This is a genomic window from Pseudomonas sp. GW822-FHT06D10 (genome assembly GCF_058799535.1).
The window spans coordinates 513,871-626,646 of record NZ_JBXALN010000002.1 but is presented as its reverse complement, the minus strand read 5'-3'; the positions used below and the strand labels follow the sequence as shown (position 1 = coordinate 626,646).

The following is a 112,776-nucleotide window of genomic DNA, read 5'->3' as shown; positions in this document are numbered from 1 at the left end:
CATGTTTTTCTCTGTCGAGGTCATTGAATTTGCCGCACTTGAGCATCACTTAGCTGTTCAGGCAAGCCATCGAATGCAGACAGGACGACCTAATGCCGGAGTTTGCTGTCCTTAAGCACAGATACATCCCAATTGGAGCGTTCCATGATCGACCTGTATTACTGGACCACCCCCAACGGCCACAAGATCTCCCTGTTCCTGGAAGAAGCCGGCCTGCCCTACACCCTGTACCCGGTGAACATCGGCCTGGGTGAGCAATTCAAGCCCGAATTCCTGAAGATCGCGCCCAACAACCGCATTCCGGCGATCGTTGACCACCAACCCGTCGATAGCGGCCAGCCACTGTCGCTGTTCGAGTCCGGGGCGATCCTGTTGTACCTCGCGGAAAAGACCGGCCAGTTCCTGCCCCAGGACCTGCGCGGGCGCCAGGAAGCCCTGCAATGGCTGTTCTGGCAGATGGGCGGGCTGGGACCGATGGCTGGGCAGAATCATCACTTCAGCCAGTTCGCCCCGGAAAAGATCCCCTACGCCATCAAACGTTATGTGGATGAAACCGCGCGCCTGTACGGCGTGCTCGATCGACGCCTGGCGGACCGCAAGTTCGTCGCCGGCAGCGACTACAGCATTGCCGACATGGCGATCTATCCCTGGATCGCTTCCTACAAGAAGCAGAGCCAGAAACTCGAGGACTTCCCGCATCTGCACCGCTGGTTCAACAGCATCCAGGCCCGGCCGGCTACCGAGCGGGCCTATGCCTTGGTAGAGCAGGTCAATCCCGCCTCCTGAGCCTTGTGCCTGCAGGAGCTGGCTTGCCAGTCACGGTGCCCGCAAGGGCCAGCCAAGGCCAGAAGGCCTCTTCGCCGGCAAGCCGGCTCCTACGGGTTTTGCCAGGCGCTGACGCGCCAGCGATCGCTATTTGCAGCGTCGTCGAGAAATACCTCCTGCCCCCGCTTGCGCGGCACTCGCCTGCTCACTAACGTAGCGCCTTTATCGACGCTACCCCCCGCAGGAGCTTTGCCATGGCCTCGCCAGCCTTCTCACATTTTCTTCCCCGGTTCGGCGTTGCCGCGGCAGTGGCCAGTGCTCTGAGCCTGGCCGGTTGCCAGTCCTGGAACACTCAAGACACCCTGCCCCCCACCTCTGGCGTGCAACCGCTCAAGGGCCTGGCACAGAACGTTTCCGTGCGGCGCAACGCGGTCGGCGTACCGCTGATCGAAAGCAGCAGCTTCCATGACGCCCTGTTCACCCTGGGCTATGTGCACGCCAGCGACCGCATTGGCCAGATGGTGACCCTGCGCCTGCTGGCACAGGGCCGCCTGGCCGAAATGTCCGGTGCCGACGCACTGGAAGTGGACCGCCTGATGCGCGCGATCAACCTGAAGAAAAGCGCCGATGAGCTGTACAAGGCTTCGTCGCCACGGATCAAGCGCTTCTTCGAGGTCTATGCCCGGGGCGTCAACGCCTACCTGTTCCGCTATCGCGACAAGCTGCCGCCGGACCTGGCAGCCCAGGGCTACACCCCCGAATACTGGAAAGCCGAGGATTCGGCGCTGATCTTCTGCCTGCTGAACTTCGGCCAGTCCGCCAACCTGCAAGAAGAGATCAACGCCCTGGTGCTGGCGCAGAAAGTCGGCAGCGACAAACTGCCGTGGCTGACTCCGAGCTATCCCGATGAACCCCTGCCCTTGGCCGAAGCGGACAAACTCAAGGGCCTGAATCTCACTGTGCCGGGCCTGAACGAAGTCAGCCGCGCCATCAACCGTCTGGCCCAGCTCAACAGCCTGGGCACCCGCGGCGGCAGCAACCTGGCCATCGCCCCACAGCGCAGCCGCACCGGCCGCAGCCTGCTGGCCGCCGACAGCCACCTGCAAGCCTGGTACTACGCCCAGATCCGCGCGCCGAAATACCAGGCCGCTGGCGCGTCCATCGCTGGCCTGCCGGCGATTCTCCAGGGCTTCAACGGCAAGGTGGCCTGGAGCATGAGCTCGGTGGAGGGAGACAACCAGGACCTGTTCCTGGAAAAGCTCAAGCGCCAGGGCAACGCCCTGTACTACCAGAACAACGGCAAATGGCAGCCGGTGACCGTGCGCAACGAAACCTATTTCGTCAAAGGCCAGCGGCCGATTCGCGAAGCCGTGTACGAGACCCGCCATGGCCCGCTGCTCAACAGCGCCCTGGGGGCAGCGCTCGGTAACGGTTTCGGCCTGGCCCTGCAGACGCCGGAGCTCAAGGACGACAAGACCCTGGATGCCTTCTTCGACCTGTCCCGGGCGCAGAACGTCGAGAAGGCCTCGGATGCCAGTCGGGAAATCCGCGCCATCGCCCTGAACATGGTGTTTGCCGACGCCAGCAACATCGGCTGGCAGGTCACCGGGCGCTTCCCCAACCGCCGCGAAGGCGAAGGCTTGCTGCCCTCACCGGGTTGGGATGGCCGTTACGACTGGGACGGCTACGCCGACCCGATGCTCCACCCCTACGACCAGGACCCGCCCCAGGGCTGGATCGCCACCGCCAACCAGCGAGTGATCTCGCGGGGCTACGGCATGCAGCTTTCCAATTCCTGGCACGCCCCGGAACGGGCCGAGCGCATGGCCGGTCTGGCCTCCAGCGGCAAGCAGGACAACCGCAGCCTGATCGCCCTGCAGTACGACCAAAGCACCCTGTTCGCCGCCAAACTGAAAAAGATGTTCGAAGCTCCGGGCATGGCCCAGCCGCTGAAGCAGGCCATCGAGGCCTTGCCCGATACCGAACGCGCCAAGGCCAGGGAAGCCTATAGCCGCTTGCTGGCGTTCGACGGCAAGGTCAGCGCCGGCTCGGCCGACGCGGCGTTGTACGAATTGTTCCTGCAGGAGAGCGCCAAGCAGATCTTCCTCGACAAGCTCGGCCCCGAGTCCAGTGACGCCTGGCAAGCCTTCGTCGCCAACGGCAACCTTTCCTACTCGGCCCAGGCCGACCACCTGCTGGGCCAGGAAGACAGCCCGTTCTGGGACGATTCGCGCACCGCGCAAAAGGAAGACAAGCCAGCCATCCTCGCCCGCAGCCTGGCAGCCGCCATCAGCTCCGGCGAGCAACTGCTGGGCGCCGACCGCAAGGCCTGGCAATGGGGCAAGCTGCACAGCTACCAGTGGACCAACGCCAATGGCCGGCAGATCCGTGGCCCGCTTCAGGCCGGAGGCGACCACAACACCATCAACAGCGCCGCGTACCGTTGGGGGCAGGATTTTGCCATCACCGATACACCGGCCCTGCGCCTGATCGTGGATTTCGGCCTCAGCGAACCCTTGATGGGCCTCAACAGCAGCGGCCAGTCCGGCAACCCGGTGAGCCCCAACTATGCCAACGGCATCGACGGCTGGCTCAAGGCCCAGTACCTGAGCCTGCCGATGCAACCGCAGAACTTCGAGCGCAGCTACGGCAAGACCCGCCTGACCCTGGTTCCAGGCAAGTAACCTTCCCCCACCCGCTTGCACGTCCTGTGCAAGCGGGCCTGCTCCAAAACGAACAGCTCACCGGCGCCCTCAACCGCGCTTGGCACTGGCAGCCCTGTCAGTTCGCCCATCGTAGATTGCCCACCCCTTCGCACCTTATTGGCGCCTGCCAAAAATCACGCCCCATCTCGGCGCACGGGTTCCCTCGTGTCGCTGCTTTCCAGCGCTTTTAAAACACCTGTTCGGGACTCTGGTTCGGAAATTGCTACTTTCATTAAGTCTTATGCGGTCCAGTAACAGTACTCCTGCGCCACAAGCGCTCATATTGGTTCTTAGGGATTGAATAATGAAAAAAGCATTGCTGACCCTTTCTGCATTGGCTCTCTGCATGGCCGCCGGCTCCGCGCTGGCCAAGGAATACAAGGAACTGCGCTTCGGCGTCGACCCTTCCTACGCCCCCTTCGAATCCAAGGCCGCCGACGGCAGCCTGGTGGGTTTCGACATTGACCTGGGCAATGCCATCTGTGCCGAGCTGAAGGTCAAGTGCAAGTGGGTCGAAAGTGACTTCGACGGCATGATTCCAGGCCTCAAGGCCAATAAATTCGACGGTGTGATCTCGTCCATGACCGTCACCCCGGCTCGCGAGAAAGTCATCGACTTCTCCAACGAACTGTTTTCCGGCCCCACCGCATTCGTGTTCAAGAAAGGCTCGGGCCTGAGCGAAGACACCGCCTCGCTCAAGGGCAAGACCGTCGGCTACGAGCAGGGCACCATTCAGGAAGCCTACGCCAAGGCCGTGCTGGACAAGGCCGGGGTCAAGACTCAGGCCTATCAGAACCAGGACCAGGTCTATGCCGACCTGACTTCCGGGCGTCTCGATGCCTCGATCCAGGACATGCTGCAGGCCGAACTGGGCTTCCTCAAGTCACCGCAAGGCGCTGACTATGAGATCAGCAAGCCGGTGGACGACCCACTGCTGCCGGCCAAGACCGCGGTGGGTATCTCGAAAGGTAACAAAGAGCTGAAAGCGCTTCTGGATAAAGGTATCAAAGCGTTACACGATGATGGCACCTACGCCACCATCCAGAAAAAACACTTCGGTGACCTGAACCTCTACAGCGGTAAATAACCTGTCGGCGCCCATCCTCGATGGGCGCCTTTTTTATCGCTACGGGTCACAGATCAATGCTCGAAGAACTTCTAAAAAACCTGGGGCTTTCCGCACTCAGCCTTAAGGGTTTCGGCCCTCTGCTGCTGGAAGGTACCTGGATGACCATCAAGTTGTCGGTGTTGTCGCTGCTGGTCAGCGTTTTGCTGGGCCTGATCGGCGCCAGCGCCAAATTGTCCAGCGTTGCCCTGCTGCGGGTTCCGGCCCAGCTCTACACCACCCTGATCCGCGGCGTGCCGGACCTGGTCCTGATGCTGCTGATTTTCTACAGCCTGCAAACCTGGTTGACCTCCTTTACCGATTTCATGGAGTGGGACTACATCGAGATCAACCCCTTCAGCGCCGGGGTGATCACCCTGGGTTTCATCTATGGCGCCTACTTCACCGAAACCTTTCGCGGGGCGATCCTTGCCGTGCCCCGGGGCCAGGTGGAAGCGGCCACCGCCTATGGCCTGAAACGCGGCCAGCGCTTTCGCTTCGTGGTCTTTCCGCAAATGATGCGCTTTGCCCTGCCAGGCATCGGCAACAACTGGATGGTGATGCTCAAGGCCACGGCCCTGGTGTCGATCATTGGCCTGGCCGACCTGGTCAAGGCTGCCCAGGACGCCGGCAAGAGCACCTACCAACTCTTCTACTTTCTGGTTCTGGCGGCGCTGATCTACCTGTTGATCACCAGTGCCTCCAACTTTGTCCTGCGCAGGCTTGAACGGCGTTACGCCGCCGGCGCCCGGGAGGCCGTGCGATGATCGAACTCCTGCAGGAATACTGGCGTCCCTTCCTTTATAGCGATGGCTACCACGTGACCGGCCTGGCCATGACCATGTGGCTGCTCAGTGCCTCGATCTGCATCGGCTTTTTGGTGTCGATCCCGCTGTCCATCGCCCGGGTCTCGCCCAAGCGCTACATCCGCTGGCCGGTGCAGTTCTACACCTACCTGTTTCGTGGCACACCGCTCTATATCCAGTTGCTGATCTGCTACACCGGGATCTACAGCATCGCCGCGATTCGCGCACAGCCAGTCCTGGATGCGTTCTTTCGCGATGCAATGAACTGCACCATCCTTGCCTTCGCCCTGAACACCTGCGCCTACACCACGGAGATCTTCGCCGGGGCGATCCGCAGCATGGCCCACGGCGAAGTCGAAGCGGCCAAGGCCTATGGCCTGAGCGGCTGGAAGCTGTACGCCTACGTGATCATGCCCTCGGCCCTGCGCCGCTCGTTGCCCTACTACAGCAACGAAGTGATCCTGATGCTGCACTCCACCACCGTGGCCTTCACTGCGACCATTCCCGACATACTGAAAATCGCCCGGGACGCCAACTCAGCGACCTTCCTGACATTTCAGTCGTTCGGCATCGCCGCCATCATCTACCTGTGCGTGACCTTCGCCCTGGTGGGCCTGTTCCGCCTCGCCGAACGCCGCTGGCTGGCTTTCCTCGGGCCGACCCACTAGGACTTGCTGCAGGAAAACCGTCAATGCGCCACGAGATCCACGACCTGCTCGCCCCGCTGCCGGGCACCGCGCGCCAGGTCCACAGCTTTCACTTCGGCCCGCCCCAGGCCGCCGGCAAGGTCTATATCCAGTCCTCCCTGCACGCCGACGAGTTGCCCGGCATGCTGGTGGCCTGGCACCTCAAGCAACACCTGGCCGAGCTGGAAGCCGCCGATCGCCTGCGCCAGGAAATCGTCCTGGTGCCGGTGGCCAATCCGGTGGGCCTGGAACAGGTGCTGATGGATGTGCCCCTGGGCCGCTACCAGCTGGAAAGCGGGCAGAACTTCAACCGCGGCTTCGCCGACCTGGGCGAACAAGTCGGCGATGCCATCGAAGGGCTGCTCAATGCCGACCCTGAACACAACCTTGAACTGATCCGCCGTCACCTGATCGATGCCCTGGCGCGCCAGCGGCCGCAAACCCAACTGCAGTCCCTGCAGTTGACCCTGCAACGGCTGGCCTGCGATGCCGACATGGTGCTGGACCTGCATTGCGACTTCGAGGCTGTGGCGCATCTCTACACCACCCCCGAAGCCTGGCCCCGGGTGGAGCCGCTGGCTCGCTACCTGGGCGCCGAAGCCTGCCTGCTGGCCACCGACTCCGCGGCCTGGTCGTTCGACGAATGCTTCAGCCTGCTGTGGTGGCAACTGCAACAGCGCTTCGGCGAGCGTTTCGCCATCCCGACAGGCAGCTTTGCGGTGACCGTCGAGCTGCGCGGCCAGGGCGACGTCAACCACGGCCTGGCCAGCCTCGACTGCCAGGCCCTGATCGACTACCTGACCCGGCTTGGGGCCATCGCCGGTGAAGCGCCGCCACTGCCCGAACTGCCCTTCCCGGCCACGCCCCTGGCCGGCGTCGAACCGGTGGCGACCCCGGTAGGCGGGCTGCTGGTGTTCAACGCCCTGCCGGGGGAATACCTGGAGGCCGGGCAACTGGTGGCCGAAATCATCGACCCGATCCACGACCGGGTCACCCCCATCCATTGCAACAACGCCGGGCTCATGTACGCCCGCTCGCTGCGACGCATGGCCACCGCAGGCATGGTGATCGCCCATGTCGCCGGTCGCGAGGCCTATCGCAGCGGTTACCTACTTTCGCCTTGAGGATGCACGCCCCCATGTACAAATTGACCGTTGAAGGCCTGCATAAATGCTATGGCGACAATGAAGTGCTCAAAGGTGTTTCCCTCAAGGCCAGGACCGGCGACGTGATCAGCCTGATCGGCGCCAGCGGCTCGGGCAAGAGCACCTTCCTGCGCTGCATCAACTTTCTCGAAACCCCGGATGACGGCGCCATGAGCCTGGATGGCCAGCAGATCCGCATGGTCAGCGACCGCCACGGCATGCACGTGGCCGACCCGGCCGAACTGCAGCGGATTCGCACCCGCCTGGCGATGGTGTTCCAGCACTTCAACCTGTGGAGCCACATGACCGTGCTGGAAAACATCACCATGGCCCCGCGCCGAGTGCTGGGGGTCAGCACCAGGGAGGCCGAGGAACGCGCCCGGCGTTACCTGGACAAGGTCGGCCTGCCGGCACGGGTGGCCAGCCAGTACCCGGCGTTTCTCTCCGGCGGCCAGCAGCAAAGGGTGGCCATCGCCCGGGCCCTGGCCATGGAGCCGGAGGTCATGCTGTTCGACGAACCCACCTCGGCCCTGGACCCGGAGCTGGTGGGCGAGGTGCTCAAGGTGATCCAGGGCCTGGCCGAAGAGGGCCGGACCATGATCATGGTCACCCACGAGATGAGTTTTGCGCGCAAGGTGTCCAGCCAGGTGCTGTTCCTGCACAAGGGCCTGGTGGAAGAAGAAGGTGCTCCGGAGGACGTGCTGGGCAACCCGAAAAGCGAGCGCTTGCAGCAGTTTCTCAGCGGCAACCTGAAGTAACAGCGGTACCGCGCCCGTTCAGGCTCTGGGCCGGTCGGGCGCGGTACGGGCTTCAGGCGACAGGCGCGGGAGGCGGCTCGTCGGGCAGGGTCGGTTCGCCCGGCTCGGTGGGTTCAAGGGGTTGCGGGGAATCGGGATCCGGCTGGCCGGGAATGCCACCGGCCATGCTGACGGGAGGATGCGCCAGCAGGGTCCAGGCCAGTACGCCAACCTGATTGGGTTCCAGCCTGGCCAAGGTGGCACTGATTCGCGGATCTATCTTCATGAGGGCACTCCTGAGCTGTGCCGGGTACGCCTTGCGCGTACCGGCAGTACCTCCAATAGAGTGCCTGCCGGCTCAGGAATTCCCGCTATTCGTCAGACAGACGAACTCAGGTGCGTGGCAGGGTCACGCCACGCTGGCCCTGGTATTTGCCGCCACGGTCCTTGTAGGACACTTCGCACTCTTCGTCCGACTCCAGGAACAGCATCTGCGCCACGCCTTCGTTGGCGTAGATCTTCGCCGGCAAGGTGGTGGTGTTGGAGAATTCCAGGGTCACGTGGCCTTCCCACTCGGGTTCCAGCGGGGTCACGTTGACGATGATGCCGCAACGGGCATAGGTGCTCTTGCCCAGGCAAATGGTCAGCACGTTGCGCGGAATGCGGAAGTACTCGACGGTGCGTGCCAGGGCAAAGGAGTTAGGCGGAATGATGCAGACGTCGCTCTTGATGTCGACGAAGCTCTTTTCATCGAAGTTCTTCGGATCGACGGTGGCCGAATTGATGTTGGTGAACACCTTGAATTCATCGGCGCAACGCACGTCGTAGCCGTAGCTCGACACCCCGAAGGAGATCAGCCGATCCTGGCCTTCGCCACGCATCTGGCGCTCTACGAAGGGCTCGATCATGCCGTGCTCTTGCGCCATGCGGCGAATCCACTTGTCCGATTTGATGCTCATGGCGGGTGTCCTGAAATAGCGAGGTGAAAAAAAACGGTCTGGCATCTTACCGGGGCGCGAGGTCGGGTTCAAAGTCTGGGACGTTTTTCTCGCCTCACGCCACGATTTTCAAGGGCTGGGCGACGAGCGCCCCGCCGTCAGTCACGAAAACCGAGAAACCTTCGCACTGACCATTGGCACGTTCAGGAAAAAGGGTTAAGGTGGCGCCACTGTGCTGCTTGTGTCACTGAGAATCTCTACACGATGTTGAATTTCGATCCAACCATCTCCAAGAATTTTTCCTGCTCTTTGCACTCAGTCTCGGCCAGGGCTTTTCCTGAGTCGCAGTTAACTTTGTCCAAGGAGATACACCATGTCTAATCGCCAAACCGGTACCGTTAAGTGGTTCAACGATGAAAAAGGCTTCGGCTTCATCACTCCACAATCCGGTGACGACCTGTTCGTACACTTCAAAGCTATCCAATCCGACGGCTTCAAAAGCCTGAAAGAAGGCCAACAGGTTTCTTTCATCGCTACCCGCGGTCAGAAAGGCATGCAAGCTGAAGAAGTTCAAGTTATCTAACTTGTACTGATCCAGTAAAAAAGCCCCGCCCTCAACAGCGGGGCTTTTTTGTGCCCGTCACTTTTGTCGGCGCCCTCGTTGAAAAGGCGCCCATGCGTCCCGGGTTACCAGGTCACGCCAAAGCCCACGGTGTAGCGGGTCTTGTCCAGATCGCTGTCTTCGGTACCGCGGATCAGGTCTTTTTCCGCCTTGAGGTTCAATGAAGCCCAGTCGGTGACCTTGTAGCGCAGCCCCATCTCGGCATCCAGTGCATAGTCGGCCACCCCCGAAAGCGGCCGCCCCACCTCGCCATTGGTGAAGAACTCCACCCGCTTGCCGATCAGGTAACGGTTGTAGTCCCACTTCATCGCCAGGGAATAGAAGTTGTCCTTGCCACCATCGGCGTACTCGTAATCGGTACGGTTGAGCAGCGAGCCCAGGGAGAACGCACCCAGCTCATCATCCCAGAACTGGTAGCCGGGGCCGGTACCCACCACCCGCTGCCGCGCCAGGTCCTCGACCTTGTCCCGCTTGTAGGTCAGGCGCCCCTCCCAGAACCACTTTTCCGTGATGAAACGGTCCAGAGCGTACTCGGCGCTCCAGTTGTCCGTGGTCACCACATGATCCTGGAACTCACGGTTGTATTCGCCCTGGGCATTGTGGCGCCAGGCCCCGTGACGCGCCGAGGTCTTGAAGTCGATGTCGTAGTCATCGGTATTCTTTTCGGCGCGCTTGTAGTCCATGGCCACGTCGACGTTGCCTTTCCAGACCATGTCCTCCACCAGCGGCTTGGGCTTCATGATCTGCTGGATGCTCGCCAGCTCCACCGTCTTGGGCGCCTCGCCGTTGGCCAGGATCACCTTGCCTTCGTCCGCCGCCTGCAGCGACTTGGCCTTCTCTCCGGTGTAGGCATCCTGCTTGACCAGCAGCTCCTGGTCGCTCTCCAGAGTCTTGACCTGCTTCCAGTCAATATTGATGGCGCCGCCATAGTCGGTCTGGATCAACAGCTTGCCGCCGTCGAACACCTTGATCTTGCCACTCAGGCGATCACCGTTCTTCAACCATACGGTATCGGCCAATACAGGCATGGAGGCGCTGAGCACCGCGAAACACAGCAAAGTTCTAGGCAACATAAGCAATAGAGGACTCGATCTTGCGAAAAAAAACGGCATTATTCCTGCTGAACAAGCCTTAGTCAGGACTGACCCGGGTATTGAGAGTGAGTTCAATACTCATCCGGCTTTGATCACCACAGCCGACCGGCGTCCCTCCTCTATTATCTGGAAGCGCGAATGTGACCGAACACAGCGAAGAGCCGCAAAGCCCTGCACAGATCCGACGTACGGCGCTATACCTGACCCTGGCCCAGGTCCCCGAAGGCAGGGTGGTGAGCTACGGCCAACTGGCGGAGATGGCAGGCCTGGGACGGGCGGCACGCTGGGTCGGGCGTACCCTCAGCCAGTTACCCGCCGACACCAGCCTGCCCTGGCACCGAGTGCTCGGCGCCGGTGGTCGCCTGAGCTTGCCGGCCGGCAGTCCCTCGGGCGACGAGCAGCGGGCCAGACTGCGTGGCGAAGGTGTCTCTATCCTGAACAATCGCGTGGATATTCAGCGCCATGGCTGGCGCCCGGTGGAGCACAGCGGTTAGAGTGCGCGCTTTGTTTCCGTAATCTGAGGCAGACTTCAGCCCATGCCCCGTAAAACCTGGCGCGCCGCACTTGCCGCCTATGCCAGCCCCTCGACGCTCGTGCTGTTGCTGCTTGGTTTCGCCGCCGGCATGCCTTACATGCTGGTGTTCTCGACTCTTTCGGTGTGGTTGCGCGAGGCCGGTGTGGCCCGTGAAACCATCGGTTACGCCAGCCTGATCGGCCTGGCCTATGCCTTCAAGTGGGTATGGTCGCCCCTGCTCGACCAATGGCGCCTGCCCCTCCTGGGCAAGCTCGGTCGACGTCGTTCCTGGCTGGTGCTGGCGCAGACCCTGGTGATTCTCGGCCTGATCGGCATGGGTTTCTGCGACCCGCAAAAGCACCTTTCCTGGCTGATTGCCATTGCGGTGATCGTGGCATTCGCCTCGGCCACCCAGGACATCGCCATCGACGCCTACCGCCTGGAAATCGCCGACGACAGCCGCCAGGCCGCCCTGGCCGCCAGTTACATGTCCGGCTATCGGGTTGCCGTGCTGCTGGCCACCGCCGGCGCACTGTTTTTCGCCGAAGGCTTCGGCTCCACCGGTTTCAGCTACAAGCACTCGGCCTGGACCGGCACCTACGTGCTGTTCGGGGTGCTGATGATCCCCGCGCTGATCACCACATTGCTGATGCGTGAACCCGCGGTGCCGCTGCGCACCCAACTGTCCGCCGGGCGCTACAGCTTCGCTCACCAGTTGATCTCGGTATTCGTGCTGATCGTGCTACTGGTTTCCGTCCCCGCCACCTTCACCCAGCTGTACAACACCGACTTCGCCAGCGTGATCTTCGACGGCGTCAGCCTGCTGGACCTGCTGCTGGAAGACCGCGCCTTCCTGCGGGCCATCCTCTACATCACCCTCAGCACCCTGTGCCTCTCGGCCATGGGCCGCCGGGGCCTGGCGCCGGTGCTGACGCCGGTCAACGACTTCATCCTGCGCTATCGCTGGCAAGCCTTTCTGCTATTAGGGCTGATTGCCACCTATCGCATGTCGGACACGGTCATGGGCGTCATGGCCAACGTGTTCTACATCGACCAGGGTTTCACCAAAGACCAGATCGCCGGGGTCAGCAAGATCTTCGGGCTGATCATGACCCTGCTCGGCGCCGGCATGGGCGGCCTGCTGATCGTGCGGTTCGGCATCCTGCCGATCCTGTTCATCGGCGGCGCCGCATCGGCCGGGACCAACCTGCTGTTCCTCATGCTTGCCGACATGGGCCCGAACCTGAAGATGCTGATCGTCACCATTTCCCTGGACAACTTCAGTTCAGGCATGGCCACTTCAGCCTTCGTCGCCTACCTGTCGAGCCTGACCAACCTCAAGTTCTCCGCCACCCAGTACGCCCTGCTCAGTTCCATCATGCTGCTGCTGCCGCGCCTGATCGGCGGCTATTCCGGGGTCATGGTGGAAAAGTTCGGCTATCACGACTTCTTTCTCATCACCGCGATCCTCGGGGTGCCGACACTGATCCTGATCGCCATTCACTGGTTCCAGGAGAGCCGCCGCGCCGGGCCGAAACCCGAGCCCGAAAGCTCCGCCAACAGCACCGCAGTCGGCGAAGAATCCTAGAAAATCCCGGGGGTTGCACACTTTTCGCAGTAGCCCCCGCCCCCTCCGAGCGCAATCCTGTACGCCAGCGGAACTCGCCCGTACAATGCTCCGTCACTTCCAGTCTTCAGCAACCGACAACGGCCTACCATGCGCACCAGTCAATATTTGCTCGCCACACAGAAAGAAACGCCTTCCGACGCGGTCGTGATCAGCCATCAGCTGATGCTGCGCGCCGGCATGATCCGTAAACTGGCTTCCGGCCTGTACACCTGGCTGCCGATGGGCTTGCGGGTGATGCGTAAGGTTGAAGCCATCGTTCGCGAAGAAATGAACGCCGCGGGCGCGCTTGAAGTGTTGATGCCGAGCACTCAGCCGGCTGAGCTGTGGCAGGAATCCGGTCGCTGGGAAGAATACGGCCCGGAGCTGCTGCGCTTCAAAGACCGTCACGGTCGCGATTTCTGCGCCGGCCCGACCCACGAAGAAGTGATCACCGATCTGGCTCGCAACGAGCTGAGCAGCTACAAGCAGCTGCCGCTGAACCTGTACCAGATCCAGACCAAATTCCGCGATGAAATCCGCCCACGCTTCGGTCTGATGCGCGGCCGCGAGTTCATCATGAAGGACGCCTACTCCTTCCACGCCGACCAGGCGTCCTTGCAGGTCACCTACGACCGCATGCACCAGGCTTATTGCAATGTCTTCACCCGCCTGGGCCTGAAGTTCCGCCCGGTTGAAGCGGACAACGGCTCCATCGGCGGCGCCGGCTCCCACGAATTCCACGTGCTGGCCGAATCCGGTGAAGACGATATCGTCTTCAGCAACGGCTCCGACTACGCGGCGAACATCGAGAAAGCCGAGGCAGTGCCTCGCGAAACCTCGCGTCCAGCGCCAGCCGAAGAACTGCGCCTGGTCGATACGCCAGACACCAAGACCATTGCCGCGCTGGTGGAAAAATTCAATCTGCCGATTGAAAAGACCATCAAGACCCTGATCGTCCACGCCGAAGAGCCAGGCAAGCTGATTGCCCTGATCATCCGTGGCGACCACGAACTCAACGAAATCAAGGCCGCCAACCAGCCTGGCGTTGCCAGCCCGCTGGTCATGGCGTCCGATGCCGAACTGCGTGACGCCATTGGCGCCGGCGCCGGTTCCCTCGGCCCGCTGAACCTGCCGCTGCCGATCATCATCGACCGCTCGGTCGAGCTGATGAGCGACTTCGGTATCGGTGCGAACATCGACGACAAGCACTACTTCGGCGTCAACTGGGAACGCGATCTTCCGGTTCCGACCGTGGCCGACCTGCGTAACGTGGTGGCCGGCGACCCGAGCCCGGACGGCAAGGGCACCCTGGAAATCAAGCGCGGCATCGAAGTCGGGCACATCTTCCAGCTGGGCAACAAGTACAGCAAGGCGATGAAGTGCGAAGTGCTGGGCGAGAACGGCAAGCCGGTGACCCTGGAAATGGGTTGCTACGGCATTGGCGTATCCCGTGTGGTGGCTGCTGCCATCGAGCAGAACAACGATGCCAACGGCATCATCTGGAGCGACACCCTGGCGCCGTTCCAGATTGCCCTGGTGCCACTGCGCTACGAAACCGAGCAGGTTCGCGAAGCCACCGACAAGCTCTACTCGGAACTCACCGCTGCCGGCTTCGAAGTGCTGCTGGACGATCGTGACAAGAAGACCAGCCCGGGCATCAAGTTCGCGGACATGGAGCTGATCGGCATTCCTCACCGGATCGTGGTCAGCGACCGCGGCCTCGCCGAAGGCAACCTGGAATACAAGAGCCGTATCGAAGCCGAGGCGCAAGCACTGCCCGTGGCCGACGTACTGTCCTTCCTTCAAGCCCGTATCCGTCGCTGAAACCAGATAGAGAAGTCATGTTCAAGCGAAACACCTTAAGCCTCGGGGGCGCCGCTTTATGTGGCGCCCTGCTGGTCAGCGGCTGTGCCAACCAGATGTCGCAACGCAGCGAACACGAGGAACGTGTCGAGCGCAAACTGCTCGATCACAGCCTGCAGATCGATGTCGGTGAGCCTAAGGTGCTTGAGCTGCCGCAACGCCGAGTGCGCATTCACGAACAGAAGACCTTCGAAGTCACCGAGTTCGAGGTCACTCGCCGCTACGATCGCTACACGCCCTACCAACCCTGGCGCGAGATCTACGAGATCCCGCTGGGCGCGGTGGCACTGGTGGCGGGCGTCGGAGCCAATGTGGTCAATGTGTTCGCCCTGGGCAACCTGCCGGACAGCGTGACCAAGGACTGGATCAGCTACGGCGTGTCCGGACTCAACCCGTTCATGAACATGCCGTCCCATGGCCGTGCTCAGCAGAACCTGGCAGCCATCGATGAAGTCCAGCGCGACAAGCGCCTGGAGTATTCGAGCCTGCCATGGAGCGAGCGTCCGGTGCAGGTCAAGGCCGGCAAGCAGACCTACGAGCTGAGCACCGACCGCAATGGCGTGCTGCGCTTGAACCTGCTGGACAATCCGTTTTCCGAGCAGGACCTGAATCACATCGGCAAGCTGCAGATCAGTGTCGAAGACGCTCAGGACGAAGTGCATTCGGACTCCTCCCTGAGCATCAGCAGCGGCCTGCGCAGCAAATTGCAGGAAGCCCATGCACTGATCTACGACGACCTGGAAGATGATGAGGTGAGCCAGTGGGTGCACCGGGTCAAGCGCCTGTCGGAGCTGGGCCTGGAGGAAGAAGCCAGCGAACTGGAGCAAAGCCTGATCGAGCTGACCCGCAACGATCCGGAGCTGCAGAACGAGTTCCTCAAGTCCCTGACCAAGAATGCCGGCCGCCTGGTGGCCGACCCCGGCAGCAACTGACCCCCTGTAGGAGCCGGCTTGCCGGCGAAAGCGATGCCTCGGATGGATCGCAACCGGCCAGCCCCTACCCCCCCCCTTGGAACAGCTCCAGCTGTTCATGACCGCCGCGCATATCCTGCAAACGCACGCCAATTCCCAGCAGGCGCACCGGCTTGCCGCCGCGCTTGAAGGCCTGGGTCAGCAATTGCCGATAACTCTCCAGGTCACGCCCCGCCCCCGCCTGTTCCAGCGTGGTCTGGGTAAAATCATGAAACTTCACTTTGACGAAAGGCTTGCCCGGCCGGTAGCTGCTGTCGATGCGCGCCATGCGCCCCGCCAGGATCTCCATCAGTTCCGGCAACTTCTGCAGGCAACTGTCCAGATCCGGCAAGTCCACGTCGTAGGTATTCTCCACGCTGATCGACTGCCGCCGGCTATCGTTCTGCACTGGCCGCTCATCGATGCCCCGGGCCAGGCTCCACAGGCGCTCGCCAAAACTGCCGAACTCGCGCACCAGCGCCAGCTTGCTCCAGTCCCGTAATTGCAGGCAGTCGACAATGCCCAGGCGCCCCAGCTTGTCCGCCGTGACCTTACCCACTCCGTGCAGCTTGCTCACTGGCAGCTCGGAGACGAAATCCTCCACCTGGTCAGGGGTGATCACAAACAGGCCGTTGGGCTTTTTCCAGTCACTGGCGATCTTCGCCAGGAATTTGTTCGGCGCCACCCCGGCCGACACGGTGATGTGCAACTGATTGGAAACCCGACGGCGAATGTCCTGGGCGATACGCGTGGCGCTGCCGGCAAAGCTCGGGCTTTCGGAAACATCCAGGTAGGCCTCGTCCAGCGACAGGGGTTCGATCAGGTCGGTGTAGTCGCGAAAGATCGTATGGATCTCTTTGGAAGCTTCCCGATAGGCCTCCATGCGCGGCTTGACGATCACCAGGTCCGGGCACAGGGTCAGGGCGTGCCGGGAGGACATGGCCGAGCGCACCCCATAGGCCCGCGCCTCATAATTGCAGGTAGCAATCACCCCCCGTCGATCTGCAGACCCGCCCACCGCCAGCGGCTTGCTGGCCAGGTGCGGGGCATCGCGCATTTCGATGGCGGCGTAGAAGCAATCGCAGTCAATGTGGATGATTTTGCGCTGCATCATATAAAGGCAGAGATCATGGAAGGCACAGGTCGCAATGAAAGCAGAAGGCAAGTATCTACCGACACCTGTATATAGCACCAGTACCTTGCATCTTCGCGCTGACCTTCATCAGGCCCGGCTGAATTTATTTGCTCAATGACAACAACGCCGTCAATAGAGCTGCAAGCCCCGTTCTAGCTAGGCCCGAGCCCTCCGAAAAGCCCCTTCAAGGAAGCTAAGCGATTGAACCGGAAGCAATTTTCAAAATTTAATGATTGACAGGATCTGCCGGCTCTGTAGAATTCGGCCACACAGACGCGGGATGGAGCAGTCTGGTAGCTCGTCGGGCTCATAACCCCCGAAGGTCGTCGGTTCAAATCCGGCTCCCGCAACCAAACATCAAAAAAGGCTACTCGAAAGAGTGGCCTTTTTTGTGCGCGTGTGTTTCTCCCTACCCTCACGCCCTGTAAAACTCCTTGCAGGTCCATGACTTAAGTTGGCCAGCCAGGTTTTCGACGTTAATTTGACCTCTGGGACCATTAAAGGTTGACACTCGGTCGTTCGCCTGTAGAATGCCGCCACACAGACGCGGGATGGAGCAGTCTGGTAGCTCGTCGGGCTCATAACCCGAAGGTCGTCGGTTCAAATCCGGCTCCCGCAACCAAACATCAAAAAAGGCTACTCGAAAGAGTGGCCTTTTTTGTATCTGTCGAAAAAGTCCTTTGGCAACAATGATCTGGCAATGTGTTGCGAACCTTTAGCAGCGCGTCGACTCTTCACCATGCAAGCTATGCTCTGTCTCGGGGCAACCACCTTGCGTTGATCGCGCAGGCTCGCCGGGCCACGGTGAGACGCGTTAATATTTGAAATTATTTTTTCTACAGGGATTGGTAACTTGGCTGGATACCTCCATCCTGTCGCGCACAATCCACGAGGTGATTGATGCGCGCCAACATGTCTGATTCACAAGACGCCGATACCGCTACCACCACTCAACCCATTACAGTCACTCGCTTGCGCTGGCTGGACCTGTTGAGCAAATACCGCCAGCCGCTGGGCCTGGCCGTGACCCTGCTGCTGTTCGCCATTGCCCTGATCGCCTGTCGCCACCTGCTCAGCGAGCTGGACTTCTACGCACTGCACGACTCGATCCTCGACGTGCCCAAACCGGCCCTGCTCGGCGCCCTGGGCGCGACCATCGTCGGCTTCATCATCCTGCTGGGCTACGAGTGGTCCGCCAGCCGCTATGCTGGGGTCAACCTGCCCGGCCGCACCCTGGCCCTGGGCGGTTTCACGGCCTTCGCCATCGGCAACGCCATAGGCCTGTCGCTGCTCTCCGGCGGTTCAGTGCGCTACCGGCTGTACGCCCGCCATGGGCTGGGGGCCGCCGATGTGGCCCACATGACCCTGTTCGCCAGCCTGTCCCTGGGCTGCGCCCTGCCTCCGCTGGCAGCCCTGGCCACACTGAGCAACCTGCCGGCAGCCTCCGCGGCCCTGCGCCTGCCGGAAAGCCTGCTGGCGGGCATCGCCCTGGCCATTCTGCTGCTGGGAGCGGTGCTGGCCATCGGCATCTATCGCCGGCGCCTTCCGGAACAGCCTCTGCGCGACAACCTGCTGGTGCGGGTTGGCCGCCGTACCCTGCGCCTGCCCGGGCGTCGCTTGACCTTCCTGCAACTGATCATCACCGCCCTGGATGTCGCCGCAGCCGCCACCGTGCTTTATCTGCTGCTGCCCGAAGCGCCGCCGTTCGGCGCCTTCCTGCTGGTGTACCTGCTGGCCCTGGCGGCCGGGGTACTCAGCCACGTGCCCGGTGGCGTCGGGGTGTTCGAAGCCATCCTGCTGGCGGCCTTCGCCGACAAGCTCGGTGCCGCGCCCCTGGCTGCGGCACTGCTGTTGTACCGATTGATCTACGTGGTGCTGCCGATGCTGGTGGCCTGCGTCCTGCTGCTGATCAACGAAGCCCAGCGCCTGTTCCAGACCCGGCAATCGCTGCGGGTGGCATCCGGCCTGGCCGCTCCGATCCTCGCGGTGCTGGTGTTCCTCTCCGGTGTGGTACTGCTGTTTTCCGGCGCCACCCCGGAAATCGATACCCGTCTGCAACACATCGGCTTCCTGATTCCCCATCGCCTGGTGGATGCCTCGCACTTCGGAGCCAGCCTGATCGGCGTACTCTGCCTGCTGCTGGCCCAGGGCCTGCGCCGGCGCCTGTCGGCGGCCTGGATGCTGACCACCATTCTCTTGCTGGTGGGTGCCCTGCTCTCCCTGCTCAAGGGTTTTGACTGGGAAGAAGCCTGCCTGATGACCCTCACCGCCAGCCTGCTGGCCGTGTTCCGCCGCTCGTTCTATCGCCCCAGCCGCCTCACCGAACTGCCGTTCTCGCCGCTGTACCTGGTGGCCAGCGTCTGCGTGCTGGGGGCTTCCATCTGGCTGCTGCTGTTCGCCTATCAGGACGTGCCCTACAGCCATCAGCTGTGGTGGCAGTTCACTCTCGACGCCGACGCCCCCCGTGGACTGCGCTCGCTGCTGGGCGCCGCGGTGCTGCTGCTGGTGGTGTCCCTGACCTGGCTGCTGCGCACCGCGCGCCCGGTGATCCACCTGCCCACCAGCGAGGAGCTGGACAAAGCTGCGAAGATCCTCATGGCCTCTTCCCAACCCGATGGCGGACTGGCCCTGACCGGCGACAAGGCGCTGCTGTTCCACCCCAACGACGACGCCTTCCTCATGTACGCCCGCCGCGGCCGCAGCCTGGTGGCGCTGTACGACCCCATCGGCCCGACCCAGCAACGCGCGGAAATGATCTGGCAGTTCCGCGACCTGTGCGACGTGCACCACGCGCGCCCGGTGTTCTACCAGGTACGGGCGGAGAACCTGCCCTACTACATGGACATCGGCCTGACCGCGATCAAGCTCGGCGAAGAAGCCCGGGTCGACTTGCAGCGCTTTGATCTCGAAGCCAAGGGCAAGGAGATGAAGGACCTGCGCTACACCTGGAACCGTGGCACCCGCGACGGCCTGTCGCTGGAGATCCACGAGCCGGGCCAAGCACCGATGGACGAGCTGAAAGTGATCTCCGACGCCTGGCTGACCGGCAAGAATGTCCGGGAGAAAGGCTTCTCCCTGGGCCGCTTCAGCGACGACTACCTCAAGCACTTCCGCATCGCCATCATTCGTTTTGAAGGGCGCCCGGTGGCCTTCGCCAACCTGCTCGAGACCTACAGCCACGACCTGGCCAGCCTCGACCTGATGCGCGCGCACCCGGACGCGCCGAAGCTGACCATGGAGTTCATGATGGTCGGCCTGATCCAGCATTATAAAAATCATGGATATGCCCGCTTCAGCCTGGGGATGGTGCCGTTGTCTGGCCTGCAACCACGGCGTGGCGCACCGCTGACCCAGCGCCTGGGCTCGATGGTGTTCCGCCGTGGCGAACAGCTGTACAACTTCCAGGGCCTGCGCCGTTTCAAAGACAAGTTCCAGCCTGACTGGGAACCCCGTTACATGGCCGTGCCGGCAGGGCTGGACCCGCTGGTCGCATTGGCCGACACTGCCGCCCTGATCGCGGGCGGCTTGACTGGATTGGTGAAACGCTAATGATTCAACGCTCTTGGCGGTACCTGCTGGCGACCCTGGTGGTGCTGGCTCTGATTGCAGGTGGCGGCTACTGGTGGTGGAACCGCCCCGCCCCTGAACCGACACTGGAACAACTGACTCAGGCCGACGGCTCGACCCTGACCCGGGTGACCCCAGGTACCCAGGCCAAGGCCCGGGTAGTGGTGGCAGTGCTGCCTGACGCGACCCTGACCGACAAGCAACTGCTGGCCCTGAGCCGCAGCGGCGCGGCGCAGATCGTCCAGGTGGTCCTGCCCAAGGACGACTGCAAGCTGCAGGAACAAGCCCTGCAGAACGCCCTGCCGCAACTCGCCGGCCCGGCCACCCTGGTCAGCGGCATCGGCCCGGGCGCAGCCCTGGCCTGGCGCTGGATCGCAACTCAGAACGACGACAAGGCCCAGGCCGTGTCGGTGGGCTTCACCATCAACCCGGCCCCCGGCTGCACCGATCCATTGCCCAAGACCCTGGCCCACGGCCATTGGCTGGTGGCCTGGAACGACAACCCGGATGACGAAAGCGCCGGCTTCGTGCGTGATACCCCCAACGCCACCACCAGCATCAGCGACTACGACATCCACCTGCCCCAGGTGCTGAACAACGAGTTGCGCAAGCTGCTGGTGGGTTCGGAAAACGGCGGCCTGAGCATCCCCGTGGTGGAAGTGCCGGCCGGCCAGGCCAAGGACACCGTGACCCTGTTCCTCTCCGGCGACGGCGGCTGGCGCGACCTGGACCGCGACGTGGCCGGCGAGATGGCCAAGATCGGCTACCCGGTGGTGGGCATCGACACCCTGCGCTACTACTGGCAGCACAAGACCCCGGAACAGAGCGCCATCGACCTCACCGAGCTGATGCAGCACTACCGGCAGAAATGGGGCACCAAGCGCTTCGTGCTGACCGGCTACTCCTTCGGCGCCGACGTGCTGCCTGCCATCTACAACCGCCTGCCGGAAGCCGAGCAGCAGCGTGTCGACGCCATTATCCTGCTGGCCTTCGCCCGCACCGGCAGCTTCGAGATCGAAGTCGAAGGCTGGCTGGGCAACGCCGGCAAGGAAGCCGCCACCGGCCCGGAAATGGCCAAGCTGCCAGCGGCCAAGGTGGTGTGCATCTACGGTGAGGAAGAAGTCGACGAAAGCGGTTGCACCGACAAGACCGCCGTCGGTGAAGCCATGAAGCTGCCAGGGGGCCATCACTTCGATGAGAACTACCCGGCACTGGCCAAGCGCCTGGTGGATGCCATCGAGAAGCGCCAGGCCAAGGATCAGGCCACCGCTCAAGAGTGAGCCGAGCCTCGCCCGGCAAAGCCCCCGCAGCCTCAGGTTGCGGGGGCTTTTTTACATCGACGGTCTAAACGCCCTCGCTGATTGGGGACGGGTTAGGTTTGCGGGAAGCCTCCGACCTGCCGCCCCTGGCCAAGGCCTTTGCCAAGGACGCCGCCTACAGCAAGGACAGCGATCGTCACGCCTGGGCCGCGCACTACCTGAGCGCCATGGGCAAGGCGGTGGTGGACGATGGGATGCAGGCGCTAGCCGCGTAACGACCAAGGGCGATCTCGGGGCCGGTGGGCTCCGGGAGAAACCGTCCTGTCATTAGCATCGATGTCGATGGCCGGTCCGTCATCGCGAGCAAGCTCGCTCCTACAGGGCCGTGAAACGAAAAAGCCCCCGCTACCGCAAGGCAACGGGGGCTTTTGTCTGGTCAGGATTACATCTCGACCTGGGTACCCAGTTCGATCACCCGGTTCACCGGCAGCTTGAAGAAGCGCAGGTTGCCGTTGGCGTTCTTCAACATGAAGGCGAACAGCGCTTCGCGCCAGCGGGCCATGCCCACCAGCTTGGAAGCGATCACGGTTTCACGGCTGAGAAAGTAGGTGGTGCGCATGGGACTGAAGTCCAGCTCATCCAGGTGGCACAGTTTCAGGGCCTCCGGCACGTCTGGCTCGTCAGTGAAACCGAAGTGCAGGATCACCCGGAAGAAACCTTCGCCATAGGAGTCCACCTCGAAGCGCCGCTGTGCCGGCACCCGCGGAATATCCTCGTAGACCACCGTCAACAGCACCACTTGTTCGTGCAGCACCTGGTTATGCAGCAGGTTGTGCAGCAAGGCGTGGGGCACGGCGTCTGGACGGGCGGTGAGGAACACGGCGGTGCCCTGCACCCGATGTGGCGGCTGTACGCGGATGCTGCCGATAAAGATTGGCAGTGGCAGGCCGCCTTCGTCCAGGCGATCCACCAGCAATTCCTTGCCGCGCTTCCAGGTGGTCATGAGGATGAATAGCACGATCCCCGCCAGTACCGGGAAGGCGCCGCCCTGGAAGATCTTCGGCACGTTGGCGGCGAAGAACAGCCCGTCCACCAGCAGGAAACCCACCAGGAGCGGCACCACCAGCATCGGCGGCCACTTCCACAGCAGCAGGATCACCGCCGACACCAGGATGCTGGTAATCAGCATGGTCCCGGTCACCGCCACGCCGTAGGCCGAAGCCAGGGCACCGGAGGACTCGAAACCGAGCACCAGCAGAATCACACCCACCATCAGCGCCCAGTTCACCGCGCCGATGTAGATCTGCCCCTGCTCGGCACTGGAAGTGTGCTGAATGTGCATCCGCGGGATGTAACCCAGCTGGATCGCTTGGCGAGTCAGGGAGAAAGCCCCGGAAATCACCGCCTGGGACGCGATCACTGTGGCCAGGGTGGCCAACACCACCAGCGGAATCAGGGCCCAGCTCGGCGCCAGCAGGTAGAAGGGGTTGCGGGCGGCTTCAGGGTTTTCCAGCAGCAGCGCGCCCTGGCCGAAGTAGTTCAGCACCAGCGCCGGCAACACCAGGGCGAACCAGGCCCGGGCAATGGGCTTGCGCCCGAAGTGCCCCATGTCGGCGTACAAGGCTTCGGCACCGGTCAATGCCAGAACCACCGCACCGAGGATGGCGACCCCCATGCCCGGATGGACAATGAAGAAGCGCACGCCCCACATCGGGTTCAACGCCTGCAGCACTTCCGGGTGCTGGAGAATGCCATTGACCCCCAGCCCGCCCAGAACCAAGAACCAGGCCACCATCACCGGGCCAAACAGCTTGCCGATGCGATCAGTGCCGTGTTTCTGGATCAGGAACAAGGCCACCAGTACCACCAGCGCCATTGGCACCACCCAGTGTTCCAGGCCGCTGAATGCCAGCTCCAGGCCCTCTACCGCCGACAGCACGGAAATCGCCGGGGTGATCATGCTGTCGCCATAGAACAGCGCCGCCCCGATCAGGCCCAGAATCACTAGCATCGAACGCAAGCGCGGATAGGAACCGGAAGCCCGCCTGGCCAGCGCGGTCAGGGCCATGATGCCGCCCTCGCCCTGGTTGTCGGCCCGCAGGACGAACAGCACGTACTTGATCGAGACGACCCAGACCAACGACCAGAAAATCAGGGCCAGGATGCCAAACACCCCGTCGTGATTGACCTGAACCCCATAATGGCCGGCAAACACCTCCTTGAGGGTGTAGAGCGGACTGGTGCCGATATCGCCATACACCACCCCGACCGCCGCCACCAGCATCCCCAGAGGCTTGCCCCCGGAGTGCTCGCCACTCGCCGCCTGACTACTTGCCTGACCCATCAATGACTCCTACTACTCAAGACCGGGGCTTCTTATATAGAAAGCGCAAGGTTATACAAGCGCTATTCTCTTAAGTTGCGCAGTTTGCCATGTAATTTGCAGATTCTTATTACCACTAAGGCACCAACTAACACCGTATGAAAACAACCGGGCATAACGGGACGAAGCATAGTCCAGCGCTCGTCGTATTTCCCCCGCATAAAGCTGGTCAAGCGCTTCGACCATCGCTAGAATTGCGCACTTTTTGATCAGAGGCGCAGCCAGCGCCCAACCGTCGCACTTGCCCCCCAAGTGGCTCGACACCCAATACCGAGGTTAGACATGTCCACCCCCTCCGCGCCGGCCAACCCGAAAGTCGGCTTCGTATCCCTGGGTTGCCCAAAAGCTCTGGTCGACTCCGAGCGCATCCTCACTCAACTGCGCATGGAAGGCTATGACGTGGTCTCCACCTACCAGGACGCCGACGTCGTGGTGGTCAACACCTGCGGTTTCATCGACTCGGCCAAGGCCGAATCCCTGGAAGTGATCGGCGAAGCCATCAAGGAAAACGGCAAGGTCATCGTCACCGGCTGCATGGGCGTGGAAGAAGGCAATATCCGTGACGTGCACCCTAGCGTGCTGGCGGTCACCGGCCCGCAACAGTACGAGCAGGTGGTCAACGCCGTGCACGAAGTGGTGCCACCGAAACAGGACCACAACCCGCTGATCGACCTGGTGCCGCCGCAAGGCATCAAGCTGACCCCGCGGCACTACGCCTACCTGAAGATTTCCGAAGGCTGCAACCACAGCTGCAGCTTCTGCATCATCCCGTCGATGCGCGGCAAGCTGGTCAGCCGCCCGGTGGGCGATGTGCTCGACGAGGCGCAGCGCCTGGTCAAGTCCGGGGTCAAGGAACTGCTGGTGATCTCCCAGGACACCAGCGCCTATGGCGTCGACGTCAAGTACCGCACCGGCTTCTGGAACGGCGCGCCGGTGAAGACCCGCATGACCGAGCTCTGCGAAGCCCTGAGCACCCTGGGCGTATGGGTTCGCCTGCACTACGTCTACCCCTACCCGCACGTGGACGAGCTGATTCCGCTGATGGCCGCCGGCAAGATCCTGCCGTACCTGGACATCCCGTTCCAGCACGCCAGCCCGAAAGTGCTCAAGGCCATGAAGCGCCCGGCCTTCGAAGACAAGACCCTGGCGCGAATCAAGGCCTGGCGCGAGATCTGCCCCGAGCTGATCATCCGTTCGACCTTTATCGTCGGCTTCCCGGGCGAAACCGAAGAAGACTTCCAGTACCTGCTGAACTGGCTGACCGAAGCCCAACTGGACCGCGTCGGCTGCTTCCAGTACTCGCCGGTGGAAGGCGCTCCGGCCAACGACCTGGACCTGGAAGTGGTCCCGGACGAGGTCAAGCAGGACCGTTGGGAGCGCTTCATGGCGCACCAGCAGGAAATCAGCTCGGCACGCCTGCAACAGCGCATCGGCAAAGAGATCGAAGTGCTGATCGATGAAGTCGACGAGAATGGCGCCGTGGGCCGCTGCTTCTTCGATGCCCCGGAAATCGATGGCAATGTGTTCATCGACGGCGCGGGCGACCTGAAGCCGGGCGACAAGGTCTGGTGCCGGGTGACCGACGCCGACGAATACGACCTCTGGGCCGAAACCCTGTAAGGCGTAAAAAAACTGCCAAGCCCCGCTCTCGCCACGAGATGCGGGGCTTTTTTCGGTCTATCGTTTGCTCTGCCAGGCCTGCAATCACTGCGGCCTATCTCAGGGGCAGGCGGCATGCGCCAACACTCGGTCGTGCATACACCCAAACTCAGCGATTACCCGGAACTGACCCAGGTCTGGGAAGCTTCGGTGCGTGCCACCCACGACTTTCTCCCGGACAGCTATATAGAGTTGCTGCGCAAACTGGTGCTGACTCGCTACCTGGACGCAGTGATGCTGATCTGCACCCGCGATGCACGCCAACGCATCACCGGCTTTGCCGGGGTCGCGGCGGGCAAGGTGGAAATGCTCTTCATCGACCCGGCCCACCGGGGCCGAGGCCTGGGCCGCCAGCTGCTGCAGTACGCGGTGGAACACCTCAATGCCCAGCAGTTGGACGTCAACGAGCAGAACCCCCAAGCCCTGGGCTTCTACTTCAGGCAAGGCTTCGAAGTGGTCGGGCGCTCGGAGCAGGACGGCATGGGCCAGCCCTACCCGCTGCTGCACATGCGCCTGAAACAGGCACAACTGCAGGCCCGGCGCGGCTAAAAGCCACAGCCGGCAAATGGACCCGCGATTAACCGGCGCCAGGCAGGTACAATAGCTGCCCTCTTTTGTTACGGCCCCTGTCATGACTGACCCGATTCGTCTCTCCAAACGCCTCATCGAACTGGTCGGCTGCTCCCGCCGGGAGGCTGAGCTGTTCATCGAGGGCGGCTGGGTCACCGTAGACGGCGAAGTCATCGACGAACCGCAGTTCAAGGTCGGCGCGCAAACCGTCGCTCTGGCCCCCGAGGCCAAGGCCACTGCGCCGGAGCCTGTGACCATCCTGCTCAACGTGCCCGCTGGCCAGGACCTGGACAGCGCCATGCAGTCCATTGGCGCCGACAGCCTGTCCGAAGAACACCGCTACGGCAAACGTCCATTGCGCGGACATTTCCTGCGCCTGACCGCCAGCAATGACCTGCAGCCCAACGCCAGCGGCCTGCTGGTGTTCACCCAAGACTGGAAAGTGCTGCGCAAGCTGACTGCCGACGCGGCCAAGATCGAGCAGGAATACGTGGTCGAGGTCGAAGGCGAGATGATCGACCACGGGCTCAACCGCCTGAACCACGGCCTGACCTACAAAGGCCGCGAGCTGCCACCGGTAAAAGCCAGCTGGCAGAACGAGAACCGCCTGCGCTTCGCCATGAAGAACCCGCAGCCGGGCGTGATTGCGCTGTTTTGCCAGGCCGTCGGCCTCAAGGTCGTCGCCATCCGCCGCATACGAGTCGGCGGCGTGTCCATCGGCAAGGTGCCGCTGGGCCAGTGGCGCTACCTGTCGGCCAAAGAGAAGTTCTAAAGCCGCCCCCATTCAGACGCCGTGCCCTTGCGCGGCGCTCCACGCGCATTGATCAGGACTGTAACCATGATTCATAACGATGTACTGCGCAGCGTGCGCTACATGCTCGACATCAGCGACAAGAAGGTCGTCGAGATCATCAAGCTCACCGGCTTCAAGGTCAGCCTGGACGATGTCGTCAGCTACCTGAAGAAGGATGAGGAAGAAGGTTTTGTGCATTGCCCGGACGAAGTCATGGCGCACTTCCTCGATGGCCTGGTGATCTTCAAGCGCGGCAAGGACGAAAGCCGTCCCCCGCTGCCGATCGAACTGCCGGTCACCAACAACATCATTCTGAAGAAGCTGCGAGTGGCCTTCGAACTCAAGGAAGACGACATGCACGCCGTGCTCAAGGCGGCCGACTTCCCGGTGTCCAAGCCGGAGCTGAGCGCGCTGTTCCGCAAGTTCGGCCACACCAACTACCGCCCGTGCGGCGACCAGCTGCTGCGCAACTTTCTCAAGGGCCTGACCCTGCGCGTACGTGGCTGAACCCCTTGCGCGGCCGCAGTACATTCTCAGCGGCCCTGATGAGCCGCTATTGCCCCAGGCAATAGTGGCTCCCCGGCAAGCGCCTGAAGACTAGGGTAGGCACACACCTATCTGCTCAGGACTTCCCATGCATCCCTATTTCTCCCTGCAAGGCCGCACCGCCCTGGTGACCGGCGGCACCCGTGGTATCGGCAAGATGATTGCCAAGGCCTTTGTCGAAGCCGGTGCCCGGGTGTATATCTGCGCCCGTGATCCCGACGCCTGCCAGCAGGTCGCCGAGGAACTGGCCGCATTCGGAGAGTGCCGGGGGCTGGCCGCCAACCTGGCCAGTGAGGAAGGCGTGCAGCAGCTTGCCGCCACTTTGGGCCAGCAACTCGACTCCCTGGACATCCTGGTGAACAACGCCGGCACGACCTGGGGCGCGCCACTGGAAAACTACCCGGCCAAGGGTTGGGAAAAGGTCATGCAATTGAACGTGACCTCGGTGTTCAGCTGTATCCAGCAGTTGCTGCCGTTGCTGCGCCGTGCCGGCTCGGCGGCCCATCCGGCGCGCATCATCAATATCGGCTCGGTGGCAGGAATCAGCTCTTTCGGCGAACAGGCCTACGCCTATGGCCCGAGCAAGGCGGCGCTGCACCAGATGTCGCGGATCCTCGCCCGGGAGCTGGTGAGCCAGCACATCAACGTCAATGTCATCGCTCCGGGACGTTTTCCCAGCAAGATGACCCAGCACATCGGTAACGATGAACAGGCCCTGGCCGAAGACGTGGCGCTGATCCCGATGAAACGCTGGGGCCGGGAAGAGGAAATGGCCGCCCTGGCCATCAGCCTGGCGAGCACTGCGGGGGCCTACATGACGGGCAATATCATTCCTCTGGATGGCGGCTTCAGTCTCTGATCGGTGTCGTATGCTTCGCCGGCAAGCCGGCTCCTACAGATTGCGCGAGGTGTTGTAGGAACTGGCTTGCCAGCGAACGGGTTATCATGCCCTCCCCTTACAGCCTCGACCCCAGAACATGACCTACAGCGTTTCCCCCATCGGCTTCGTGCGCTCCTGCTTCAAGGAGAAGTTCGCCATCCCGCGCCAGCCGCAACTGGCGCCGGCCGCGCGGGGGGTGCTGGAGCTGGTGGCCCCCTTCGATCAGGGCGAGGCGGTGCAAGGGCTGGAGCAGGTCAGCCATGTCTGGTTGCTGTTCCTGTTTCACCAGGCCCTGGAAGACAAGCCGCGACTCAAGGTGCGCCCGCCGCGCCTTGGGGGCAACAAGTCCATGGGGGTCTTCGCCACCCGCGCCACCCATCGCCCCAATGGCATCGGCCAATCGGTGGTCAAGCTGGACAAGGTCGAGGCCAATCGCCTGTGGATCTCCGGCATCGACCTGCTGGACGGTACACCGATCCTCGATATCAAGCCCTACGTGCCCTACGCCGACATCATTGCCACCGCGAGCAATGAGATCGCCAGCGCCGCGCCGCAGATTATTCCGGTGCAGTGGCAGGACAATGCCCTGCAACAGGCTCAGATCCACGCTCAGCGTCTGCAGGAGCCCCTGGTGGAGCTGATCGAGCAGTGCCTGGCTCAGGATCCGCGTCCGGCCTACCAGGTGCCCACGACCGAGCGTGAGTACGGCGCCCAGTTCTGGGACTTGGATGTGCGCTGGCATTACCCAGAGCCCGGGGTGATCCGGGTGCTGGAAGTGGTCCCGGCGGGCTGAACCCCGGAAACGAAAAAGCCCGCGCTGCCTTTCCAGGCAACGCGGGCTTTTCTGTGTCCGGGAGAATCCGCCCAGTCAGCACCAATGCGCTGCCTGGACGGTCTTCGCGAGCACGCTCGCTCCTACTTTTCGACGAATGCACGCTCAATCAGGTAGTCACCCGGCTCGCGCATGCGCGGCGAAACGGTCAGGCCGAAACTGTTGAGCACTTCGCTGGTTTCATCCAGCATGCTCGGGCTGCCGCACAGCATGGCGCGGTCGTCCTGCGGGTTGATCGGCGGCAGGCCGATGTCGCGGAACAGCTTGCCGCTGCGCATCAGGTCGGTCAGGCGGCCTTCGTTCTCGAACGGCTCGCGGGTCACGGTGGGGTAGTAGATCAGTTTTTCACGCAAGGCTTCGCCGAAGAACTCGTTCTGCGGCAGGTGCTCGGTGATGAACTCGCGGTAGGCGACTTCGTTGACGTAGCGTACGCCGTGGCACAGGATCACTTTTTCGAAACGCTCGTAGGTTTCCGGATCCTGGATCACGCTCATGAACGGCGCCAGGCCGGTGCCGGTGCTGAGCAGGTACAGGTGTTTGCCGGGCTTCAAGTCATCCAGTACCAGGGTACCGGTTGGCTTCTTGCTGATGATGATCTCGTCGCCTTCCTTCAGATGCTGCAGTTGGGAAGTCAACGGACCGTCTGGAACCTTGATGCTGAAGAATTCGAGATGCTCTTCCCAGTTCGGGCTGGCAATGGAGTAGGCACGCATAAGCGGACGGCCATTAGGCTGTTGCAGGCCGATCATCACGAACTGACCGTTCTCGAAGCGCAGACCCGGATCGCGGGTGCACTTGAAGCTGAACAGAGTGTCATTCCAGTGATGAACACTGAGGACACGCTCGTGGTTCATGTTGCTCATGTACGGGGGCTCCTAGAAATTGCCTGCGCTGACCATGAGCGCAATTGCACAGCATTCTAATGGCGGCGACAATATCTGTTAACTGGATTATTAAGATAAGGGTTATCGGTTATATCGATATGCGATTTACTCTCCGTCAACTGCAAGTCTTCGTCGCCGTCGCCCAGCAAGAGAGCGTTTCTCGTGCTGCGGGGCTGCTGTCCCTCTCGCAATCGGCCGCCAGCACCTCGATCACCGAACTCGAGCGCCAATCCAGTTGCCAGCTGTTCGATCGCGCGGGCAAGCGCCTGAGCCTCAATGCCCTGGGCAAACAGCTGCTGCCACAGGCAGTGGCCCTGCTGGACCAGGCCAAGGAGATCGAAGACCTGCTCAACGGCAAGTCCGGGTTCGGCTCGCTTTCGGTGGGTGCGACCCTGACCATCGGCAACTACCTGGCCACCCTGTTGATCGGCAGTTTCATGCAGGTGCATCCGGAGAGCCAGGTGAAGCTCCATGTGCAGAACACTGCGCATATCGTGCAACAGGTGGCCCACTACGAAATTGATCTGGGTCTAATCGAGGGCGACTGCAGCCATCCGGATATCGAAGTCCAGACCTGGGTCGAAGATGAACTGGTGGTGTTCTGCGCGCCCCAGCATCCACTGGCCAAGCGCGGCCACGCCACCATGGAAGAACTGACCCATGAAGCCTGGATCCTTCGCGAACAGGGTTCCGGGACGCGCCTGACCTTTGACCAGGCCATGCGTCACCACCGCAGTGCCCTGAACATCCGCCTGGAGCTGGAGCACACCGAAGCCATCAAGCGTGCGGTGGAGTCGGGTTTGGGGATTGGCTGTATTTCCCGGCTGGCCCTGCGCGATGCGTTTCGCCGCGGCAGCCTGGTGCCGGTGGAAACCCCGGGCCTGGACCTGGCCCGGCAGTTCTACTTCATCTGGCACAAGCAGAAGTACCAGACCTCGGCCATGCGCGAATTCCTCGAACTGTGTCGCGCCTTTACCGCCGGGGTGCAACGCAGCGACGAAATCGTCCTGCCGAGCATTCCCTGATTCAGATCAGGATCACTGCCCAGACGATGGTGATCATGCTCAGAGCGACAAACTGCGCCGCGCTGCCCATGTCCTTGGCATTTTTCGACAAGGGATGACGATCCAGGGAGATACGGTCGATGGCCGCTTCCACCGCCGAATTGAGCAGCTCGACGATCAACGCCAGCAGGCACACGGCGATCAACAGCGCACGCTCGACCCGGCTGACATTGAGCAGGAAGCTCAGGGGAATCAGGATCACATTCAGCAGCACCAACTGACGGAATGCCGCCTCGCCAGTGAACGCCGCGCGCAAGCCATCGAACGAATAGCCGGCGGCGTTAAGGATACGTTTAAGACCGGTTTGACCTTTGAAAGGCGACATAAGCTGGGCAACTGAAGAAAAAGAAGTGGGGAAGCTAGTTCAACCAAAGTCAAAAAAGCGTGAACAAACAGCCGGTTAATGACTGGAAATTGACTCAAGTTGTTGCAAGAGCAGCGCTGCCTGGGTCCGGGTACGCACCCCGAGCTTGCGGAAGATCGCCGTCACGTGGGCCTTGATCGTGGCTTCCGACACGCTCAGCTCGTAGGCAATCTGCTTGTTCAGCAACCCTTCGCAGACCATGGTCAGAACCCGGAACTGCTGGGGCGTCAGGCTAGCCAGGCCTTCGCTGGCGGCCTTGGCTTCGGCTGAGACACTGACCTCTTCAAACGCCTGGGGCGGCCACCAGACATCACCGTCGAGCACACTGCGCACGGCCTGCTGGATGACTTCCAGGGAACTGGACTTGGGAATGAAACCGCTGGCGCCGAACTCTCTGGAGCGCACCATGACGGAGGCTTCTTCCTGCGCCGAAACCATCACCACCGGAATTTGCGGGTACTGCCCGCGCAACAGCACCAGACCGGAAAAACCGTAGGCACCGGGCATGTTCAGGTCCAGCAGGACCAGATCCCAGTCGGATTTTTCGGTGAGTCGCACTTCCAGTTCGGCAATGCTTGCCACTTCCACCAGACGCACATCAGGGCCCAGGCCCAAGGTGACAGCTTGATGCAGTGCACTGCGAAAAAGCGGGTGATCATCGGCAATCAGGATTTCGTATGTGGCCATTTTTCAAATGATCCTGTTTTTCATGGCAGGACTGATGCATTCAGCCCTCACCAAAACAACACGGAGGCACGCCAGAATACCGCACCCAAAGAGCACGAACGCCGCGAAAAGCCTGAGCAAAACAGTGGTTCAAACAGCGCCGGCGCCCTAATCGGCGCCAAGCATGCCCAGCCAAGCCAGGGTGGTCAAGCGTGAAGCTTTGCGGCATCTTAGCTGGCTAACTAATAAGAGAGCCATCATGCGCAGCCAAGCCTTGCGTGCCGATGTCCTGATACTGATTACCGCAGTGATCTGGGGCTCGGCGTTTGTCGCACAAACTTCCGGTATGGATCATATCGGCCCCTTCCTTTATTCCGGCCTGCGCTTCGCCCTCGGCTCACTCTGCCTCTTGCCGCTGGTGCTGCGTAAAACACCCACGGATCGTCAGCCCGAACCCTTGCTCAATCGTGGGCTGCTACTGGGCGGCGTACTCATGGGGCTGGCCCTGGCCCTGGGCATCAATCTGCAACAGGTGGGGCTGATGTTCACCACCGTCACCAATGCAGGTTTCATCACCGGGCTCTATGTCATTGTAGTGCCGCTTCTGGGGCTGCTGATTGGCCACAAGACTGGCTTGGGTACCTGGCTCGGCGCCGTGCTGGCGGTGGTGGGCATGTTCCTGCTGAGCGTCAGCGACAGCTTCCACGTTGCCTCGGGAGACTGGCTGCAGTTGATTGGCGCCTTCGTCTGGGGTGGGCACGTGATTCTGGTGGGAGTTTTCGCCGGCCGTCATGACCCGATTCGCCTGGCGTTCCTGCAATTTGCTACCTGCGCGGTGGTCAGCCTGATCCTGGCGTTGTGCCTGGAACCGCTTCACTGGGAAGCGATTGTCGGCGCCGGGCCGGCCATTCTCTATGGCGGGGTGGTGGCCGTCGGTATCGGCTACACCTTGCAGGTGATTGCCCAAAAGGACGCAATCGCCTCTCACGCGGCAATCATTCTGTCCCTGGAAGCGGTATTTGCCGCCATTGCCGGGGCCTGGTTGCTGGATGAGTCGCTGCAGGCCCGCGGCTACTTCGGCTGCGCGCTGATGCTCAGCGGCATGCTGGTAGCCCAGCTATGGCCACAAAAGCCTCATTCCAGCACGACTACACAAAGGGCTTGAGCCGGGCATGCACATCGTCATCCGGATCGATGGCCTTCTGGAACTTCGCTGACAGGTAATGGGTGCTGAACACATCGAGGTAGGCATCCAGTACCTGGCTGACCTGCTCATCGCCGGCCAGCTCCAGGCATAACGCCGCCACTTCAGCGGTACAGAAGTGATCATCACGCTTGGAGCGACGCAGCTTGTAGCGCGAGAGCTTCTCCGGGGACAGGCTGAGAACCGGCAAGTGCTCCAGGTAAGGGCTCTTGCGGAACATCTTGCGCGCCTCGCTCCAGGTAGCGTCCAGCAGAATGAACAGCGGCCGCTTGCCCTCCTCCTGCCTGACTTCGCTGACCACCCGTTCGGGCGCGACGAACTCGCCCGGAAACACGATATAAGGCTGCCACTGCGGGTCGGCCAGCAACGCCAGCAGTTGCGGATCGACCTCAGTACGCGACCAGCTGAACGCCGTTGTGTCGCCGATTACATCGGCAATCAGCCAACCGGTATTGCTCGGCTTGAGCGGTTCGACGTCGTGCATCACCAGGCACATGGCTGACCGGGCAACGACTTTCGGTCGCCAGGCACACAGGCAATGGCTGGGAATCACTCGGCAGCGGGGGCAGCGTTCAGCCCGTGAGCCGCGTGCGAAAAAGGGCTTGGCCACGCGCGCCATCCGCAGATCACGTAGACGGGAAACCGCATGACTCATCGCAGGACATGCCAGCAAGAAACAGAAATCAACACGACAAACACTCAAGAGGGTAAAAAGTCGGACAAGTTTATCAGAGCTATCTGTTCAAACCTGTACCGCCCTGCGGCCTCTCCCCCTATAATTCGTCGCCACTGAACGCACAGTCGAGTGGCTGGTCGAAGCATCAGTCACTGCACCAGGAGAGTTTCATGTTGCGCTTTACCATTCCTACCGTCGCCCTTCTGCTGGCCCTGCCCCTGGGTGCCCAAGCTGCGTCCCTGCAAGAATTCGAACTGGGCAAAATGCTGGAGAAGGTCGCTGCGGAAAGCAACGTCGGCACTCCTCGGGAAATCAACGAGAACATTCTCGACCAGGGCTATACCGTTGAAGGCAAGGAACTGATCAACCACCTCAGCGTGCAGTCTGGCCATGCCGAGCAGATGCGCGCCAATCCCAAGGCGGTCTACCTGCAACTTGGGGCAAGCGTCTGCCGCAACCCCAACTACCGCAAGCTGATGGCCAAAGGCGCCATCATGCGTTACGAGTTCACTGAAAACCGCACCAATCGCCCAGTGGCCTCGGCGCGCTTTCAGGAGTCGGATTGCCCGGCGCAAAGCACGCCCAAGAAAAAGTAATCACGAACGAGCGGCGCGCCGCTGCTGATCATCGGCGCGCAGCTCGGCGACCAGGGCCTGTAGGTATCGCGATGGCCGCTCCTGTGCTGCCAATCGGCGCCGGCACTCATCCTCCAGGCTTATTTGATGGTCAGCGGCGGCGGCTTGCAGCAACTGATACAACTGCGGATCAATCTCCAGCGTGACAATGGTCATCCTCTGCCTCCCTGCTCTGGGCCTGCATGGCCCAGAACCCGCCTGCCTCTCTCCGGCCCCTGCTCCTGCGCCAGACGCTGCACCTTAGTAAATCAGAGCCGTCATCCCTTGCCGCCCCTCCTGACCAGCGGTGCCAGCCTGGGGAAAACCGCGAACAAGCGGTTGCCAGCCAAGACTTTATGGGCACATGATCAAGCCATGTCCGAAACAGCTTGCGGACGGTTGAGGAGGCCGTCCTTGTGCGTCTTGCTGTGCAAATGTTCTCAAATAAAGGAAAGCAGGACCTCTGTGGATGACCCCAACACTGCCCAGCGATTGTCAGCTGTGATCGGGTCCGGAAATTCGCTCATTCGCTGGGCTGAGCAGGCAGCGACACAGGCAGTGTCGTGGCACATTCGAATATCTCGATCGTGCGCAAGGTTCTGTGCAGAAGGAGAAGCTGAATGCCTTACCAATCGAATGACCTGTTAAGTCGTCATTTTCAGAGCAACGGCGTCGACCTGACGAACCAGGTCGAAGCGCAACTCAACCAGATAGCCCCCAACAGCCCGAATCTTCCTCTTTACCGCGACATGGTGCTCACCGTCCTGCGTATGGCCGAGGATGACCTCAATCGCTGGAATGCCAAGATAACCCTGCAGGCCCTGCGCGAACTGGAGCACGCCTTCCGTGTCCTGGAACAGTTCAAGGGCCGACGCAAAGTGACGGTCTTCGGCTCGGCACGCACCCCCAGTGAACACCCGCTATACGCCATGGCCCGAGAGCTGGGCGCGGCCCTGGCCCGCTCGGATCTGATGGTCATTACCGGGGCCGGCGGGGGCATCATGGCCGCCGCCCACGATGGTGCAGGCCTGGAGCACAGCTTGGGGTTCAACATCACCCTGCCTTTCGAGCAGCATGCCAACCCCACCGTTGGCGGTACGGAGAACCTGCTGTCGTTCCACTTTTTCTTCACCCGCAAGCTGTTCTTCGTCAAGGAGGCCGACGCACTGGTGCTTTGCCCTGGCGGCTTTGGCACCCTTGATGAAGCTCTGGAAGTACTGACCCTGATTCAGACCGGCAAAAGCCCGCTGGTACCCGTGGTACTGCTAGACATGCCGGGTGGACAGTTCTGGCAAGGCGCGCTGGACTTCATCCACAACCAACTGGAAGCCAATCGCTACATTCTGCCCAGTGACATGAAGCTGGTGCGCCTGGTGCACAGCACTGAAGAAGCGGTGCAGGAAATCCAGCAGTTCTATGCCAACTTCCACTCCAGCCGCTGGCTCAAGCAACAGTTCGTCATCCGCATGAACTACAACCTCAATGAGCAGGCGCTGGAGCAGATGCAGACAGCATTCGCCGACCTGTGCCTGAGTGGCCAGTTTCAACAGCATGCCTACAGCGGGGAGGAACACGACGAAGTGCAGTTCAGCCACCTGGCGCGACTGTCATTCGCCTTCAATGCTCGCGACAACGGTCGCCTGCGCGAGCTAATCGACTTCATCAACCTGCCGGAAAACTGGGCCAGGCCTCAGCCTCAAACAACGCAACGGGCACGAGAAACCAGCAAAGCCAACTGACCCCAGCCATAGCCCGCTGCATTATGCAGCGGGTACGGCGTCAGTCGTCCATGCCCCGGCCACTCAACAAGCGGCTGATCATGTCCATGGAATACCCGCGATAACTCAGGAAACGCCCTTGCTTGGCACGCTCTCGAGCATCTGCAGGAAACTGCCCGGCAAACTTGCGTTGCCAGACGTCACGCAATTGTTCCTGCCAATCGATACCGCACTCGCGCAGCGCAAGATCAATATCGCTGCGCTGCAAGCCGCGCTGGCCCAGTTCCTCGCGAATACGCATGGGCCCGTAGCCGGACCGTGCACGATAGGAAACAAAGCTTTCGAGATAACGGGATTCGGACAGCAGGCCTTCTTCCGTCAAACGGTCAAGGGCTGCTTCGATCATTTCAGGAGGGGCGCCGCGCTGACGCAGTTTACGCGTCAGCTCGACCCGACCGTGCTCGCGTCTTGCGAGCAGGTCCATTGCGGTTCGCCGCACCGCGACGAGGGTATCGAGTACGGCGGTCATTGGATCAATCAGATATCAGCGTCGGCCATATCGTCTTCGGTCTCTTTGACCGGGTTGGCTTTGACGTCTGGCGATGCAGTCAGCAGTTTTTCACGGATCTGCTTCTCCAGCGCGTTGCCGATTTCCGGGTTGTCCTGCAGGAACTTGGCCGAGTTGGCCTTGCCCTGACCGATCTTGTTGCCCTGGTAGCTGTACCAGGCACCGGATTTCTCCAGGAAGCCGTGAAGCACGCCCAGATCGATGATTTCACCGTTGAGGTAGATGCCCTTGCCGTAAAGAATCTGGAACTCGGCCTGACGGAACGGTGGAGCCACCTTGTTCTTGACGATCTTGACCCGGGTTTCGCTGCCCACCACTTCGTCGCCTTCCTTCACCGCGCCGGTGCGGCGGATGTCCAGACGGACCGAAGCGTAGAACTTCAGCGCGTTACCACCGGTGGTGGTTTCCGGGCTACCGAACATCACGCCGATCTTCATGCGGATCTGGTTGATGAAGATCACCAGGCAGTTGGCGTTCTTGATGTTACCGGTGATTTTGCGCAGCGCCTGGGACATCAGGCGGGCTTGCAGGCCCACGTGCATGTCGCCCATTTCACCTTCGATTTCAGCCTTGGGCACCAGGGCCGCCACGGAGTCGACGATGATCACGTCAACGGCGTTGGAACGCACCAGCATGTCGGTGATTTCCAGGGCCTGTTCGCCGGTGTCCGGCTGGGAAACCAGCAGGTCGTCAACATTCACACCCAGCTTCCCGGCGTATTCCGGATCCAGTGCGTGCTCGGCATCGACGAACGCACAAGTGGCACCGGCTTTCTGCGCCTGGGCAATAACCGACAGAGTCAGGGTAGTTTTACCGGAAGACTCAGGGCCGTAGATTTCAACGATACGGCCTTTTGGCAGACCGCCAATGCCCAGAGCAATGTCCAGACCCAGAGAGCCGGTGGAAATGGCCGGGATCGCCTGACGGTCGTGATCGCCCATACGCATTACGGCACCCTTGCCGAATTGACGTTCGATCTGACCCAGGGCCGCAGCCAAGGCTTTCTTCTTGTTGTCGTCCATTAAAGTCCTCACGTAATCAATAAGGCCTGACGGCCAACACCTGTATAAGTAGCCAGTATTATTCCACAGCGTTCGAGGATCGCCTACCCCTGATTTGCGATTTCTGCCGCAGCATGTTGCAGCAACCCCTCTAGCGCGGCCTTCACCGTTTGTCGGCGGACCTCATCGCGATTTCCCGGAAAGTGCCGGCACTCGGTGGTCAGGGTCTCTCCCGCCCCCCAGGCCAGCCACACAGTGCCCACAGGCTTCTGCGCAGAACCGCCATCCGGCCCGGCGATACCGCTGACCGCCACGGCAAAATGGGCATGACTCCTGGCCTGTGCCCCACGGACCATGGCCTCGACCACTTCACGACTGACAGCGCCGACCGAATTGAACAAATCGGCCGGCACATTCAATTGCAGGGTCTTCTGGCGATTGGAATAGGTGACATAACCGGCCTCGAACCAGGCCGAACTGCCAGGAATCCTCGTGATCGCCTCGGCGATGCCTCCCCCGGTGCAGGACTCCGCGGTGGTGACGTGGGCATTCAGAACCTGCAAACGCCTGCCGAGTTCAGCGGCAAGCTGGGTGATTTCTTTCACAATCCTCTCCTGATGGGGCTGGCGTGTGCTTACCGTACACCAGGCTAAGTGGCTTGCAAGTGACAGGCTGTCAGATCGGAATCAGAGTTGAGTACTCGTGGACCGGTTTATCTCCCTTGCGCAGCTTCGACAATCACGCGCGGCCTCCAGAACCACTGAAACAGGCACGTCACTTGGTGATCAGCATGTCGATGGTGCTGGTATCACAAGAGTAATTGGCCTTCTTGTCCAGGACAAAATAGATGGACGACAACTTGCTGACAGGCACCTTGCTTACCGAAAAAACAGCTCCCGTACCTCTGGCCAAGCTACCCGACTGAAGAACCGAGTCATCCAAATTCAGGGACCAGGCAACCCCATCGCCACAGCTGTCGTGAATGCTGTTGACACGCCCGAGAACATTTACCTCACCAACGACCGGGCTGCTCCAGCGGATAACCGTCTGGCTATTTTTCCCGGGGTGAAACGCCACATTGCCCGGAGCGATAACAAAACTGCCGTTTCCAGTGAATATATAAGTCTTGAAGTGGACCGATACGTGAGCCCCTGATACCGGGTCCTGCCAACAGGTCACAGGTTGAGCAGTGCAGTCGTCCGCCTTGAAGAAAGGTAGCAACGTATAGTTTTCAGGCTTGTTCACCCCTGATGTGTTCTGCATGAATGTCCAGGGCGAGTTCGCCACGACACTTTCCTTGGCCAGCATTACATCCCTTGCCAGGTTCCACGACATGGCCGTCTCTGCACTCACATTGAAGGAAATCCCGATCAGTGCAAACAAGCTCATCAGCAAGATGTTTTTAGTATTCTGCATAACTTCTCCAGTAGTTCTCATTCCGAGCGTGCATGCTCATTTTTCAAACAAAGCCGCGCGCATTCGGCAGTCCTGAAACGGCCAAATAATGCGAACTTCATATAAATCCCCAAGTACCCGAGGCCATAAGCCAATGTCCTGCATCGCTGACGCGATAGCACTTTTACTGGCTATCACTGGCCGTCACCTTGTCACTCCTCCCTTCCACCTGGATGCGACCCAATCCGGTCGGCTCCAGTGGAGCCGGAGAGTGAATCGGCAACCTGCTCTCAGGGCTGCAGCAACGTCCCCGTAGAGCTACGCAGCACAGCCTGGGATTCGCGCACCCACCGCTGCAACGCCTTCAATTGCTCGGCATTGGCGTGGCATTCGCTGTAGTTGTCGACGACGCTGGCGGCGACGGTAGAGAGTGCAAGGCCCGAGGCGGCGCCATCAGTGACGCTGGGGCCTCCGGCCACGGGCAGGTTGGCGGCGCCGGCGTCGTGCACCCGGACAAAACCATCAGGCACAACGCAGGCCCTATCAGCCGCTTTCGAGACATAGACAGGAACCTCCTTGGTGATGGTGGCGCCCGCCTGATAGACCTTGACGATACGGTCGACGTACTCGACCACCACCTTTTCCCTGACCGTGCCCAGGGCCCGGCCTTGTTCGAAGGATTGCTGCAGCCGAGCCTCGTCGAGGCGCTGGTGTTTAGTGCGTTCACTGCCGGCGCCGCCGACAAAACCGAGGGCATAAAGCAACGCAGCCGCCAGGGCTACGGCCAGCCAACCGCTGATGTTCATCAAGCCACTCCTGCTATCCGTAAAAGAAATGGGCCTGCCGATCCGCGACCATCAGCCCCCAATCAGGCAGGGAATTCAGACCACGGGCAGGCAAAGCACCGCCCGCGCCCTGGCCCAGAGTTGCAGGCGATCCTGCAAGCCGTTCAAACCACCGTTGATGCGGCGGGTAATGCTATTGAACTCATCGCGATCAGCCAGGGCATTGAGTCCGCCGCGCTCCCAGAACCAGGCCGCCGACTCGGCGGCCCATTGCGGCTGCTCCAGCAGTTCCGGCAACTCCAGCAGGCGCTCATCACCGAACAGCCCGAGGCTGCACTGGCGATAGTTGCTGCGCCCGGTGATCTGGATCAGCCCACGCCCGCGATAACGCTGGCCGTCGCCGTCAGCCTCCGGTGTATTGCCCAGGCGTGCCGCGAGCGTGCCGGTGTCGTACTTGCTCAGGTATTGATCACTGCCCAGCTCGCGCACATATAGCAGTTGCCCGGATTCGTGGCCGATCTGGGCAAGAAAGGCCGCCTGGCGCTTCGGCGTATCGATCTGCCGGTGAGCCATGGCGGTATTGAGTGGAGAAACAAAAACGCCCGCTTGGCGGCGGGCGTTAGGCATGATTTGTTGCAGTTGTTGTTCGGTGATTGGCATGGTCGGTGTTTGTAAATGGGATAAGAAAACGCCCCGACGGTGCGGGGCGTTTATGAGATATGTTCAGCCATCCAGGTTGGCGCTACTGGCCGGAAATTGGCATCTGGAAAATCCGCCGACTGAGGCCAGTCTCGTAGGGCCTGCATATGCACGAGCAACTGTATGAACTGATCAGCAGAAAGCGTGGTAACCATCGCGATCTCAGTTTGATCACGGTGACGGTCACGCAGCCACACGCCCCGCGCCAGCTCTTGGTCACGATAGGAGCGTTCGGTAGCAGCCAGCTCTTCTTTTGTCAGAGGTGACGGAACTGGATCAGGGGGAATACCGATACAGTACCACTCATCGTTTCCCACGTTGTCAGGCCCCGAAACCGCTCGCCATCCCTGGCCATCATTACGAACTGCATAACTCATAAACTGTCCTCCCATCCCAAACAAGTAAGACGATCTCCGGCGTACTGAGCGGCGCGATAGATGTTCGGGCCTTCCAGTTGTAGCTGGTACTGCGCAAGGTGTTGAGATGCTGCATAAAACACCAATGGCTGATTTGTGAGGCTCGTGTACCCACCATAACCATCATTGGGAGCAACCATTTGCGTGCTGTTGGTCCCCGTCATCGCCATATGAATGGTAACGGCTGTAGGGGGCACAAATGGCGCTACTGGAATCGCGACATAGGTCGGAATGCTGATGTGCCCCTGCACTCCAGCCGAAATGACGACATTGCCAGGGACATTGCTGCCGGGCGTTACTCTGTAACTGCAACGATTCCCGCGCTGTATGAAGTTCAGCGGATATTTGTTCGCCGTCGCATCAGTTTTAATCCAACCGACTCGTGCCTTGTGCGTATAGCCGGCCGGCAACTTTGGGGCTGTTGCACTCAGCGAGAGCAAGCCAGCCGGAGCGTTACCGTTCCAAATCACCCAAACGCTATACCAGGTTGATGGGGCCAACTCGCCGACATCTATCCCGTTTTCTCCCACAGTCAGGCCACTAAAGCTCAAGTTGATCCCACTCAGTGAACGCAATAGCCCACCCGCACCAACGATCAACTGGTCAGCCGAAACATTCACCTGCGCGCCCCCCCCCGAGGCTGAAAGCGACAGACTCCTATACCCACCTACAATCGATATTGGTTTTTGCTCTTGGACTTCCAAAGCCAGAGAGGCAATGTCGATGTTTCCCTGATTGACGGGTGCGTTCCAGGCCTTGATACACCACATAACCACCAAGTTGCGAGGTCGGTTTTCCCCCCCTGTCCGCGGTGTGCCATTTGCAGCATCAGGCAGGGCTCCTCCAACCATAAATGGGTTAGCCGAGTCCGTTACACCTGAGGAGCCGAGGTTAGTACCACTGCCGGCATGAGAGCATGCAACTGAGGTCGATGTAATTCCTGCTGATGCGGTTACACCCATTCTGAAACGATATTCGTGTATGTGCCCTTGCATCTGATCGATTTGGTAACTGCCCAGAACGCGTCCAGAATCAACGCCCCGCCCATGATCCCAACCCCGCAGAAACTCCCCTCGTGACTCAGGCAAGCGGAATTTACCCGTTCCTTCCCCACCCGTATTGAACGTAGTCCCCAGATAAGCCGCCAGATCCGGATAGGTCGCAGCACTCTGCACACTGCCATCCACCTCCAGGAACCCAGCCGGCACCGTCCCCTTGGGAAACGGCACCATGGCCCCCACCGGCAAGGCCGACATGTTTTTCAACAGTGCCTCGATCTCCGCCTTGGTGTAGGTCACCGACTTGGTGTAAGCATCGGTAATCCCGTACTCGGCCAAGGTGGTGCGGATTTTCTCCGGTGGAATTGAATCCCGAACGATCGCCTTGATCGCCGCCAGCAACTGATCATGCTCGGCCTCGGCCGGCTCCTTCCCACCCGCACGAATCACATTGAGCAATTCGTCGGTAACCGCGTTTCCCCATTCCGAGGAAATCAGTGAGCCGACTTGCCCAGTCACCGGGTTCTCGTCGACAAACTTCCCATTTACCAACCCAACACTTGGCACACTTTTCGGATAGTCCACGTTGTCCAATCCTCTCTATTCATAGTTGATGTACACCTGGGTATGCGCCGGTGTACTGCGATGGATCAGGCATTCCAGGGCGCTGCCCGGGTTCATGCCAAAACGTTCGCCCCAATAGCTCGCGCCGAAGCGCCGGCCCAGTTGCAGGCGGCCGCCGGTATTGAGGGTCCACATGAAATTCGCCCGCCAGGTGCCGAAATGGGCGTGACCAAAACGTGAGCGGCCCATGCGTGGGGTGCTCAGTTCGGTGACGCTGGCATTGGGGTAGCCCTGGCTGCGGGCGATTTCGACGAAGTAGGCGGCGCGCTGGCTGCCCACCGCCAACAGACGACGGCGCACGGCCAGGCGCCGGTCTTCGAACAGCGGGGTCAGGCCCAGGCAGGGGTCGGGCAGATCCATGACCTTTTCCCAATCCGTCACCAGTTCGCTGACGCTGGCCGGGTCCATTTCGTTTTGCAGGTCCACGGCCCGGGCGTCGATGCGCGCCAGCTCCTGGGAGATGCCCTGCAACACCCGTTCAAGCTCCGGCACCCGTTCCGGGTCCCACGCCGGGCCGCTGGGTAGCAGGCTGCGCAGCTGGCCCTGGTACTGGGCGGCGCTTCTTATTGCAGCCATTGGCAACCTCCAAATACCAGCAGTTGGTTGCTGCTTGCCGGCACATCGGCCAGCGGCGCCAGCAGGCGGTGATCCTGTTCACCGGTGGCGCTGCTGATGGCCTCGCGGATGTGGCTCAGGAGCAGGGTTTCTCCCAGGCCGGCCTCGCGGCTGTGCAGGTCGCGCAGTTGGTCCTCGACCGCGGCCCGCACCGCACTGGTGTCGGGGGTCAGGCGCACCTGGTAGATCACCGGCTGTATCACTGGCGCCAGCACATGCACTTCGGCGGTTACCGGGCGCAAGGGCTCGATATAGGCCAGAACCCGCGCCAGCTGCTCGGCATTGGGAATCGGCTGCAGGTCGTCGTCACGCATGACGAACAGGCCCACCGTGCCTGGCCCCAGGTAGTTGCGTCGGCACCAGGCACGGGTGATGCCCGGGCACTCCATGGCCCAGGTTTCGTAGTCGTCCGCCGAGCCGCCATGGGGAATGATCCGATAGGAACGGATCACCCGCGAGCGCAGGGATTCGAGGCTTTCCCGGGCCACGCCACCGCTCAGGCCCGGGGCCAGGACGGTGAACGAGTTGCTGATGCCCTGCACCGGCTGCACCGCGGTCAGCTCCAGGCCGGCATCGGCATTGCCCAGGGTACCGCCGTCGACGGCCTGGATCGTGGTGCTGTTGAGGCCTGCGCTGGTGGTGCGCGCGGCGGTCACTGTGTAGCTGCGACCGTCGCTGCTTTGCAACAGGGTGCCGAGATCCAGCACGGCACCAGCTGCCGCGTTGAAACTGACGCTGCCACTGGCCGCCTGGGCGGTCTTGCGCGGCTGGTTCAGGCGCAGCGCGGCGATGCGCTCCAGGGTCGACTCATCGGCCTTGTCCGGAAGGATCTGCTCGGCGATCCAATCCAGGTAGCCATACAGGCCAAAGGCGGCACCGCTCAGGGTGTGGGCCAGCACTTGGGCATCGGACTGGCGCAGCGAATCGCTGGCCAGGTCGCTTTGGGTGCGCTGAATCAGCACCGGCAGCGAAGGCGTTTCAAACGGCATAGGTCACCTGCCAACTGTGAATGGGGTTGATGTCCAGGCGCTCGCCGTCGGCCAGGATCAGCACCGTGCGCAGGTTCAGGCGCTGGGCATCGAGGCGCTCGGTCATGATCTCCACGGCGTTGCAGTGGCCATCGTCGATCAGCCACTGCAGGGCCTCGCGGGCATAGAACTCGGCATCGAGCTGGGTCTGCCGGCTCAGCTTGACCCGGCGCAACAGCCACAGCCGCGAGCCGATACGGTCGTCGGCCACGCTGGGAAAACTGTCGCCCCACCAGCCGTAGCGCTGATCGTCATCCAGGGCGTCGTCATCGGCGGCGCGGCGCCAGGTGAACAGGCTGATTTCCACAGCCCGGGTCAGGGCGTTCTTCAGGTCATAAGTGGCGAACATGCTTAACCTCCCACCGGCGCGCCGGTCTGCCCCGGGCCGGGTTGCACGCCGCTGTGGACGTGGTTGATCTGGCTGATGCCGGCGGCGACCTGATCGCCCTGGGAGACGATCTTGCCGCTCATGCTCAGGGTCGGGCTGTCGATGATGACGCCGCTGCTGGCGCGGATATTCAAGGTGGCGGTGTCGATGTCGATGACCCGCCCGCGCTTGAAGTGAATCTTGTCGCCCTCGTCGGTGTAGATCGCCACTTCGCCGGCGGCCAGGGCCTTGAGGCGATAGCGCCGGTCGGCCACCACCAGCACCACTCCATGGGAGCGATCGCCGCCGAGGAAGGTGGCGATGCCCTCGGCGCCGGCCAGGGGGTTGCTGGTAAAACCGTAAGGCTCGAAATGCTCCATGTCGTCGTTGACCTCGCCGGCGGTGAGGCGCATTTGCAGCGATTGCAATTTGTTGGCCGAATGGGCGAGCACCACGGTGCCCCGCGCCAACAGGCGTGTCAGTAGGCTCATGCTGGGTTCCTTGGGGGGAGAAGAGCCGGCTTGCCGGCGAACAGGGATTGCGCGGTTTCGTGCCGGGTGCCTTCGCCGGCCAGCCGGCTCCTGCGGTTGGGCGCAGGTTTCAGTTTTTTGCGGGTGTCGGGTTGGCATCGAAGGTCTGCGGCGGCGCCACCTGCAAGGTGGTGATGGAGCCCTGGTCGGACAGCGACCAGGTGACCTTGGAGATCAGCATGTCCTGGTCGAAACCCAACACCGGGTCGATGACCCGCACCAACGTGTTGTGTCGCCACAAATCACCATTGCTCTGGCGCCAGCCCTGCACCTGATAGGTGGTGGTCAGCGCCTTGCCGGTGCGGGTGCCGCACTCCCAGTCAGCCCGCTGCTGAGCCAGTTCCGCACTCAGTTGCGCCGCCTCGTTGATCACCGTCACCCGTTTGCGCGAAGCCCGGGCATCGCTGGCCTGGCCGGACACCTCGCAGACCGCGACACCGCTGCTCTGGTCGCTGCCCTTGTGCTGGCCGATCACCCGGTACTCGGAAAACACCGCGGAAAAATCCATCGCTGCATTGGCCGAAAGAATGTTCTTGCCCAGCTCCAGGGCATCGCTGGCGCGCCCGCCGCTGCCCGGTGCCGCCAGCAGCAGGTCGCCGTCGGCGTCATCGCTGGAGAACACCCGGTACAAGGTCAACAAGCGGTCGATGGAGGCAAACACCGTCTCCCCCGGCACAATGCTGTGGGTGTGCAACTTGCTGGTGGGTGCAATCTCGCTGCGCACCCCCACCCCGTAAGAGCCGGCCAGGGCGCGGACGATGCTCAGCACATCCTGCTGGCGCCACTGGCTCGGCCGGTTGATGGCCGCGCAATCCACCAGATCCTGGGTCAGGGAGCTGCCCTGGATGCTCAGGTTGATCTGCCTGCCGTCATAACTGACCGGCGCCTTGTAGACATGCCCGGTGAGCACCAGGTCGCAGCCGATGCGCACCTGGCAGCGGGCGCCCGGGCGGATCCGCACCTGCCTGTCCTGCCCCGGCCATTGCCAGGTGATGTTGAGGCTGAAGGTGCGAAACTGGCGCTCCAGGTCCGCCGTGATCTCCACGCTTTTCCAGCCGCTGTAGTCGAGCCCGTCCACCGTCAGGGTGACGATATTTGCCAATTCGTCCATGGGTCACTCCCGCGCAATCTGCAGATCGGCCGGCGGCAGGAAGCCCGGATGGGCCACCCGGTTGCGCTGTACCACTTCACCGACCCGCGTCGCATCGGCAAACCGCTCATAAGCCAGGACCAGCGCCGGCATGCTGCTTTTGGGGCTGAGACTGACCAGCCGTACCCCGGACGAAGCCACTGCATTGAGGTGGCCCTGCAGTTGCTGGCGCAGGGTGTTGAGCGCCTGGTAATGCATCGGGTCGGCCTTGAGCGCGGCTTGCCAGATCACTTCGTTGAGCTGGTCACGCAGGGCCAGTACATCGTCGGCCACCGGCACCTCCAGGCGCTGCACCGGCTGGCTGGCCTGCTGCGCCAGGGGCGGCGTGCTCTGGAGCTTGACCACCGGGGTGGCCACCGGCAAGGCCGACACCAACCGGGCGATCTGCACCAGCAACGCATCCTGGACCAGGTTCGCTACCGCCTCGGCCGCCGCGGTGGTGTCCTTGCCGGTGGTCAGCTTGGGCGCATCGATGCGCCTGGCCGCCTCCACCTGCTGGGAAATATCGGAGAGCATCTGCCGATAGCCGGTGCGGGCAAAATCCTTGAGCCCGCGTACATCCTCCAGCAACCCCTTGAACTCCGTGCTCAGCTCCTTGGGTATTTCCTTGACCGCCTTGACCAGGGTGTTGAGGTCGCCATAGAACTCGATCAGCGGCTTGAACTCGTGTTCGATGACCGCGTACACCTCGGTCAATCCCTTGCGCAGCGAATCCACGCCGATCCGCGCCTGCTTGATCAGGTTGGTGGCGAACTCGAACCGCAGCACCGCCGAGCCCAGCAAGGTATCGCTGGCCACCAGCACCTGCTGCTGGGTGTTGACCACCGCCGAAGGAAAGCGCAGCGGCTGGTCCGGGTAGAACTTCAGGCTGAAGGTCACCAGGCCGCCGTCCTGGCGGCTCTGGGTCATCTCGCACTCGCCGACCTTGACCTGCATCCGTCCAAGCCACGGATGCACCAGCTCGCCGCTGCCCTCCTCCAGGGCCTTGAGCAGCCTGTCGCGCTGCTCCAGGCAATCGGCGCCGACGATGAAGGCCGTCAGGTCATGGACTTTCGCCTGCTGGCCAAGGCCCTCGAAAAACGGCTGGTCGCGCTGCGGGTACTCATGCAACTGGCCTTTTTGCCCCACCGGGGTTTTCGCCTGGTCGACCCAGAAGGGCACGCCGCGAAAGGATGCGGGCAACAAACGATCACGCCAGTTATCCGCCATGGGAACCTCCTAGGGAAAGTGAGCGATAGCCCAGGGTCGAAGCCACGTTCAAGCCTGGTTGATTGGTCGTGGCCTGTTCGGCGCGCAGGCCGGGAGGTGCGTTCTCAAAGCGCAGCAGCAGCCCGCCTTCAAGCCGAGTGCGATTGTTGGCCGCAGCCTGTTGCAGCAGCGAACTGGAGCTTTGCGGCAAATTGCCCGGGGTCAGCAGCGGAGAAGGTGTATCGGTCAGCGAGTCCTCACCCCGGTTTGCCGAGTTGTTGTGCTCCACCACACTCTCGGTCAGCGAATTGATGCTCCCGGTGACACTGACAAGCAAATTGCCAAAGGTCGCTCGGAGCTTTTCGCGGATTGGCTCCAGGACCTTTTCCAGCCGCTCACGAAACGAAGAGAACCACTGGATCAAACCGTCGAGGTCCTTTCTCATCCCCTCACCGGGTGACCAACTGAACAGACTGGCAACGTTGTTCTTTGCCGTGATCGACAACGCCCAGATCAGATCCCAGATCGCTGCAAACAGGCCTACCACGGGTTGCCAGTTACTGCTTATCAAGCCAAGCGGGCTCCACTCGAAAACCTCTCGCAGGCTGCGAAAAATCACCTGGACAGCCTCTCTGATGGGCTCCAGGTTTCTGATCAGCAACCCAAACCCGCTCATGTTGAAGAGCAGATTCAACGCCTGGTACACCCGCCCGGTACCGGCGCTAAAGTCTTGCCAGAGGGCGCTCAGATAAGCGCTAACCGGCCCCCAGTTGGCAATCAATTGCCCAATGGGCGTCCAGGCGAACACCTCCTTGAAAAGACCGACCATGGACATGATCGTGGGTGAAATCTTCCCCCACAGCTGGATGAAAAACCGCGAAACCGGCTTCCAATTGGCCACCACCACACCGGCTACCGCAGCAATCGCCAGCATCGCCAAACCTATAGGCGAGGACAGTGCAGCAAAGACCGTGGCCGCCGAAGCTGCCACTGTAAAAGCGATTGCGGCGGCCGCGAGCCCTTCCACCAACCCGGGGTTATCAGCGACAAATTGACCGACCGATGTCAGTACGGGCTGAAGCCCCGTGACAATGCTGTTGATGGCCGGCAACAGTGCAACCCCCACATTGAGGGTGATTCTTTCCACTGCCTCATCAAAGTGCTTGAGGTTTAGCGCGGTATTGCCCAGCTCGTTCTCCGGACTTACCTCCCCCCTGACTGCGGCGGCCGTTACAGCCTGGATGTTCTGCGCCTTGATCGCCGACTGCATGCCCGCAACAAAGGGGGTCAATAGGCCCTGCCCAGAAAACAATCCTGAAAGATCGAGATTTCCTAGGCCACTTTCTTCCAGGCTTTTCCTGAACTTGCCCACCACTTGGCGAATGCCGGTGAGCTCCGGGTCGACGGCCTTGCTTGCGCTCTCGGCCACAGCAGGCTTGACCACCTCAGTTTCGGCTTTGACCTGCTGCACAGGTGCTGCCGGTTTGGCCTGTCTTGTCTGCTTGGGCCGCCGGCCCTTGGTCTTGTTTCTTTTTCGATACGCCATCACTGCACCTGCTGCATCGCATTGATCCGTTGCGCGTGCTCCAGGGATTCGCGGAGCACATCCAGTGGCCTGGCCATCATCTGTTCGGGGTCAACCTTCCAGAACCAGGCCAGGTCATAGGCGACAGCGATCAGGTCGGCGATGGCTGCGATGCCGCACTCATGAAAAAACTCGCCACCGCCCAGCTCAGGGCGTTGAGGTCCACCAGGTCGAGCTGGTTCACCGAGGACGGTGGAATGCCGGCGCAGACCGCGATGTATTTGGCCGCGACGTCCATGTCGAGGCTGACCTCTTCGCTCTTGTCGATCTTGTACGGCAGCGCCTTGATCGCTCGCACTTCCTGCACCGTCGGGCGGCGCAGGCTGAGTTCGGCCAGGGGCTCGCCGTGGGCCTCGATGGGCACCTGCAGCTTCACCGTGTTGCTCATTGCCAGGTCCCCTTCTGCCCTTCGAAGTTCAGCTCGATGCTGGCGTCGTCGCCCTTGGCAATAGGCTCGTCCACCAGGTAGGCACCGGCCAGTACGTAGACCTTGCCGTTGGCGAACTCGCAGGTGACGGTCATGTCGACGCCTTCGATCAGTTGCTTGAGCGGAAAGTCCGGGGTGTGCAGCGCGGTGACTTTGAACGACGGCGTGAGGTCGGTTTCCTTGTAGAAGCCCGGAACCACGGTTTCCCGCTTGACGGCCATCAGTGGTGCTTCGCAGCCGCCGCTGATGGTCAGTTGAGCGCCGTCCACTTTGACGTAGCAGGTGCCCGCTATCAGTTGACCCATGTTGTTTCTCCCAAAAAATAAGCCCGCTCAAGGCGGGCTGAAAAAGCGCAGCGATGCAGGTCCGGCTCAGGCCGCCGCGTCGTACTGCAGGCGGAATTGGTTGAGCAGCGCGAATACCCGCAGGCCGTTGATGTAGTCCGGCGGAAACAGCACGTTGACCCGGCTCGGGTCCTGCACATCGCGTTCGACGATCAGGTGCTCGGCGAACAGCTCGGCGTTCTCCACATGGCCCTCCAGCTCCAGCTTGGCGTACTGGGCAATCAGCTCACCGCGAATGGTGCTCGGGGTAACGATCGGCTGGCCGGCGCCGAAACGAGTGCCGTCGGCAGCCAGCTTGTGGCGCCCGTATTTGCTGGTGATCACGCTTTGCAGGCGGCGCACGATGAACGCCGACTGGTGCATGGTTTCGCTGTCCAGGTAGGAGTTGTCGGCCTGGCCGTAGGCGTTCTTCTGGTAGGTGGTGATCGCCCGCTGAATGCGCATGTAGCCGCCTTCGTAGTAGGCGGTGGCGATGCCGTAGCTCAGCAGCGACTGGCGCTCGGTGAGGGTGAAGCGCTCGCTGGCCGGTGCCGGGTCTACGCCCGGCAGGCTGCCGCTCTGGGTCGGACGGCTGGCATCGGCGGAGATGAACACCGAAGTCCGCGCCGCCAGGGCGGCGGCCTGGACCCACACCGGCTGGGGCACGCCGGTTTCCAGGGCCTGGATGGTGATGTGCTGGTCGTTGCGTGCCTGGCCGGCCGCCACCAGGGTGCCGACGGTGCCGCGCTTGGCGCTGTAGACATGGCCGAACAGCTGCTTGGCCCAGGACCAGCGGCCGGTGTTGTCGTCCATCACCGCTTGCCAGGCATTCAAGCTGGCGGTATCGGTCCAGGGCATGCAGATGAACTCGAACGGCTCGTCGCCCAGGGCGGCCAGCGCCGCGACCTGATCCGGCACACCGGTGCCGCCGGCCATCTTGCCCAGCACCAGGGTCAGGCCCGCCGGGGTTTCTTCGCCATTGCTCTTGCCCAGGCGATTGAGTTGCAGGCTGATGTCGTTGCCGCTGTCGCCGGTCCACTTGGCGTTCAGGGTCACAGTGCCCTCGGCCGCGGTGGCGGTCACCGGCAGATCTACTGCAGCGTTGACCTTCAAGGCCAGGGCGCTGGCCGCTTGTGCGGCACTGGCGCCGCTGACGATGGAGGCTTGCACCCGCACCCCACCGACGTACAGATTGAGCAGGCCGGCGGCGCCGGCGCTACCGCTGATCTTCAGCTCGGCCTTGGCCACGCTGCCCTCGGTGCTGTGCAGCGGCAGGCACCAGATCTCGCCCACCGGGTCGGTCTTGCGCCAGGTTTCGTACATCGAAGCGAGCATCGAGCCCTGGCCGCCGATGCTCCTGGCCAGGGCCACGCTGGACACCAGCACCAGTTTGCCGAGATCGTCGCCAGCCTGGTTGTCGTTGACCTGGGCGACGATCAGACGACGCATGGCCGAGGACGCGCTATTGGCCGCCGAATTGTCCATCTCGGCGTAGAACAGCGGCACACGGATGTCCGCCGGGATATTGCTGAAACCGATCGCCATTATTTGGCTCCTTGAGATTTCGCCGCTTTCACGGCTTTGCTAGTGATATCGCCATCGGCCAGACGCCGGCGCCACCAGGCGCTGTCCGACACTTCACGGCCGGAAGCGGGCAGCAGATCGCCCGCTTCCGGGTCCGGTACGGCGCGGCCGGCGACCGGTAGCACGGTGATGCGTTTGCTCATTGCTTCAGCTCTCCTGAAAAAGTTAGCTCCAGGCGCCCATCGGGCCCTGGGCGTTGCAGATTGGGGTCCGCCGGATCGATGGCATCGATCCGCACCGTGACCCCGGTCAAGGACGGCAAGCCGTCGAGTTCACGCTCATGCCAGGTTTCCGCCGGCTGGCCGGGCAGATTGCGCCCCAGCTGGAACTCGGCGAAGAAGCGCAGGCGGTAGAGCAGGCGGGTGGTGTCGAACGACACCAGTTCACCGCCGTCGTATTGGATCGGGTTGTACTCGGCGCCGGGTTTGAAACCGACCAGGGCGCGCCAGAGTTCGGCGCGTAGGTCGTGCAGCGGATTCAGCGCTTTTGCAGGCTCGGCGGCGCCAAGCGCCAGGACCACCTCGAAGCGGTCGCGAATGGTCTGGCGAATGACGTTCTGCCCGGCGCTGGCACTGGCCAGATCGTTGCTGGGCGCCAGATAGGCGACTGGCATTGGCGCACCAACGCCTGAGGCAGAATCGGCATGGGTGCCGACAATGATGCGCCCGGTAAAGCTCGGGCACTGCGCTTGTAGCTGATCGAGAACAGCCGAAAGTTTCATGACAAGGCTCCTGGAACGGGATGAGGCTGCGGTGAGGCTTGTTTCTGCCGGGCATGAAAAAACCCGTCGAGACGGGTTTCGCAAAAGCGCTCTGGAATCATGGCCCCAGGCGTGCTGCAGAACCTGTGGCAGCCAGCTCCGGAGCCCCTCTGGCCAGTCACTCCCGCCCGGTCGGCAAGAGCTCATTGCTGGCCTTGAGCCCTGACTGCAGCGCGGCCCAGAACTCGGCATTTTCATAGCCCATGGCCCAGACGCTGGTGCCGCCCAGGCCCAATCTGGTCACCAGGGCGGTCTTGGTCTTGATGCTGGCGGCATCGTCGTACCAGAGCACGGGTTGCGCTCGTTCCGGGGTCCATTCCACGCCATCGGCGAAGCTCTTGACCGGGCCCCAGGTGGCATAAGGCGTCGCAGAAGCGGCATCCCGGTGAGTGGCTGCCCGGTGCTCGGCAATGATTTCTTGATAGGCCGACCAGTGCACCCGGTTGCCGATGCTGTAGTCCTGGCCGTATGCGGGCAGCCCTGCCAGGACCTTGCTCGCCGGGACTCGGGAAACGGCGTAACTGAGCAGCGCCTGCTGCCAGTCGAAGCCCGATTCGGGGCCGGGCCAGGCTTCATTGTGAAAGCCGCCGCTGCTCCAGCCCGGCCCGACCTGGTCGTAGGTCATCACCTGGAAGTAGTCCACCGCCGCGCCCAGAGCCTTGTAGTCGTAGCCCTGCAGGTACTCAGGCTCGGTGTCGCTGAGCTTGGGCGGGATGCTGATGATCAGCTTCTTGTTGCCGGCATGCAGGGCGTTGCCCAGGGTTTTGACGAAGGCGCAAAACGCGGCGCGATTCCTGGGTTCGACCTTCTCGAAGTCCAGGTTGATGCCGGCGAATCCGCCCTCTTTGGCCAGCTTGACCAACTGTTTGACGGTGCCGGCGCTCAAGGCCCGGTCGTTGAGGATGGAATGGGAAATAGCCGGGTCGAAGGCGCCGATGCCTTCGTTGTAGTCGGAAACAGTCGGGTACAGCGGCAGGGATTGGCTCTTGGCAAAGCGGATGATGTTCTGCGTGGTTTCGTTCATGCCGTCCTGATGCAGCTTGCCGGTGACGGTCAGGCCGTAGGTGCTGCCCAGGCCGACGGCGGACAGGTTGCGGTGGAACGCCTGCAGATTGCTGTAGGACGCTTCGACCTGGCCGTCGGTATAGGCCAGGACAAAGGGTGCCGCATGGGCGGCAGCGGCCAGCAGCAAGCTGCAACCGGCGATCAAGGTCCGGAGAAAATGCCGGATCGCCAGGGTGATGCCTGGTTTCATGAATACTCCTGTGGGCGGGTTGCCCCGTCAGTGGGAATGGGATCAAGGCTCAAAGCTGCTCGACCCTGAGGGGGTTGCGGGCCTGGGGCGGCTTGCCCTTGGCCTTGCCTTGCTTGCCGCCGTTGCACTGGACCGTGGTCGTCCATCCGGCCTGGGTGAACAACTGTTCGACCGAGTCCACCAGATAGTCACCGTCGAGCCCGGCCTTGAAGCCCTGGGCATTGATCATTCGCTCGGCGAACAGATCGGTGCGCCCCGCAAGGTCCAGGCGCAGGCTGGCGGTGCTGCGGTTGAAGGCCGCCAGGCGCGCCTTGGCGGCCTGCTCGGCGGCAGACTGGTTCGGGTAGAGGTGGCGGTCGGTGTGCACGGCGGGCGAATCATCCGGCGAACCATCGTTACCCAGGTCGATGACCCGCAGCTTTCCGCTCCTGGGATCCTGGTGCCGGGTCTGCACTGCCTTGTGGGTGCTGCCGTCACTCAGGCGGAACTGGTAGCGGCTGACATCGCCACGCCCGAGGGTGACAACCCCCAGGGCCTTGCCGCTGGCGCTCTGCCCGGCCTGGCGGGGCAACACCAGCAGCTTGCCTTCGGCCACCTTGGCGGTACAGTCGTATTGCCGGGCCAGGCGGGTGATGAAGTTGAAATCCGACTCGTTGAGCTGATCGATGCGCGGCACCTTGATGACGAGCGGGCAGACCGGCTGCCATCCATTGCGCGCCGCCAGGTCACGGACGATGAGCTGCAGCGCAACGTTCTCCCAACTGCCGCTGCGGGTGGTCTTGCCACTGCCGCGCATGTCGCTGGCCTTGCCACGGATCTCGAGCGTATCGGGCGGCCCGTTCACCACCACTTCGTCCACGGTGTAGCGCCCCAGGCGAGTCAGCTCCTGGCCGGCGTAACCGAGGAACACTTCAATGCTCGCGCCGCGCCGGGGCAGCGCCACGGCGCCGTCGCGGTCATCGATGCGCAGCTCGAATTCATCCGACTCCAGGCCGGGCTTGTCCGTGGTGCGCAGGCTCAGCAAGCGGTCGTTGATCTGCGCGGTGATGTCCCGGCCATCGGCGACGATGCGAAACGCTGGGGTCATGTGCCGTACTCCAGAAAAAGCCAACCCCGTGCTCGACGGGGTTGGGTAAAGGGGTTGGGGCTCAATCCCATAGCTGGACCATGGCCTCGGCCCGGGCCGGCAGCTCCGGCAACCGGATCAGCAGCCCGGCGCGAAACGGCTGTACCTCGTCGGCCAACCCCTGGTTGGCGTCCAGCACCGCTTCGACACAGCCGTTGAGGTGGCCGTAATACTGGTAACACAAGGTATCGAGCAGATCCCCGTCAGACGTTCTGCAAGTCGTCGCCATAGCTTACGAACTCCAATGAAAAACCTTGTTTGCGCGGGATACCGCCGGCCAGCAGGTGGCTCTGATCTTCCTCGATGCTGGTCAGGCACCAGGTGCCCAGCACTTCGCCGTAGCCGGTGGTCAGGCTTAGCGGCTGCAAGCGCCGCCCGATGCTGCGCAAGGTCTGCAACTGCCCCAGGCCGCCCTTGAACCCGGGAAACACCGTGCCTTTGAGAGAGATCCGCTCTTCACCCTGGCCCACCGCCTGCTGGGCGACACTGCGGCTCAAGCGCTCCTGACCGGCCCAGCGGAATCCGCTCTGCCGGCGCAGCGCCTCGAAGGCTGCGGTATCGACGTTGAAGTAGTAAGGCTGGGCGCCCGCCCCGAGCGGTTGCAGGATCAACAGGTGCGCGAAGGGCTTCACCGCCTCGGCCGCCGGAGTGGTCTGTTCGGCAAATGCGGCGGTCGGGAAGATGTTGCCCAGGGAAGGACTGATCTGCCCGCCGATCCGATTGATTGCCGCGCCGGCCTTGGCCACCTGTTCCTGCAGGGCGCCAAGACGCTGCTGCATCTGCCCGGCCACGGTCACTGCCTGGCTGTACTTGGCCGCGACTTCCCCCACCACCGACTGCGCCGCACCGATACTGCGCATCGTGCGTTGCAGTTTGGCGCCCAGCGCCGGCCCGACAACGGGCAGGCTTTCAAGCTCCAGGGCGGCGCCGCTGATGTCGCTGATGGCACCGTTCATGGGCCCGAGCATTTCATCAGCACTGCGCCGCCCCGCTTCCGCTGCCGCCACCAGGGAACCCAGCCCCGATTGCAGCTGCTCCATGTAAGCCATGCGATCTCCTTAAACGTGTGCGGCGTCGAACAGCTGGCGAGCGGCAGCCTGGCGGCTGAACTCGTCGAACTGCCAGCGCAGGTGGGGTTCCAGTTCCCGGGCCAGTTGCGCGGGGTCGCGCACATCACCCTGGACCGAGATCGACAAGTAGGGCGCGAAGCTGAACTGCTGCTCGATGACTGGAGGTACCTGGGGTTTGAGCGACTCCGGCGCGGTGATCGTGGCCGGCGCCGCAGCAGACGACGATGGGCTGAGCATCGAGCGCGCCGCCTGCCCCATCAGCGGGGGCGTCTGGCCTTTCTGGAAGGATTTGGCGATATCGCCCATGACCGGCGGGATGTTCTGTCCGGCGTTGCGCATCATCAGCGGACCGGCTGCGGGCAAGTGCTTGAGCGACTCGTCGGAGCCGAACAGCTTTTTACCCAAGGCGCCACCGGCGGCCGAACCGCCCCAGGCACCCAGGGCGCCGCCCACCAGCCCGCCAATCACCGTGCCGATCACCGGCACCACGGAGCCAATGGCCGCCCCTGCTGCTGCACCCGCGGCGGCGCCAGCAAGATTGCCCGCCGCCTCGCCGTAGCCTTCGGCTTTTTCATCCTGGGTCTGGGCATTCAGGTAAGTGTCCGCCACCTGGAAGCCTGCACCGAGCACCGAAAGGATCGCACCGCCCTTGAGCAAGGGCGCGACTCCCTTGGCCAGGGAACCGGCGCCTTTCATTACGGCACCAGAGGTGGCAGCCCCTCTGGCCACTCTCTCCAGGCCGCTGGGCGTCAAAGGGCTCTTGAAACCTTTGCTGCCCGTGCCCCTCGAACGAGGCTCGCGCCTGGGCGTCTTGCGCCCGCCACGGCCCTTGCGGCGTTTTTTGTCCGGGCCGCAATCGAGCATGGGCGCACAACAGTCGATACCGCTCGCAGTGCCACCAGAGGAGCGTTTCGCCATTTTGCGGCCAACCTGCAGTGAACCTCGAGCGACATTCAGCAGGCCCTTGCCAATGGTGTAGACAGCCATCAGCTTTTTCACCGCGACATAAGCGGCGCCCAGGGCAGTCACCCCCAGTACCAATGAGGGTGCCTTCTCCGCCAGTTCGGTCAGCTTGCCGACCACCAGCGTGATGCTTTGGGCCACCAGATCCGTGGCTGGTTGCAGGGCCTTCCCCACGGCAAGCATGCCACCGTCGACCGCCTGCGCGGTTTCCTTCCACAGCTGGGCGGAGGCTTGCCGACGCTCGGCCAGGTTCTTGTCGATAACCCCCGAAGCACTCAACGAGTCCTTCTTCAGTTGCTCGTACTGCTGCCGGCCCTGGGTCTGAGCCAGCAAGGCCGCCTTGATCTGCATATCGGTGAACAGGTCACCGGTACGCAGGGACTCTTCCAGAGCCTCGAGCATGGACTTGGCCTTCGCCGGATCGGTTTCCTTGCTGATCTGCGCCTGGGCCTCGGCCATCTTCGCGGCCTTGGCCGGGTCGATGGCCCTGACATAGCGCATGGCCAGGGCAAAGCTCGCCTCCAGGCTCGACATACCCTTCTGGATACCGGTGTTCAGCGACGCCTGATAATCAATGCCGGCATCTTCGTAAGCCTTGACCGCCTCACTGGAACCGATTTTCTCGATCCAGTTCTGCAGTTGACCGGCGGCCTGATCAGCACCGCCCGCGGTGTTCATCTGCACTTGCAGCATCGAGCCCAGCTGGCTCACCGCATCCATGCCGGTGAGCCCCTCCCCGCTCGCGCTCTCGAGCAGCGCCGGGAGCAAGCGCGCCATGTCGGCGGCCTCGAAATTGCCCGCCTGCCCCTGCAAGGCGATGGCCTCCAGGGCCTGCTCCATGACCTTGGGGTCGCTGATCCCGGCCTTCAGCTCAAGGGCCCGCATCAGGTTCGCCGTGTCTTCGATACCCGCGCCCTGCCCCACCGCGAACCTGGCCGCAAGCCCCGCGTAACCTTGCGCCTTGTCCAGCGACATGCCCTTGGCAATCATCTGCCCCACCAGAGCCGCCACCTCGTTGCGGGCCATTCCCGTATTCCGTGAAGTCTGAACGACGCTGCGGCTCAGCTGTGCTTCCTGAGGTTGATTGGCCACACCGGCCTTGATCGCGATGTCACGGATCAGCGCCTGATAGTCGGCATTGATCTTGACCGGAATGGCCAGCTTGCCGACCCCGTCCTTGGCCAAGCCATACGCCGCCTTGAAGTCGGCCTTGCCCTGGTCGAACTGCTCGTGCCCCCGGGCCTGCAGAGCGGAGCCCCGGGCCACCTTGCCCAGCGCCTGATATTCCTGACGCAGTTTATGTACCTGCACACCTTGCTGGCGCAGGCCATCACGGCTCTGTTCCAACCGGCGCAACAGCCCAACGGCAGAAGCAGCACCGGTGTCATGGGCCTTTTTCCATTCATCCTGCAGGCGCAGGGTCTGGCCAATGGTCTTTTCCAGCACCCGGGCCTTGCTGCCCTGCTGCTCCAGTTGCTTGATCCGGCCTTCCACCGTCTTGAAGGCGGCGTCCCACGTCGAACTGAGGGCAGTACCCACCACCAGCAGCCCTGATTCCAGCTTGTTCGCCATCTGCTTCTCCTGCTCTTTGGGTGACGGGCTCAATCCGTGAGCCACCAGACCATGTCGGAAAATCTCATGGTCATGATTTCCTCGGCGGCGAAATGCAGCTCGCTGGCGAGCCGCTTCGCCGCCATCTTCATCACCGCAGGGTCAAAGCTCGTCGTCGTGCACCAGGCGAAAATAGCCGGCCTGCAGGCGCTGATAGTCCTTGAGCGCCATGCCCTCCAGATCCTTGGCACTGATTTGCGCCAGGCTGGCAAACAGCATCAGTTCGCGCTGTTCATCATCACCGGCAGCCCCGGAATTGGCCGCACGCACATCGCGCACGGTGGGGGCGCGCAAGGTGACCTTGTCGCAGACCACGCCATTCATCTCCACCGGTTTGCTCAGCGCCAGCACCACGCTGTCGCTGCTCAGGGTCATCCAGGACGGGGTCTTGTCGATTGCTTGAGACATGTTTTTTCCTTACAGGCCCAGGGCCGAACGTTGCGCGGCAAGCTGGTCGACGCCGTTGATCACGCGCTTCATGCCCAGGGCATCGATCTCGTAGATCAAGCGACCATCGACTTCCAGCTTGTAGTAGGTCAGGGCCACGTTGTGCTTGACCTCGGCCTTGTCGCCGGATTTCCAATCGCCCATGTCGACTTCCTTGAGCAAGCCGCGCAGGGTCACGATCACCGGCGTGACCTTGCCCTTGAGGCTCTTGAAGGCGCCACGGAACACGCCGTTGAAACCACTGCCATCGGCCAGGCCGAACATCTTCAGCGACTCGCGGCGCACACCGGTGGTGGTGAAGCCGGCTTCCTGCTTCTCCATGCCCATGTCCAGCTCCACCGGCACATCCATGCCGCCGACCCGATGCTCCTCGGTCTTGAGGGTCAACTTGGGCAGGGTCAGGCTCGGCACGTCACCTTGAAAGCTGATGCCATCGACAAACAGGTTCATGTTCGCCAGGGTTTCGGGAATCATTGCCATTGCTGCTGCTCCTTAAGCGGTGTGTTCGAGGACTTCGGTCAGCCACTGGTTGGTGACCTCGACGCGGAAGTTGGGGTTTTCGGCCGGTGGCACGTCGGTGAAGCGGATGTTCCAGTACACCTTGCCCTGCTCCAGCTGGCTGGCAGTGTTGAGTTCGGTGTCGGCATAGACCTCGAAATTGATGATCGCGCCCTGGTTCTTCAGATCACGCATGAACGCCTGCAGGCCCTCGGTGACGTCCTTGACGTAGGTCGCGGTGATCGAGCGGTCCACTGCCCATTTGTGGCCGTAGAGGATCGCGTCCATGACGATGTCCATGGTCCGTACCCGGGTAACGAAGGCCCACTTCGGATCGCTGGAGAGCGTGCGGTTGCCCCACAGGCGGAAACCTTCATCACGAATGATGGTGGTGATGTTGGCGTTGTTCAGCAGGTTGGCGCGGCAGGTTTCATCGCCGTCCAGGAATTCGATGGCACGCGAGGTACCGGTGATGCCGACAAACTCCTTGTTCGACGGCGAGGCCCAGAAGCCGTACTCGTTGTCGGTCCAGGCAAACAGGCCCGCGACCCAGGCCGAAGCCGGCGCATCGACGGTGGCGCTGGCGCCGTTGTCCCAGTACTGAATGCCCGGGTCGACCATGTAGGCGCGCTTGGCGCCGAAGTGCTTGACATACGCCATGGCCGCTTCGTCGGTGCTGTTGGGGCCATCAATGATCGCCAGGCCACGCAGCTTGTCGGCCAGGGCCACCAGCGCAGTACCAACCGCCTGAGTCGAGCTGTGCTTGGGGGTCACCAGCAACCGCGGCTGGGCGTTGAAACGGCTCTTGCCATCCAGCAAGGCTTGCAGGCCGGTACGCTTGCCGTCGGCCAGCACCCCGCCGATGATCGCCGAGGTCTGCTCGGCCGCATCCGCCACCTTGGCCACGCCGCAAGCGACGATCACCGCCTTGGCCCGCTGGTAGATGGCCTGGCAGGCCTTGGTGATGGCCGCATCCGGGCCCCAGGCTGCGATAGCCTCACGCTCGTTGGTGATCAGCAGCAGGTCGTTGGCCTTAGCGGTGATGCCCGGGCCTTCGGTGAAGGTATCCACCAGGCCGATGATCGAAGACGTGGGCAGCGAGATGGTGCGTGCGCCGGTGTCGACGTTGGTGACAGTAACGCCGTGGAAAAAACCACTCATGGATAAACTCCAGACATGAAAAAGCCCCGGGTGAAGGGGGCTCGTAGGGATGATTGATTAGTGGGAAGCGGGAAAGAAAACGCCCCGACGGTGCGGGGCGTTTATTGGGTTTGTTCGGCGATCCAGGATGGGGCTACTGGGCGATTTTCGGTTTGTGGGAAGTCCGGGGATTGGGGCCAGTCGCGCAAGGACTGCATGTAAACCAGCAGTTCCTTGAACTGCTTCCCATCAATGCTCGTCGGGGCTTCGATCTCAAGTTGATCACGTTGCCGTTCGCGCAACCACTTGACGGATGAAAGCTCAGTATCACGCCATGCCCGCTCTCGCATAGAAAGATCAGTAACCAGTAAAGGAGCATCGACCAGGTAGGGCACCCCATGCTCATCGTGAGCACGAACCTTTCCAATGGCTGGATTACCGATTACCGACTGATAAAGAGCTTCGGACATCTCTACCGCATCCTCGGGTATCGATGCATGAAATCCATATAGATAAGTTGTCTGCGTACTTGGGCTGTAAAAACGTTTCATTGAGTACCTCTGCCTCTCATCGCCCGATCGCAACCAGCTTCGGGTAGATCAGTGTCGAATCGGAGTTTGCATATGCCTGCAGGTAGACCTCGCTGGAGGTCAGCCCAGGAATACCGATTGTTTGATAAGCGCTGTTCGCGTAGGCAGAAGCCGAGGCAGCGTGAGTCGATACAACACGGAAGAAAACTTCATTCGGAAAGGCCATGGGATATGCAATAGTCTGGGCCCCTTCAGTTGCAACACCGACCCCGGTGGCCCATTGGATGATCAAGCCACCGAGCCAAGATGGAAAAGCGATATAACCATTTTGAGCCAGGTTTATCGCAAAGCCCTTACGAAGCGTCTTCGGAGTGACCACTACCTTGTCGTTGCTACCGTCCAACATCTGGGCATCGCTTGCGACTTTCAATGTGCCTTGGTTGGTTTCAGTGGCCTGACTCGCCAGCGGAGCCAGTGCGGCGATATCAATATTTCCCTGATTGTTCGGCGCATTCCAGGCCTTGATGCACCACATGACCGCAAGGTTGTGCGGGCGGGTTTCGTTTGACGTGCGGGCAACTCGGCTGGCATCGAAAGTCAATGAACTCCCTTGTCTATCTGAAACAGCACCGTCAGCAAACGAATTGCTGATGCGCTCAGTCAACGCAAATGCACCGGACGCCGTTACCCCTTCACCCAAAAACTGATATGCCGCTGAAGGGTTAGCGTTCAACCCCGCAATGATATTTTGCAGGGTATCTTCTTGCGCAGTGCCACACCCCCGACCTGGGTCCATGCCTCGCCCATGGTCCCATCCACGCAGGAACTCGCCCCGAGACTCAGGCAGGCGGAAGTTACCGGCACCCTCATTGCCCTTGTTGAAGGCCGTCCCCAGGTACACCGCCAGGTCGGGATAGGTCGCAACGCTCTGCACACTGCCATCGATCTCAAGGAACCCCGGCGGCACGCTCGACTTGGGAAATGCCACTATCGAGCCAACCGGCAACGACGACGCTTGCGCCACAATCGACTCGATCTCAGCCTTGGTGTAAGTGTCGGTGATGCCATGCCCGGCCAGAGTGGTCGGGTTCGTACCTGCGATCACGCGGCCGTACTTGTCGACCGTGACATTGGCATAGGAGCCCGCGCTGATACCGGTTCGCCCCGTCGCCATCTCGAAGGTCAGCGGCGTGGTGCCGAGAACAATCGGCCCGTCGGTGACCAACTGCCAGACGCTGTCGCCGTTGACCGTGCCCTTCTCGATGCTGACGAACAGTCCGGGAGTGACCTCCAGGCTGGTATCCGCATCCTGGGCACGGGTCCAGACGCCCGTCGACGACACGACATACAGCCCGTTGTCCTTGGCCTGGGTCTGGTTTTTCACCAGCACCCGGGCATCAGCCGGGAGCAGTACGCCGTCGATGGTCTGAATCCCGCTCAGGGCAATATTGGCGGTGGTGGCCACCAGCGCCGAGTGCTTGAAGTCCAGCTTGGCCAGGGCCTCGATCACCGCATTGTCGACATACTCGCGGGTGGCCAGCACCACTGCCGGGTCGATCTTCAACACGATCTGCGCAGTGTTGGCGACGATGAAGTTCATGCGGATGACCTGGGTCTTGCCGGTACCCTGGGCCAGCAGGGGCTTGAAGCTCGGTGCGCAGTTGGCCACCGCCACCAGGTCGCCGTCGGCGTCGAGCAGGCCGATTTCACGGATCCAGCGCCCGCCGACATCAGGCGGAATCACCTGTTCGGTGATGATGATGTTGGGGTTGGCCGGATCAGTACGCACCTGATTGACCGGGGCACGTCGCCATTCGTTGATCAGCTTGGTCTGGGTTCTGTTCGGGATGGGGTCGGTGCCGTTGGCATCGCCGATCGCCATTTCCTTGAAGGTCCAGGGCGTGCCCAGGGCAGTGGCGTTGGCCTGTTTCGCCTCGCCCACCGCAGTGAGGATGGCGAAGAACTGACTGTTGGAATCGATCATGAGTACACATCCAGGGTGTCTGTTTCATCAATGCACATGACCTGGCCGTAACGGCCGATCACTTCAATATCGCGAGGGGTCGGGGGGTAAACGTCGAGTACTTCACCCTGGTCCACATAAGCGCCGTAACTGATGACACCGGAGGTTTCCAGGCTGATGGCAAGGCCCGTCATGTGCCGGCTCACCGGCCTGGCGTCATCGATCAGCCGGGTCAGTTCCTGGTACATCTGTTCGGTGATGCCGGTATCCAGCACCCCGACTTTCAGGGCAAAGGTGGCTGGCTCGCCTTGGGGAGCCATCTGCCACCACTCGACCACTTCAATCAGGTAGCCCAGCGGTTCCACCACACGGCGCAAAGCGCCGATGGTGCCCTTGCGGGCATGGATGAAGAACGAGGCGCGAATGGCATTGCGCTTGACCGTCTCGCTCCAGCGCGGGTCCCAGCGATCCACCGACCAGGCCCAGGCCAGCTGTGGCAGCAGGTGCACCGGGCAGGTCGAGGGGTTGTACAGGGTGCGCAACATGGTGGCGGTGTCGCTGCTGTTGGTCGCCTCCAGGGCGCGTTCCAAGAGTGTGCTGTTGCTTGGCAGCAGGCTGGTCATATCAGCTCCCCAAGGTCACGCTGTAGCCGGTGCAATACGCGGCCTGTGCCTTGCTCGGGACTATGTCCTGCCAACCCCGCAGTTCAACCCGGGCCACGCCGGCCACATGCAGCTGGGCATCGACGGCTGAACGCGCCACTTCGATGCCCAGGCGCCGGCGTAGGTTGACCCAGGCGGCCAGCTTGCGCTCGGCCTCTGCCAGGGCGGCATCGCTTTCCGGACCTGGCCCTTTCATGTGCAGCACCGCGTCGATGCGATACGGCAGTATCTGGGCGCTGTTCACCGTGACCCGATCCCCCAGTGGTCGCACGTCCTCGTCATTGAGGGCCGCGGCGACCGTCGCCAGCAGTTCCGGCGCCGCTGCGCCGTCACCTTCCAGGCTCAGCACCGTAACCGTGACGCAGGCCGGTGACGGGCTTTCGGCCTCGGCGTCCGCCACCCGGGCCGAGGCATTGCGGGCATGCAGGATGTAGCTGTTGCGTGGCCCGGCGGTGGTCAGGCCTTCATAGGCCAGTTGGACACGCTCGCGCAGTGCGTCGTCGGCTTCCTTGACCTGCGCCACAGGCGGTACCGCTTGCAGGTCACCGGCCTGGATCACCAGGCGCTGCAGGTTGACGTTGGCGGCCAACTGATCCAGGTCCGTGCCTTGGGCATGGGCCAGCAGCAGCGCCTTGGCCGCATCGTTGACCCGGGCCCGCAACAGCATATCGCCATAGGCCGACAGCTCCAGTTGCTTGGTGACCGGATCGCTTTCCAGATTCGCCGTCCAGTTGTCGCCCATATAGCGGCGAAAGGTCGCCAGCTTGCCCTGATACAGCGCTTCAAAATCCAGGGTTTCCAGCACCTGCGGCGCCGGCAGTGCCGATAAATCCAGCATGCTCATGCCGTCACCTCCAAAACCGCGTCATTACCCAGGTAGCGGCCCGTCAGTTGGAAACTGACCTGGCCCTCCACCACCGCTACAACCTTTACCCGCTCCAGCTTCAAGCGGGGCTCCCAGCGCAACAGCGCCCGGGCGACTTCTGCCTGAACCGCACTTTTCCAGCCACCGGTCACCGGCAAGTCGACATAACGGCGCAGGTTGCTGCCGTATTCAGGAAGCATCCGCCGGCTGCCCAAGGGCGTGGTCAGGATGTCCTCGATGGACTGCCGCAAATGCTCGATGCCGGACAGCGGCAAGCCGGTACGGCGATCCATTCCGATCATCGTGTTACTCCTGCAACTGAAAGTCCGGGTGCTGCTCCAGGTAGTCTCGGGCGAGGGTGTCGCTGACCGGTACCGATACCTCGCCCAGGGCCACCGACAGCGCGCGGCCGTCCGCCAGGATCAGAATGCGCGAGGTGTAGAGGGTGTCGCGAAAGACCGCAGCGCCAATGGTGGACGTGGGGCCGGGCTTTTTTTTCGGGATTGTCATGCTTTTCTCCGGGTACAAAAAATCCGCATTCGGCAGATTGATCGGGTTTATCGGGGGTTGTAGGTTGGGTAGCCGGCGTTGATCGCCAAGACGTCACTGCGGTGGAGTGGTTGCTCCAGGGCCGGGCATCACGCCTGGGTGGATGTGGGTCGAGCCGACATTCACCCCGTTGTGCTTCAAGCTCGCACCGTTGATTTGCACCTCGCCATTCAAGGTGATTGCCCCCGTCAGGGTGATGCTGTCGGTGTTGCCGGTAATGCTGCTGTCCGTCACCACGACCGAACTGGTGCCGACCTGAATCGTCACCGTGCCGCTGGGCAGGGAGATGCTGTAGCTCTTGGCCTGCCAGTCGTAGACCAGCGAGCCGCCATCATCGAAACGCCAGACCTCGACGTGCTCGCGGTTATCCGGCTGGGCACCGGCATCGCCATACAGGCCGGGAACGAAGGTGCCCTGCGCCGGCTCGCCACTGGGGCTGATCAGTACGCCCTGCTCCCCCAGGCTCGGCGCCCGCCAGTGCCGGGCCTTGCCGGCGGCCTGGCTGTGCCAGCGAACCCAGGCGCTGGTCCAGCCCGCGCCATCGGATACCCGCAGTCTGCCCGCGGCAAGGTCCACGCCGACCACAGCGCAAGGCAGGATCAGGCCAGAAAGCATTCGGTCGTGAGTTGCGGTAACGTAACTCACGACATCTGCTCCGGCGCCTGATAGTGCCCCTCGTGACCGGGGCCGGTGTCGGGGCTGAAACCCAATACCAGTGTTCCCGGGGGTTGATCGGGCCAGGGCCATTGTTCCTGGCCCAGGTAGATGGACTGCTGCCATTGCACGGTCCACTCGGTTTTCGGCGCCGAATCCACGGCCGTGCCGGCTGGTTTGGCCCACACCGCCTTCACACTATCGACAGAATCAAGATTCCAGTACTGGCAACGCAGCAGGTCCATGAGCTGCGCTGCCAGAACGACCGCCTGCAAGGAGGCTTGCGCAAGGCTCGGGTCAACCCGCACTCGGGCCTCGAAGGTCGCCCGCAGGCAACTACGGCCGTCGCCCGGATCAGCTCCCGGGTCCATGCCGGTGATTGCAAAGTAGATCGCTGTCTCGGCGGAGCCATCAACGGTCTCGGGAAATGCCTCGACCCTATGCAGATGCGGCATGGCCGTCTTGATCGTGTACGTGATGGCCTCGGGTAGCTGCGTCAGTACGCTCATTGTCTGCTTCCAGAATCAGGCCGAGACGGCCCCGGCGGCGAAAGCCGGGGCGCACGACCGTGTTGAGGGCGGTAGCCGCCCGGTGAGTCAAGGCTGGTCCGAATGGGAATCCCGGGAAGGCGGTTCGCATACCCCGATTCGCTTGGCCGCCCAGCGCTCATAAAGGCCGATGGCGACGTCGGCGCCGGCCATGGCGGTCAGGCAACCGAAGGCGCAGGCGGTCCAGATCGACACGCCGGCGGCATACAGCAGCATGATCGCCGAGACCCCGCAGACCACGCAGGCTCCGGAGCGCAGTGCCAGGCGCCGCAGCAGCGACCAGCCACGGGCGCCCTCCTTGTCGGCGCGCCACATTTCGCCGGAAACGCCACCGACCAGGGCCAGGACGATGACCAGCCAGATCGGCATGTCCAGCAACGCTTGTTGCTCGTTTGTCATTCACGTCTCCCGTGCGGATTGAGGCCAGCGAAATGGCCGGTTGATAGAAGGCTGATAACGATGTTTCAAAGGGTCCCTGTCTGTTGGTGGCCCACATTAGGCAGGCATTCCAAAAAGCCCGGTCGCCCGGGCTTTTCAGTAATGCAAACCTTGGTCTTTCGGCACTGCTGGTGCGGTACGGACCCATTCAAATTGTTCCTCCGACCGCGACCCTGTCCGCCGGATAACTGCTTCTGGTGCTTTACGCTGCACACCCGGGCCAGTTGCCAACCCTCTGAACCGTCGAGGCCGGTTCATCGCTGCCTTTGCTTTGCCACTAAAGAGCGTCTTTGCAGCCGCTGTTGCGCGGCTTGAGGCTCATATTATGCACTTATGCATATGCGGTCAATGCGCAAATGCATTTATTTATGCGCAAGATTTGCTGAAATGCATGGGAGGCGCATAAACAAAGGGCTGGGGATTATTCGCGGGCAAAAAAAAGCCCGCTCAAGGGCGGGCTTTGTGCAAGAGGGCTGGCTTAGCGGGCGTACATGCCCCACCAGAAGACGTGACCGAGGATGCTGATCTGCTCTTCCTGGATCTCCTGGAAGCTGTAGTCCTCATCCGGATGTTCATCGCGGTTGAAGCTGCGCAGGCGGATCCCTGTAGGTAGGCGATACAGCTGCTTCACCCGCAATTGGCCGTTGTGGTTGATCGCGTAGAGGTCGCCATCAACGATGTCGCCAATTGCGCATTTACCGGCATTGACGCCCACCGTGGCGCCGTCCCGCAGCACCGGCAACATGCTGTTGCCACGCACCGTGACGCACTTGGCCTGGTCGAACTGCACGCCGTTGTGCCGCAGGCTGCGCTTGCCGAAGCGCAGGCTGGCGCGTTCGCTTTCCTCGATGACGAATCTTCCTGATCCAGCAGCCAATTCAACCTCGCGCAGAAAGGGAACCGACACCTCGTCGTCATCGACAGGGGTATCGTCGTCCCACAGGCTTATGTCCTTGAGTTCCGAATGAATCTCGTCACGGGGCGCAGCAGCCCGGGTAGGCGCGATATCAACGCGCCCACGCAACTGGTCGGTGCTCACCTGGAAGTATTCGGCGATCCGCGAGATGTGCTTATCCGAAGGATCGACGATCTTCCCGCTGAGAATCCGCGAGAGGGTGGATTGAGGCACACCGGTGCGACGGTGAAGCTCCGTGGGGGAGATTCCATCACGATCCAGCAGCTCTCTTAAGACGGTAGAAACGTTGCGTATTTGCATAGAACGCATATTGCTTGATCTTTTGCGCAATGACAAATGCTGATTTGCATATATGTAATGCATTTACCGGACAACCACAGGAACGCCTTGGTGCCTGCGAGGCCGGGGCACCCATGGTAACCTTGCCGCCATCTGCAAAAAGCCGAGCCCAGCGCTCCTTTGCTTCACCCATTCAACGAATCCGCCTGAATACCAATGAGTAAAAATACCTCCGATCTGTCCTCCCACACGCCGATGATGCAGCAGTACTGGCGCCTGAAGAACCAGCACCCTGATCAGTTGATGTTCTACCGCATGGGCGACTTCTACGAGATCTTCTATGAAGACGCGAAGAAGGCCGCCAAGCTGCTGGACATCACCCTGACGGCGCGCGGGCAGTCGGCCGGCCAGGCGATTCCCATGTGCGGTATTCCTTACCACGCCGCCGAGGGCTACCTGGCCAAGCTGGTAAAGCTCGGCGAGTCGGTGGTGATCTGCGAACAGGTGGGGGACCCGGCGACCAGCAAGGGCCCGGTGGAACGCCAGGTGGTGCGTATCATCACGCCAGGCACCGTGAGTGACGAGGCTCTGCTGGATGAGCGCCGCGACAACCTGATCGCCGCCGTGCTGGGTGACGAGCGTCTGTTCGGCCTGGCGGTGCTGGACATCACCAGCGGCAACTTCAGCGTCCTGGAAATCAAGGGCTGGGAGAATCTGCTGGCCGAGCTGGAGCGGATCAACCCAGTGGAGCTGCTGATCCCCGATGACTGGCCACAAGGCTTGCCGGCGGAAAAACGCCGCGGTGTGCGACGCCGTGCCCCCTGGGATTTCGAGCGGGACTCGGCGCACAAGAGCCTCTGCCAGCAGTTCTCTACCCAGGACCTCAAGGGCTTTGGCTGCGAAACCCTGACCCTGGCCATCGGCGCCGCCGGTTGCCTGCTCAGCTATGCCAAGGAAACCCAGCGTACCGCTCTGCCCCACCTGCGCAGCCTGCGTCATGAGCGCCTGGATGACACCGTGGTGCTGGACGGCGCCAGCCGTCGCAACCTGGAACTGGACACCAACCTGGCGGGCGGGCGCGACAACACCCTGCAATCGGTGGTCGATCGCTGCCAGACCGCCATGGGCAGCCGTTTGCTGACCCGCTGGCTGAACCGCCCGCTGCGCGACCTCAAGGTCCTGGAAGCGCGCCAGTCCTCTATTACTTGCCTGCTGGACGGCTACCGTTTCGAACGGTTGCAACCGCAGTTGAAGGAAATCGGCGATATCGAGCGTATTCTGGCGAGGATCGGCCTGCGCAATGCCCGTCCGCGGGACTTGGCCCGTCTACGTGATGCCCTGGCCGCACTGCCGGAACTGCAAGAAGCCATGACCGAGCTGGAGGCCACTCACCTCAATCAGCTGGCCGCCACCACCAGCACCTACCCGGAACTGGCCGCTCTGCTGGCCAAGGCCATCATCGACAATCCGCCGGCGGTGATCCGTGACGGCGGTGTACTCAAGACCGGCTACGACGCCGAGCTCGACGAGCTGCAGTCGCTGAGCGAGAACGCCGGACAGTTCCTGATTGATCTGGAAGCCCGCGAGAAAGCCCGTACCGGCTTGGCCAACCTCAAGGTCGGCTACAACCGTATCCATGGCTATTTCATCGAGCTGCCAAGCAAGCAGGCCGAACAGGCCCCGGCGGACTACATTCGCCGCCAGACATTGAAAGGCGCCGAGCGCTTCATCACTCCGGAACTCAAGGAGTTCGAAGACAAGGCGCTATCGGCCAAGAGCCGTGCCCTGGCCCGGGAGAAGATGCTCTACGACGCGCTGCTGGAAACCCTGATCAGCCATTTGCCGCCGTTGCAGGATACCGCTGGTGCCCTGGCTGAGCTGGACGTGTTGAGCAACCTGGCCGAGCGCGCCTTGAACCTGGACCTCAACTGCCCACGTTTTGTCAGCGAGCCTTGCATGCGCATCACCCAGGGTCGTCACCCGGTGGTGGAGCAAGTGTTGACCACGCCGTTCGTGGCCAACGACCTGAGCCTGGACGACAACACGCGGATGCTGGTGATCACCGGTCCGAACATGGGCGGTAAATCCACCTATATGCGCCAGACGGCCCTGATCGTGCTGCTGGCCCATATCGGCAGCTTCGTCCCGGCGGCGAGCTGCGAGCTGTCCCTGGTGGACCGGATCTTCACCCGTATCGGCTCCAGCGACGACCTGGCCGGCGGCCGTTCGACCTTCATGGTGGAAATGAGCGAAACCGCGAACATCCTGCACAACGCAACGGAACGCAGCCTGGTGCTGATGGACGAAGTGGGACGCGGTACCAGCACCTTTGACGGACTTTCCCTGGCCTGGGCTGCGGCAGAACGTCTCGCCCACCTGCGCGCCTATACCCTGTTCGCCACCCACTATTTCGAACTGACGGTACTGCCGGAAAGCGAGCCGCTGGTGGCCAACGTGCACCTCAATGCCACCGAGCACAATGAGCGCATTGTGTTCCTGCACCATGTACTTCCAGGCCCAGCCAGCCAGAGCTATGGGCTGGCGGTAGCCCAGCTGGCCGGGGTTCCCAGCGCGGTCATCACCCGCGCCCGGGAGCACTTGAGCCGCCTGGAAACCACCAGCTTGCCCCATGAAGTGGCGCCTCAGGCACCGGGCAAACCCTCGGTTCCGCAACAAAGCGACATGTTCGCCAGCCTGCCGCACCCGGTGCTCGACGACCTAGCCAAGCTGGATCTGGATGACATGACGCCACGCCGAGCGCTGGAAATGCTCTATACATTGAAGACACGCATCTAACGCGAACGCCTTCAAGCTGTTAGAATCTCGCGCGGTTTGGGATGCTGCGGACTATTAGCCTGGTTGCGCAGACTATCGCTCCCAAACCTGGCGACCCCGTCATGTAGGGGCTCCGCTGCCGCCGCCTGAGGAGAGAATTAGAAATGACCTTCGTCGTCACCGACAACTGCATCAAGTGCAAGTACACCGACTGCGTAGAAGTCTGTCCGGTGGACTGCTTTTACGAAGGCCCGAACTTCCTGGTGATTCACCCGGATGAGTGCATTGATTGCGCACTGTGTGAGCCTGAATGCCCCGCTGTAGCGATTTTCTCCGAGGATGAAGTCCCGGAAGAGATGCAAGAATTCATTCAGTTGAACGTCGAGCTGGCAGAGATCTGGCCGAACATCACTGAAAAGAAAGAATCGTTGCCAGATGCCGAAGAGTGGGATGGCGTCAAAGGCAAGATCAAGGATCTCGAACGCTGATTGCAGTTGCGTTCCCAAAAGGCCCCTTGCGGGCCTTTTTGCGTTTCTGGGGCAAGGAAATGCCGGCGGGACTTTTCGATAGACGAAAAAAGGGGCGGTATGACCCGCCCACATTTTTCCCTAGTCCCTGTGTTCCTTTTCATCGTCCTGATGAATCGCTTCCTGCGATGTCCTGACCATCGTCCTTGATGGCTGTGTCTATCCGTCGACACAGGGTTGATATTAGAGAGTTCCCCGGCAAGAGCAATCGCACTATTCGTGTGAAACTTTGTCGAAACTCATAGCCATTCATAAAAAATATTATATAAATCAACAATATAAAAAACAGCCTACGGAAAACTAGACAACGCAGAAGTAGCCGAGAACCGAATGCGTACGAAAAAGTAATCTTTGGCTTACATGACGGTTGAGAGTTAAGCCAACTTCTCTGGCAATGGCCCATTCAAAATCACAACCTGCATGCAATAAAAAGCCCCGAGTCGATCGGGGCTCTTGTGAATCGATCCAGTAGCTACTGAAACAGCGACTCACTGGACAATCCATTCTTCTCGAGAATCTCCCGAAGGCGCTTGAGCCCTTCAACCTGGATCTGCCGAACCCGTTCACGGGTCAGGCCGATCTCCAGGCCCACATCCTCAAGGGTGCTGCTCTCGTGTCCTCGCAGACCGAAGCGTCGAACCACCACTTCACGCTGCTTCTCGGTCAATTCGGAAAGCCACTGATCGATACTTTGTGACAAATCGTCGTCCTGCAACAACTCACAAGGATCTGTCGGACGGTCGTCGGTCAGGGTATCCAGCAGGGTCTTGTCCGAATCCGGGCCCAAGGAGACATCAACCGAAGAAACCCGCTCGTTCAGGCCGAGCATGCGTTTGACTTCGGCCACCGGCTTCTCCAGCAGATTGGCGATTTCTTCGGGGGAGGGTTCATGATCGAGTTTTTGCGTCAACTCACGGGCGGCGCGCAAGTAGACGTTGAGTTCTTTGACCACATGGATCGGCAACCGGATGGTCCGGGTCTGATTCATGATAGCCCGCTCGATGGTCTGACGAATCCACCAGGTGGCATAGGTCGAGAAGCGGAAGCCGCGTTCCGGATCGAACTTCTCCACCGCTCGGATCAGCCCGAGGTTGCCCTCTTCGATCAGGTCCAGCAGCGACAGGCCACGATTGACATAGCGCCGGGCGATTTTCACCACCAGCCGCAAGTTGCTTTCAATCATGCGCTTGCGCCCGGCCGGATCACCACTTTGCGACAACCGCGCAAAGTGCACTTCCTCTTCGGGGGAGAGCAATGGAGAAAAACCGATTTCATTGAGGTACAGCTGCGTCGCATCGAGTGCACGCGTGTAATCAATGTATTTGTGTTGCTTTAATGAAGCGGAGCTTTTGGATTTGGTGCGAACGGAAGGTGGAGTTTCCCCCTCATTATTCGACATCGAATCCATATCGATGCTGCTCTCCATAAGGAGAACCTCATCGTCGATGTCAAACTCCGGCACTTCTTTACTGAGAGCCATTGTTATAGTCCTTTGGTGAGTTCGACCTCAGGCTCAAGCGGCGCCTTTATCCCTGGCAACGCTGGAGCCTGTTCCCTCTACGTGAGCGGAACAGGCTGGTAACGGATCAACGACGTGGCAGGAATTGCAGCGGATCTACAGGTTTACCTTGTCGGCGAATCTCAAAGTGCAGTTTCACCCGGTCTGTACCAGTTGATCCCATCTCGGCAATTGTCTGTCCGACTTTGACCTGCTGTCCCTCCCGAACCAATAGCTTGCGGTTGTGGCCGTAAGCACTGACGTAGGTTTCGTTGTGTTTGATGATGACTAATTCGCCGTAGCCCCTTAAGCCACTCCCGGCGTAAACCACCGTCCCATCAGACGCAGCTAAAACAGGCTGTCCCAAATCTCCGGCGATATCAATGCCTTTATTCAAACTACCGTTTGAAGAAAATTTCCCAATTAGAACACCGTTCGAAGGCCATCCCCAACCCGTAGGAGCGGGGCCCGCGGGGGTAGCCGGAGCAGGCGCCGGCTTGCTCGCAGGGCTGGTGGTGGTCGCAGTTGCAGGCGTTGTCGTGGTGCCTGCCGGGCGACGAATGACCGTGGTCTTGCTGGAGGAAGAGGCACTGGACTGGGTGCTGGTAACAACCGTCGCCGGCGTAGTGCCAGTGCGGCCGTCAAAGCGAATGACCTGCCCGGGATGGATGGTGTAAGGCTCGGCGATGTTGTTGCGAGCGGCCAGCGCCTTGTAGTCCCAGCCATAGCGGAAGGCAATGGAAAACAAGGTGTCTCCGCGACGCACCGCGTACTGCCCGGTGGTCACCGTAGGACGCTGCGGCGCAACAGTGTTACTGCGCTCGACCACCCCCACGCTGCTGGATTTGGTGCTGGAGCAGCCGACCAACAAGGAACTCAAGGCAAGGCCAATCATCAGTCGCTGAAAGCTTGTTGTACCTATACGCTGCGCAATGACTGTGAGACTCACCCGCCGCTCCCTTTGTGGTGGTTGACGATATAGATTGCCTGACTCAGGCGTGAAGTGACGCAAGTATAACTGGACACAGGCGCTTTACCGCTGGCCCAGCACAAGGACAGCCACAAGAACCTGCCTCTGACCGTCGTATCACTCATTGACGATCGATACGGCACTAAGACACAGCCCGCCAGACAGAATTCACCCCAGCCTGATAAATGCCTTCAGGCCAGGGGACCATTGAGCAACGGCACAAAACGCACCGCCCCCAGGACGTGCCGGGCAAAGCCCTGTTCTTCACGGATGATCAGCATCAACTGCTGCACCTCCCCTGCCCCCACCGGAATCACCAGGCGCCCGCCAGGCGCGAGTTGATCGAGCAGGGCCTGGGGAATATCGGTGGCGACGGCAGTGACGATGATGCCGTTATAGGGCGCCAGCGCCGGCCAGCCTTCCCAGCCGTCGCCCCAGCGAAACACGACGTTGCGCAGGTTCAATTCCTGCAGGCGCTCCTTGGCCCGGTCTTGCAGGACCTTGATCCGCTCCACCGAAAACACCCGCTCCACCAGCTGCGACAACACCGCCGTCTGGTAGCCCGAGCCGGTACCGATCTCCAGTACCTTGTCCAGCGGCCCGGCCGCCAGCAGCAGCTCGCTCATGCGGGCCACCATATAAGGCTGGGAGATGGTCTGGTTGTGGCCGATCGGCAGCGCCGTGTCTTCATAGGCACGATGGGCCAGGGCCTCATCGACAAACAGATGCCGCGGTGTGCGCCGAATCACTTCCAGTACCTGAGGGTTGGACAGCCCCTCGTCATACAGGCGCTGGATCAGGCGTTCGCGGGTACGCTGGGAAGTCATGCCGATTCCCCGCCGCAGCAGATCGTCTTGCTCGCGAGCCATCAGCGCAGCCCCTCCAACCAGCCATCCAGACTCCTGAACGCGTCATTGAAGGTGCGATCCAGCTGCAGCGGCGTGACAGACACGTAGCCCTGCATCACTGCATGAAAGTCGGTACCGGGCCCGCCATCCTCGGCGTCGCCGGCGGCAGCGATCCAGTACCCCGCCTTGCCGCGGGGGTCGACCACCTTCATCGGTGCCGCAGCACGGGCGCGATGGCCCAGGCGGGTCAGCTGGATGCCCCGAATATGATCAAGCGGCAGGTTGGGAATATTCACGTTCAACACCGTCCGTGGTGGTAAATCCAGCAAGCCCTGGGCTTGCACCAGCTTGCGCGCGAAATAGGCTGCGGTCGCAAGGTTCTCCACCTGGCGCGAGACCAGCGAAAAGGCGATCGCAGGGCGTTGCAGGAAGCGCCCTTCCAATGCAGCGGCGACCGTCCCGGAGTACAGCACGTCATCACCGAGGTTGGCCCCCAGGTTGATGCCCGACACCACCATGTCCGGGTCATGCTCCAGCAGGCCGTTGAGCCCCAGGTGAACACAGTCGGTGGGGGTGCCATTGATGCTGATAAAGCCGTTGCCAAGGGTATGCGGATGCAACGGACGGTCGAGCGTCAGCGAGCTGCTGGCGCCGCTTTTGTCTTGATCCGGAGCGATAACCACGCACTCGGCGTAATCCGCCAGCGCAGCGTGCAACGCCGCGATACCGGGTGCAGTTACCCCATCATCGTTAGAAATCAGAATGCGCATGAGCTGTCCGTCTGCCCCACCGGCACCAGATCGACGAGTTCACGCACCAAGGCGGTGGCGAAACATCCGGCCGGGAGGACGAATTCCAGTTGCAGAATATCAGGCTCGGGATAATGCCACGTCAAACCGCCAATGGGCAGCCGCAGGATGCGTCGTTCATGGCTCATGCCGGCTTTTATCAGCCATTCGCACAGTGCCACCTGGCGGTCGGCCATCTGCTGTTCAAGTTCATGAACCGCACCACCCGCCGGAGACTCGCCTTCGCCCCACAACGGGCCTGTGGGATGCAAGTCAAGAATTGCCAGGCGCGGATCCGTGCATTCATCCGGGCCGGCCATGAAAAAGCTGCGGCTGTCGGTAAATGCCAGCAAGTCGCCCAATTGCGCCTGCTGCCAAGTGCCGTCCGCCACTCGCGCTGCCAGCGCCTGGTTGAACAGGTAGCTGCGGGCGGTGGACAACAGGCGCGAACGTACATTGCGCTGCTCCGGCAGCGCCTGGCGGGCAGCCCAGCTACGGGCGTCCACCAGGTTGCCACCGTCGTGGCCGAAGCGCTGGGCGCCGAAATAGTTGGGAATACCTTGAGCGGCAATTCTCTTCAGGCGCTCATCGAGGGCTGCCTGATCCGCCTTGAGCTCTGTCAGGCGCAGGGTAAAGCCATTGGCGGCATGGGCCCCACGCTGCAATTTGCGCTTGTGGCGGGTGGCCTCGAGGATCTTCAGAGTGTGATTTTCCGCTGCGCCAAGATCCGGATCGGCCTTGCCCGGCAGTTGCACACTGAACCACTGGCGAGTCAGCGCCTGGCGATCCTTGAGCCCGGCATAGCTGACGGTGCGCAACGACACCCCCGCCGCCTTGGCGATCCGCCGCGCCGCTTCCTCGGTGTTCAAGCCGCGTTTTTCCACCCACAGCCACAGATGCTCGCCTTCCCCGCTCAGCGGGATATCGAGTACTTCATCAACCTGGAAGTCTTCGGCAGTGGCCTTGAGTACGGCGCTGCCCAGGGCATCGCCATAGGCCCGCGGGCCCAACAATTGCAGTTCATTCATGGGCGTTGCAACAAGGCCACGGAATGCACGGCGATGCCTTCCTCGCGGCCGACAAAGCCGAGTTTTTCGGTGGTGGTTGCCTTCACGTTCACCTGGTCCAGCTCGACCTGCAGGTCCTCGGCAATCAAGGCCCGCATGGTTTCAATGTGAGGTGCCATTTTCGGTGCCTGGGCGACGATGGTGTTGTCGACGTTGCCGATCTTCCAGCCCTTGGCATGAATCAGCGCGACAACATGACGCAGCAGGACACGGCTGTCGGCGCCCTTGAACTGCGGGTCGGTGTCCGGAAAGTGCTTGCCGATATCACCCAGCGCGGCAGCGCCCAGAAGGGCATCACTGAGTGCGTGTAACAGCACATCACCATCGGAGTGCGCGAGCAGCCCGAAATGGTGGGCAATACGCACCCCCCCCAACGTGATGAAGTCGCCCTCAGCGAAACGGTGCACATCGTAGCCGTGGCCAATACGCATAAAAAAACGCCCCGAAAAAGTCAGGGCGTGATTCTACCTGCTTTGGCAGGTATTAGGCGTTAAGAGCACGTGCATGGTGCTGCAAGTGGTCGTCTATGAAACTGGCGATAAAGAAGTAGCTGTGGTCGTACCCCGGCTGCATCCGCAACGTCAGCTCATGCCCGGCATTCTTTGCCGCTTGCTGCAGGACCTCAGGCTTGAGCTGGCCGGCGAGGAAGTCGTCACGATCCCCCTGATCCACCAGCAACGGCAGCTTCTCGGTGGCCTCGGCGATCAGCACGCTGGCATCCCACTCGCGCCAGCGTGAGCGCTCCTCCCCCAAGTAACGGGAAAACGCCTTCTGCCCCCAGGGGCAATCCATCGGGTTGCTGATGGGAGCGAAGGCCGAAACCGACTGATAGCGCCCCGGATTACGCAGCGCGCACACCAATGCCCCGTGACCGCCCATGGAGTGCCCGCTGATCCCACGCTTGAGCGAAGCGGGAAAATGCGCCTCCACCAGCTCCGGCAGCTCGTTCACCACATAATCGTGCATCCGGTAATGCTGGGCCCAGGGCTCCTGCGTCGCGTTCAGGTAGAACCCGGCACCCAGACCGAAATCCCAGGCACCGTCCGGGTCACCGGGCACGCCGGGGCCACGCGGGCTGGTATCCGGAGCGACGATGATCAAGCCCAGCTCGGCAGCCATGCGTTGAGCCCCGGCCTTGTGCATGAAGTTCTCGTCGGTACAGGTCAGGCCGGACAACCAGTAAAGCACCGGCAGCTTGCCGCCCTGCTCGGCCTGGGGCGGCAAATACACGGCGAACACCATGTCACAGCCCAGCACCCGGGAATGATGCTTGTAGCGTTTATGCCAGCCGCCGAAGCTTTTCTGGCAGGAAAGGTTTTCCAGACTCATGGCAGACCTCCAGCGGCACGCCGCAAGCCATGGGCCGCAAGCGGAACTCCCGCTTGGCGCCTGTGGCTTGCCGCTTGCCGCTGCTCTTAGAAGTGAATGACGGAGCGAATGCTCTTGCCTTCGTGCATCAGGTCGAACGCCTTGTTGATATCTTCCAGGCCCATGGTGTGGGTGATGAAGGTATCCAGGGGGATCTCGCCGGTCTGGGACATTTCCACGTAGCTTGGCAGCTCGCTGCGCCCGCGCACGCCACCAAAGGCTGAGCCACGCCATACCCGACCGGTCACCAATTGGAAGGGACGGGTGGAGATTTCCTGGCCGGCACCGGCCACGCCGATGATTACCGATTCGCCCCAGCCCTTGTGGCAGCACTCCAGGGCCGCACGCATCAGTTGCACATTGCCGATGCACTCGAAGGAGAAATCCACGCCGCCATCAGTCATGTCGACAATGACCTCCTGAATCGGACGGTCGAAATCCTTCGGATTGACGCAGTCGGTGGCGCCCAGTTGCTTGGCGATCTCGAACTTGGCCGGGTTGATATCGATGGCGATGATACGCCCGGCCTTGGCCTTGACCGCACCGATGACCGCCGACAGGCCAATGCCGCCCAGGCCGAAGATGGCCACGGTATCACCGGCCTTGACCTTGGCGGTGTTGATCACTGCTCCGATCCCGGTGGTCACGCCGCACCCCAGCAGGCAGACCTTTTCCAGCGGCGCTTCCTTGGGAATCTTGGCCACGGAGATTTCCGGGAGCACGGTGTACTCGGAAAAGGTCGAGGTACCCATGTAGTGGAAAATCGGCTGACCCTTGTAGGAAAAACGCGTGGTGCCATCAGGCATCAGACCCTTGCCCTGGGTGGCGCGAATGGCCTGACAGAGGTTGGTCTTGCCCGACAGGCAGAATTTGCACTTGCCGCATTCCGGGGTGTACAGCGGGATCACATGGTCACCCACAGCCACCGAGGTCACGCCCTCGCCCACCGCCTCAACCACCGCACCGCCTTCATGACCGAGGATCGCCGGGAAGATGCCTTCAGGGTCGGCACCAGACAGCGTGTAGGCGTCGGTGTGGCAGACGCCGGAGGCGACGACCCGTAGCAGCACCTCGCCCGCCTTGGGCATGGCGACATCCACTTCGACGATTTCCAGCGGCTTCTTGGCCTCGAAGGCTACGGCAGCACGTGACTTGATCATCCTGACTCTCCAGCGAATAAAAACGAGGCACAGAGTGTAAAACAGCGCAATGCGATGAATAATCCAGGCAAAAGCAAAACATTATTGCTGTATGGGGACAATCAATGAATGACAACCGTTGGGAAGGTATCGACGAATTTGTCGCGGTCGCCGAATGCAGCCAGTTCACCGCTGCCGCCGAGCGCCTGGGAGTCTCTTCGTCCCATATCAGCCGTCAGGTGGCACGGCTTGAGGAACGCTTGCAGACTCGCCTGCTGTATCGCAGTACCCGCCGGGTGACCCTGACTGAGGCCGGGCAGACCTTTCTCCAGCATTGCCAACGTCTGCAGGACGGTCGCGAGGAGGCCCTGCGGGCCGTAGGCGACCTGACCAGCGAGCCCAAGGGCATGCTGCGCATGACCTGTGCAGTGGCCTACGGCGAGCGCTTTATCGTGCCACTGGTTACCCGGTTCATGAGCCTTTACCCGCAGTTGCGGGTGGATATAGAGCTCAGCAACCGCCCCCTGGATCTGGTGCATGAAGGGCTGGACCTTGCGATTCGCCTTGGGCGCCTGCAGGACTCGCGCCTGGTCGCCACTCGCCTGGCCCCACGCCGCATGTACTTATGCGCCTCGCCCTCCTACCTGGAACGTTATGGACGCCCACACAGCCTCTCAGAGTTGAGCCGGCACAACTGCCTGATCGGCAGCTCGGATATCTGGCAATTGGAACTGGATGGGCGCGAATTTTCGCAACGGGTGCAGGGTAATTGGCGCTGCAACAGCGGACAGGCGGTGCTGGATGCGGCCTTGCAAGGGGTAGGGCTGTGCCAGTTGCCGGACTACTACGTCCTGGAGCACCTGCAGAACGGTACGCTGATTTCCTTGCTGGAAGCTCACCAACCGCCCAACACCGCAGTCTGGGCGCTGTACCCGCAGCAACGGCACCTGTCACCGAAAGTGCGCAAGCTGGTGGATTATCTGAAACAAGGGCTGGCGCAGCGCCCGGAGTACCGCGACCTGTAGCTGCTGCCGCAGGCTGTGACAAGGCCCGCAGGGCCTTCAGGGCCTCAAGAGCGGCGCCTCCTTCCGAGTCGTTCGCAGCCTGCACCAGCAGCTACAAGGTGCAGCGCAAGCCAGCAGTCAGCGGCGGTTGGACCAGCGCTGGCGCAACCATTCCAGGTCTTCGGGACGGGTGACCTTGAGGTTATCCGAGCGGCCTTCGATCAGGCGCGGCGCCTGGCCGGCCCATTCCATCGCCGAAGCTTCATCGGTAATCGCCACATCGGCCACCAGGCTGTCGGCCAGGGCACGATGCAGGGCCCCGAGGCGGAACATCTGCGGTGTGTAGGCTTGCCAGATCAAACTGCGGTCAACGGTTTCCAGCACTCGGCCGTGCTTGTCCACACGTTTCAGGGTGTCCCGGGCCGGAACTGCGAGCAGCCCCCCCACCGGGTCATCCACCAACTCACCCAGCAGTTTGTCCAGGTCATCCCGGGAAAGATTGGGCCGGGCGGCATCGTGAACCAGCACCCAGTCGTCATCGGCAGCGCCCTGGGCGTGCAGATGGAGCAAGGCATTGAGCACCGAGCCGGAACGCTCAGCACCACCTTCGACCCGCTGGATCCGCGAATCATGGGCGCAAGCGAGGGCCGGCCAGTAAGGATCATCAACCGCCAGGCTGACCACCAGCCCCTTGAGGCCGGGGTGGTCGAGAAAGCAGCCCAGGCTGTGTTCAAGAATTGTGCGTCCGCCCAGTTGCAGGTACTGCTTGGGGCGGTCCGCGGCCATGCGGGCACCAACGCCCGCGGCAGGAATCACGGCCCAGAAGGCCGGTAATACGTCGCTCATTGGGCCAACTGGTAGAGGGTTTCACCCTCCTTGACCATACCCAACTCATGGCGAGCCCGTTCTTCCACGGTCTCCATGCCTTTTTTCAGCTCCATGACTTCCGCATCGAGTACGCGATTTCGTTCCAGCAAACGCTCGTTTTCAGCGTGCTGGTCGGCAATCTGCTGAGTCAGGTCAGCAACCTGGGCCAAGCTGCCGTTCCCCACCCACAGGCGGTACTGCAAGCCAGCCAGCAGCAAGAGCAAGACCAGGAACAACCAATTGGGACTGCGCATCGAATATCGGGTATCCAGTGAAAAAAGACAGCCATGCCAACAACTTCGGACCTACTGATAGCACGAAGCCTGGAAGACCCAGGCTTGTGCTCTTAAGGCATCAGATTAGTGGCAAAAAACTCGCTGTAGCGATTTTCCCGACACAATCCGGTGTCTTTTTACCATCTACTGCTTAGCCGCGAAACTCACCGCGACCGTTGTACTTGGCCTTGCCGTTCAATTGCTCTTCGATACGCAGCAATTGGTTGTACTTGGAAACGCGGTCGGAACGGCACAGGGAGCCGGTCTTGATCTGGCCAGCCGAGGTACCCACGGCCAGGTCGGCGATGGTCGAATCTTCGGTTTCACCGGAACGGTGGGAGATCACCGCAGTGTAGCCGGCAGCCTTGGCCATCTGGATGGCTTCCAGGGTTTCGGTCAGGGTGCCGATCTGGTTGAACTTGATCAGGATCGAGTTGGCGATCTTCTTGTCGATGCCTTCTTTCAGGATCTTGGTGTTGGTCACGAACAGGTCGTCGCCGACCAGTTGAACCTTCTCGCCGATCTTGTCGGTAAGGATTTTCCAGCCGGCCCAGTCGGACTCGTCCAGGCCGTCTTCGATGGAGATGATCGGGTAGCGCTGGGTCAGGCCTTTGAGGTACTCGGCAAAACCTTCGGCGGTGAACACCTGGCCTTCGCCGGACAGGTTGTACTTGCCATCTTCATAGAATTCGCTGGCAGCGCAGTCCAGGGCCAGGGTCACGTCGGTACCCAGGGTGTAACCGGCGTTGGCCACGGCTTCGGAGATCACTTTCAGAGCGTCTTCGTTGGAAGCCAGGTTCGGTGCAAAACCGCCTTCGTCACCCACTGCGGTGTTCAGGCCACGGGCCTTCAGCACGGCTTTGAGGTGATGGAAGATTTCAGTGCCCATGCGCAGGCCTTCCGAGAAGGACTTGGCGCCAACCGGCTGCACCATGAACTCCTGGATGTCGACGTTGTTATCGGCGTGCTCGCCACCGTTGATGATGTTCATCATCGGTACCGGCATCGAGTAGACGCCCGGAGTGCCATTGAGGTTGGCGATGTGGGCGTACAGTGGCAGGTCCTGGTCCTGAGCGGCGGCCTTGGCAGCAGCCAGGGACACGGCGAGGATCGCGTTGGCGCCCAGGGTGGCCTTGTTCTCGGTACCGTCGAGCTTGATCATGGCCTGATCCAGGGCCTTCTGATCGATCGGGTCCTTACCCAGCAGCAGGTCGCGGATCGGACCGTTGATGTTGGCTACCGCCTTGAGCACGCCCTTGCCCAGGTAACGGCTCTTGTCGCCATCACGCAGCTCCAGCGCTTCGCGCGAGCCGGTGGAAGCACCGGACGGCGCGCATGCACTGCCGATGATGCCGTTGTCGAGAAGCACGTCCGCTTCGACAGTGGGGTTGCCACGGGAGTCGAGAACTTCACGACCTTTGATGTCGACGATTTTTGCCATTGTTGTAAACACTCCAAAGTTGACGAAAACGACGCAGCTGTAGGAAATCTTTTACCGTCGGCAAGGCGGGGAAAGCGGGCAGTCTTGCAGACGATAAGGCTCAGGCCCGGGGGCCTGAGCAATAATCGTGCGGTACTTTACCGGAGAAATCGGTTTTACGCGGTTTCTACCGTCGGAAAACTCTTGACCAGCTCGTCCAGGGCCTTGAGCTGGGCCAGGAACGGCTCGAGCTTGTCCAGGCGCAGGGCGCAAGGACCGTCGCACTTGGCGTTGTCCGGATCCGGATGGGCTTCGAGGAACAGCCCGGCAAGAGACTGGCTCATGCCGGCCTTGGCCAGGTCGGTGACCTGGGCCCGGCGACCGCCAGCGGAGTCGGCGCGACCACCCGGCATCTGCAGGGCGTGGGTCACATCAAAGAACACCGGGTATTCGAACTGCTTCATGATGCCGAAGCCGAGCATGTCCACGACCAGGTTGTTGTAGCCGAAGCTGGAACCGCGCTCGCAGAGGATCAACTGATCGTTGCCCGCCTCTTCGCACTTGCTCAGGATGTGTTTCATTTCCTGGGGTGCGAGGAACTGGGCTTTCTTGATGTTGATCACCGCGCCGGTCTTGGCCATGGCCACCACCAGGTCGGTCTGCCGCGAAAGGAAGGCCGGCAGCTGGATGATGTCGCAGACTTCGGCGACCACGGCAGCCTGGGCCGGCTCGTGGACGTCGGTGATGATCGGCACGCCAAAGGCCTGCTTCACGTCTTCGAAAATCCGCATGCCTTCTTCCAGGCCCGGGCCACGGTAGGAGGTCACCGACGAACGGTTGGCCTTGTCGAAACTGGCCTTGAACACGTAGGGGATACCGAGCTTCTCGGTGACCCGCACGTATTCTTCACAGACCTGCATCGCCATGTCGCGGCTTTCCAGCACGTTCATGCCGCCGAACAGCACCATCGGCTTGTCGTTGGCGATCTCGATGTTGCCTACGCGGATGATCTTCTGCGCCATCAGGGTCACGCCTTCTTCTGGTGTTGAGCCAATGCTGCTTTGACGAAACCGCTGAACAGTGGGTGGCCGTCACGGGGAGTCGAGGTGAACTCGGGGTGGAACTGGCAAGCGACGAACCATGGATGATCCTGGGCCTCGACCACTTCAACCAGCGCGCCGTCACCCGAGCGACCGGAGATCTTCAGGCCAGCCTCGATCAGTTGCGGCAGCAGCTTGTTGTTCACTTCGTAGCGGTGACGGTGACGCTCGATGATCACGTCCTTGGCGTAGCAGTCGTGGACCTTGGAGCCCGCTTCCAGCAAGCATTCCTGAGCGCCCAGACGCATGGTGCCGCCCAGGTCGGAAGCTTCGGTACGTACTTCAACGGCACCGGTGGCGTCTTCCCACTCGGTGATCAGGCCGACGACCGGATGGCCGCTGGTGCGATCGAACTCGGTGGAGTTGGCGTCTTTCCAGCCCATGACATTACGGGCGAACTCGATGACCGCCACTTGCATGCCCAGGCAGATACCCAGGTACGGCACCTTGTTCTCGCGAGCGTATTGCACCGCGGTGATCTTGCCTTCCACACCACGCAGGCCGAAACCGCCTGGAACCAGGATCGCGTCGACGCCTTCCAGCAGCGCGGTGCCCTGGTTCTCGATGTCTTCGGAATCGATGTAGCGCAGGTTGACCTTGGTACGGTTGGTAATGCCGGCATGACTCATCGCTTCGATCAGCGACTTGTAGGCGTCCAGCAGTTCCATGTACTTGCCGACCATGGCGATGGTGACTTCGTGCTCTGGGTTGAGCTTGGCGTCCACCACTTTTTCCCACTCGGACAGGTCAGCACCGTTGCACTGCAGGCCGAAACGCTCGACGACGAAATCGTCCAGGCCCTGGGCGTGCAGCACGGCCGGGATCTTGTAGATGGTGTCGACGTCTTCCAGGGAGATCACCGCACGCTCTTCAACGTTGGTGAACAGCGCGATCTTGCGGCGCGACGACACATCCACCGGATGGTCGGAGCGGCAGATCAGCACGTCCGGTTGCAAGCCGATCGAACGCAGCTCTTTTACCGAGTGCTGGGTCGGCTTGGTCTTGGTCTCGCCAGCGGTGGCGATGTACGGAACCAGCGTCAGGTGCATCAGCATCGCGCGCTTGGAACCGACTTCCACACGCAGTTGACGGATGGCTTCGAGGAACGGTTGCGACTCGATGTCACCCACGGTACCGCCAATTTCCACCAGGGCCACGTCGGCATCGCCGGCGCCCTTGATGATGCGACGCTTGATCTCGTCGGTGATGTGCGGAATCACCTGGATGGTGGCACCCAGATAATCACCACGGCGCTCCTTGCGCAGCACGTGCTCGTACACGCGGCCGGTGGTGAAGTTGTTGTTCTGGGTCATGGTCGTGCGGATGAACCGCTCGTAGTGGCCCAGGTCCAGGTCGGTCTCGGCGCCGTCGTGGGTGACGAACACTTCACCGTGCTGGAACGGGCTCATGGTGCCCGGGTCGACGTTGATGTACGGGTCCAGCTTGAGCATGGTGACCTTAAGCCCCCGCGCCTCCAGGATGGCCGCCAATGAAGCCGAGGCAATGCCTTTCCCCAATGAAGAAACAACACCGCCCGTGACGAATATGTAGCGCGTCATGAAAAACCCTAGAAGTCTGCGTTAAAGCGGTCAGTGCCGCCGGGGAAAGCGAAGGAAGGCCGAAGCCCCCGATCACCTGCATTAATCACAGTGCACCTTTCAAAAAAACCGCCGCGTGGTGACAGACCGGATGCAAAAACACCGGTAGGTTGCTCGCTACACATTTTTTGGAATCGCCCAGCAAAGACTGCTTGGTAATCGGCAACTCCTGCAATTCAGGCGAATCCACAGAAGTTGTATCAAGAAGGGAGCGTAGTCTACCGGAAAGCCCCTTTCAGCTCAAACCTTGATCGCTGGTTGGTGGCAGCCATTGCAATGGCCAGCCACCCTGGGGGTTTGTCGCAAGTGCCGGCAGGTTCGCCACCGCGAGCAAGCGGTCGTCCTGATACAGCAGCGGCAATCTGCCACGGACGAAACCCGGCAACCCGCTTTCATTGAGCAAACGCTTCAAGTCCCGATGGCCGCGGCCGGCCAGGTGCATGATCTCGCCCCCCTGGCGATAGCGGATATGCAGCGATCCGGTCGGCACTGGCCCAGGGAACGACACCTGACCGTTGCCCGGCAGAAGCAAGGGCTTTTGCGGATCGAGCCACTGCAACCGTCCGTCGACCGGCTGCAGCCAGATGCCGGACAGCCACCAGACTCGCCCTGCCGCACGATGCAACTCGCCATCGGCCAAACGCCACACCGGTCGCCCTGCGGCACCCGCATCTCGCAGGCTGTCCCAGCCGCGCCAGTGATCGGTATCCGGCAGGTGGCCAAACCGGCTCAACCAATGGCTCAAGGCATTGCGTTGGCGCGCGCCCGACAAAGACTGCAAAGGTGCCAGGGCCAGTGAGGGCAGATCCAGCCAGGGCCAGACGCTAGCACCGCGGGCTGCATCCAGGTCCATGATCGCCAGCTCATCGAGCAGGCCCTGGGCTTCATTCAAGTGCGCGGCGCTGCGGCTCATGCTGAGTGCCGCCTGGGGCCAGCGCGCGGTGATCGCCGGCATGACCTGGTGGCGCAGGTAATTGCGCGAATACTGATGATCGGCGTTGGATGGGTCCTCGACCCAGCTCAACTGATGCTCCGCGGCGTAGCACTGCAGTTCGGCACGTGACACATCAAGCAAGGGTCGCAGCAGGTGCCCGTCACCCAACGGCCGCGCTGACGGCATTGCCGACAAGCCCCTGACTCCGGCACCGCGCAGCAGGCGGAACAGCAGCGTTTCCGCCTGGTCGTCACGATGCTGCGCCGTCAGCAGCACTTCAGTGCTCGCCGTGAGCCGTGCGAAAGCGCCATAGCGTGCCTCGCGGGCGGCGCGCTCCAGGCTGGCACCCGCTGGCACCTGGACGCGAAGCACCTGCAGCGGCACCCCCAGCGCATCACAGAAGGCCTGACAATGCTCCGGCCAGGCGTCGGCCGCAGCCTGAAGTCCATGATGGATATGCACAGCCGAAAGTGGAGGAAGACGATGGTGCTGCGCCAGATCGGCGAGCAGATGCAACAGGACGGTGGAATCCAGGCCACCGGAGAAAGCCACGCGCCAACTCCTGGAGTCGCGCCAGGGCGCGAGGCTGTGCAGTAGTTTGGCGGAGAGAGCGTTCATGACGTGTTCAAGACCTGTAGGAGCGGCCGGGTGGCGTACTGCTTGCCCGCATAAGCAACAACGCCGCCATCGAATCGATGGCGGCGCCTGGGTCGCGAACGAGCGTGCCCCTACAAGGGGAGGCAGTGCTCGATCAGAGACCGTAGCTCATCAGGCGGTCATAGCGACGGGCGAGCAAGGTGTCGTTGTCCATTTCCTTGAGCATGGCCAACTGCGTGCTGAGCTCGGCACGGATCGAGGCCGCCGCGGCAGCCGGATCCCGATGGGCACCGCCCAATGGCTCGCCGATGACCTTGTCGACAATCCCCAGGCCTTTCAGGCGCTCGGCGGTAATCCCCATGGCCTCAGCGGCATCGGCAGCCTTTTCCGAGGTTTTCCACAGGATCGAGGCACAGCCTTCCGGCGAGATCACCGCGTAGGTGGAGTACTGCAGCATGTTCAACTGGTCACAGACACCGATGGCCAAGGCACCGCCGGAACCACCCTCACCAATCACGGTGGCGATGATCGGGGTCTTCAGGCGCGCCATGACCCGCAGGTTCCAGGCAATGGCCTCGCTCTGGTTGCGCTCTTCAGCATCGATGCCCGGATAGGCGCCGGGTGTGTCGATGAAGGTCAGGATCGGCATCTTGAAGCGCTCGGCCATCTCCATCAGGCGGCAGGCCTTGCGGTAGCCTTCCGGACGCGGCATGCCGAAGTTGCGGCGGACCTTTTCGCGTACTTCACGGCCTTTCTGGTGCCCGATGATCATTACCGGCTGCTCGTCCAGGCGAGCAACGCCGCCTACGATGGCGGCGTCGTCAGAGAAGTGGCGATCGCCATGCAGCTCGTCGAACTCGGTGAAGATGTGCTGGATGTAGTCCAGGGTGTACGGGCGACGCGGGTGCCGCGCCAGACGTGCGATCTGCCAGCTGGTGAGCTTGCCGAAGATGTCCTCGGTCAGGGTGTTGCTCTTGTCCTGCAGGCGGGAAATCTCATCGCCGATATTCAGCGAATTGTCATTACCGACCAAGCGCAACTCTTCGATCTTGGCTTGCAGGTCGGCGATCGGCTGTTCGAAATCAAGAAAATTCGGGTTCATAGGCGTCCGTCTGGGCTCGACGTCCAAGGGAGCTTGGGCCGGCCGGTTGTCTATTCGCGCCCTACCTTAAGGGACGGACGCGTTGAGGTCGAGATTAAAAATTCAAGTGACGATGAGGCGCAATGATGGCACCTCACCGTCAACGGTATTGGAGGAAGACGTTGTCTCGCCCGAACTGGTCACGCAGGGCTTGAATCAAGCTGTCCGCCGGATCGATCCGCCAGTTCTCGCCAAACTGCAGCAGGGCCTTGGCGTCATCCCGGGTGTACTCCATGGTGATCGGGCATGCGCCGCGATGGCGCTTGAACAGATCACCCAGCCAGCGTAGCTGATCGCCCTTCAGGGCGTCGCTGTGGATCTTCAGGCGCAGGCTTTCCGCCAGGTTGGTCCGCGCATCCTCCATGCTCATCACCCGCTTGACCCGCAGGCGCAGGCCGCCGGAGAAGTCGTCGTTGCTGACCTCGCCCTCCACCACCACCATGGCGTCGGTCTGCAGCAGCGACTGCGCCGAATGGAACGCATCGGCAAACAGCGAGGCCTCGATCCGCCCCGAGCGGTCGTCGAGGGTGATGAAGCCCATCTTGTCGCCCTTTTTGTTCTTCATCACCCGCAGGGCGATGATCATGCCGGCCACGGTCTGGGTATCCCGGGCCGGCTTCAGGTCGATGATGCGCTGGCGGGCGAAACGACGGATCTCGCCTTCGTATTCGTCGATCGGGTGCCCGGTCAGGTACAGCCCCAGGGTATCTTTCTCGCCTTTCAGGCGTTCCTTGAGGGTCAGTTCCTTGGCCTTGCGATGGTTGGCGTAGACATCCGCATCCTCATCGACGAAGACCCCGCCGAACAGGTCGGCGTGGCCACTGTCGTGGGTACGGGCGGTCTGCTCCGCGGCCTTGATCGCTTCTTCCATGGCCGCCAGCAGCACCGCGCGGTTCTGGTCGATATTGGCCTGGTAGGCCTTGGGCTCATCGAAGAAGTGCGGCCCCAGGCGGTCCAGGGCGCCGCTTCGAATCAAGCCGTCCAGGGTCCGCTTGTTGATGCGCTTGAGGTCGACCCTGGCGCAGAAATCGAACAGATCCTTGAAAGGGCCTTCCTCGCGGGCTTCGGTGATGGCTTCCACCGGCCCCTCGCCGACGCCCTTGATCGCCCCCAGGCCGTAGACGATGCGACCTTCGTCGTTCACCGTGAACTTGAACTCGGAGGTGTTCACGTCCGGCGCGTCAAGGCGCAACTTCATGATCCGCACTTCCTCGATCAAGGTCACGACCTTGTCGGTGTTGTGCATATCCGCGGAGAGTACCGCCGCCATGAACGGCGCCGGGTAATGCGCCTTGAGCCAGGCGGTCTGGTACGACACCAGGCCGTAGGCGGCGGAGTGGGATTTGTTGAAGCCGTAGCCGGCGAACTTTTCCACCAGGTCGAAGATGTTGCCCGCCAGGTCTGCATCGATGTTGTTGCTGGCGCAACCTTCAATGAAGCCGCCCCGCTGCTTGGCCATCTCCTCGGGCTTTTTCTTACCCATGGCTCGACGCAGCATGTCCGCACCGCCCAGGGTGTAGCCGGCCATGACCTGGGCGATCTGCATCACCTGTTCCTGGTACAGGATGATGCCGTAGGTCGGCGCCAATACCGGCTGCAGGCCGTCGTACTGATAGTCCGGGTGCGGGTAGGCCAGCTCGGCGCGGCCGTGCTTGCGGTTGATGAAGTCATCCACCATGCCCGATTGCAGCGGCCCCGGACGGAACAGGGCCACCAGTGCGATCAGGTCTTCCAGGCAGTCGGGCTTGAGCTTCTTGATCAGCTCCTTCATGCCCCGGGATTCAAGCTGGAACACCGCGGTGGTTTCAGCTTTCTGCAACAGGCTGTAGGTCGGCTTGTCGTCCAGCGGGATAAAGGCGATATCCAGCGGTTCCTCGCCGACCTTGGCGCGGTCGCGGTTAATGGTTTTCAGTGCCCAGTCGATGATGGTCAGGGTCCGCAGACCGAGGAAGTCGAACTTCACCAGGCCAGCAGCCTCGACGTCATCCTTGTCGAACTGGGTCACCAGGCCGCCGCCTTCTTCGTCGCAGTAGATCGGCGAGAAGTCGGTGAGCTTGGTGGGCGCGATCACCACGCCACCGGCGTGTTTACCGACGTTACGCACCACGCCCTCGAGCTTGCGCGCCATCTCCCAGATTTCCGCCGCCTCTTCATCGACCTTGATGAAGTCCCGCAGGATCTCCTCTTGCTCGTAGGCTTTTTCCAGGGTCATGCCGACTTCGAAGGGGATCATCTTCGACAGACGGTCGGCCAGGCCGTAAGACTTGCCCTGCACCCGCGCCACGTCACGCACCACCGCCTTGGCCGCCATGGAACCGAAGGTGATGATCTGGCTCACCGCGTTGCGGCCGTATTTCTCGGCCACGTAGTCGATCACCCGGTCGCGACCGTCCATGCAGAAGTCGACGTCGAAGTCGGGCATGGAGACCCGTTCCGGGTTAAGGAAACGTTCGAACAGCAGGTCGTATTCCAGCGGATCGAGGTCAGTGATCTTCTGCACATAGGCCACCAGGGAGCCGGCACCCGACCCCCGGCCCGGGCCAACCGGTACGCCGTTGCTCTTGGCCCACTGGATAAAGTCCATAACGATCAGGAAGTAACCCGGGAAACCCATCTGGATGATGATATCCAGTTCGAAATTCAACCGGTCGACATAGACCTGACGCTTGGCCTCGTAGTCCTCGGTGGTGTCCTTGGGCAGCAGCACGCTGAGGCGCTCTTCCAGGCCGTCGAAGGAAACCTTGCGAAAATACTCATCGATGGTCATGCCATCGGGAATCGGGTAGTCAGGCAAGAAGTGCTTGCCCAGCTTGACCTCGATGTTGCAGCGCTTGGCGATCTCGACAGTGTTTTCCAGCGCCTCGGGCAGGTCACTGAACAGCTCGGCCATTTCCTCGGCGCTTTTCAGGTACTGCTGGTCGCTGTAGTTCTTTGAGCGGCGCGGATCGTCCAGGGCCCGGCCTTCACCGATGCAAACCCGGGTTTCGTGGGCTTCGAAGTCTTCCTGCTTGATGAAACGCACGTCGTTGGTAGCCACCAGCGGCGCGCCGATCTTGTCGGCCAGGGCCACCGCAGCGTGCAATTGCTCTTCGTCGTTGGGGCGGTTGGTACGCTGCACTTCCAGGTAGAAGCGCTCGGGGAATACGGCCATCCACTCCCGGGCCAGGGTCTCGGCAACCTCGAGATCGCCGGCGATCAGGGCCATGCCGATCTCGCCCTCCTTGGCCGCCGAGAGCATGATCAAGCCTTCCGCGGCCTCCGCCACCCACTCCCGCTCGATGATGATCTGGCCGTTGCGCTGGCCATCGATGAAGCCGCGGGAAATCAGCTCGGTCAGGTTGCGATAACCCACGGCGTTCATCACCAGCAGGCTGATGCGGCTCAGAGGGTTATCCGGGTCCTTGTTCGACAGCCACAGGTCGGCGCCGCAGATAGGCTTGATCCCCGCACCCATGCTTGTTTTATAGAACTTGACCAGGGAACACATGTTGTTCTGGTCGGTGACCGCCACCGCCGGCATGCCCATGCCGGCCAGCGCCTTGACCAGCGGCTTGATCCGCACCAGACCGTCGACCAGGGAATATTCAGTGTGCAGGCGCAGGTGAACGAATGAAGCCGGCATAGTGATCCTGTAATAAGCGCGAAAACAACAAGGCCCGGATTGTACCGGGCCTCGACTAAAACATCAGCCTCAGGACTGAATCTCGCCCAGCGCCTCGCGGGCTTCGTAGGCTTGCCGCACCGGAGCGAAAGAGCGCCGGTGAATCGGTGTCGGCCCCAGGCGGGCCAGGGCTTCCAGATGCACCGGGGTCGGGTAGCCCTTGTGGCCACCGATGCCATATCCCGGATAGATCAGCTCGAAAGCGGCCATTTCTCGGTCACGGCTGACCTTGGCCAGGATCGATGCCGCGGCAATCGCCGGAACCTTGCTATCGCCCTTGACCACCGCTTCAGCCGGCATCGCCAGCTTCGGGCAACGGTTGCCATCGATCATCGCCAGCTTCGGGGTCACACTCAGCCCCTCCACCGCGCGCTGCATGGCCAACATGGTGGCATGGAGGATATTCAGCTCGTCGATTTCCTCGACCTCAGCCCGGGCGATGCACCAGCTCAGGGCTTTCTCGCAGATTTCGTCGAACAGCTTCTCGCGCCGGGCTTCGGTGAGCTTCTTCGAGTCGTTGAGGCCGAGAATCGGCCGCTGCGGGTCGAGAATCACTGCCGCGGTGACCACTGCACCACACAAAGGGCCACGGCCGACCTCATCGACCCCGGCCACCAGGTCCTCGGCGTCCGCCACCAGGGTGAAATCCAGGCCCATTTGCATTTTCGGGTTACTCACAGTCATTTACCGATCAGCCCAAGCACGGCTTGCGCGGCCTGGTTGGATGCGTCGCGACGCAAGGTTCGGTGGATCTCGTCAAAGCCGCGAGTCTGCTCTTCACCACCTTCGATCAGCGGCGACAAGGTCTGGGCCAGAGCATCGGCCGTGGCATCGTCCTGCAGCAGCTCAGGCACCAGGAGGCGCTGGGCCAGCAGGTTCGGCAGGGAAATGTACGGGCTCTTGACCATGCGCTTGAGAATCCAGAAGGTCAGCGGCGCCAGGCGATAAGCCACGACCATCGGGCGCTTGTAGAGCAAGGCTTCCAGGGTTGCGGTACCGGAGGCGATCAACACCGCATCGCAGGCAGCCAGGGCCTTGTGGGACTGGCCATCGAGCAACGTCAGTGGCAGATCACGATTGGCCAGCAACTGCTCCAGCTGGACCCGCCGCTCCGGGCTCGCGCAAGGCATGATGAAACGCACACCGGGGCGCATGGCCCGCAGGCGCTGAGCGGCATCGAGGAACAAGGCGCCCAGGCGCCCTACTTCGCCACCGCGACTACCGGGCATCAAGGCCACCAACGGCCCTTCTGGCAACCCCAGCTCCGCGCGTGCAGCGGCTCGGTCGGCCTGCAGCGGAATGGCATCGGCCAGAGAGTGACCGACGAACTTCACCGGTACCCCCTTCTCTTCATAGAAGCGCGCTTCGAAGGGGAACAGGGTCAGCATCAGGTCGCAGCCTTCGCGGATCTTCAGCACCCGCTTCTGCCGCCAGGCCCAGACCGAAGGGCTGACGTAGTGCACGGTCTTGATCCCGGCCTGACGCAACTTGAGTTCGATATTCAGGGTGAAATCCGGGGCATCGATACCGATAAACACATCCGGCTTTTCAGCAATCAGGGTCTGGATCAGCTTCTTGCGTCGAGCCAGAAGCTCACGCAGGCGCCCAAGCACCTCTACCAGCCCCATGACCGCCAGGCGCTCCATGGGGAAGTAGGAAACAAGGCCTTCGGCCTCCATCAGCGGACCACCGACCCCTATGAATTCGACGGCCGGGTGCTGAGCCTTGAGAGCTCGCATCAAACCGGCGCCGAGAATGTCGCCGGAGGCTTCGCCAGCCACCAGCGCAATACGCAGAGTGCTCATGATTAACGGGTGATGCCGCGAGTCGAGGACTGGATCGAGTCACGAAATACCGCGACTTCAGGGAACTGTGCAGCCGGCTCGGCCAGCTCAGCCAAGGCCTGATCAACCGTCAGCCCCTGGCGATAGACCGTCTTGTAGGCACGACGCAGCGCGTGGATCGCATCTTCGCTGAAGCCGCGACGGCGCATGCCTTCGAAGTTCATGCTGCGGGCTTCGGCGGGGTTGCCGAATACGGTGACGAATGCCGGCACGTCCTTGCCGATGGCGGTGCCCATGCCGGAAAAGCTGTGGGCGCCGATATGGCAATACTGATGCACCAGGGTGAAACCGGAGAGAATCGCCCAGTCATCCACATGCACATGGCCGGCCAAGGCGGTGTTGTTGACCAGGATGCAGTGGTTGCCGATAACGCTGTCATGGCCGATGTGGGCATAGGCCATGACCAGGTTGTGATCACCCAGAGTGGTTTCGGAACGATCCTGCACAGTGCCACGGTGAATGGTCACGCCTTCGCGGATCACGTTGTGGTCACCGATCACCAGGCGGGTTTCCTCGCCCTTGTATTTCAGATCAGGCGTGTCCTCACCTACCGACGAAAACTGGTAGATGCGGTTGTGCTTACCGATCCGGGTAGGGCCCTTGAGAATCACATGGGGCCCGATCACTGTACCCTCGCCGATTTCCACACCAGCGCCGATGATCGACCACGGGCCAACCTCAACGTCGTCGGCCAAGACGGCCGTCGGATCGATGATTGCGCGAGGGTCAATCAAACTCATAGTTTGCGTTCCGCACAGATGATCTCGGCAGAGCACACCGGCTTGCCGTCGACCGAAGCCTGGCATTCGAACTTCCAGATCTGGCGCTTGCAGCTGATGAACTTGGCTTCAAGGATCAACTGGTCGCCCGGCAGCACCGGCTGGCGGAAGCGCAGCTTGTCGGAACCGACGAAGTAATAGAGGGTGCCGTCGGCGGGCTTCACGTCGAGCATCTTGAAACCGAGAATGCCCGCAGCCTGAGCCATGGCCTCGATGATCAGCACGCCCGGCATGATCGGGTGCGCAGGGAAGTGACCATTGAAGAACGGTTCATTGATGCTGACATTCTTGTAGGCACGAATGCACTTGCCTTCAACATCCAGGTCCACTACCCGATCCACCAACAGGAAAGGGTAACGGTGAGGCAAGTATTCGCGAATCTCGTTGATGTCCATCATTTCGGGGGGAAGCCTGTAGTAAAGAGTGGGAGCGCGCGACTAACGCACGCTCCTCTAGCAAATCAAGGAGGCAGTCTAGCGGCTGTGCACACTTGATATGGAAATGGTATCAGCCATCAGATGAAGCATTGCCGCCGGGGGTCACGTCCCCAACGCGCTTTTCCAACTGACGCAAGCGTCGAGCAAGGTCATCCAGCTGGCGGATGCGTGCCGCGCTCTTGCGCCACTCGGCAGCAGGCTGCATGGCCGTACCGGAAGAGTAGGCGCCCGGCTCGGTAATCGAGTGGGTCACCATGGTCATCCCGGTGAGGAATACGTTGTCGCAAATATCGATATGCCCAACCAGGCCCACGCCACCGGCGAGCATACAGTGCTTGCCGATCTTGGTACTGCCGGAGATCCCTACACAAGCAGCCATGGCGGTGTGATCACCGACCTGGACGTTGTGGGCGATCTGGATCTGGTTGTCCAGCTTCACGCCATTGCCAATGACGGTATCGGCCAGGGCACCGCGGTCGATCGCCGTGTTGACGCCGATTTCCACATCGTCACCGATGGTCACGCCGCCAATCTGGGCGATTTTCTGCCAGACGCCTTTTTCATTGGCAAAACCAAAGCCTTCACCACCCAGCACAGCACCTGACTGAATGACCACACGCTTGCCGATACGCACGTCGTGGTACAGGGTCACCCGTGGTGCCAACCAGCCACCTTCGCCGATTTCGCAGCGGGCACCGATAAAGCAGTGAGCGCCGATGGTCACACCTGCAGCAATCCGCGCACCGCTCTCGATCACGGCAAAGGGGCCAATGCTGGCCGCAGGATCTACCTGCGCATCAGCGGCAATCACCGCAGAAGGATGAACACCTGCCTGTGCCTTTGGCTTGGGATCGAACAAATGGGAAATGCGCGCATAGGCCAGGTAGGGATCGGCCACTACCAGTGCATCACCGGCATAGGCTTCGGCATCCGCGGCCTTCAACAGCACCGCGCCGGCCTGGCAGTCCACCAGGTACTTGCGGTACTGGGGATTTGCCAAAAAGCTCAACTGAGCTGGGCCAGCCTCCTGCAAGGTGGCTAGCCCAGTGATTTCTTTCTCCCCGTCGCCACTCAAGGTGGCGCCGAGGAACTCGGCCAACTGGCCGAGCTTTATGGTCGCGGTCATGGCTTACTTCAGCTGATTCATACGCTCGATAACCTGGCGAGTGATGTCGTACTGAGGTTTGACATCAATCACTGCGCCACGCTCGAAGACCAGGTCGAAACCGCCTTTCTTGATGACTTCTTCCACAGCGCTGTCCAGCTTCGGCTTCAGCTGCTTGAGCATTTCGCGGTCGGCAACGGCTTTGGCTTCGTTCAGCTCCTTGGACTGGAACTGGAAGTCACGGGCCTTTTGCTTGAACTCGAGTTCCAGGCGTTCACGCTCGCCCTGCTGCATCTTGTCGCCACCGGCCACCAGACGGTCCTGGATGCCTTTGGCGCTGCTTTCCAGAGTCTTCAGCTTGGTCAACTGCGGGCCGAACTTTTTCTCGGCATCCACGGCGTACTTCTTGGCTGCGTCAGATTCCAGCAGGGCCATCTGGTAGTTCAGGACGGCGATTTTCATTTCGGCAAATGCCGGGCTCGCGACCAGAACGGTGGCCAGGAGAACCAATTGAGTCAACTTACGCACGATGCACTCCTACAAAATCCATTGTCGTTATCTTGGATCAGGCTGTTAGAAAGTCTGACCGAGAGAGAATTGGAACACCTGGGTTTCAGCGTCATCCGGTTTCTTGATCGGCATCGCCAGGGCGAAGCTCAATGGACCCAGAGCGGTGACCCAAGTCACACCGACACCAACCGAACTGGCCAGATTGCTCAGGCTGATATCGTTGCACTGCGTTTTCACGTTCGACGCCGCAATGGTGTTGGACGTGCTTTCACAGCGAGAGTTGAAGACGTTACCCACATCCCAGAACAAGGAGGTACGCAGCGAGCGCTGATCCTTGACGAAGGGCAACGGGAACAGCAACTCGGCACCACCCTGGATCAATACGTTACCGCCGAATGGCAGTGGATCCTGGTCCGGGTCGGCAGCCGTACCGACGTTACCGGTTACACCAACACCACGACTAGGAGTACTGCGTGGGCCCAGAGTGCTGTCCTTGAAGCCACGTACCGAGTTGAAGCCACCAGCATAGTAGTTCTCGTAGAACGGCAAGCCCTTGGTATCACCGAAGCCGTCGCCATAACCCAGCTCGGTATGGAAGCGCATGGTGTAGTTCTCACTCAACGGCGTGAACAATTGGCCACGGTAGTCGAGCTTGAAGAACGACAGGTCGCTGCCCGGGGTAGTGGTTTCCAGCACCAGGCTTTGCGAGTGACCGCGGGTAGCCAATACGCCTTTGTTCAGGGTCGACTCGGACCAGCCGGCCGAGGCCTTGAAGTTCAGGTAGCTGTCGCCCTGCTTGTTCACGAAGTCGAAGATTTCGTCGACGGTGTACAGGCCGGTCTTGATCTTGTCCTGCTGCGCGGTCAGACCGAAGGTCAGACGCGAAGTCTCGCTGATCGGGTAGCCCACGCTGACGCCGGCACCCAGGCTGTCCACCGCATAGCTGGCCACGTCGACGTCGAGGTCTTTGTAGTCAGTGGTGCGATAGAAGGCGTTGTAGCCCAGGCTCACGCCATCGGCGGTCCAGTAGGGGTCTACGTAGCCGAAGTTGTAGCGGCTCTGGTATTCGCTGCGGGTCAGGCCGATGCTGACCTTGTTACCGGTACCCAGGAAGTTGTTCTGGGTGATCGAACCACCGAGGATCAGGCCCGCGCTCTGGGCAAAGCCGACGCTGGCGGTGATCGAACCGGATGCTTGTTCTTCAACTGCGTAGTTCACGTCTACCTGGTCATCCACACCCGGCACGGCCGGAGTCTCGACGTTGACTTCCTTGAAGAAGCCCAGGCGCTCAAGACGGGTCTTGGATTGATCGATCAGGTAGGTCGAAGCCCAGCCGCCTTCCATCTGGCGCATCTCGCGACGCAGCACTTCGTCCTCGGACTTGGTGTTGCCACGGAAGTTGATACGGTTGACGTAGGCACGCTTGCCCGGGTCCACCACAAAAGTGATGTCCACGGTGTGGTCTTCATCGTGAGGCTGAGGCACGCCGTTGACGTTGGCGAAGGTATAACCCTCGTTGCCCAGGCGGCGAGTGATGAGTTCGGAAGTGGTGGTCATCAGCTTGCGCGAGAACACCTGGCCCTTCTCCACCAGCAGCAGCGCCTTGACCTGGTCTTCAGGGACTTTCAGGTCACCGCTGAGCTTCACGTCACGAACGCTGTACTTCTCGCCTTCGTTGACGTTGACGGTGATGTAGACATGCTTCTTGTCCGGGGTGATGGACACCTGGGTCGAGGCGATATCCATGTTGATATAGCCGCGGTCCAGGTAGTAGGAACGCAGGCGCTCCAGGTCACCGGAGAGTTTTTCACGGGCGTACTTGTCGTCGTTCTTGAAGAACGACAGCCAGTTGGTGGTCTTGAGTTCGAACAGGCCGATCAGGTCTTCATCAGGGAAGACGGTGTTGCCTACCACGTTGATGTGCTGGATGGCTGCGACTGTGCCTTCGTTGATCTTGACCTTCAGGCCAACCCGGTTACGTGGCTGCGGCACGACTTCGGTTTCAACGCTGGCCGAGTAACGACCCTGAGCGACATATTGACGCTGCAGCTCGTTGCGCACGCCTTCGAGGGTCGCGCGCTGGAAGATTTCACCTTCCGCCAGACCGGACTGCTTGAGCCCTTTCATCAGGTCTTCAGTAGAGATCGCCTTGTTGCCTTCGATCTCGATACTGGCAACCGACGGACGTTCGACTACCGTGATGACCAGGACGTTGCCATCGCGGCCCAGCTGGATGTCTTGAAAGAAACCGGTTTTGAACAGCGCACGAGTGGATTCCACCAGGCGACGGTCGTCCGCCTGCTCGCCGACGTTCAACGGCAAGGCACCAAAGACGCTACCCGCGGAAACGCGCTGGAGGCCGTTGACGCGGATATCGGAGATAGTGAAGGACTCGGCGTGAACTTCGGCGATCATCAATACGGTGAGAACCGCAGTTAGCAGCAGACGTTTCATGAAGTCCTTTCTTATTCCAACTGGCAATAAACAAACTGCCGCAAAATGCGGCAGATTCGCAATTCAGCGAAGCGTTACAGACGACCCAGATCGTTGACCAGAGCAAGCAACATGACTCCGACCACCAAGCTGATACCGATCTGTATCCCCCAACCTTGCACCCGATCCGACAAGGGACGACCACGCGCCCACTCGATCAGATAAAACAGCAAATGCCCCCCATCCAGTACCGGGATGGGCAACAAATTCAGAACACCCAGGCTAATACTCAGATAAGCAAGGAAATTCAAGAAATCAGCAATGCCCGACTGGGCAGAAGCGCCCGCCACTTTAGCAATGGTTATCGGTCCACTCAAGTTTTTTACCGAGAGCTCGCCGAACAACATTTTCTTCAGCGATTCGAGGGTCAGAACGCTCATGGTCCAGGTCCGTCGGGCCCCTTCACCAATCGCCTCCAAGGGCCCGTAGCTGACCTCGCGAAGCATCTGCGGCGGCCAATCCACCGCTTTCACCCCGGCCCCCAGGTAGCCATTTGGCGCTTTGCTTTCGCCGCGGCTGGCCAAGGTCACGGGGACGTCGATTTGAGCATCATCGCGCTCGACATGCAGCACAATTTTCGTATCAGGGTGCACACGGACCCAATCCACCACTTGCTGCCAGTCATTGAGGGGCTGACCATCAAGGGCCAACAGACGATCGCCGGTCTTCAGGCCAGCGGCCTGGGCCGGGCCCTTGGGGTCAAGTTCAGCCAGCACCGGCGGCAGGGCCGGACGCCACGGACGAATGCCCAGGGAGCGAATCGGATCCGGCTCATCAGCCCCTTTCAACCATTTATCCAATTCCAGCTGACGTGGCGAATCCACAGTGGCGCCCTGTTCACGCACCAGCACCTGCAGCGCACCGCTTTCACCCAGGCGCCGCACCAGTTGCAGGTTCACGGCCGCCCAGCCGGTAGTCGGCTCGCCGTCGATGGCGACGATTTCCTGACCAGCACTGAGCCCGGCCTTGGCAGCAATACTGCCAGCCTCTACATCACCGATGACCGGCCGCACCTGCTGGCTGCCCAGTATCGCCAGGGCCCAGAAAAACACCAGTGCGAGGAGGAAGTTGGCAATCGGACCGGCAGCGACAATCGCGATACGCTGGCGAACCGACTTGCGGTTGAAGGACTGATCGAGCTCCTCGGCAGCTACCTCGCCTTCACGCTCATCCAGCATCTTCACGTAGCCGCCCAGCGGGATAGCGGCGATGACGAACTCGGTGCCGCGCCGATCATGCCAGCGCAGCAAGGGCATGCCAAAGCCCACGGAGAAGCGCAGAACCTTGACGCCACAGCGACGTGCGACCCAGAAGTGACCGAATTCATGGAAGGTGACCAGCACACCCAGGGCCACCAGGGTGCCGACAATCATATAGAGCGCGCTCATCTACTTTCTCCGCAATCCTATTCGCCGCCACTCGCCCCGGTCGCGAACCCTATCGCCCGTTACGCTGCAACCATTGTTGCGCCAGGACTCGAGCCCTGGCGTCTGCCGCAAACACTGCGTCGAGTTCATTGACTGCGACCACAGGCTCACGGGTTAAAACCTCATCGATGATACTCGCGATCTCCGGGTAGCGGATGCGCCGCTCGAGAAACGCCGATACCGCCACCTCATTGGCCGCATTCAGCATGGCCGGGGCGCTGTTACCCGCCTCGGCAGCTTGCCGCGCCAGGCGCAGACAAGGGAACCGCTGCTCGTCGGGTGCCTGGAAATCCAGGCGAGCAATGGCGAACAGATCCAACGGCGCTACACCGGAATCAATGCGCTCCGGCCAGGCCAGGGCATTGGCGATCGGGGTGCGCATATCCGGATTACCCAACTGCGCCAGGACCGAACCGTCGACGTAATCCACCAGCGAGTGGATCACGCTTTGCGGGTGCACCACCACTTCGACCTGGGAAGGCCTGGCATCAAATAGCCAGCAGGCCTCGATCAGTTCCAGCCCCTTGTTCATCATGCTTGCCGAGTCCACGGAGATCTTGCGCCCCATGGACCAGTTCGGATGGGCACAGGCCTGTTCGGGGGAAACATGCTCAAGCTCTTCCAGAGGCGTCTGACGGAAAGGACCGCCCGAAGCCGTCAGAAGAATACGTCGCACACCGACCCGACTCAGCCCGCGGGAAAAATCCGCGGGCATGCATTGAAAGATCGCATTGTGTTCACTGTCGATAGGCAACAGCACGGAACCACTCTTGCCCACTGCCTGCATGAACAGCGCGCCAGACATCACCAGCGCTTCCTTGTTGGCCAACAGGATCTTCTTGCCAGCCTCAACCGCCGCCAGAGTCGGGCGCAACCCCGCCGCACCGACAATCGCCGCCATCACGGCATCGACTTCCGGAGCCGAGGCCACCTCGCACAACCCCTGCTCCCCCACCAGCACCTGGGTAGCCTGGCCGGCGGCGCGCAAATCTTGCTGAAGGCGGCTGGCGGCCGCGGCCTCGGGCACCACCGCAAAACGGGGCTCATGCTTTACGCACAACGCCAGCAGCTCGGCCAGACGCGTGAAGCCCGTCAGGGCAAACACTTGATAACGATCCGGATGACGGGCAATCACATCCAGGGTGCTCAGACCGATAGAGCCGGTAGCCCCCAGAACCGTGATCTGCTGTACAGCAGTCACAGCGCAGCCATCCACAACAGTACGGCAAACACCGGAATGGCCGCAGTCAGGCTGTCGATGCGGTCCAGCACCCCACCATGACCGGGCAGCAGGTTGCTACTGTCCTTGATACCCGACTGGCGCTTGAACATGCTCTCGGTCAGGTCGCCGACCACCGAAATAAATACAACGATCGCTGCACCCAGCAGCCCCAGGATCATCTGCCCTAGGGTCCAGTCACGCACCAGCCCTACCACCGCGGTGATCACCAGGCTCAACGCCAGGCCGCCGTACACGCCCTCCCAGCTCTTGCCCGGGCTTACCTGGGGCGCCAGCTTGCGCTTGCCGAAGGCCTTGCCGGAGAAGTAGGCACCGATATCCGCGCCCCACACCAGCACCATCACCGCCATGATCAACCAATTGCCCAGTGGCAGTTGCTTGATGAACACCAGCCCTTGCCAGGCCGGCAGCAGGATCAGCAGGCCGATCAACAACTTGGGTGCGGCACCGGACCACTGCTCGCTGGAACGCGGATAGGTCAGCACCAGGTAGGTCGCCAGCGCCCACCACAACACCGCAGCACCCAGCACCCAGGGCGCAACACCCGGAACCAGATGCATCAGGAACAACAGCGCCGCCACCACCACGGCGAAGGCCACCCGAGCCGGCTGCGCCTCGAAGCCCGCCAGACGCGCCCACTCCCAGGCACCGAGGCTTACCACCAGACCGATGAACAGGGCGAACCCCGAGCCTTCGAGCAGGAAGAACCCGCACAAGGCGATCGGCAGCAGGATCAGCGCAGTAATGATTCGTTGTTTAAGCATTAAACCCGGGCTCCAGCCTCGACCTGCTCGCTCGTCTTACCGAAGCGTCGCTGGCGAGATGCGTAATCGGCCAATGCGTTACGCATGGCTTCGTGTTTGAAGTCCGGCCAGAACAGGTCGGAGAAATACAGCTCGGCATAGGCCAGCTGCCACAACAGAAAATTGCTGATGCGATGCTCGCCACCGGTCCGGATGCACAGGTCCGGCAGCGGCAGGTCGCCGGTCGCCAGGCAGGTCTGCAGCAGGCCCGGAGTGATGTCCTCAGGCCGCAGATGCCCGGCCTGGACCTCGCGCGCCAGGCGCTGGGCGGCCTGAGCGATATCCCACTGGCCGCCATAGTTGGCGGCGATCTGCAGGATGAAACGATCACTGCCCGCGGTAATGGCCTCCGCTTCGCGCATCGCCGCCTGCAACTCGGGATGGAAGCGCGAACGATCGCCAATGATCCGAAGGCTGATGTTGTTCTCGTTGAGGCGCTTGGCTTCACGACGCAGGGCCTTGAAGAACAGATCCATCAAGGCACTGACTTCGTCAGCCGGGCGCTGCCAGTTTTCACTGGAAAAGGCAAACAGGGTCAGCACCTCGACCTTGGCCTCAGCGCACACTTCGATCACTGCACGTACCGCATCGACACCCGCCTTATGCCCGGCGACACCCGGCATAAAGCGTTTTTTTGCCCAGCGGTTATTACCGTCCATGATGATTGCCACATGACGAGGCACCGAGGACAACACGGACTGCTTGGTCTTTTCCATGAAAACGCCTGACCCTTATACGGCCATCAAGTCCTTTTCTTTTTCCTCAGTCGCCTTGGCGATCTGAGCTTCAAAGTCCTTGATCAGCTTATCGATTTCGGCGCTACCACGGCGTTCTTCGTCTTCGCTGATTTCCTTGTCCTTGGTCAGCTTCTTCAACTCACCCAGGGCATCGCGGCGAATGTTGCGCACTGCAACCCGTGCATCCTCGGCGGCAGCACGCGCCTGCTTGGTGAAGCCCTTGCGGGTTTCCTCGGTCAGCGGTGCCATCTTGATCAGCAGCAGCTCACCCAGGTTGGTCGGATTGAGGTTAAGACCGGCACTGCCGATGGCCTTGTCGATGGCTCCGAGCATATTGCGCTCGAACGGCACTACCTGCAGGGTCTGGGAGTCCTTCACGGTAACGTTGGCAACGCCACTCAACGGTGTGTCGGTACCGTAGTAAGGCACCATCACACTGCCCAGGATGCTGGGGTGAGCCTTGCCGGTGCGAATCTGGCCGAATGCATGGGCCAGGGACTCCAGGGATTTCTTCATGCGCTCTTGAGCGTCTTTCTTGATTTCGTTGATCATTGCTCGCCTTCCTCGATCAGGGTTCCTTCAGCGCCACCATGCACGATATTCAGCAGGGCGCCGGGCTTGTTCATGTTAAATACCCGCAGCGGCATCTTGTGGTCGCGGCACAGGCAGATTGCCGTCAGGTCCATCACTCCCAGCTTGCGATCCAGCACTTCATCGTAAGTCAGATGATCGAACTTCTCGGCATGCGGGTCCTTGAACGGGTCTGCAGTGTAAACACCATCGACCTTGGTTGCCTTGAGCACCACGTCGGCATCGATCTCGATAGCACGCAGGCAGGCTGCGGAGTCGGTGGTGAAGAACGGGTTGCCGGTACCGGCCGCGAAGATCACCACCTCTTTGGAGTTCAGGTGGCGCATCGCCTTGCGACGGTCATAGTGATCGGTCACGCCGACCATGGAAATAGCCGACATCACGATGGCCGAGATATTCGCACGTTCCAGTGCATCACGCATGGCCAGGGCGTTCATCACAGTGGCCAGCATGCCCATGTGGTCGCCCGTGACCCGATCCATCCCGGCCGCGCTCAATGCAGCGCCGCGGAACAGGTTGCCACCACCGATCACCAAGCCTACCTGGACGCCGATACCAACCAGTTGGCCGACTTCCAGCGCCATGCGATCCAGCACCTTGGGATCGATCCCGAACTCTTCCGAGCCCATCAGGGCCTCGCCGCTAAGCTTGAGTAGAATGCGTTTATAGCGAGCTTGATAACCACTGCCCTGCTGAGCCATTGCGAATCTCTCCTGCGGCGTATTTAAAAAATTCTTTGCGGGCTGTTTACAGCCTGCGTTCACTCTAGCTTGACGCTGTCACAGCGCCATCAGAACACGACTTTGTAAGGCGGTTCCGAGGATAAACAACTAAATTACCCTGCCCATTTGAAAAGAGGCTGCGCGCGTGAGCGGGCAGCCTCTTCTGGGCGACAGTTGAAAAAACCGTCTTACTGTTGCTTGGCAGCAGCCAGTTGTGCAGCAACTTCTTCGGCGAAGTTGTCTTCTTTCTTCTCGATGCCTTCACCTACCGCGAAACGGGTGAAGGAAACGATTTCAGCGCCGCCTTTCTTGGCCAGAGCACCTACGGTGATTTCTGGGTCCTTGACGAAAGCTTGCTCAACCAGGCTGGCTTCGGCCAGGAACTTGCTGATACGACCAGCGATCATTTTTTCAACGATTTCGGCTGGCTTGCCTTTCATCTTGTCTTCGTTCAGCTGCAGGAACACAGCCTTTTCACGCTCGATCGCTTCAGCCGAAACTTGCGATGGCAGCAGGAACTCAGGGTTGCTGGCCGCTACGTGCATGGCGATGTCTTTGGCCAGTTCAACGGAACCGCCTTTCAGAACAACCGCAACACCGATCTTGTTGCCGTGCAGGTAGGTGCCGACCACGTCGCCTTCAACGCGAGCCAGACGACGGATGTTGACGTTCTCGCCAGTCTTGCCAACCAGGATCAGGCGGGCAGCTTCTTGAGCTTCGATCAGCGGAGCGGCGTCAGTCAGCTTGTCAGCGAAAGCCTTTTCCACGCTAGCGGCAACGAATGCCTTGAAATCGTCCTGCAGAGCCAGGAAGTCGGTCTGCGAGTTGACTTCCAGCAGGACAGCGGCTTTACCGTCGTCCTTGATGGCGATAGCGCCTTCAGCAGCAACGTTGCCTGCTTTCTTGGCAGCCTTGATGGCGCCGGAAGCACGCATGTCATCAATGGCTTTTTCGATGTCGCCGCCGGCCTTGGTCAAGGCCTTTTTGCAGTCCATCATGCCTTCGCCGGTACGCTCGCGCAGTTCTTTGACCAACGCTGCAGTAATCTCTGCCATTTTCAAAATCCTCTTGGATAGGTTTTCAACCATTCCACCCGATCGAACGGGCGCTCAATTCTTGGGCATTGCCCCGAAACCACTTCATAACAGCCCCGCATTACAGAAACTGTCGGGGCGCGACGACGAAATGATTTTCGAGTTGGCAAAAAGGGGGCCAAGCCCCCTTTTTGCGTGCTGAGTCAACGCTACGCGTCAGTTACTCAGGCTTCAGCCGCCGGTGCTGCAGCTTCTTCGAACACTTCGGTGCCGCCAGCAACGTTGTTGCGACCACGGATCACAGCGTCAGCCATCGAACCCATGTACAGCTGGATGGCGCGAATGGCGTCATCGTTGCCTGGGATGATGTAGTCAACGCCTTCCGGGCTGCTGTTGGTATCGACAACGCCGATGACCGGGATGCCCAGCTTGTTGGCTTCGGTGATCGCGATGCGCTCGTGGTCAACGTCGATCACGAACAGTGCGTCAGGCAGGCCGCCCATGTCCTTGATACCACCCAGGGAACGATCCAGCTTTTCCAGATCGCGAGTGCGCATCAGCGCCTCTTTCTTGGTCAGCTTGGCGAAAGTGCCGTCTTCTGCTTGCACTTCAAGGTCACGCAGACGCTTGATGGAAGCACGGATGGTTTTGTAGTTGGTCAGCATGCCGCCCAACCAGCGGTGATCGACGTACGGCGAACCGCAACGTGCTGCTTCTTCAGCAACGATCTTGCCAGCGGAACGCTTGGTGCCGACGAACAGAATCTTGTTTTTGCCCTGGGCCAGACGCTCTACGAAAGTCAGAGCTTCGTTGAACATTGGCAGGGTTTTTTCAAGGTTGATGATGTGGATCTTGTTGCGCGCGCCGAAAATGTACTTGCCCATTTTCGGATTCCAGTAACGGGTTTGGTGACCGAAGTGCACACCGGCCTTCAGCATATCGCGCATGTTGACTTGGGACATGATAGTTCCTTAATAAGTCGGGTTAGGCCTCCACGTATCCCAATGACCAACCAACAGCTTGTGCTGAGGGCACCCAGGTCATCGTGTCGACACGTGTGTGGGTTTGAGCTTTTCGGGGCATCCCCGGAAAGCGGCGCATTTTATACCACAGCAAGGGCAAAAACGGAACCCGGATTCACACTCGGCGATCCGCAGGCATTTTGCCCGCCTCTTGGAATCGGTCCAGAATGCACCATTGTATAGAGAGAAGCGCCAGCAGAACCTCAGATTTGCGCTGAGCCTCTGTTAGAATCGCACCTTTGCGGCTTTTGAAAACCTTGCTGGCCCATCGTAGGCCAAGCCTTGCGCATGCGGGTTTTCGAGCCATTTCCGTGTTTATCGCGCCCCTGGGCGTCAAGAGAGCCTGTATGACCGTCACCCTCAAAACTCCCGAGGACATCGCCAAAATGCGTGTCGCCGGCAAACTGGCCGCCGACGTGCTGGAAATGATTGCCGAGCATGTCAAACCCGGTGTCACCACCGAAGAACTGGACCGCATCTGCCATGACTACATCGTCAATGTGCAGGGTGCGATCCCTGCCCCGCTGAACTACAAGGGCTTCCCCAAATCCATCTGCACCTCGATCAACCACGTGGTGTGCCACGGCATTCCCAACGAGAAGCCGCTGAAGGATGGCGACACCCTGAACATCGATGTGACCGTCATCAAGGACGGCTACCACGGCGACACCAGCCGCATGTTCCACGTCGGCACCGTGCCGGTCTGGGCCGAGCGCCTGTCGCAGATCACCCAGGAATGCATGTACAAGGCCATTGAACTGGTGAAACCGGGCTGCCGCCTGGGCGACATCGGCGAAGTGATCCAGAAGCACGCGGAAAAGAACGGTTTCTCGGTGGTTCGCGAGTTCTGCGGCCACGGCATCGGCAAGGTGTTCCACGAAGAGCCGCAGATCCTGCACTACGGCCGTGCCGGTACCGGCATGGAACTCAAGGCCGGCATGACCTTCACCATCGAGCCGATGATCAACCAGGGCAAGGCCGACACCAAGGTCCTGGGCGACGGCTGGACCGCCATCACCAAGGACCGCAAGCTCTCCGCGCAGTGGGAACACACCCTGCTGGTGACCGAGACCGGCTACGAGATCTTCACCCTGCGCAGCGATGACACCATCGCCCGGGTATCTGCCTGATCCACAACGCTGCGTCCCGACCTTATAGATAGAAAGGAAAGCCAATCGATGCCGCAGGTGGACCCCGAACTCTTCGACCGCGGCCAGTTCCAGGCGGAACTGGCCCTGAAGGCCAGCCCTATCGCCGCCTTCAAGAAGGCCATCCGCCAGGCACGGGAAGTGCTCGATACGCGCTTTCGCAGTGGGCGGGAGATCCGCCGGCTGATCGAAGACCGCGCCTGGTTCATCGATAACATCCTGCAAAAGGCCTGGGACCAGTTCAGCTGGAGCGAAGACGCCGACATCGCCCTGGTGGCGGTCGGCGGCTACGGTCGCGGCGAGCTGCACCCCTATTCCGACATCGACCTGCTGATCCTCCTGGACAGCGCCGACCACGAAATTTTCCGCGACTCCATCGAACGCTTTCTTACCCTGCTCTGGGACATTGGCCTGGAAGTCGGGCAAAGCGTGCGCTCGGTGGACGAATGCGCCGAACAGGCGCGGGCCGACCTGACGGTGATCACCAACCTGATGGAAAGCCGCACCATTGCCGGCCCCGAGCACCTGCGCCAGCGCATGCTGCAAGTGACCAGCACCGAGCACATGTGGCCGAGCAAGGATTTCTTCCTGGCCAAGCGGGCCGAGCAGAAGGCCCGCCATCACAAGTACAACGACACCGAATACAACCTGGAGCCCAACGTCAAAGGCTCGCCGGGTGGGTTGCGGGACATCCAGACCATCCTCTGGGTCGCGCGCCGCCAGTACGGCACCCTGAACCTGCGGGCCCTGGCCGGCGAAGGCTTCCTGGTGGAAAGCGAAAACGCGCTCCTGGCCTCGTCCCAGGAGTTCCTGTGGAAGGTCCGCTACGCGCTGCACATGCTCGCGGGGCGCGCCGAGGACCGCCTGCTGCTCGACCACCAGCGTTCCATCGCCACCCTGCTGGGCTTCGAGGGCGAAGATGCGAAACAGAGCATCGAAAGCTTCATGCAGCAGTACTACCGGGTGGTGATGAGCATCGCCCAGTTGAGCGACCTGATCATCCAGCACTTCGAGGAGGTGATCCTCGCCCCCGAGGACGAGGCACCGCCACAGCCGATCAATGCGCGCTTCCAACTGCACGACGGCTACATCGAGGCGATCAACGACAACGTGTTCAAGCGCACGCCGTTCGCCATGCTGGAGATCTTCGTGCTGATGGCCCAGCACCCGGAAATCAAGGGCGTGCGCGCCGACACCATCCGCCTGCTGCGCGAACACCGGCACCTGATCGATGACGACTTCCGCCACGATATCCGCAACACCAGCCTGTTCATCGAGCTGTTCAAGTGCGAAATCGGCATCCACCGCAACCTGCGACGGATGAACCGCTACGGCATTCTCGGACGCTACCTGCCGGAGTTCGGCTTCATCGTCGGGCAGATGCAGCACGACCTGTTCCACATCTATACCGTGGACGCCCACACGCTGAACCTGATCAAGCACCTGCGCAAAATGCAGTACACGCCGATCTCCGAGAAATTCCCGCTGGCCAGCAAGCTCATGGGCAAGCTGCCCAAGCCCGAGCTGATCTACCTGGCCGGTCTGTACCACGACATCGGCAAGGGCCGTCATGGCGACCACTCGGAAATCGGCGCCGTGGATGCCGAAGCCTTCTGCGTGCGCCACCAGTTGCCGCAGTGGGATACCCGGCTGATCGTCTGGCTGGTGCAGAACCACCTGGTGATGTCCACCACGGCTCAGCGCAAGGACTTGTCCGACCCGCAGGTGATTCACGATTTCGCACAGATCGTGGTCGACCAGACCCGCCTCGACTACCTCTACGTACTGACCGTCGCCGATATCTACGCCACCAACCCGACGCTGTGGAACTCCTGGCGCGCCAGCCTGTTGCGCCAGCTCTACACCGAGACCAAGCGAGCCCTGCGCCGCGGCCTGGAAAACCCGGTGGACCGCGAAGAGCAGATCCGCCAGACCCAGAGCGCCGCCCTGGACATCCTGGTGCGCAACGGCACCGACCCGGACGAAGTGGAACAACTCTGGTCGCAACTGGGGGACGACTACTTCCTGCGCCACACCGCCGGCGACGTGGCCTGGCACAGCGACGCGATCCTCCAGCAGCCGGCCGACGGCGGGCCGCTGGTGCTGATCAAGGAAATCACCCAGCGCGAGTTCGAGGGCGGCACCCAGATCTTCATCTACGCCCCGGACCAGCACGACTTCTTCGCGGTGACCGTGGCCGCCATGGACCAGCTCAACCTGAACATCCATGACGCGCGCATCATCACCTCCAGCAGCCAGTTCACCCTCGACACTTACATAGTCCTGGACAATGACGGCGAATCCATCGGCAACAACCCGCAGCGAGTCGAGCAGATCCGCAAGGGCCTGACCGACGCCCTGCGCAACCCCGACGACTACCCGACCATCATCCAGCGCCGGGTGCCGCGCCAGCTCAAGCATTTTGCCTTCGCCCCCGAGGTGACTATCCACAACGACGCCCAACGCCCGGTGACCGTGCTGGAACTCAGCGCCCCGGATCGCCCGGGTTTGCTGGCGCGGATCGGCAAGATCTTCCTGGAGTTCGACCTGTCGCTGCAGAACGCCAAGATCGCCACCCTGGGCGAGCGCGTGGAAGACGTGTTCTTCATCACCGATGCGCACAACCAGCCCCTGTCCGACCCCCAGCTGTGCAGCCGCTTGCAGGATGCGATCGTCGAGCAGTTGAGCGTCAGCCACGAACCGACTATCGAAATGACCCGCCTGAGCATCTGACGGGTCCGAACCACCGCTTTGAGTGAGATACCGCCTCCATGAACAACGCTCTGAACCAGTTGCAGCCCTACCCGTTCGAAAAGCTGCGCGCCTTGCTCGGCACCGTGACGCCCAACCCGGACAAGCGCGCCATCGCCCTGTCCATCGGCGAACCCAAGCACCGCTCGCCAAGCTTTGTCGCCGAAGCCCTGGCCAGCAACCTCGATCAGATGGCGGTCTACCCCACCACCCTGGGCATCCCGGCCCTGCGCGAAGCCATCGCCGGCTGGTGCGAACGGCGCTTTGGCGTGCCCGCGCTCTGGCTCGACCCGGCGCGCAATGTACTGCCGGTCAACGGCACCCGCGAAGCGCTGTTCGCCTTCACCCAGACCGTGGTCAACCGCGGCGAAGACGCCCTGGTGGTCAGCCCCAACCCCTTCTATCAGATCTACGAAGGCGCGGCCTTCCTCGCCGGGGCCAAGCCGCACTACCTGCCGTGCCTCGACGAAAACGGCTTAAACCCGGACTTCGACGCCGTGCCGGTGGAGATCTGGCAGCGCTGCCAGATCCTCTTCCTGTGCTCGCCGGGCAACCCCACCGGCGCGCTGATCCCGCTGGACACCCTGAAGAAGCTGATCGCACTGGCCGACGAGCACGACTTCGTGATCGCCGCCGACGAGTGCTACAGCGAGCTGTACTTCGACGAACAGACACCGCCGCCGGGCCTGCTCAGCGCCTGCGTCGAACTGGGCCGCAAGGACTTCAAGCGCTGCGTGGTGTTCCACAGCCTGTCCAAGCGCTCCAACCTGCCGGGCCTGCGCTCGGGCTTCGTCGCCGGTGATGCCGAGATTCTCAAGGGCTTCCTGCTGTACCGCACCTACCACGGCTGCGCCATGCCGGTGCAGACCCAACTGGCCAGCGTCGCCGCCTGGAACGACGAAGTGCACGTGCGCGCCAACCGCGCCTTGTACCGGGAGAAATTCGACGCGGTGCTGGCGATCCTTGCGCCCGTGATGGATGTGCAGCGCCCGGACGGCAGCTTCTACCTGTGGCCGAACGTGGCCGGGGATGACGCAGCCTTCTGCCGCGACCTGTTCGAACAGGAGCATGTGACCGTGGTTCCGGGCTCCTACCTGTCGCGGGATGTGGACGGCACCAACCCGGGCGCCGGCCGGGTACGCATGGCGCTGGTAGCGCCGCTGGCGGAATGCGTGGAAGCCGCGGAACGGATTCGCGATTTCGTGCTGCGTCGCGCTTGAGGCCTTTCGCCGGCAAGCCGGCTCCCACAGCAGGAGCCGACTGCCGGCGAACGCCTCACTTCACCTGCCCCAGATTGGCCTCGCTCATATCCAGGTCGGCCAGTACTTCGCGTAGCACATCGTCGCCAATCTGATGCTGGCGGCTCAGCCGATACAGCTCCAGCCGTTGCGCTCGCAGGGCCTTGATCCGCAGGCGCCGCTCCAGCAAGTCCATCTGGAACGCCAGGGCCTGGGCCTCGGCGGAATCGTTGTAGACCTCCAACTGATGCCGGTACTCGGCCATCAAGCGCCCCTTGAGTTCGGTGGCCAGGGCCGCCTGGGCGGCATCCGGGGTCTCACCGGTGTCAGCCACTTCTTCGGCTTCCAGGGCATGGATCGCCGCTTCGGCAGTCTTGCGCCAGGCATCCCGCACTTCCCCACGGCGCTTGTCGTCAGGGCTCTTCACAATGCCGCGCAGCAGCAGCGGCAGGGCAATGCAGGCCGCCACCAGGGACAGCAGGATCACCCCGGCAGCGATGAAGATCAGCAGGTCGCGCTCCGGAAAGGCTTCGCCGGCACCGAGAAACAACGGTACCGACATCACACCGGCCAGGGTTACCGCCCCGCGCACTCCACCCACGGTCAGCAACCAGCAGGAACGGGCGGTCGGCACCAGGGTCAATTCGCCCTTGCCGCGCCAGCGCCGCAGCAGGCCGGACAGGCGCCAGATGCTCTGCACCCAGATGAAACGCAACACCAGCAGCACCAGGAAAATCGCCACCACATCCAGGCAACGGTAGAACAGGGTCGGCCACAGCGAGGTCTCGTGACTGACCACGGCCTTGATGATGTCCGGCAGCTGCAACCCCAGGAGCAGGAAGATCAGGCCGTTGAAGGCGAACTCCAGCAGTGACCAGACGCTGCGATTGAGCAGCCGGGTGCTGGTCTGGCGCGGCAGCAGGTCGAGCCAGCTCTGCATCATCCCCGCCGCCACCGCCGAGAGAATGCCCGAGGCCCCCAGGCGCTCGGCCAGCACATAGGCGGCGAACGGCAAAAGCAGCATGAACACCACGTGGGTCGCCGGGTCATCCCAGCCTCGGGCGATCATCCAGGCCCGCAGGCGCCCCACCAGCCAGCTCAGTGCCACCCCGACCGCCAGGCCGCCCACCGCCACCAGGACGAAGGTCAGGCTGGCGTTGGCCAGGGAGAACACCCCGGTCACCGCCGCTGCCAGGGCGAACTTGAAGGTCACCAGGCCCGAGGCGTCATTCATCAGCGCCTCCCCCTGGAGCATGTGCATCAGGGGCGTGGGCAAGCGGTTCTGGGAAATCGCCGATACCGCCACGGCGTCGGTGGGCGAAAGCACGGCGGCCAGGGCAAAGGCCACCGGCAACGGAATGCTCGGCAGCAGCCAATGGATGAAGTAGCCGGCGCCCACCACGGTGAA

112 protein-coding genes, 2 tRNA genes and 1 pseudogene (2 of these 115 cut by a window edge) are annotated in these 112,776 nt (G+C 61.5%); 33 read left to right on the top strand and 82 right to left on the bottom strand.

Translation table 11 applies throughout. The annotated features are described in order from the left end of the window. Positions 1-3 carry the beginning of a cysteine hydrolase family protein gene (locus AC1RL5_RS08430; protein WP_072451124.1) on the bottom strand. The gene continues 567 nt to the left of window position 1, outside the view, so 3 of the gene's 570 nt are visible here — the first part of the coding sequence; it begins with the start codon at positions 1-3; the stop codon falls past the left edge of the window. A gap of 141 nt (positions 4-144) precedes the next feature. Between AC1RL5_RS08430 and AC1RL5_RS08425 the strand changes: the two genes are divergently transcribed. From AC1RL5_RS08425 to AC1RL5_RS08395, 7 genes are all read left to right on the top strand, one after another. Continuing rightward, positions 145-786 (top strand): glutathione binding-like protein, encoded by a 642-nt coding sequence (locus AC1RL5_RS08425; RefSeq protein WP_103407772.1) that lies wholly within the window; start codon positions 145-147, stop codon positions 784-786. Positions 787-1,019: 233 nt separating this feature from the next. After that, complete coding sequence (locus AC1RL5_RS08420) at positions 1,020-3,449, top strand: penicillin acylase family protein (RefSeq protein ID WP_053149396.1); 2,430 nt, start codon at positions 1,020-1,022, stop codon at positions 3,447-3,449. 325 nt (positions 3,450-3,774) lie between these two features. Further along, positions 3,775-4,557: a transporter substrate-binding domain-containing protein gene (locus tag AC1RL5_RS08415; protein WP_011059610.1), complete on the top strand. Its 783-nt coding sequence runs from the start codon at positions 3,775-3,777 to the stop codon at positions 4,555-4,557. A gap of 56 nt (positions 4,558-4,613) precedes the next feature. Further along, complete coding sequence (locus AC1RL5_RS08410; RefSeq protein ID WP_011059609.1) at positions 4,614-5,342, top strand: ABC transporter permease; 729 nt, start codon at positions 4,614-4,616, stop codon at positions 5,340-5,342. Continuing rightward, entirely contained in the window at positions 5,339-6,049 is a 711-nt protein-coding gene (locus AC1RL5_RS08405) for an ABC transporter permease (RefSeq protein ID WP_011059608.1), read from the top strand. Before AC1RL5_RS08410 ends, AC1RL5_RS08405 begins: the two co-directional genes overlap by 4 nt. A gap of 23 nt (positions 6,050-6,072) precedes the next feature. Continuing rightward, on the top strand, positions 6,073-7,191 hold the full coding sequence (locus tag AC1RL5_RS08400) for a succinylglutamate desuccinylase/aspartoacylase family protein (RefSeq protein ID WP_492589231.1): 1,119 nt from the start codon (positions 6,073-6,075) through the stop codon (positions 7,189-7,191). A 14-nt stretch (positions 7,192-7,205) separates the two neighbouring features. Next, complete coding sequence (locus AC1RL5_RS08395; protein ID WP_015634391.1) at positions 7,206-7,970, top strand: ABC transporter ATP-binding protein; 765 nt, start codon at positions 7,206-7,208, stop codon at positions 7,968-7,970. A 52-nt stretch (positions 7,971-8,022) separates the two neighbouring features. Here AC1RL5_RS08395 and AC1RL5_RS08390 read toward each other — a convergent pair whose 3' ends face one another. Continuing rightward, entirely contained in the window at positions 8,023-8,235 is a 213-nt protein-coding gene (locus AC1RL5_RS08390; protein WP_011059605.1) for a hypothetical protein, read from the bottom strand. A 106-nt stretch (positions 8,236-8,341) separates the two neighbouring features. After that, positions 8,342-8,908, bottom strand: a complete 567-nt coding sequence (dcd, locus tag AC1RL5_RS08385) for a dCTP deaminase (protein ID WP_011059604.1) — start codon at positions 8,906-8,908, stop codon at positions 8,342-8,344. 352 nt (positions 8,909-9,260) lie between these two features. Here dcd and AC1RL5_RS08380 point away from each other — a divergent pair, with 352 nt between their 5' ends. Next, positions 9,261-9,470 (top strand): cold-shock protein, encoded by a 210-nt coding sequence (locus AC1RL5_RS08380; RefSeq protein WP_002554837.1) that lies wholly within the window; start codon positions 9,261-9,263, stop codon positions 9,468-9,470. A 104-nt stretch (positions 9,471-9,574) separates the two neighbouring features. On the opposite strand, the gene AC1RL5_RS08375 is transcribed toward AC1RL5_RS08380, so the two are convergent. After that, entirely contained in the window at positions 9,575-10,582 is a 1,008-nt protein-coding gene (locus AC1RL5_RS08375) for a DUF481 domain-containing protein (RefSeq protein WP_026020131.1), read from the bottom strand. A 161-nt stretch (positions 10,583-10,743) separates the two neighbouring features. Between AC1RL5_RS08375 and AC1RL5_RS08370 the strand changes: the two genes are divergently transcribed. From AC1RL5_RS08370 to AC1RL5_RS08355, 4 genes are all read left to right on the top strand, one after another. Continuing rightward, positions 10,744-11,097: an MGMT family protein gene (locus tag AC1RL5_RS08370; RefSeq protein ID WP_015634389.1), complete on the top strand. Its 354-nt coding sequence runs from the start codon at positions 10,744-10,746 to the stop codon at positions 11,095-11,097. A 42-nt stretch (positions 11,098-11,139) separates the two neighbouring features. Continuing rightward, positions 11,140-12,705, top strand: coding sequence for an AmpG family muropeptide MFS transporter (locus AC1RL5_RS08365; protein ID WP_011059601.1), 1,566 nt, complete (start codon positions 11,140-11,142; stop codon positions 12,703-12,705). A 129-nt stretch (positions 12,706-12,834) separates the two neighbouring features. Then, a complete protein-coding gene (locus AC1RL5_RS08360) occupies positions 12,835-14,550 on the top strand; it encodes a proline--tRNA ligase (protein ID WP_492589230.1) in 1,716 nt (571 codons plus the stop codon). Between the two features lie 17 nt (positions 14,551-14,567). Then, entirely contained in the window at positions 14,568-15,521 is a 954-nt protein-coding gene (locus tag AC1RL5_RS08355; protein WP_011059599.1) for a hypothetical protein, read from the top strand. A gap of 64 nt (positions 15,522-15,585) precedes the next feature. On the opposite strand, the gene dinB is transcribed toward AC1RL5_RS08355, so the two are convergent. Continuing rightward, entirely contained in the window at positions 15,586-16,653 is a 1,068-nt protein-coding gene (gene dinB / locus AC1RL5_RS08350) for a DNA polymerase IV (RefSeq protein ID WP_103407767.1), read from the bottom strand. Between the two features lie 295 nt (positions 16,654-16,948). Between dinB and AC1RL5_RS08345 the strand changes: the two genes are divergently transcribed. From AC1RL5_RS08345 to AC1RL5_RS08325, 5 genes and pseudogenes are all read left to right on the top strand, one after another. Then, positions 16,949-17,027, top strand: a tRNA-Met gene (locus AC1RL5_RS08345). Between the two features lie 192 nt (positions 17,028-17,219). After that, positions 17,220-17,296: transfer RNA gene (locus AC1RL5_RS08340), tRNA-Met, on the top strand. Between the two features lie 278 nt (positions 17,297-17,574). Beyond that, positions 17,575-20,223, top strand: a complete 2,649-nt coding sequence (gene mprF / locus AC1RL5_RS08335) for a bifunctional lysylphosphatidylglycerol flippase/synthetase MprF (protein WP_072451128.1) — start codon at positions 17,575-17,577, stop codon at positions 20,221-20,223. After that, complete coding sequence (locus AC1RL5_RS08330) at positions 20,223-21,521, top strand: virulence factor family protein (RefSeq protein WP_072451129.1); 1,299 nt, start codon at positions 20,223-20,225, stop codon at positions 21,519-21,521. The genes mprF and AC1RL5_RS08330 overlap by 1 nt, the downstream gene beginning before the upstream one ends. Before the next feature lie 98 nt (positions 21,522-21,619). Next, positions 21,620-21,775, top strand: a pseudogene (locus tag AC1RL5_RS08325) (DUF3077 domain-containing protein); the annotation flags it as partial. A 167-nt stretch (positions 21,776-21,942) separates the two neighbouring features. Here the strand turns inward: AC1RL5_RS08325 and AC1RL5_RS08320 are convergent. Continuing rightward, entirely contained in the window at positions 21,943-23,784 is a 1,842-nt protein-coding gene (locus tag AC1RL5_RS08320) for a potassium transporter Kup (protein ID WP_373366097.1), read from the bottom strand. A gap of 381 nt (positions 23,785-24,165) precedes the next feature. Here AC1RL5_RS08320 and rimO point away from each other — a divergent pair, with 381 nt between their 5' ends. The 6 genes from rimO (at position 24,166) to tsaA (ending at position 29,124) form a co-directional block, all read left to right on the top strand. Continuing rightward, positions 24,166-25,503, top strand: coding sequence for a 30S ribosomal protein S12 methylthiotransferase RimO (gene rimO / locus AC1RL5_RS08315; RefSeq protein WP_047284184.1), 1,338 nt, complete (start codon positions 24,166-24,168; stop codon positions 25,501-25,503). Positions 25,504-25,617: 114 nt separating this feature from the next. Next, positions 25,618-26,091, top strand: a complete 474-nt coding sequence (locus tag AC1RL5_RS08310; protein WP_015634381.1) for a GNAT family N-acetyltransferase — start codon at positions 25,618-25,620, stop codon at positions 26,089-26,091. An 82-nt stretch (positions 26,092-26,173) separates the two neighbouring features. After that, positions 26,174-26,884 carry an rRNA pseudouridine synthase gene (locus AC1RL5_RS08305; protein ID WP_093404341.1) on the top strand — a complete coding sequence of 237 codons (711 nt, stop codon included), beginning with the start codon at positions 26,174-26,176 and terminating at the stop codon, positions 26,882-26,884. A 66-nt stretch (positions 26,885-26,950) separates the two neighbouring features. After that, complete coding sequence (locus AC1RL5_RS08300; protein ID WP_011059591.1) at positions 26,951-27,412, top strand: YehS family protein; 462 nt, start codon at positions 26,951-26,953, stop codon at positions 27,410-27,412. A gap of 127 nt (positions 27,413-27,539) precedes the next feature. Then, the gene (locus AC1RL5_RS08295) at positions 27,540-28,310 is read left to right on the top strand and encodes an SDR family oxidoreductase (protein ID WP_093404345.1); all 771 of its coding nucleotides are present in this window, start codon (positions 27,540-27,542) and stop codon (positions 28,308-28,310) included. Positions 28,311-28,428: 118 nt separating this feature from the next. Further along, a complete protein-coding gene (gene tsaA, locus AC1RL5_RS08290) occupies positions 28,429-29,124 on the top strand; it encodes a tRNA (N6-threonylcarbamoyladenosine(37)-N6)-methyltransferase TrmO (RefSeq protein ID WP_492589229.1) in 696 nt (231 codons plus the stop codon). Between the two features lie 122 nt (positions 29,125-29,246). Here tsaA and fpr read toward each other — a convergent pair whose 3' ends face one another. Next, positions 29,247-30,026: a ferredoxin-NADP reductase gene (fpr, locus tag AC1RL5_RS08285; RefSeq protein WP_003198368.1), complete on the bottom strand. Its 780-nt coding sequence runs from the start codon at positions 30,024-30,026 to the stop codon at positions 29,247-29,249. Between the two features lie 119 nt (positions 30,027-30,145). On the opposite strand from fpr, the gene AC1RL5_RS08280 reads away from it, so the two are divergent. Next, entirely contained in the window at positions 30,146-31,072 is a 927-nt protein-coding gene (locus AC1RL5_RS08280) for a LysR family transcriptional regulator (RefSeq protein ID WP_011059588.1), read from the top strand. Position 31,073: 1 nt separating this feature from the next. On the opposite strand, the gene AC1RL5_RS08275 is transcribed toward AC1RL5_RS08280, so the two are convergent. Both AC1RL5_RS08275 and erdR read right to left on the bottom strand, forming a co-directional pair. Next, on the bottom strand, positions 31,074-31,436 hold the full coding sequence (locus tag AC1RL5_RS08275) for a diacylglycerol kinase (RefSeq protein WP_011059587.1): 363 nt from the start codon (positions 31,434-31,436) through the stop codon (positions 31,074-31,076). A 75-nt stretch (positions 31,437-31,511) separates the two neighbouring features. After that, positions 31,512-32,162 (bottom strand): response regulator transcription factor ErdR, encoded by a 651-nt coding sequence (gene erdR, locus AC1RL5_RS08270; RefSeq protein ID WP_011059586.1) that lies wholly within the window; start codon positions 32,160-32,162, stop codon positions 31,512-31,514. Between the two features lie 238 nt (positions 32,163-32,400). On the opposite strand from erdR, the gene AC1RL5_RS08265 reads away from it, so the two are divergent. Continuing rightward, positions 32,401-33,306: a DMT family transporter gene (locus AC1RL5_RS08265; protein ID WP_492589228.1), complete on the top strand. Its 906-nt coding sequence runs from the start codon at positions 32,401-32,403 to the stop codon at positions 33,304-33,306. Here AC1RL5_RS08265 and AC1RL5_RS08260 read toward each other — a convergent pair. Continuing rightward, a complete protein-coding gene (locus AC1RL5_RS08260; RefSeq protein ID WP_011059584.1) occupies positions 33,290-34,000 on the bottom strand; it encodes a tRNA-uridine aminocarboxypropyltransferase in 711 nt (236 codons plus the stop codon). The genes AC1RL5_RS08265 and AC1RL5_RS08260 overlap by 17 nt on opposite strands. Before the next feature lie 191 nt (positions 34,001-34,191). Between AC1RL5_RS08260 and AC1RL5_RS08255 the strand changes: the two genes are divergently transcribed. Next, positions 34,192-34,617, top strand: coding sequence for a quorum-sensing-regulated virulence factor family protein (locus tag AC1RL5_RS08255; protein ID WP_011059583.1), 426 nt, complete (start codon positions 34,192-34,194; stop codon positions 34,615-34,617). Here AC1RL5_RS08255 and AC1RL5_RS08250 read toward each other — a convergent pair whose 3' ends face one another. Then, positions 34,618-34,812 (bottom strand): hypothetical protein, encoded by a 195-nt coding sequence (locus AC1RL5_RS08250; protein ID WP_011059582.1) that lies wholly within the window; start codon positions 34,810-34,812, stop codon positions 34,618-34,620. It lies immediately after the preceding gene. 443 nt (positions 34,813-35,255) lie between these two features. On the opposite strand from AC1RL5_RS08250, the gene AC1RL5_RS08245 reads away from it, so the two are divergent. Continuing rightward, on the top strand, positions 35,256-36,374 hold the full coding sequence (locus tag AC1RL5_RS08245; RefSeq protein WP_011059581.1) for an LOG family protein: 1,119 nt from the start codon (positions 35,256-35,258) through the stop codon (positions 36,372-36,374). Positions 36,375-36,414: 40 nt separating this feature from the next. On the opposite strand, the gene recX is transcribed toward AC1RL5_RS08245, so the two are convergent. The 39 genes from recX to AC1RL5_RS08050 form a co-directional block, all read right to left on the bottom strand. After that, complete coding sequence (gene recX, locus AC1RL5_RS08240) at positions 36,415-36,882, bottom strand: recombination regulator RecX (RefSeq protein ID WP_041116266.1); 468 nt, start codon at positions 36,880-36,882, stop codon at positions 36,415-36,417. Between the two features lie 8 nt (positions 36,883-36,890). Beyond that, positions 36,891-37,943: a recombinase RecA gene (gene recA, locus AC1RL5_RS08235; RefSeq protein WP_011059579.1), complete on the bottom strand. Its 1,053-nt coding sequence runs from the start codon at positions 37,941-37,943 to the stop codon at positions 36,891-36,893. Between the two features lie 83 nt (positions 37,944-38,026). Further along, positions 38,027-38,527 (bottom strand): CinA family protein, encoded by a 501-nt coding sequence (locus AC1RL5_RS08230; RefSeq protein WP_011059578.1) that lies wholly within the window; start codon positions 38,525-38,527, stop codon positions 38,027-38,029. Between the two features lie 169 nt (positions 38,528-38,696). After that, positions 38,697-39,338: a hypothetical protein gene (locus AC1RL5_RS08225; protein ID WP_145712735.1), complete on the bottom strand. Its 642-nt coding sequence runs from the start codon at positions 39,336-39,338 to the stop codon at positions 38,697-38,699. Between the two features lie 269 nt (positions 39,339-39,607). Continuing rightward, positions 39,608-40,123 carry a hypothetical protein gene (locus AC1RL5_RS08220; protein WP_492589227.1) on the bottom strand — a complete coding sequence of 172 codons (516 nt, stop codon included), beginning with the start codon at positions 40,121-40,123 and terminating at the stop codon, positions 39,608-39,610. A gap of 75 nt (positions 40,124-40,198) precedes the next feature. Next, complete coding sequence (locus tag AC1RL5_RS08215; protein WP_072451141.1) at positions 40,199-40,762, bottom strand: glycoside hydrolase family 19 protein; 564 nt, start codon at positions 40,760-40,762, stop codon at positions 40,199-40,201. Between the two features lie 50 nt (positions 40,763-40,812). Continuing rightward, positions 40,813-41,178: a phage tail assembly chaperone gene (locus AC1RL5_RS08210; RefSeq protein WP_083533707.1), complete on the bottom strand. Its 366-nt coding sequence runs from the start codon at positions 41,176-41,178 to the stop codon at positions 40,813-40,815. Further along, the gene (locus AC1RL5_RS08205) at positions 41,175-42,800 is read right to left on the bottom strand and encodes a phage tail protein (RefSeq protein ID WP_492589226.1); all 1,626 of its coding nucleotides are present in this window, start codon (positions 42,798-42,800) and stop codon (positions 41,175-41,177) included. Before AC1RL5_RS08205 ends, AC1RL5_RS08210 begins: the two co-directional genes overlap by 4 nt. 15 nt (positions 42,801-42,815) lie before the next feature. After that, a complete protein-coding gene (locus AC1RL5_RS08200) occupies positions 42,816-43,415 on the bottom strand; it encodes a YmfQ family protein (protein ID WP_207239846.1) in 600 nt (199 codons plus the stop codon). Continuing rightward, complete coding sequence (locus AC1RL5_RS08195; protein WP_093404373.1) at positions 43,403-44,443, bottom strand: baseplate J/gp47 family protein; 1,041 nt, start codon at positions 44,441-44,443, stop codon at positions 43,403-43,405. Before AC1RL5_RS08195 ends, AC1RL5_RS08200 begins: the two co-directional genes overlap by 13 nt. Continuing rightward, positions 44,433-44,831 (bottom strand): phage GP46 family protein, encoded by a 399-nt coding sequence (locus AC1RL5_RS08190; RefSeq protein WP_011059570.1) that lies wholly within the window; start codon positions 44,829-44,831, stop codon positions 44,433-44,435. Before AC1RL5_RS08190 ends, AC1RL5_RS08195 begins: the two co-directional genes overlap by 11 nt. A gap of 2 nt (positions 44,832-44,833) precedes the next feature. Then, entirely contained in the window at positions 44,834-45,340 is a 507-nt protein-coding gene (locus AC1RL5_RS08185; RefSeq protein WP_011059569.1) for a phage baseplate assembly protein V, read from the bottom strand. Positions 45,341-45,449: 109 nt separating this feature from the next. Next, positions 45,450-46,490 carry a phage baseplate assembly protein gene (locus AC1RL5_RS08180; protein ID WP_072451144.1) on the bottom strand — a complete coding sequence of 347 codons (1,041 nt, stop codon included), beginning with the start codon at positions 46,488-46,490 and terminating at the stop codon, positions 45,450-45,452. Between the two features lie 3 nt (positions 46,491-46,493). Beyond that, positions 46,494-47,738, bottom strand: a complete 1,245-nt coding sequence (locus AC1RL5_RS08175; protein ID WP_072451145.1) for a DNA circularization protein — start codon at positions 47,736-47,738, stop codon at positions 46,494-46,496. Further along, positions 47,728-49,263 (bottom strand): phage tail tape measure protein, encoded by a 1,536-nt coding sequence (locus AC1RL5_RS08170; protein ID WP_072451146.1) that lies wholly within the window; start codon positions 49,261-49,263, stop codon positions 47,728-47,730. Before AC1RL5_RS08170 ends, AC1RL5_RS08175 begins: the two co-directional genes overlap by 11 nt. 130 nt (positions 49,264-49,393) lie before the next feature. Beyond that, entirely contained in the window at positions 49,394-49,690 is a 297-nt protein-coding gene (locus tag AC1RL5_RS08165) for a phage tail assembly protein (protein WP_011059565.1), read from the bottom strand. After that, positions 49,687-50,034, bottom strand: coding sequence for a phage tail tube protein (locus tag AC1RL5_RS08160; RefSeq protein WP_011059564.1), 348 nt, complete (start codon positions 50,032-50,034; stop codon positions 49,687-49,689). The genes AC1RL5_RS08165 and AC1RL5_RS08160 overlap by 4 nt, the downstream gene beginning before the upstream one ends. 66 nt (positions 50,035-50,100) lie before the next feature. Next, entirely contained in the window at positions 50,101-51,597 is a 1,497-nt protein-coding gene (locus AC1RL5_RS08155; RefSeq protein ID WP_072451147.1) for a phage tail sheath subtilisin-like domain-containing protein, read from the bottom strand. Continuing rightward, on the bottom strand, positions 51,597-51,779 hold the full coding sequence (locus AC1RL5_RS08150; protein ID WP_011059562.1) for a DUF2635 domain-containing protein: 183 nt from the start codon (positions 51,777-51,779) through the stop codon (positions 51,597-51,599). The genes AC1RL5_RS08155 and AC1RL5_RS08150 overlap by 1 nt, the downstream gene beginning before the upstream one ends. Further along, on the bottom strand, positions 51,776-52,357 hold the full coding sequence (locus AC1RL5_RS08145; protein WP_103407661.1) for a phage tail terminator protein: 582 nt from the start codon (positions 52,355-52,357) through the stop codon (positions 51,776-51,778). Before AC1RL5_RS08145 ends, AC1RL5_RS08150 begins: the two co-directional genes overlap by 4 nt. Before the next feature lie 157 nt (positions 52,358-52,514). Then, entirely contained in the window at positions 52,515-53,651 is a 1,137-nt protein-coding gene (locus AC1RL5_RS08140) for a glycosyl hydrolase family 18 protein (protein ID WP_492589225.1), read from the bottom strand. Between the two features lie 49 nt (positions 53,652-53,700). Further along, positions 53,701-54,738 carry a phage late control D family protein gene (locus AC1RL5_RS08135; protein ID WP_093404390.1) on the bottom strand — a complete coding sequence of 346 codons (1,038 nt, stop codon included), beginning with the start codon at positions 54,736-54,738 and terminating at the stop codon, positions 53,701-53,703. Positions 54,739-54,799: 61 nt separating this feature from the next. Next, positions 54,800-55,006, bottom strand: a complete 207-nt coding sequence (locus AC1RL5_RS08130; protein WP_072451151.1) for a tail protein X — start codon at positions 55,004-55,006, stop codon at positions 54,800-54,802. After that, complete coding sequence (locus tag AC1RL5_RS08125) at positions 54,981-55,826, bottom strand: phage tail protein (protein WP_015634358.1); 846 nt, start codon at positions 55,824-55,826, stop codon at positions 54,981-54,983. The genes AC1RL5_RS08130 and AC1RL5_RS08125 overlap by 26 nt, the downstream gene beginning before the upstream one ends. Before the next feature lie 9 nt (positions 55,827-55,835). Further along, positions 55,836-58,382, bottom strand: a complete 2,547-nt coding sequence (locus tag AC1RL5_RS08120) for a phage tail tape measure protein (RefSeq protein WP_492589223.1) — start codon at positions 58,380-58,382, stop codon at positions 55,836-55,838. Between the two features lie 141 nt (positions 58,383-58,523). Further along, complete coding sequence (locus tag AC1RL5_RS08115; RefSeq protein WP_093404396.1) at positions 58,524-58,829, bottom strand: phage tail assembly protein; 306 nt, start codon at positions 58,827-58,829, stop codon at positions 58,524-58,526. Between the two features lie 9 nt (positions 58,830-58,838). Beyond that, positions 58,839-59,348: a phage major tail tube protein gene (locus AC1RL5_RS08110; RefSeq protein WP_093404400.1), complete on the bottom strand. Its 510-nt coding sequence runs from the start codon at positions 59,346-59,348 to the stop codon at positions 58,839-58,841. Between the two features lie 12 nt (positions 59,349-59,360). Then, positions 59,361-60,527: a phage tail sheath subtilisin-like domain-containing protein gene (locus AC1RL5_RS08105; RefSeq protein WP_093404406.1), complete on the bottom strand. Its 1,167-nt coding sequence runs from the start codon at positions 60,525-60,527 to the stop codon at positions 59,361-59,363. A gap of 101 nt (positions 60,528-60,628) precedes the next feature. After that, complete coding sequence (locus tag AC1RL5_RS08100; protein ID WP_072451155.1) at positions 60,629-61,057, bottom strand: phage tail assembly chaperone; 429 nt, start codon at positions 61,055-61,057, stop codon at positions 60,629-60,631. Positions 61,058-61,073: 16 nt separating this feature from the next. Beyond that, positions 61,074-63,020 (bottom strand): phage tail-collar fiber domain-containing protein, encoded by a 1,947-nt coding sequence (locus tag AC1RL5_RS08095; RefSeq protein WP_492589222.1) that lies wholly within the window; start codon positions 63,018-63,020, stop codon positions 61,074-61,076. Beyond that, a complete protein-coding gene (locus AC1RL5_RS08090) occupies positions 63,017-63,622 on the bottom strand; it encodes a phage tail protein I (protein ID WP_492589221.1) in 606 nt (201 codons plus the stop codon). The genes AC1RL5_RS08095 and AC1RL5_RS08090 overlap by 4 nt, the downstream gene beginning before the upstream one ends. Position 63,623: 1 nt before the next feature. Continuing rightward, positions 63,624-64,505, bottom strand: coding sequence for a baseplate assembly protein (locus AC1RL5_RS08085; RefSeq protein ID WP_093404420.1), 882 nt, complete (start codon positions 64,503-64,505; stop codon positions 63,624-63,626). Continuing rightward, on the bottom strand, positions 64,502-64,828 hold the full coding sequence (locus AC1RL5_RS08080; RefSeq protein ID WP_015634349.1) for a GPW/gp25 family protein: 327 nt from the start codon (positions 64,826-64,828) through the stop codon (positions 64,502-64,504). The genes AC1RL5_RS08085 and AC1RL5_RS08080 overlap by 4 nt, the downstream gene beginning before the upstream one ends. A gap of 4 nt (positions 64,829-64,832) precedes the next feature. Continuing rightward, on the bottom strand, positions 64,833-65,036 hold the full coding sequence (locus AC1RL5_RS08075) for a hypothetical protein (protein WP_093404424.1): 204 nt from the start codon (positions 65,034-65,036) through the stop codon (positions 64,833-64,835). A gap of 93 nt (positions 65,037-65,129) precedes the next feature. Beyond that, positions 65,130-65,720 (bottom strand): phage baseplate assembly protein V, encoded by a 591-nt coding sequence (locus AC1RL5_RS08070; protein ID WP_093404428.1) that lies wholly within the window; start codon positions 65,718-65,720, stop codon positions 65,130-65,132. Next, on the bottom strand, positions 65,717-66,238 hold the full coding sequence (locus AC1RL5_RS08065) for a hypothetical protein (RefSeq protein ID WP_123577496.1): 522 nt from the start codon (positions 66,236-66,238) through the stop codon (positions 65,717-65,719). Before AC1RL5_RS08065 ends, AC1RL5_RS08070 begins: the two co-directional genes overlap by 4 nt. Before the next feature lie 87 nt (positions 66,239-66,325). Next, positions 66,326-66,676, bottom strand: coding sequence for a phage holin family protein (locus AC1RL5_RS08060; RefSeq protein ID WP_011059558.1), 351 nt, complete (start codon positions 66,674-66,676; stop codon positions 66,326-66,328). Between the two features lie 517 nt (positions 66,677-67,193). Then, positions 67,194-67,940, bottom strand: coding sequence for a LexA family transcriptional regulator (locus AC1RL5_RS08055; protein WP_072451158.1), 747 nt, complete (start codon positions 67,938-67,940; stop codon positions 67,194-67,196). Continuing rightward, positions 67,882-68,103 carry a hypothetical protein gene (locus AC1RL5_RS08050; protein WP_176707074.1) on the bottom strand — a complete coding sequence of 74 codons (222 nt, stop codon included), beginning with the start codon at positions 68,101-68,103 and terminating at the stop codon, positions 67,882-67,884. The genes AC1RL5_RS08055 and AC1RL5_RS08050 overlap by 59 nt, the downstream gene beginning before the upstream one ends. A gap of 23 nt (positions 68,104-68,126) precedes the next feature. Here AC1RL5_RS08050 and mutS point away from each other — a divergent pair, with 23 nt between their 5' ends. Then, the gene (gene mutS / locus AC1RL5_RS08045) at positions 68,127-70,706 is read left to right on the top strand and encodes a DNA mismatch repair protein MutS (protein WP_011059556.1); all 2,580 of its coding nucleotides are present in this window, start codon (positions 68,127-68,129) and stop codon (positions 70,704-70,706) included. 143 nt (positions 70,707-70,849) lie between these two features. Beyond that, positions 70,850-71,173, top strand: coding sequence for a ferredoxin FdxA (gene fdxA, locus AC1RL5_RS08040; RefSeq protein WP_007908827.1), 324 nt, complete (start codon positions 70,850-70,852; stop codon positions 71,171-71,173). Positions 71,174-71,684: 511 nt separating this feature from the next. On the opposite strand, the gene rpoS is transcribed toward fdxA, so the two are convergent. The 8 genes from rpoS to AC1RL5_RS08000 all read right to left on the bottom strand — a co-directional run bounded on the left by rpoS (position 71,685) and on the right by AC1RL5_RS08000 (position 78,911). Continuing rightward, positions 71,685-72,692, bottom strand: coding sequence for an RNA polymerase sigma factor RpoS (rpoS, locus tag AC1RL5_RS08035; RefSeq protein WP_072451160.1), 1,008 nt, complete (start codon positions 72,690-72,692; stop codon positions 71,685-71,687). Positions 72,693-72,798: 106 nt separating this feature from the next. Then, entirely contained in the window at positions 72,799-73,659 is an 861-nt protein-coding gene (locus AC1RL5_RS08030; protein ID WP_041116230.1) for a peptidoglycan DD-metalloendopeptidase family protein, read from the bottom strand. 212 nt (positions 73,660-73,871) lie between these two features. Then, on the bottom strand, positions 73,872-74,507 hold the full coding sequence (locus AC1RL5_RS08025) for a protein-L-isoaspartate(D-aspartate) O-methyltransferase (protein ID WP_169892832.1): 636 nt from the start codon (positions 74,505-74,507) through the stop codon (positions 73,872-73,874). A 41-nt stretch (positions 74,508-74,548) separates the two neighbouring features. Further along, entirely contained in the window at positions 74,549-75,298 is a 750-nt protein-coding gene (surE, locus tag AC1RL5_RS08020) for a 5'/3'-nucleotidase SurE (RefSeq protein WP_011059551.1), read from the bottom strand. Beyond that, positions 75,286-76,344, bottom strand: coding sequence for a tRNA pseudouridine(13) synthase TruD (gene truD / locus AC1RL5_RS08015; RefSeq protein WP_492589219.1), 1,059 nt, complete (start codon positions 76,342-76,344; stop codon positions 75,286-75,288). The genes surE and truD overlap by 13 nt, the downstream gene beginning before the upstream one ends. Then, entirely contained in the window at positions 76,341-76,814 is a 474-nt protein-coding gene (gene ispF, locus AC1RL5_RS08010; protein WP_011059549.1) for a 2-C-methyl-D-erythritol 2,4-cyclodiphosphate synthase, read from the bottom strand. The genes truD and ispF overlap by 4 nt, the downstream gene beginning before the upstream one ends. 52 nt (positions 76,815-76,866) lie before the next feature. Further along, positions 76,867-77,712 (bottom strand): S-formylglutathione hydrolase, encoded by an 846-nt coding sequence (gene fghA, locus AC1RL5_RS08005; RefSeq protein ID WP_123577494.1) that lies wholly within the window; start codon positions 77,710-77,712, stop codon positions 76,867-76,869. An 86-nt stretch (positions 77,713-77,798) separates the two neighbouring features. After that, positions 77,799-78,911 carry an S-(hydroxymethyl)glutathione dehydrogenase/class III alcohol dehydrogenase gene (locus AC1RL5_RS08000; RefSeq protein WP_011059547.1) on the bottom strand — a complete coding sequence of 371 codons (1,113 nt, stop codon included), beginning with the start codon at positions 78,909-78,911 and terminating at the stop codon, positions 77,799-77,801. A 104-nt stretch (positions 78,912-79,015) separates the two neighbouring features. Here AC1RL5_RS08000 and AC1RL5_RS07995 point away from each other — a divergent pair, with 104 nt between their 5' ends. Next, positions 79,016-79,915 carry a LysR substrate-binding domain-containing protein gene (locus AC1RL5_RS07995; protein WP_011059546.1) on the top strand — a complete coding sequence of 300 codons (900 nt, stop codon included), beginning with the start codon at positions 79,016-79,018 and terminating at the stop codon, positions 79,913-79,915. A gap of 117 nt (positions 79,916-80,032) precedes the next feature. Here AC1RL5_RS07995 and ispD read toward each other — a convergent pair whose 3' ends face one another. The 23 genes from ispD to rpsB all read right to left on the bottom strand — a co-directional run bounded on the left by ispD (position 80,033) and on the right by rpsB (position 106,171). Further along, a complete protein-coding gene (ispD, locus tag AC1RL5_RS07990; protein WP_019093200.1) occupies positions 80,033-80,740 on the bottom strand; it encodes a 2-C-methyl-D-erythritol 4-phosphate cytidylyltransferase in 708 nt (235 codons plus the stop codon). Further along, positions 80,737-81,015, bottom strand: coding sequence for a cell division protein FtsB (ftsB, locus tag AC1RL5_RS07985; protein WP_011059544.1), 279 nt, complete (start codon positions 81,013-81,015; stop codon positions 80,737-80,739). The genes ispD and ftsB overlap by 4 nt, the downstream gene beginning before the upstream one ends. Positions 81,016-81,187: 172 nt before the next feature. Continuing rightward, complete coding sequence (eno, locus tag AC1RL5_RS07980; RefSeq protein WP_011059543.1) at positions 81,188-82,477, bottom strand: phosphopyruvate hydratase; 1,290 nt, start codon at positions 82,475-82,477, stop codon at positions 81,188-81,190. Between the two features lie 155 nt (positions 82,478-82,632). Then, positions 82,633-83,478 carry a 3-deoxy-8-phosphooctulonate synthase gene (gene kdsA / locus AC1RL5_RS07975; RefSeq protein WP_011059542.1) on the bottom strand — a complete coding sequence of 282 codons (846 nt, stop codon included), beginning with the start codon at positions 83,476-83,478 and terminating at the stop codon, positions 82,633-82,635. A gap of 5 nt (positions 83,479-83,483) precedes the next feature. Then, complete coding sequence (gene pyrG, locus AC1RL5_RS07970) at positions 83,484-85,115, bottom strand: CTP synthase (RefSeq protein ID WP_011059541.1); 1,632 nt, start codon at positions 85,113-85,115, stop codon at positions 83,484-83,486. A gap of 274 nt (positions 85,116-85,389) precedes the next feature. Beyond that, the gene (gene tilS, locus AC1RL5_RS07965) at positions 85,390-86,706 is read right to left on the bottom strand and encodes a tRNA lysidine(34) synthetase TilS (RefSeq protein ID WP_492589217.1); all 1,317 of its coding nucleotides are present in this window, start codon (positions 86,704-86,706) and stop codon (positions 85,390-85,392) included. A 133-nt stretch (positions 86,707-86,839) separates the two neighbouring features. After that, positions 86,840-87,787 carry an acetyl-CoA carboxylase carboxyltransferase subunit alpha gene (locus tag AC1RL5_RS07960; protein ID WP_011059539.1) on the bottom strand — a complete coding sequence of 316 codons (948 nt, stop codon included), beginning with the start codon at positions 87,785-87,787 and terminating at the stop codon, positions 86,840-86,842. A 139-nt stretch (positions 87,788-87,926) separates the two neighbouring features. Continuing rightward, positions 87,927-91,448, bottom strand: a complete 3,522-nt coding sequence (dnaE, locus tag AC1RL5_RS07955) for a DNA polymerase III subunit alpha (RefSeq protein ID WP_053149264.1) — start codon at positions 91,446-91,448, stop codon at positions 87,927-87,929. Positions 91,449-91,517: 69 nt separating this feature from the next. Beyond that, a complete protein-coding gene (rnhB, locus tag AC1RL5_RS07950) occupies positions 91,518-92,150 on the bottom strand; it encodes a ribonuclease HII (RefSeq protein ID WP_072451164.1) in 633 nt (210 codons plus the stop codon). Positions 92,151-92,167: 17 nt separating this feature from the next. After that, positions 92,168-93,292, bottom strand: a complete 1,125-nt coding sequence (gene lpxB, locus AC1RL5_RS07945) for a lipid-A-disaccharide synthase (protein WP_072451165.1) — start codon at positions 93,290-93,292, stop codon at positions 92,168-92,170. Between the two features lie 2 nt (positions 93,293-93,294). Next, a complete protein-coding gene (lpxA, locus tag AC1RL5_RS07940) occupies positions 93,295-94,071 on the bottom strand; it encodes an acyl-ACP--UDP-N-acetylglucosamine O-acyltransferase (RefSeq protein ID WP_072451166.1) in 777 nt (258 codons plus the stop codon). Then, a complete protein-coding gene (gene fabZ / locus AC1RL5_RS07935; RefSeq protein WP_007924058.1) occupies positions 94,068-94,508 on the bottom strand; it encodes a 3-hydroxyacyl-ACP dehydratase FabZ in 441 nt (146 codons plus the stop codon). Before fabZ ends, lpxA begins: the two co-directional genes overlap by 4 nt. A 109-nt stretch (positions 94,509-94,617) precedes the next feature. Next, on the bottom strand, positions 94,618-95,673 hold the full coding sequence (gene lpxD, locus AC1RL5_RS07930) for a UDP-3-O-(3-hydroxymyristoyl)glucosamine N-acyltransferase (RefSeq protein ID WP_011059534.1): 1,056 nt from the start codon (positions 95,671-95,673) through the stop codon (positions 94,618-94,620). 3 nt (positions 95,674-95,676) lie between these two features. Further along, complete coding sequence (locus tag AC1RL5_RS07925; protein ID WP_011059533.1) at positions 95,677-96,180, bottom strand: OmpH/Skp family outer membrane protein; 504 nt, start codon at positions 96,178-96,180, stop codon at positions 95,677-95,679. Positions 96,181-96,225: 45 nt separating this feature from the next. Beyond that, positions 96,226-98,616: an outer membrane protein assembly factor BamA gene (bamA, locus tag AC1RL5_RS07920; RefSeq protein WP_072451168.1), complete on the bottom strand. Its 2,391-nt coding sequence runs from the start codon at positions 98,614-98,616 to the stop codon at positions 96,226-96,228. 74 nt (positions 98,617-98,690) lie between these two features. Next, entirely contained in the window at positions 98,691-100,043 is a 1,353-nt protein-coding gene (gene rseP, locus AC1RL5_RS07915; protein ID WP_072451169.1) for a sigma E protease regulator RseP, read from the bottom strand. Positions 100,044-100,092: 49 nt separating this feature from the next. Next, positions 100,093-101,283: a 1-deoxy-D-xylulose-5-phosphate reductoisomerase gene (gene ispC, locus AC1RL5_RS07910; RefSeq protein WP_072451170.1), complete on the bottom strand. Its 1,191-nt coding sequence runs from the start codon at positions 101,281-101,283 to the stop codon at positions 100,093-100,095. Continuing rightward, positions 101,280-102,086, bottom strand: a complete 807-nt coding sequence (locus tag AC1RL5_RS07905; protein WP_011059529.1) for a phosphatidate cytidylyltransferase — start codon at positions 102,084-102,086, stop codon at positions 101,280-101,282. Before AC1RL5_RS07905 ends, ispC begins: the two co-directional genes overlap by 4 nt. Continuing rightward, entirely contained in the window at positions 102,086-102,841 is a 756-nt protein-coding gene (uppS, locus tag AC1RL5_RS07900) for a polyprenyl diphosphate synthase (RefSeq protein WP_011059528.1), read from the bottom strand. The genes AC1RL5_RS07905 and uppS overlap by 1 nt, the downstream gene beginning before the upstream one ends. Positions 102,842-102,856: 15 nt before the next feature. After that, complete coding sequence (gene frr, locus AC1RL5_RS07895; RefSeq protein WP_011059527.1) at positions 102,857-103,414, bottom strand: ribosome recycling factor; 558 nt, start codon at positions 103,412-103,414, stop codon at positions 102,857-102,859. Continuing rightward, positions 103,411-104,154: a UMP kinase gene (gene pyrH / locus AC1RL5_RS07890; RefSeq protein WP_011059526.1), complete on the bottom strand. Its 744-nt coding sequence runs from the start codon at positions 104,152-104,154 to the stop codon at positions 103,411-103,413. Before pyrH ends, frr begins: the two co-directional genes overlap by 4 nt. A gap of 209 nt (positions 104,155-104,363) precedes the next feature. Beyond that, positions 104,364-105,230 (bottom strand): translation elongation factor Ts, encoded by an 867-nt coding sequence (tsf, locus tag AC1RL5_RS07885; protein WP_011059525.1) that lies wholly within the window; start codon positions 105,228-105,230, stop codon positions 104,364-104,366. Between the two features lie 203 nt (positions 105,231-105,433). Continuing rightward, positions 105,434-106,171 (bottom strand): 30S ribosomal protein S2, encoded by a 738-nt coding sequence (gene rpsB / locus AC1RL5_RS07880; RefSeq protein ID WP_011059524.1) that lies wholly within the window; start codon positions 106,169-106,171, stop codon positions 105,434-105,436. Between the two features lie 407 nt (positions 106,172-106,578). On the opposite strand from rpsB, the gene map reads away from it, so the two are divergent. From map to dapC, 3 genes are read left to right on the top strand one after another with little or no spacing between them, the layout of a single operon-like run. Next, positions 106,579-107,361: a type I methionyl aminopeptidase gene (map, locus tag AC1RL5_RS07875; protein WP_011059523.1), complete on the top strand. Its 783-nt coding sequence runs from the start codon at positions 106,579-106,581 to the stop codon at positions 107,359-107,361. A 48-nt stretch (positions 107,362-107,409) separates the two neighbouring features. Next, positions 107,410-110,112 (top strand): [protein-PII] uridylyltransferase, encoded by a 2,703-nt coding sequence (locus tag AC1RL5_RS07870; protein WP_011059522.1) that lies wholly within the window; start codon positions 107,410-107,412, stop codon positions 110,110-110,112. A gap of 38 nt (positions 110,113-110,150) precedes the next feature. After that, on the top strand, positions 110,151-111,350 hold the full coding sequence (gene dapC / locus AC1RL5_RS07865; protein WP_093404440.1) for a succinyldiaminopimelate transaminase: 1,200 nt from the start codon (positions 110,151-110,153) through the stop codon (positions 111,348-111,350). Positions 111,351-111,405: 55 nt separating this feature from the next. On the opposite strand, the gene AC1RL5_RS07860 is transcribed toward dapC, so the two are convergent. After that, positions 111,406-112,776: the 3' portion of a Na+/H+ antiporter gene (locus AC1RL5_RS07860; protein ID WP_015634329.1), read on the bottom strand. Its footprint extends 276 nt past the window's final position; only the last 1,371 of its 1,647 coding nucleotides appear in the window; the start codon falls outside the window, past its right edge — the gene reads right to left on this strand; the stop codon is at positions 111,406-111,408.

Coding starts and splice junctions, on each gene's coding strand:
- fghA (WP_123577494.1), bottom strand. CDS start 77,712: ATGAGTCTGGAAAACCTTTCCTGCCAGAAAAGCTTCGGCGGCTGGCAT.
- truD (WP_492589219.1), bottom strand. CDS start 76,344: ATGAATGAACTGCAATTGTTGGGCCCGCGGGCCTATGGCGATGCCCTG.
- dnaE (WP_053149264.1), bottom strand. CDS start 91,448: ATGCCGGCTTCATTCGTTCACCTGCGCCTGCACACTGAATATTCCCTG.
- AC1RL5_RS08150 (WP_011059562.1), bottom strand. CDS start 51,779: ATGAGCAAACGCATCACCGTGCTACCGGTCGCCGGCCGCGCCGTACCG.
- AC1RL5_RS08295 (WP_093404345.1), top strand. CDS start 27,540: ATGCATCCCTATTTCTCCCTGCAAGGCCGCACCGCCCTGGTGACCGGC.
- tsf (WP_011059525.1), bottom strand. CDS start 105,230: ATGGCAGAGATTACTGCAGCGTTGGTCAAAGAACTGCGCGAGCGTACC.
- AC1RL5_RS08130 (WP_072451151.1), bottom strand. CDS start 55,006: ATGGCGACGACTTGCAGAACGTCTGACGGGGATCTGCTCGATACCTTG.
- AC1RL5_RS08225 (WP_145712735.1), bottom strand. CDS start 39,338: ATGCAGAATACTAAAAACATCTTGCTGATGAGCTTGTTTGCACTGATC.
- map (WP_011059523.1), top strand. CDS start 106,579: ATGACCGTCACCCTCAAAACTCCCGAGGACATCGCCAAAATGCGTGTC.
- AC1RL5_RS08190 (WP_011059570.1), bottom strand. CDS start 44,831: ATGTTCGCCACTTATGACCTGAAGAACGCCCTGACCCGGGCTGTGGAA.
- AC1RL5_RS08110 (WP_093404400.1), bottom strand. CDS start 59,348: ATGGCAATGATTCCCGAAACCCTGGCGAACATGAACCTGTTTGTCGAT.
- AC1RL5_RS08380 (WP_002554837.1), top strand. CDS start 9,261: ATGTCTAATCGCCAAACCGGTACCGTTAAGTGGTTCAACGATGAAAAA.
- AC1RL5_RS08175 (WP_072451145.1), bottom strand. CDS start 47,738: ATGGCGGATAACTGGCGTGATCGTTTGTTGCCCGCATCCTTTCGCGGC.
- AC1RL5_RS08390 (WP_011059605.1), bottom strand. CDS start 8,235: ATGAAGATAGATCCGCGAATCAGTGCCACCTTGGCCAGGCTGGAACCC.
- AC1RL5_RS08050 (WP_176707074.1), bottom strand. CDS start 68,103: ATGGGTGAAGCAAAGGAGCGCTGGGCTCGGCTTTTTGCAGATGGCGGC.
- dapC (WP_093404440.1), top strand. CDS start 110,151: ATGAACAACGCTCTGAACCAGTTGCAGCCCTACCCGTTCGAAAAGCTG.
- AC1RL5_RS08120 (WP_492589223.1), bottom strand. CDS start 58,382: ATGGCGAACAAGCTGGAATCAGGGCTGCTGGTGGTGGGTACTGCCCTC.
- kdsA (WP_011059542.1), bottom strand. CDS start 83,478: ATGGCGCAGAAGATCATCCGCGTAGGCAACATCGAGATCGCCAACGAC.
- AC1RL5_RS08250 (WP_011059582.1), bottom strand. CDS start 34,812: ATGACCATTGTCACGCTGGAGATTGATCCGCAGTTGTATCAGTTGCTG.
- AC1RL5_RS08200 (WP_207239846.1), bottom strand. CDS start 43,415: ATGGCTGCAATAAGAAGCGCCGCCCAGTACCAGGGCCAGCTGCGCAGC.
- fabZ (WP_007924058.1), bottom strand. CDS start 94,508: ATGATGGACATCAACGAGATTCGCGAATACTTGCCTCACCGTTACCCT.
- AC1RL5_RS08095 (WP_492589222.1), bottom strand. CDS start 63,020: ATGATCGATTCCAACAGTCAGTTCTTCGCCATCCTCACTGCGGTGGGC.
- AC1RL5_RS08355 (WP_011059599.1), top strand. CDS start 14,568: ATGTTCAAGCGAAACACCTTAAGCCTCGGGGGCGCCGCTTTATGTGGC.
- AC1RL5_RS08170 (WP_072451146.1), bottom strand. CDS start 49,263: ATGGCGTATCGAAAAAGAAACAAGACCAAGGGCCGGCGGCCCAAGCAG.
- AC1RL5_RS07905 (WP_011059529.1), bottom strand. CDS start 102,086: ATGCTTAAACAACGAATCATTACTGCGCTGATCCTGCTGCCGATCGCC.
- dcd (WP_011059604.1), bottom strand. CDS start 8,908: ATGAGCATCAAATCGGACAAGTGGATTCGCCGCATGGCGCAAGAGCAC.
- AC1RL5_RS08100 (WP_072451155.1), bottom strand. CDS start 61,057: ATGAAACGTTTTTACAGCCCAAGTACGCAGACAACTTATCTATATGGA.
- AC1RL5_RS07960 (WP_011059539.1), bottom strand. CDS start 87,787: ATGAACCCGAATTTTCTTGATTTCGAACAGCCGATCGCCGACCTGCAA.
- AC1RL5_RS08300 (WP_011059591.1), top strand. CDS start 26,951: ATGATTCATAACGATGTACTGCGCAGCGTGCGCTACATGCTCGACATC.
- AC1RL5_RS08155 (WP_072451147.1), bottom strand. CDS start 51,597: ATGGCGATCGGTTTCAGCAATATCCCGGCGGACATCCGTGTGCCGCTG.
- mutS (WP_011059556.1), top strand. CDS start 68,127: ATGAGTAAAAATACCTCCGATCTGTCCTCCCACACGCCGATGATGCAG.
- AC1RL5_RS08165 (WP_011059565.1), bottom strand. CDS start 49,690: ATGAGCAACACGGTGAAGCTGCAGGTGCCCATCGAGGCCCACGGCGAG.
- uppS (WP_011059528.1), bottom strand. CDS start 102,841: ATGGAAAAGACCAAGCAGTCCGTGTTGTCCTCGGTGCCTCGTCATGTG.
- dinB (WP_103407767.1), bottom strand. CDS start 16,653: ATGATGCAGCGCAAAATCATCCACATTGACTGCGATTGCTTCTACGCC.
- recX (WP_041116266.1), bottom strand. CDS start 36,882: ATGACCGCCGTACTCGATACCCTCGTCGCGGTGCGGCGAACCGCAATG.
- AC1RL5_RS08365 (WP_011059601.1), top strand. CDS start 11,140: ATGCCCCGTAAAACCTGGCGCGCCGCACTTGCCGCCTATGCCAGCCCC.
- AC1RL5_RS08415 (WP_011059610.1), top strand. CDS start 3,775: ATGAAAAAAGCATTGCTGACCCTTTCTGCATTGGCTCTCTGCATGGCC.
- AC1RL5_RS08275 (WP_011059587.1), bottom strand. CDS start 31,436: ATGTCGCCTTTCAAAGGTCAAACCGGTCTTAAACGTATCCTTAACGCC.
- rnhB (WP_072451164.1), bottom strand. CDS start 92,150: ATGCAAATGGGCCTGGATTTCACCCTGGTGGCGGACGCCGAGGACCTG.
- fdxA (WP_007908827.1), top strand. CDS start 70,850: ATGACCTTCGTCGTCACCGACAACTGCATCAAGTGCAAGTACACCGAC.
- AC1RL5_RS08375 (WP_026020131.1), bottom strand. CDS start 10,582: ATGTTGCCTAGAACTTTGCTGTGTTTCGCGGTGCTCAGCGCCTCCATG.
- AC1RL5_RS08105 (WP_093404406.1), bottom strand. CDS start 60,527: ATGAGTGGTTTTTTCCACGGCGTTACTGTCACCAACGTCGACACCGGC.
- AC1RL5_RS08125 (WP_015634358.1), bottom strand. CDS start 55,826: ATGGCTTACATGGAGCAGCTGCAATCGGGGCTGGGTTCCCTGGTGGCG.
- AC1RL5_RS08305 (WP_093404341.1), top strand. CDS start 26,174: ATGACTGACCCGATTCGTCTCTCCAAACGCCTCATCGAACTGGTCGGC.
- erdR (WP_011059586.1), bottom strand. CDS start 32,162: ATGGCCACATACGAAATCCTGATTGCCGATGATCACCCGCTTTTTCGC.
- AC1RL5_RS08140 (WP_492589225.1), bottom strand. CDS start 53,651: ATGAAACCAGGCATCACCCTGGCGATCCGGCATTTTCTCCGGACCTTG.
- AC1RL5_RS08145 (WP_103407661.1), bottom strand. CDS start 52,357: ATGAAACTTTCGGCTGTTCTCGATCAGCTACAAGCGCAGTGCCCGAGC.
- rimO (WP_047284184.1), top strand. CDS start 24,166: ATGTCCACCCCCTCCGCGCCGGCCAACCCGAAAGTCGGCTTCGTATCC.
- AC1RL5_RS08210 (WP_083533707.1), bottom strand. CDS start 41,178: ATGAGTTATGCAGTTCGTAATGATGGCCAGGGATGGCGAGCGGTTTCG.
- AC1RL5_RS08160 (WP_011059564.1), bottom strand. CDS start 50,034: ATGGGTCAACTGATAGCGGGCACCTGCTACGTCAAAGTGGACGGCGCT.
- AC1RL5_RS08090 (WP_492589221.1), bottom strand. CDS start 63,622: ATGACCAGCCTGCTGCCAAGCAACAGCACACTCTTGGAACGCGCCCTG.
- AC1RL5_RS08000 (WP_011059547.1), bottom strand. CDS start 78,911: ATGATCAAGTCACGTGCTGCCGTAGCCTTCGAGGCCAAGAAGCCGCTG.
- rpsB (WP_011059524.1), bottom strand. CDS start 106,171: ATGTCCCAAGTCAACATGCGCGATATGCTGAAGGCCGGTGTGCACTTC.
- AC1RL5_RS08185 (WP_011059569.1), bottom strand. CDS start 45,340: ATGAGCCTACTGACACGCCTGTTGGCGCGGGGCACCGTGGTGCTCGCC.
- AC1RL5_RS08075 (WP_093404424.1), bottom strand. CDS start 65,036: ATGACAATCCCGAAAAAAAAGCCCGGCCCCACGTCCACCATTGGCGCT.
- AC1RL5_RS08395 (WP_015634391.1), top strand. CDS start 7,206: ATGTACAAATTGACCGTTGAAGGCCTGCATAAATGCTATGGCGACAAT.
- AC1RL5_RS08135 (WP_093404390.1), bottom strand. CDS start 54,738: ATGACCCCAGCGTTTCGCATCGTCGCCGATGGCCGGGACATCACCGCG.
- mprF (WP_072451128.1), top strand. CDS start 17,575: ATGCGCGCCAACATGTCTGATTCACAAGACGCCGATACCGCTACCACC.
- rseP (WP_072451169.1), bottom strand. CDS start 100,043: ATGAGCGCGCTCTATATGATTGTCGGCACCCTGGTGGCCCTGGGTGTG.
- bamA (WP_072451168.1), bottom strand. CDS start 98,616: ATGAAACGTCTGCTGCTAACTGCGGTTCTCACCGTATTGATGATCGCC.
- AC1RL5_RS08280 (WP_011059588.1), top strand. CDS start 30,146: ATGCGATTTACTCTCCGTCAACTGCAAGTCTTCGTCGCCGTCGCCCAG.
- AC1RL5_RS08360 (WP_492589230.1), top strand. CDS start 12,835: ATGCGCACCAGTCAATATTTGCTCGCCACACAGAAAGAAACGCCTTCC.
- lpxA (WP_072451166.1), bottom strand. CDS start 94,071: ATGAGTTTGATTGACCCTCGCGCAATCATCGATCCGACGGCCGTCTTG.
- AC1RL5_RS08220 (WP_492589227.1), bottom strand. CDS start 40,123: ATGAACATCAGCGGTTGGCTGGCCGTAGCCCTGGCGGCTGCGTTGCTT.
- AC1RL5_RS08060 (WP_011059558.1), bottom strand. CDS start 66,676: ATGACAAACGAGCAACAAGCGTTGCTGGACATGCCGATCTGGCTGGTC.
- rpoS (WP_072451160.1), bottom strand. CDS start 72,692: ATGGCTCTCAGTAAAGAAGTGCCGGAGTTTGACATCGACGATGAGGTT.
- tilS (WP_492589217.1), bottom strand. CDS start 86,706: ATGAACGCTCTCTCCGCCAAACTACTGCACAGCCTCGCGCCCTGGCGC.
- AC1RL5_RS08425 (WP_103407772.1), top strand. CDS start 145: ATGATCGACCTGTATTACTGGACCACCCCCAACGGCCACAAGATCTCC.
- AC1RL5_RS07870 (WP_011059522.1), top strand. CDS start 107,410: ATGCCGCAGGTGGACCCCGAACTCTTCGACCGCGGCCAGTTCCAGGCG.
- recA (WP_011059579.1), bottom strand. CDS start 37,943: ATGGACGACAACAAGAAGAAAGCCTTGGCTGCGGCCCTGGGTCAGATC.
- tsaA (WP_492589229.1), top strand. CDS start 28,429: ATGACCTACAGCGTTTCCCCCATCGGCTTCGTGCGCTCCTGCTTCAAG.
- AC1RL5_RS08410 (WP_011059609.1), top strand. CDS start 4,614: ATGCTCGAAGAACTTCTAAAAAACCTGGGGCTTTCCGCACTCAGCCTT.
- AC1RL5_RS08115 (WP_093404396.1), bottom strand. CDS start 58,829: ATGTCTCAAGCAATCGACAAGACCCCGTCCTGGATGACCCTGAGCAGC.
- ftsB (WP_011059544.1), bottom strand. CDS start 81,015: ATGCGCAGTCCCAATTGGTTGTTCCTGGTCTTGCTCTTGCTGCTGGCT.
- AC1RL5_RS07995 (WP_011059546.1), top strand. CDS start 79,016: ATGAATGACAACCGTTGGGAAGGTATCGACGAATTTGTCGCGGTCGCC.
- AC1RL5_RS08025 (WP_169892832.1), bottom strand. CDS start 74,507: ATGACTTCCCAGCGTACCCGCGAACGCCTGATCCAGCGCCTGTATGAC.
- frr (WP_011059527.1), bottom strand. CDS start 103,414: ATGATCAACGAAATCAAGAAAGACGCTCAAGAGCGCATGAAGAAATCC.
- AC1RL5_RS08310 (WP_015634381.1), top strand. CDS start 25,618: ATGCGCCAACACTCGGTCGTGCATACACCCAAACTCAGCGATTACCCG.
- AC1RL5_RS08420 (WP_053149396.1), top strand. CDS start 1,020: ATGGCCTCGCCAGCCTTCTCACATTTTCTTCCCCGGTTCGGCGTTGCC.
- AC1RL5_RS08180 (WP_072451144.1), bottom strand. CDS start 46,490: ATGGACGAATTGGCAAATATCGTCACCCTGACGGTGGACGGGCTCGAC.
- AC1RL5_RS08065 (WP_123577496.1), bottom strand. CDS start 66,238: ATGAGCGTACTGACGCAGCTACCCGAGGCCATCACGTACACGATCAAG.
- AC1RL5_RS08080 (WP_015634349.1), bottom strand. CDS start 64,828: ATGATCGGAATGGATCGCCGTACCGGCTTGCCGCTGTCCGGCATCGAG.
- ispF (WP_011059549.1), bottom strand. CDS start 76,814: ATGCGTATTGGCCACGGCTACGATGTGCACCGTTTCGCTGAGGGCGAC.
- eno (WP_011059543.1), bottom strand. CDS start 82,477: ATGGCAAAAATCGTCGACATCAAAGGTCGTGAAGTTCTCGACTCCCGT.
- fpr (WP_003198368.1), bottom strand. CDS start 30,026: ATGAGCAACATGAACCACGAGCGTGTCCTCAGTGTTCATCACTGGAAT.
- surE (WP_011059551.1), bottom strand. CDS start 75,298: ATGCGCATTCTGATTTCTAACGATGATGGGGTAACTGCACCCGGTATC.
- pyrH (WP_011059526.1), bottom strand. CDS start 104,154: ATGGCTCAGCAGGGCAGTGGTTATCAAGCTCGCTATAAACGCATTCTA.
- AC1RL5_RS08215 (WP_072451141.1), bottom strand. CDS start 40,762: ATGCCAATCACCGAACAACAACTGCAACAAATCATGCCTAACGCCCGC.
- lpxB (WP_072451165.1), bottom strand. CDS start 93,292: ATGAGCACTCTGCGTATTGCGCTGGTGGCTGGCGAAGCCTCCGGCGAC.
- AC1RL5_RS08405 (WP_011059608.1), top strand. CDS start 5,339: ATGATCGAACTCCTGCAGGAATACTGGCGTCCCTTCCTTTATAGCGAT.
- AC1RL5_RS08330 (WP_072451129.1), top strand. CDS start 20,223: ATGATTCAACGCTCTTGGCGGTACCTGCTGGCGACCCTGGTGGTGCTG.
- AC1RL5_RS08265 (WP_492589228.1), top strand. CDS start 32,401: ATGCGCAGCCAAGCCTTGCGTGCCGATGTCCTGATACTGATTACCGCA.
- ispD (WP_019093200.1), bottom strand. CDS start 80,740: ATGAGCGACGTATTACCGGCCTTCTGGGCCGTGATTCCTGCCGCGGGC.
- AC1RL5_RS08255 (WP_011059583.1), top strand. CDS start 34,192: ATGTTGCGCTTTACCATTCCTACCGTCGCCCTTCTGCTGGCCCTGCCC.
- AC1RL5_RS08320 (WP_373366097.1), bottom strand. CDS start 23,784: ATGCTGGTGGCGGCGGTCGGGGTGGTGTATGGCGATATCGGCACCAGT.
- AC1RL5_RS08400 (WP_492589231.1), top strand. CDS start 6,073: ATGCGCCACGAGATCCACGACCTGCTCGCCCCGCTGCCGGGCACCGCG.
- pyrG (WP_011059541.1), bottom strand. CDS start 85,115: ATGACGCGCTACATATTCGTCACGGGCGGTGTTGTTTCTTCATTGGGG.
- AC1RL5_RS08195 (WP_093404373.1), bottom strand. CDS start 44,443: ATGCCGTTTGAAACGCCTTCGCTGCCGGTGCTGATTCAGCGCACCCAA.
- AC1RL5_RS08245 (WP_011059581.1), top strand. CDS start 35,256: ATGCCTTACCAATCGAATGACCTGTTAAGTCGTCATTTTCAGAGCAAC.
- AC1RL5_RS08085 (WP_093404420.1), bottom strand. CDS start 64,505: ATGAGCATGCTGGATTTATCGGCACTGCCGGCGCCGCAGGTGCTGGAA.
- AC1RL5_RS08260 (WP_011059584.1), bottom strand. CDS start 34,000: ATGAGTCATGCGGTTTCCCGTCTACGTGATCTGCGGATGGCGCGCGTG.
- AC1RL5_RS08055 (WP_072451158.1), bottom strand. CDS start 67,940: ATGCGTTCTATGCAAATACGCAACGTTTCTACCGTCTTAAGAGAGCTG.
- lpxD (WP_011059534.1), bottom strand. CDS start 95,673: ATGACCGCGACCATAAAGCTCGGCCAGTTGGCCGAGTTCCTCGGCGCC.